The sequence below is a fragment of the Paraburkholderia phenazinium genome (assembly GCF_900142845.1).
Classification (GTDB): Bacteria; Pseudomonadota; Gammaproteobacteria; order Burkholderiales; family Burkholderiaceae; genus Paraburkholderia; species Paraburkholderia phenazinium_A.
The window spans coordinates 397,236-512,578 of the sequence record NZ_FSRU01000001.1; the positions used below are offsets into that span (position 1 = coordinate 397,236).

The 115,343-nt window shown below is 59.2% G+C and carries 89 protein-coding genes and 1 pseudogene (2 of these 90 cut by a window edge); 56 read left to right on the forward strand and 34 right to left on the reverse strand.

All coding sequences use genetic code 11. From position 1 onward, the window contains the following. The 3 genes from fae to BUS12_RS01875 form a co-directional block, all read left to right on the forward strand. Window positions 1-82 carry the 3' portion of a formaldehyde-activating enzyme gene (gene fae, locus BUS12_RS01865; RefSeq protein ID WP_074293977.1) on the forward strand. It extends 443 nt beyond the left edge of the window, so 82 of the gene's 525 nt are visible here — the last part of the coding sequence; its start codon lies off the left edge, out of view; it ends in the stop codon at window positions 80-82. A 71-nt stretch (window positions 83-153) separates the two neighbouring features. After that, entirely contained in the window at window positions 154-1,191 is a 1,038-nt protein-coding gene (locus BUS12_RS01870; protein WP_074293978.1) for an aldo/keto reductase, read from the forward strand. Next, a complete protein-coding gene (locus BUS12_RS01875; protein WP_074293979.1) occupies window positions 1,188-2,627 on the forward strand; it encodes an NAD-dependent succinate-semialdehyde dehydrogenase in 1,440 nt (479 codons plus the stop codon). Before BUS12_RS01870 ends, BUS12_RS01875 begins: the two co-directional genes overlap by 4 nt. 97 nt (window positions 2,628-2,724) lie before the next feature. Here BUS12_RS01875 and BUS12_RS01880 read toward each other — a convergent pair whose 3' ends face one another. Both BUS12_RS01880 and BUS12_RS01885 read right to left on the reverse strand, forming a co-directional pair. Continuing rightward, entirely contained in the window at window positions 2,725-3,240 is a 516-nt protein-coding gene (locus BUS12_RS01880) for a hypothetical protein (RefSeq protein WP_143788228.1), read from the reverse strand. A gap of 51 nt (window positions 3,241-3,291) precedes the next feature. Beyond that, window positions 3,292-5,346 carry an alkyl/aryl-sulfatase gene (locus BUS12_RS01885; protein ID WP_074293981.1) on the reverse strand — a complete coding sequence of 685 codons (2,055 nt, stop codon included), beginning with the start codon at window positions 5,344-5,346 and terminating at the stop codon, window positions 3,292-3,294. A 718-nt stretch (window positions 5,347-6,064) separates the two neighbouring features. Between BUS12_RS01885 and BUS12_RS01890 the strand changes: the two genes are divergently transcribed. From BUS12_RS01890 to BUS12_RS01900, 3 genes are all read left to right on the forward strand, one after another. Beyond that, the gene (locus tag BUS12_RS01890; protein ID WP_074293982.1) at window positions 6,065-6,637 is read left to right on the forward strand and encodes a fimbrial protein; all 573 of its coding nucleotides are present in this window, start codon (window positions 6,065-6,067) and stop codon (window positions 6,635-6,637) included. A gap of 79 nt (window positions 6,638-6,716) precedes the next feature. Beyond that, window positions 6,717-7,457, forward strand: coding sequence for a fimbria/pilus periplasmic chaperone (locus tag BUS12_RS01895; protein WP_074293983.1), 741 nt, complete (start codon window positions 6,717-6,719; stop codon window positions 7,455-7,457). Between the two features lie 133 nt (window positions 7,458-7,590). Then, window positions 7,591-8,460, forward strand: a complete 870-nt coding sequence (locus tag BUS12_RS01900) for a FimD/PapC N-terminal domain-containing protein (protein ID WP_083640200.1) — start codon at window positions 7,591-7,593, stop codon at window positions 8,458-8,460. Window positions 8,461-9,251: 791 nt separating this feature from the next. On the opposite strand, the gene BUS12_RS01905 is transcribed toward BUS12_RS01900, so the two are convergent. From BUS12_RS01905 to BUS12_RS01920, 4 genes are read right to left on the reverse strand one after another with little or no spacing between them, the layout of a single operon-like run. Next, complete coding sequence (locus tag BUS12_RS01905; RefSeq protein ID WP_074293985.1) at window positions 9,252-10,568, reverse strand: site-specific integrase; 1,317 nt, start codon at window positions 10,566-10,568, stop codon at window positions 9,252-9,254. Continuing rightward, window positions 10,568-11,560 (reverse strand): hypothetical protein, encoded by a 993-nt coding sequence (locus BUS12_RS01910; protein WP_074293986.1) that lies wholly within the window; start codon window positions 11,558-11,560, stop codon window positions 10,568-10,570. Before BUS12_RS01910 ends, BUS12_RS01905 begins: the two co-directional genes overlap by 1 nt. After that, a complete protein-coding gene (locus BUS12_RS01915; RefSeq protein ID WP_143788229.1) occupies window positions 11,553-13,631 on the reverse strand; it encodes a tyrosine-type recombinase/integrase in 2,079 nt (692 codons plus the stop codon). The genes BUS12_RS01910 and BUS12_RS01915 overlap by 8 nt, the downstream gene beginning before the upstream one ends. A 9-nt stretch (window positions 13,632-13,640) precedes the next feature. Further along, window positions 13,641-15,866, reverse strand: coding sequence for a site-specific integrase (locus tag BUS12_RS01920; protein WP_143788230.1), 2,226 nt, complete (start codon window positions 15,864-15,866; stop codon window positions 13,641-13,643). Between the two features lie 2,854 nt (window positions 15,867-18,720). On the opposite strand from BUS12_RS01920, the gene BUS12_RS01930 reads away from it, so the two are divergent. From BUS12_RS01930 to BUS12_RS01940, 3 genes are all read left to right on the forward strand, one after another. Next, the gene (locus BUS12_RS01930; protein WP_074293990.1) at window positions 18,721-19,581 is read left to right on the forward strand and encodes a HamA C-terminal domain-containing protein; all 861 of its coding nucleotides are present in this window, start codon (window positions 18,721-18,723) and stop codon (window positions 19,579-19,581) included. Between the two features lie 2 nt (window positions 19,582-19,583). Next, window positions 19,584-21,683, forward strand: a complete 2,100-nt coding sequence (locus tag BUS12_RS01935) for a DEAD/DEAH box helicase (protein WP_074293991.1) — start codon at window positions 19,584-19,586, stop codon at window positions 21,681-21,683. A gap of 663 nt (window positions 21,684-22,346) precedes the next feature. After that, complete coding sequence (locus tag BUS12_RS01940; protein WP_083640201.1) at window positions 22,347-22,811, forward strand: ATP-dependent nuclease; 465 nt, start codon at window positions 22,347-22,349, stop codon at window positions 22,809-22,811. 72 nt (window positions 22,812-22,883) lie between these two features. Here BUS12_RS01940 and BUS12_RS01945 read toward each other — a convergent pair whose 3' ends face one another. From BUS12_RS01945 to BUS12_RS01960, 4 genes are all read right to left on the reverse strand, one after another. Beyond that, entirely contained in the window at window positions 22,884-25,124 is a 2,241-nt protein-coding gene (locus tag BUS12_RS01945; protein ID WP_074293992.1) for a hypothetical protein, read from the reverse strand. Continuing rightward, on the reverse strand, window positions 25,121-26,305 hold the full coding sequence (locus BUS12_RS01950; protein ID WP_074293993.1) for a hypothetical protein: 1,185 nt from the start codon (window positions 26,303-26,305) through the stop codon (window positions 25,121-25,123). Before BUS12_RS01950 ends, BUS12_RS01945 begins: the two co-directional genes overlap by 4 nt. Window positions 26,306-26,486: 181 nt before the next feature. Then, on the reverse strand, window positions 26,487-28,211 hold the full coding sequence (locus BUS12_RS01955) for a DUF4236 domain-containing protein (RefSeq protein ID WP_074293994.1): 1,725 nt from the start codon (window positions 28,209-28,211) through the stop codon (window positions 26,487-26,489). A gap of 176 nt (window positions 28,212-28,387) precedes the next feature. After that, window positions 28,388-34,996 carry a DUF3320 domain-containing protein gene (locus BUS12_RS01960; RefSeq protein WP_074293995.1) on the reverse strand — a complete coding sequence of 2,203 codons (6,609 nt, stop codon included), beginning with the start codon at window positions 34,994-34,996 and terminating at the stop codon, window positions 28,388-28,390. Window positions 34,997-35,425: 429 nt separating this feature from the next. On the opposite strand from BUS12_RS01960, the gene BUS12_RS01965 reads away from it, so the two are divergent. After that, window positions 35,426-36,268, forward strand: a complete 843-nt coding sequence (locus BUS12_RS01965) for an HNH endonuclease (RefSeq protein WP_074293996.1) — start codon at window positions 35,426-35,428, stop codon at window positions 36,266-36,268. A 524-nt stretch (window positions 36,269-36,792) separates the two neighbouring features. Here BUS12_RS01965 and BUS12_RS01970 read toward each other — a convergent pair. Together BUS12_RS01970 and imuA are read right to left on the reverse strand one after the other, a co-directional pair. Next, window positions 36,793-39,942: an error-prone DNA polymerase gene (locus tag BUS12_RS01970; protein WP_074293997.1), complete on the reverse strand. Its 3,150-nt coding sequence runs from the start codon at window positions 39,940-39,942 to the stop codon at window positions 36,793-36,795. Window positions 39,943-40,018: 76 nt separating this feature from the next. After that, window positions 40,019-40,727, reverse strand: a pseudogene (gene imuA / locus BUS12_RS39200) (translesion DNA synthesis-associated protein ImuA). Window positions 40,728-40,846: 119 nt separating this feature from the next. Between imuA and BUS12_RS01980 the strand changes: the two are divergent. The 4 genes from BUS12_RS01980 (at window position 40,847) to BUS12_RS02000 (ending at window position 46,495) form a co-directional block, all read left to right on the forward strand. Next, window positions 40,847-41,128, forward strand: coding sequence for a hypothetical protein (locus tag BUS12_RS01980; protein WP_437123851.1), 282 nt, complete (start codon window positions 40,847-40,849; stop codon window positions 41,126-41,128). A 487-nt stretch (window positions 41,129-41,615) separates the two neighbouring features. Beyond that, window positions 41,616-42,224 (forward strand): hypothetical protein, encoded by a 609-nt coding sequence (locus tag BUS12_RS01990; RefSeq protein WP_143788232.1) that lies wholly within the window; start codon window positions 41,616-41,618, stop codon window positions 42,222-42,224. A 132-nt stretch (window positions 42,225-42,356) separates the two neighbouring features. Beyond that, complete coding sequence (locus BUS12_RS01995) at window positions 42,357-44,921, forward strand: McrB family protein (protein ID WP_083640202.1); 2,565 nt, start codon at window positions 42,357-42,359, stop codon at window positions 44,919-44,921. Beyond that, window positions 44,918-46,495 carry a DUF2357 domain-containing protein gene (locus BUS12_RS02000; protein WP_074294001.1) on the forward strand — a complete coding sequence of 526 codons (1,578 nt, stop codon included), beginning with the start codon at window positions 44,918-44,920 and terminating at the stop codon, window positions 46,493-46,495. The genes BUS12_RS01995 and BUS12_RS02000 overlap by 4 nt, the downstream gene beginning before the upstream one ends. 242 nt (window positions 46,496-46,737) lie before the next feature. On the opposite strand, the gene BUS12_RS02005 is transcribed toward BUS12_RS02000, so the two are convergent. The 4 genes from BUS12_RS02005 to BUS12_RS02015 form a co-directional block, all read right to left on the reverse strand. Continuing rightward, on the reverse strand, window positions 46,738-49,707 hold the full coding sequence (locus BUS12_RS02005; protein ID WP_074294002.1) for a DEAD/DEAH box helicase: 2,970 nt from the start codon (window positions 49,705-49,707) through the stop codon (window positions 46,738-46,740). A gap of 23 nt (window positions 49,708-49,730) precedes the next feature. Continuing rightward, window positions 49,731-49,868: a hypothetical protein gene (locus BUS12_RS38645; RefSeq protein WP_171991576.1), complete on the reverse strand. Its 138-nt coding sequence runs from the start codon at window positions 49,866-49,868 to the stop codon at window positions 49,731-49,733. Window positions 49,869-49,976: 108 nt separating this feature from the next. Continuing rightward, on the reverse strand, window positions 49,977-50,351 hold the full coding sequence (locus BUS12_RS02010) for a hypothetical protein (protein ID WP_143788233.1): 375 nt from the start codon (window positions 50,349-50,351) through the stop codon (window positions 49,977-49,979). Window positions 50,352-50,620: 269 nt separating this feature from the next. Next, entirely contained in the window at window positions 50,621-51,319 is a 699-nt protein-coding gene (locus BUS12_RS02015; RefSeq protein ID WP_143788234.1) for a hypothetical protein, read from the reverse strand. Window positions 51,320-51,861: 542 nt separating this feature from the next. Here BUS12_RS02015 and BUS12_RS02020 point away from each other — a divergent pair. Then, window positions 51,862-52,329, forward strand: a complete 468-nt coding sequence (locus BUS12_RS02020) for a hypothetical protein (protein WP_074294005.1) — start codon at window positions 51,862-51,864, stop codon at window positions 52,327-52,329. 238 nt (window positions 52,330-52,567) lie between these two features. Continuing rightward, window positions 52,568-52,804, forward strand: coding sequence for a hypothetical protein (locus BUS12_RS02025; protein WP_143788235.1), 237 nt, complete (start codon window positions 52,568-52,570; stop codon window positions 52,802-52,804). A 411-nt stretch (window positions 52,805-53,215) separates the two neighbouring features. Here the strand turns inward: BUS12_RS02025 and BUS12_RS39735 are convergent, their stop codons facing one another. Then, window positions 53,216-53,593: a DUF29 family protein gene (locus tag BUS12_RS39735; protein ID WP_074294007.1), complete on the reverse strand. Its 378-nt coding sequence runs from the start codon at window positions 53,591-53,593 to the stop codon at window positions 53,216-53,218. 103 nt (window positions 53,594-53,696) lie between these two features. On the opposite strand from BUS12_RS39735, the gene BUS12_RS02035 reads away from it, so the two are divergent. The 4 genes from BUS12_RS02035 to BUS12_RS39740 all read left to right on the forward strand — a co-directional run bounded on the left by BUS12_RS02035 (window position 53,697) and on the right by BUS12_RS39740 (window position 58,758). Further along, complete coding sequence (locus tag BUS12_RS02035) at window positions 53,697-54,728, forward strand: phosphotransferase enzyme family protein (protein ID WP_074294008.1); 1,032 nt, start codon at window positions 53,697-53,699, stop codon at window positions 54,726-54,728. A gap of 250 nt (window positions 54,729-54,978) precedes the next feature. Continuing rightward, complete coding sequence (locus BUS12_RS02040) at window positions 54,979-55,287, forward strand: hypothetical protein (protein WP_074294009.1); 309 nt, start codon at window positions 54,979-54,981, stop codon at window positions 55,285-55,287. A 926-nt stretch (window positions 55,288-56,213) separates the two neighbouring features. Further along, window positions 56,214-57,803 (forward strand): recombinase family protein, encoded by a 1,590-nt coding sequence (locus tag BUS12_RS02045; protein WP_074294010.1) that lies wholly within the window; start codon window positions 56,214-56,216, stop codon window positions 57,801-57,803. A gap of 334 nt (window positions 57,804-58,137) precedes the next feature. Then, on the forward strand, window positions 58,138-58,758 hold the full coding sequence (locus tag BUS12_RS39740; protein WP_367117591.1) for a plasmid partitioning protein RepB C-terminal domain-containing protein: 621 nt from the start codon (window positions 58,138-58,140) through the stop codon (window positions 58,756-58,758). 2 nt (window positions 58,759-58,760) lie between these two features. Here BUS12_RS39740 and BUS12_RS02050 read toward each other — a convergent pair whose 3' ends face one another. Next, window positions 58,761-59,117 (reverse strand): hypothetical protein, encoded by a 357-nt coding sequence (locus tag BUS12_RS02050; protein WP_074294011.1) that lies wholly within the window; start codon window positions 59,115-59,117, stop codon window positions 58,761-58,763. A gap of 343 nt (window positions 59,118-59,460) precedes the next feature. On the opposite strand from BUS12_RS02050, the gene BUS12_RS02055 reads away from it, so the two are divergent. The 3 genes from BUS12_RS02055 to BUS12_RS02065 are packed head-to-tail and all read left to right on the forward strand — an operon-like array spanning window position 59,461 to window position 62,895. After that, entirely contained in the window at window positions 59,461-61,083 is a 1,623-nt protein-coding gene (locus tag BUS12_RS02055) for a recombinase family protein (protein WP_074294012.1), read from the forward strand. Then, entirely contained in the window at window positions 61,022-61,933 is a 912-nt protein-coding gene (locus BUS12_RS02060; protein WP_074294013.1) for a plasmid partitioning protein RepB C-terminal domain-containing protein, read from the forward strand. Before BUS12_RS02055 ends, BUS12_RS02060 begins: the two co-directional genes overlap by 62 nt. Continuing rightward, complete coding sequence (locus BUS12_RS02065; protein ID WP_074294014.1) at window positions 61,921-62,895, forward strand: plasmid partitioning protein RepB C-terminal domain-containing protein; 975 nt, start codon at window positions 61,921-61,923, stop codon at window positions 62,893-62,895. Before BUS12_RS02060 ends, BUS12_RS02065 begins: the two co-directional genes overlap by 13 nt. 499 nt (window positions 62,896-63,394) lie before the next feature. Here the strand turns inward: BUS12_RS02065 and BUS12_RS02075 are convergent, their stop codons facing one another. After that, on the reverse strand, window positions 63,395-64,174 hold the full coding sequence (locus tag BUS12_RS02075) for a DUF29 domain-containing protein (RefSeq protein WP_074294016.1): 780 nt from the start codon (window positions 64,172-64,174) through the stop codon (window positions 63,395-63,397). A 2,070-nt stretch (window positions 64,175-66,244) separates the two neighbouring features. Between BUS12_RS02075 and BUS12_RS02095 the strand changes: the two genes are divergently transcribed. Both BUS12_RS02095 and BUS12_RS02100 read left to right on the forward strand, forming a co-directional pair. Then, the gene (locus BUS12_RS02095; RefSeq protein WP_253189983.1) at window positions 66,245-66,493 is read left to right on the forward strand and encodes a helix-turn-helix domain-containing protein; all 249 of its coding nucleotides are present in this window, start codon (window positions 66,245-66,247) and stop codon (window positions 66,491-66,493) included. Between the two features lie 623 nt (window positions 66,494-67,116). After that, on the forward strand, window positions 67,117-68,451 hold the full coding sequence (locus BUS12_RS02100) for a fimbria/pilus outer membrane usher protein (RefSeq protein WP_083640203.1): 1,335 nt from the start codon (window positions 67,117-67,119) through the stop codon (window positions 68,449-68,451). A gap of 68 nt (window positions 68,452-68,519) precedes the next feature. Here BUS12_RS02100 and tnpC read toward each other — a convergent pair whose 3' ends face one another. Genes tnpC through tnpA form a run of 3 tightly spaced genes read right to left on the reverse strand, consistent with a single transcriptional unit; the run spans window position 68,520 to window position 70,894 of the window. After that, a complete protein-coding gene (gene tnpC, locus BUS12_RS02105; protein WP_074294020.1) occupies window positions 68,520-70,088 on the reverse strand; it encodes an IS66 family transposase in 1,569 nt (522 codons plus the stop codon). A gap of 30 nt (window positions 70,089-70,118) precedes the next feature. Beyond that, window positions 70,119-70,463, reverse strand: a complete 345-nt coding sequence (gene tnpB, locus BUS12_RS02110) for an IS66 family insertion sequence element accessory protein TnpB (protein ID WP_074294021.1) — start codon at window positions 70,461-70,463, stop codon at window positions 70,119-70,121. Then, window positions 70,460-70,894, reverse strand: a complete 435-nt coding sequence (gene tnpA / locus BUS12_RS02115; protein ID WP_171991578.1) for an IS66-like element accessory protein TnpA — start codon at window positions 70,892-70,894, stop codon at window positions 70,460-70,462. Before tnpA ends, tnpB begins: the two co-directional genes overlap by 4 nt. A 99-nt stretch (window positions 70,895-70,993) precedes the next feature. On the opposite strand from tnpA, the gene BUS12_RS39750 reads away from it, so the two are divergent. From BUS12_RS39750 to BUS12_RS02135, 4 genes are all read left to right on the forward strand, one after another. Then, window positions 70,994-71,458 carry a FimD/PapC C-terminal domain-containing protein gene (locus BUS12_RS39750; protein ID WP_437123852.1) on the forward strand — a complete coding sequence of 155 codons (465 nt, stop codon included), beginning with the start codon at window positions 70,994-70,996 and terminating at the stop codon, window positions 71,456-71,458. A gap of 374 nt (window positions 71,459-71,832) precedes the next feature. After that, window positions 71,833-72,861 (forward strand): fimbrial protein, encoded by a 1,029-nt coding sequence (locus tag BUS12_RS02125; RefSeq protein ID WP_074294023.1) that lies wholly within the window; start codon window positions 71,833-71,835, stop codon window positions 72,859-72,861. A gap of 328 nt (window positions 72,862-73,189) precedes the next feature. Continuing rightward, window positions 73,190-74,791 carry a peptide chain release factor 3 gene (locus BUS12_RS02130; protein ID WP_074294024.1) on the forward strand — a complete coding sequence of 534 codons (1,602 nt, stop codon included), beginning with the start codon at window positions 73,190-73,192 and terminating at the stop codon, window positions 74,789-74,791. Between the two features lie 375 nt (window positions 74,792-75,166). Next, window positions 75,167-75,526 carry a hypothetical protein gene (locus tag BUS12_RS02135; protein WP_143788238.1) on the forward strand — a complete coding sequence of 120 codons (360 nt, stop codon included), beginning with the start codon at window positions 75,167-75,169 and terminating at the stop codon, window positions 75,524-75,526. Here BUS12_RS02135 and BUS12_RS02140 read toward each other — a convergent pair. Both BUS12_RS02140 and BUS12_RS02145 read right to left on the reverse strand, forming a co-directional pair. Further along, window positions 75,507-75,875, reverse strand: a complete 369-nt coding sequence (locus BUS12_RS02140; RefSeq protein WP_074294026.1) for a hypothetical protein — start codon at window positions 75,873-75,875, stop codon at window positions 75,507-75,509. The two genes, BUS12_RS02135 and BUS12_RS02140, sit on opposite strands and share 20 nt — an antisense overlap. Window positions 75,876-76,043: 168 nt before the next feature. Next, window positions 76,044-76,913 carry a LysR family transcriptional regulator gene (locus BUS12_RS02145; RefSeq protein ID WP_074294027.1) on the reverse strand — a complete coding sequence of 290 codons (870 nt, stop codon included), beginning with the start codon at window positions 76,911-76,913 and terminating at the stop codon, window positions 76,044-76,046. A gap of 458 nt (window positions 76,914-77,371) precedes the next feature. On the opposite strand from BUS12_RS02145, the gene BUS12_RS02150 reads away from it, so the two are divergent. Continuing rightward, complete coding sequence (locus BUS12_RS02150; RefSeq protein ID WP_074294028.1) at window positions 77,372-79,738, forward strand: bifunctional acetate--CoA ligase family protein/GNAT family N-acetyltransferase; 2,367 nt, start codon at window positions 77,372-77,374, stop codon at window positions 79,736-79,738. Between the two features lie 38 nt (window positions 79,739-79,776). Here the strand turns inward: BUS12_RS02150 and BUS12_RS02155 are convergent, their stop codons facing one another. After that, a complete protein-coding gene (locus tag BUS12_RS02155) occupies window positions 79,777-81,333 on the reverse strand; it encodes a tetratricopeptide repeat protein (protein WP_074294029.1) in 1,557 nt (518 codons plus the stop codon). Between the two features lie 343 nt (window positions 81,334-81,676). Here BUS12_RS02155 and BUS12_RS02160 point away from each other — a divergent pair, with 343 nt between their 5' ends. From BUS12_RS02160 to BUS12_RS02175, 4 genes are all read left to right on the forward strand, one after another. After that, the gene (locus BUS12_RS02160; RefSeq protein ID WP_074294030.1) at window positions 81,677-81,991 is read left to right on the forward strand and encodes a hypothetical protein; all 315 of its coding nucleotides are present in this window, start codon (window positions 81,677-81,679) and stop codon (window positions 81,989-81,991) included. Window positions 81,992-82,139: 148 nt separating this feature from the next. After that, window positions 82,140-82,355: a hypothetical protein gene (locus BUS12_RS02165; protein WP_074294031.1), complete on the forward strand. Its 216-nt coding sequence runs from the start codon at window positions 82,140-82,142 to the stop codon at window positions 82,353-82,355. Window positions 82,356-82,401: 46 nt separating this feature from the next. Continuing rightward, on the forward strand, window positions 82,402-83,094 hold the full coding sequence (locus BUS12_RS02170) for a murein hydrolase activator EnvC family protein (protein WP_074294032.1): 693 nt from the start codon (window positions 82,402-82,404) through the stop codon (window positions 83,092-83,094). Between the two features lie 141 nt (window positions 83,095-83,235). Beyond that, window positions 83,236-83,757 carry a septal ring lytic transglycosylase RlpA family protein gene (locus tag BUS12_RS02175; RefSeq protein WP_253189984.1) on the forward strand — a complete coding sequence of 174 codons (522 nt, stop codon included), beginning with the start codon at window positions 83,236-83,238 and terminating at the stop codon, window positions 83,755-83,757. 66 nt (window positions 83,758-83,823) lie between these two features. Here BUS12_RS02175 and BUS12_RS02180 read toward each other — a convergent pair whose 3' ends face one another. The 3 genes from BUS12_RS02180 to BUS12_RS02190 form a co-directional block, all read right to left on the reverse strand. Next, window positions 83,824-84,366: a hypothetical protein gene (locus BUS12_RS02180; protein ID WP_074294034.1), complete on the reverse strand. Its 543-nt coding sequence runs from the start codon at window positions 84,364-84,366 to the stop codon at window positions 83,824-83,826. Window positions 84,367-84,644: 278 nt separating this feature from the next. Next, the gene (locus BUS12_RS02185; RefSeq protein ID WP_074294035.1) at window positions 84,645-85,121 is read right to left on the reverse strand and encodes a hypothetical protein; all 477 of its coding nucleotides are present in this window, start codon (window positions 85,119-85,121) and stop codon (window positions 84,645-84,647) included. 207 nt (window positions 85,122-85,328) lie between these two features. Further along, complete coding sequence (locus tag BUS12_RS02190; RefSeq protein WP_074296991.1) at window positions 85,329-86,117, reverse strand: IclR family transcriptional regulator; 789 nt, start codon at window positions 86,115-86,117, stop codon at window positions 85,329-85,331. A gap of 419 nt (window positions 86,118-86,536) precedes the next feature. Between BUS12_RS02190 and BUS12_RS02195 the strand changes: the two genes are divergently transcribed. The 9 genes from BUS12_RS02195 (at window position 86,537) to BUS12_RS02235 (ending at window position 95,482) form a co-directional block, all read left to right on the forward strand. Next, the gene (locus tag BUS12_RS02195) at window positions 86,537-87,493 is read left to right on the forward strand and encodes a sugar ABC transporter substrate-binding protein (RefSeq protein WP_253190105.1); all 957 of its coding nucleotides are present in this window, start codon (window positions 86,537-86,539) and stop codon (window positions 87,491-87,493) included. Beyond that, window positions 87,490-89,052: a sugar ABC transporter ATP-binding protein gene (locus BUS12_RS02200; RefSeq protein ID WP_074294037.1), complete on the forward strand. Its 1,563-nt coding sequence runs from the start codon at window positions 87,490-87,492 to the stop codon at window positions 89,050-89,052. Before BUS12_RS02195 ends, BUS12_RS02200 begins: the two co-directional genes overlap by 4 nt. Next, window positions 89,042-90,085 carry an ABC transporter permease gene (locus BUS12_RS02205; RefSeq protein WP_074294038.1) on the forward strand — a complete coding sequence of 348 codons (1,044 nt, stop codon included), beginning with the start codon at window positions 89,042-89,044 and terminating at the stop codon, window positions 90,083-90,085. The genes BUS12_RS02200 and BUS12_RS02205 overlap by 11 nt, the downstream gene beginning before the upstream one ends. Window positions 90,086-90,110: 25 nt before the next feature. Then, window positions 90,111-90,434, forward strand: coding sequence for a UxaA family hydrolase (locus BUS12_RS02210; protein ID WP_143788239.1), 324 nt, complete (start codon window positions 90,111-90,113; stop codon window positions 90,432-90,434). Window positions 90,435-90,462: 28 nt separating this feature from the next. Then, window positions 90,463-91,785, forward strand: coding sequence for a UxaA family hydrolase (locus BUS12_RS02215; RefSeq protein WP_171991579.1), 1,323 nt, complete (start codon window positions 90,463-90,465; stop codon window positions 91,783-91,785). Between the two features lie 73 nt (window positions 91,786-91,858). After that, complete coding sequence (locus BUS12_RS02220; RefSeq protein WP_074294040.1) at window positions 91,859-92,899, forward strand: aldo/keto reductase; 1,041 nt, start codon at window positions 91,859-91,861, stop codon at window positions 92,897-92,899. A 6-nt stretch (window positions 92,900-92,905) separates the two neighbouring features. Next, window positions 92,906-93,736, forward strand: coding sequence for an amidohydrolase family protein (locus tag BUS12_RS02225; RefSeq protein WP_074294041.1), 831 nt, complete (start codon window positions 92,906-92,908; stop codon window positions 93,734-93,736). Window positions 93,737-93,801: 65 nt separating this feature from the next. Next, on the forward strand, window positions 93,802-94,545 hold the full coding sequence (locus tag BUS12_RS02230; RefSeq protein WP_074294042.1) for an SDR family oxidoreductase: 744 nt from the start codon (window positions 93,802-93,804) through the stop codon (window positions 94,543-94,545). Window positions 94,546-94,633: 88 nt separating this feature from the next. Continuing rightward, window positions 94,634-95,482, forward strand: coding sequence for an ureidoglycolate lyase (locus tag BUS12_RS02235; RefSeq protein WP_074294043.1), 849 nt, complete (start codon window positions 94,634-94,636; stop codon window positions 95,480-95,482). 167 nt (window positions 95,483-95,649) lie between these two features. Here BUS12_RS02235 and BUS12_RS02240 read toward each other — a convergent pair whose 3' ends face one another. Further along, a complete protein-coding gene (locus BUS12_RS02240; RefSeq protein ID WP_074294044.1) occupies window positions 95,650-96,084 on the reverse strand; it encodes a PaaI family thioesterase in 435 nt (144 codons plus the stop codon). Between the two features lie 246 nt (window positions 96,085-96,330). On the opposite strand from BUS12_RS02240, the gene BUS12_RS02245 reads away from it, so the two are divergent. Continuing rightward, window positions 96,331-97,959, forward strand: coding sequence for a methyl-accepting chemotaxis protein (locus BUS12_RS02245; protein ID WP_074296995.1), 1,629 nt, complete (start codon window positions 96,331-96,333; stop codon window positions 97,957-97,959). Between the two features lie 45 nt (window positions 97,960-98,004). Here the strand turns inward: BUS12_RS02245 and BUS12_RS02250 are convergent, their stop codons facing one another. Then, window positions 98,005-99,102 (reverse strand): AGE family epimerase/isomerase, encoded by a 1,098-nt coding sequence (locus tag BUS12_RS02250; RefSeq protein WP_074294045.1) that lies wholly within the window; start codon window positions 99,100-99,102, stop codon window positions 98,005-98,007. 150 nt (window positions 99,103-99,252) lie between these two features. Between BUS12_RS02250 and BUS12_RS02255 the strand changes: the two genes are divergently transcribed. The 8 genes from BUS12_RS02255 (at window position 99,253) to BUS12_RS02285 (ending at window position 105,279) form a co-directional block, all read left to right on the forward strand. Continuing rightward, on the forward strand, window positions 99,253-99,939 hold the full coding sequence (locus BUS12_RS02255) for an MgtC/SapB family protein (protein WP_074294046.1): 687 nt from the start codon (window positions 99,253-99,255) through the stop codon (window positions 99,937-99,939). Window positions 99,940-100,058: 119 nt separating this feature from the next. Next, complete coding sequence (locus BUS12_RS02260) at window positions 100,059-101,357, forward strand: hypothetical protein (RefSeq protein ID WP_074294047.1); 1,299 nt, start codon at window positions 100,059-100,061, stop codon at window positions 101,355-101,357. Between the two features lie 258 nt (window positions 101,358-101,615). Then, window positions 101,616-101,924 carry a hypothetical protein gene (locus BUS12_RS02265; protein ID WP_074294048.1) on the forward strand — a complete coding sequence of 103 codons (309 nt, stop codon included), beginning with the start codon at window positions 101,616-101,618 and terminating at the stop codon, window positions 101,922-101,924. A gap of 212 nt (window positions 101,925-102,136) precedes the next feature. Further along, the gene (locus BUS12_RS38650) at window positions 102,137-102,295 is read left to right on the forward strand and encodes a hypothetical protein (RefSeq protein WP_171991580.1); all 159 of its coding nucleotides are present in this window, start codon (window positions 102,137-102,139) and stop codon (window positions 102,293-102,295) included. A gap of 423 nt (window positions 102,296-102,718) precedes the next feature. After that, a complete protein-coding gene (locus tag BUS12_RS02270; RefSeq protein WP_074294049.1) occupies window positions 102,719-103,024 on the forward strand; it encodes a hypothetical protein in 306 nt (101 codons plus the stop codon). Between the two features lie 189 nt (window positions 103,025-103,213). Next, the gene (locus tag BUS12_RS02275; RefSeq protein ID WP_253190106.1) at window positions 103,214-104,089 is read left to right on the forward strand and encodes a 3-hydroxyacyl-CoA dehydrogenase family protein; all 876 of its coding nucleotides are present in this window, start codon (window positions 103,214-103,216) and stop codon (window positions 104,087-104,089) included. Window positions 104,090-104,128: 39 nt separating this feature from the next. Beyond that, window positions 104,129-104,743 carry a flavin reductase family protein gene (locus BUS12_RS02280; protein ID WP_074294051.1) on the forward strand — a complete coding sequence of 205 codons (615 nt, stop codon included), beginning with the start codon at window positions 104,129-104,131 and terminating at the stop codon, window positions 104,741-104,743. A 101-nt stretch (window positions 104,744-104,844) separates the two neighbouring features. Then, window positions 104,845-105,279 carry a cupin domain-containing protein gene (locus BUS12_RS02285; protein ID WP_074294052.1) on the forward strand — a complete coding sequence of 145 codons (435 nt, stop codon included), beginning with the start codon at window positions 104,845-104,847 and terminating at the stop codon, window positions 105,277-105,279. On the opposite strand, the gene BUS12_RS02290 is transcribed toward BUS12_RS02285, so the two are convergent. Then, on the reverse strand, window positions 105,269-106,672 hold the full coding sequence (locus BUS12_RS02290; protein ID WP_074294053.1) for a polyhydroxyalkanoate depolymerase: 1,404 nt from the start codon (window positions 106,670-106,672) through the stop codon (window positions 105,269-105,271). The genes BUS12_RS02285 and BUS12_RS02290 overlap by 11 nt on opposite strands. A gap of 228 nt (window positions 106,673-106,900) precedes the next feature. Between BUS12_RS02290 and BUS12_RS02295 the strand changes: the two genes are divergently transcribed. Continuing rightward, window positions 106,901-107,554: a glutathione S-transferase family protein gene (locus BUS12_RS02295; RefSeq protein WP_074294054.1), complete on the forward strand. Its 654-nt coding sequence runs from the start codon at window positions 106,901-106,903 to the stop codon at window positions 107,552-107,554. Window positions 107,555-107,613: 59 nt separating this feature from the next. On the opposite strand, the gene BUS12_RS02300 is transcribed toward BUS12_RS02295, so the two are convergent. Continuing rightward, window positions 107,614-109,590 carry a methyl-accepting chemotaxis protein gene (locus BUS12_RS02300; RefSeq protein ID WP_074294055.1) on the reverse strand — a complete coding sequence of 659 codons (1,977 nt, stop codon included), beginning with the start codon at window positions 109,588-109,590 and terminating at the stop codon, window positions 107,614-107,616. A 315-nt stretch (window positions 109,591-109,905) separates the two neighbouring features. Here BUS12_RS02300 and BUS12_RS02305 point away from each other — a divergent pair, with 315 nt between their 5' ends. Further along, a complete protein-coding gene (locus tag BUS12_RS02305; RefSeq protein WP_074294056.1) occupies window positions 109,906-110,247 on the forward strand; it encodes a helix-turn-helix domain-containing protein in 342 nt (113 codons plus the stop codon). After that, window positions 110,228-111,535 carry a type II toxin-antitoxin system HipA family toxin gene (locus tag BUS12_RS02310; protein ID WP_074294057.1) on the forward strand — a complete coding sequence of 436 codons (1,308 nt, stop codon included), beginning with the start codon at window positions 110,228-110,230 and terminating at the stop codon, window positions 111,533-111,535. Before BUS12_RS02305 ends, BUS12_RS02310 begins: the two co-directional genes overlap by 20 nt. Here the strand turns inward: BUS12_RS02310 and BUS12_RS02315 are convergent. Together BUS12_RS02315 and BUS12_RS02320 are read right to left on the reverse strand one after the other, a co-directional pair. Beyond that, the gene (locus BUS12_RS02315) at window positions 111,528-113,813 is read right to left on the reverse strand and encodes a heavy metal translocating P-type ATPase (RefSeq protein WP_074294058.1); all 2,286 of its coding nucleotides are present in this window, start codon (window positions 113,811-113,813) and stop codon (window positions 111,528-111,530) included. The two genes, BUS12_RS02310 and BUS12_RS02315, sit on opposite strands and share 8 nt — an antisense overlap. A gap of 157 nt (window positions 113,814-113,970) precedes the next feature. After that, the gene (locus tag BUS12_RS02320; protein WP_074294059.1) at window positions 113,971-114,612 is read right to left on the reverse strand and encodes an FMN-binding negative transcriptional regulator; all 642 of its coding nucleotides are present in this window, start codon (window positions 114,610-114,612) and stop codon (window positions 113,971-113,973) included. Window positions 114,613-114,816: 204 nt separating this feature from the next. On the opposite strand from BUS12_RS02320, the gene BUS12_RS02325 reads away from it, so the two are divergent. Beyond that, window positions 114,817-115,343 carry the 5' portion of a DUF1254 domain-containing protein gene (locus BUS12_RS02325; RefSeq protein WP_074294060.1) on the forward strand. 889 nt of this gene lie beyond the right edge of the window, so 527 of the gene's 1,416 nt are visible here — the first part of the coding sequence; its start codon is at window positions 114,817-114,819; the stop codon falls past the right edge of the window.

Sequence of the window (115,343 nt, forward strand, 5' to 3'; positions counted from 1 at the left end):
GAAAGGCCTGCCGCATCGCGACGAAGTATTTGCCGCCGCGCGTGAAGTGTCGAACCCGTTCTATACGCCGAAACAACGCTAAAGCACCTATTGAAACGCCGCGGTTTGCGCGCCGTGCGAGCAGCGCAGCCGTCGCAGTGAGGAGACAACACAATGGAATACATTCGCCTCGGCCAATCGGGCCTGAAGGTTTCGCGCTTGTGCCTCGGCACGATGAACATGGGCACGCCGCAATGGAAGCCGTGGATTTTCGACGAAGCGCAAAGCGAGCCGATCGTGCGTCACGCGCTGGACGCGGGCGTGAACTTTATCGACCTCGCGGATTTCTATTCGACCGGTGTCGGCGAAGAAGTGGTGGGCCGCATTCTCAAGCGCATCGCGCGCCGTGAAGAGATCGTCGTGACGACCAAGGTCGGCTACGACATGGGCACGTATCAGAACGCCGGCGGCCATTCGCGCAAGCACATCATGGACGGCATCGACGCGTCGCTCACGCGTCTCGGCATGGAGTACGTCGATATCTACATGCTGCATTTCTTCGACGTGAACACGCCGGTCGAAGAAACCATGGGCGCGCTGAACGATATCGTGCGGGCCGGCAAGGCGCGTTATATCGGCGTGTCGACCATGTATACGTGGCAGTTCGCCAAGATCATGCAGGTGTGCGAGCGCAATGGCTGGCACAAGCCCATCAACATGCAGTTGCAGTTGAACCTCGCGTACCGCGAGGAAGAGCGCGAGATGATTCCGTATTGCGAGGATCAGGGCGTGGGCGTGTCGGTGTTCAGCCCGCTTGCACGCGGTCTCCTGACAAGCGATCCGAACTCGACGCGCAACCAGACCGACTTCTTCACCGCGCAAATGTATGGCGATGCGGCTTCGCGCGAGATTGCTGCGTCCGTGGCGCGCGTGGCGGCGGCGCGTGGCGTATCGGCGGCGCAAATCGCCCAGGCGTGGGTGCTCAATCACGGCGGTGTCGCAAGCATGCTGGTGGGAGCGGATACGCCGGCGCAGTTCGACAGCGCGCTCGCCGCACTCGACACGAAGCTCTCCGCCGACGAACTCTACGAACTCGAACGTAACTACACGCCGTGCGATCTGATCAACGATTACACGGCCGGCAAGCGCATCGCTCGCGAATCGCGTCCCGCGCAAGGGACGTTCGTTCAATCTCTGGATAAAGCAGCATGAGTGAATTTCTCCGTACCGGGCACTATATCAACGGCGAGTGGTATGCCGGCGCCGAGACCTATCCCGTTTCCAATCCCGCCACGGGCGAGTTGATTGCCCATGTCGCCAGGGGCGGCGCGGCGGAAACTGCGCAGGCGATCGCCGCGGCAGAGCGCGCTTATCCGGCATGGCGCGCGTTGACCGCGAAGGAACGCGGCGCGCGCGTGAAGCGCTGGGGCGAACTGATGCTCGAGAACCGCGATGCATTGGCGGAATTGATGTCGCGCGAACAGGGCAAGCCGCTTGCCGAAGCGCGCGGCGAAGTGGGCTATGCGGCGAGCTTCTTCGAATGGTTCGCCGAAGAGGCGAAGCGAGCCTATGGCGACGTGATTCCGAGCCCGAATCCAAAGGCGAAGATCATCGTGACGCGTGAGCCGGTTGGCGTGGTGGCCGCCATCACGCCGTGGAATTTCCCGCTGGCGATGATTACGCGCAAGGCCGGTCCGGCGCTCGCGGCAGGCTGCACGATGGTGCTCAAGCCGTCTGAAGAAACCCCGTTGTCGGCGTTTGCGCTGGCGGTGCTGGCCGAGCGTGCGGGGATTCCGGCGGGCGTATTCAACATCGTGTCCGGCGATGCCGTGGCGATTGGCGGCGCCTTGACGGCATCGTCCGTGGTTCGCAAGTTATCGTTCACCGGTTCGACGCGGGTGGGCAAGCTGCTCGCGAAGCAATCCGCGGATACGCTCAAGAAGCTCTCGCTCGAACTCGGCGGTAATGCGCCCTTCATCGTGTTCGACGATGCGGATATCGACGCCGCCGTTCAGGGCGCGATGGCTTCGAAGTTTCGCAACACCGGCCAGACCTGTGTGTGCGTGAATCGCTTCTACGTGCAGGACGGCGTTTACGACGCGTTCACCCAGGCGCTGACGCAGGCGGTGCAGAAGATGCGTGTGGGTAACGCGCTTGAGGGCGAAGTCGAGCAGGGACCGCTGATCAACGCTGCTGCGTTGAAGAAAGTGGAGACCCATGTTGCCGATGCCTTGCAGAAGGGCGCCAAGGTGTTGACGGGCGGCAAGCGTCACGCGCTGGGTGGCACGTTCTATGAGCCGACGGTGCTGGTCGACGCGTCGAAGTCGATGCTGATCGCTGCAGAGGAAACGTTTGGCCCGGTTGCTGCCTGCTTCCGTTTCAAGACTGAGGAAGAAGCGATCGCTGCCGCCAACGACACGCCGTTCGGCCTGTCCGCGTACTTCTATACGCGCGATCTCGGCCGCGCGTGGCGCGTGTCCGAGGCGTTGGAAAGCGGCATGGTGGCCGTCAACGAAGGCATCCTCTCCACCGAAGTGGCGCCGTTTGGCGGCGTGAAGGAATCGGGCCTGGGCCGTGAAGGTTCGAAGTATGGGCTCGACGAGTACATGGAACTGAAGTACACGATGATGGGCGGTCTCGGCCGCTGAGCGTCGTCGTCGTACTAGCGGCAAGAACGGTCCGCTTCGCGTTGTACAGTTGTACACGCGCGAAGCGGACCACGCAGCATTGCGCGCAATCCTCCGCTCAGAAATTGACCGCCTTGTTTCCTGCTACGGGAAACGCCGCATCAAGCACCGAACGGAGCAGCCTGGTATGCGTTTCACCCGCGTCCAGGACGATCAGATTGTCGGCGAACGCCGTGTCGACGGAGAGATCTTCGTTGAGGATAGCCTGCAGCGCCGCTTCCGATGAAACAAACACCACATCCCGATCAGCCTGGTCTTCGGAGGTCACGTCAGGTGGCTCCGGCGTAATGTCCGGATCGAATCCAGCTTCAGTGGCGTGAAAAAATCCCCACGTGCCGATTTCGATCAGGAGGACGTAGAAATCAGGTAGCGCCATCAAACGACCGACCGGCAGCGAAGCTTCCAGCCGGGCTTGCAAGCCCTTAAGTGCCTCGATGGCCGCCATGCGCAGCTTCATGTTGCTTAACGCGCCGTCAACCGCCGTTTCCGGCAGCACGCCGACGTCCATGGCTTCTCGCGTCGCAACGGCCACCGTGAGCGCATGAGGGTGCCCAATATTAAACTCGATCTTCAATTCGCAGATTGCGCACATCTTTTCGGTTCCGTGTTGAGTGCCACAGGCCTGTTACGGCGTGACGATGTTGAACCAGAAGTCGAAATTGTCGAGCCAGGATACGAATTCACCCAGTTTCGGCGTGCTGCCGGTAATCTTGGTTTTACCGGCCATCACCAGTTTTTCCATGGATGTATTGCCCATCATGACTTCGTTGAGATCCGCGCGCGTCATGGTGACCGACGCGTCCGCACTATCCGACGTCTTGCCTTTGGAATAATGAAGCGCGGAATTTTCGACGCCGACCACGTAGTTTTCGTTCGTGTCGGTCATCACGAAGTTGAAGGTAATGGATTTGCCGGCCGCGCGCGTGCCGTTCAGGCGAACACCCTGATAGTCCAGGAACATTTCCAGCGGCATGGCTTTGATGGTGTCCGGGCTTTGCGAACTGCCGAACGGGACCTTATGCACACCGTTGCGTAACTCCATGGCGCCGGTGAGATAGAAATTGCGCCATGGCGCCGATTCTGCCTGGTAGCCCATCTGTTCGTACGCATCGGCGAGCATGTGCTTGGCTGCCACATTCTGCGGATCGGCAAACACAACGTGGTTCACCACTTCGGCAACCCAACGATATTCACCTCTGTCGTAGTAATGCTGGGCTTTCTGCAGCACCGCGGCCGAGCCACCCATAAACTCGACATAGCGCTTGCCGTTTTCGACAGGCGGTAGCCGGTGGAGATTGGCCGGCACACCGTCGAAGAAGCCGAGTCGCAGGTTGTATTGCGCCACCAGGTCATGGAACACCGTCCCGTAGTAACTGCGGCAATACCAGTGTTTCGCGAGACTGTCGGGCAAGCGCACGGTCTCTGCGATTTCGAGTGGCGTGAATCCCGTATTGGCAAGGCGCATGGTCTGGTCGTGCAAATACCGGTACATGTCGCGTTGCGCTTTCAGGAAGGCGACGATGCGCTCGTTACCCCATGTTGGCCAGTAATGCGAAGCAAACAGCACTTCCATTTCGCCACCGAACATGTCGATGGCAGCCTGGAGGTATTTCGACCAGAGCAAGGCGTCCCGAACCTTGGCGCCGCGCAACGTGTAGAGGTTATGCAGTGTGTGAGTAGCATCCTCCGCGGCGCAGAACGCCTTGAACTTCGGGATGTAGAACATGAACTCGGACGGCGCTTCGGATTCCGGCGCCATGATGACGGTCATGTCGACGCCATCCAGCGTCAGTTTCTGGCCCGTCGTGGTTGCAAAGTCGGTCGGCGTGATGAGTGTGATGGCGCCAATGGACGTTGTTTTGCCCAGGCCGCCGTCGACTACCCCAGTGGGGTTGCGCGGCAGCAGATTGCCGTACATATAGGCGGCCCGCCGGCTCATCGCGTTCCCGGCGATCACGTTTTCGCCGACCGCCGCTTCAGTGAAACCCGCCGGTGCGTAGATTTTTATCTTGCCCGATTTGATATCGGCTTCGTCGACGATCCCGCGAATGCCGCCGTAGTGGTCCGCGTGGCTATGCGTGTAAATGACGTGGGTAATTGGCCGGTCACCGAGATGCGGAACGACCAGTTGCTTCCAGACCACCACTGAGGCGTCTTCGGTCATCAGCGGGTCAATCACAATCCAGCCGGTATCGCCGCGGATAATGCTCATTACCGACAGGTCATAACCGCGAACCTGCCATATTCCATCCACGACTTCAAAAAGGCCGTGATTCATATTCAGTTTGGCATTACGCCATAAACTGGGATTAACTGAATCAGGTGCATTATTATCAGGGCCGCCGCTAATAAAGGCGAATTGACCCAGGTCCCAGGCGGCGCCGCCTTTTGAACTGGGAATAATGCCGGGATCGGGCAGAGTGGCAATGAGTCCGCGCGTAGCGTCCTGGAAGTCCTGAGTATCGTCAAATGCGAGCTGATTGGCATAAACCGCGTTCGCGTCACGGGTGGCCTTGGTGGGCGGCTTTGCGCCGGTACCCGTCGCTTTCGGGCTTGCTGGGTTTTGGGCGAGCGCTTCGCCTACGACGGTGCCGAAGCCCGTCGCGATACCGACGGTTGCAACACCTTTTAGAAAATCACGACGTTTAGTAGCGGAAGCCGGATTATTTTCGTCGGACATACACCTACCTCCAGATTTACCGGATATCCCACGGGCGAATGCCGATGCGGGTTTATTGCGGACGCCAGGCCCTGCGGCGACCGTGCTTAATCGTATGCTAACGTTGGATAATCTGCAATAACCTATAACCTGTGACTATTTCGATTAACGTGATTAATTGATCGAGTGTTGCATCTGGAAAAATAATAATCGAAATGGGTTTTGCTTCAGATTAGCGGGTTCTCGTCGAATGAGACGACTGGGGCGGCATGCACGGTTGCCTTGCCCGGCGGCATGTGTCGCCGGTGGCGGCTGAACCCCGGCTCCCTGCTTGCGCCCGAAGCCTGAGACCGATCCTCAGCAACACGGGGCGCTCGATCGTAGGCTGGGTTGTCCTTCGGTCACGAGGTAGACGTCGTCGACTCTATCGGACGAGCGTCAATACGTCTCTATCTGACGGATAACTCCGCGTCGTGTGTCGACGTGGGAGTGGCTGTTGTCATGAGGTATCCGATTCAGTAGTAGGAAAAATCCCACTCAAATAAGAATCGTCCTAGGTACTTAGGACTCGCGAATCCATACCATTTAGTTGCGCCTGAACGAAAGGCCAATGGTTCAAAACAAAGACCGCCATTTTCCGGCGATGAACCTTGGAGCGCCCAGGGGCGACGGCGCGTCGTACCGAACACGAATTCGCCTTTGACTATCAAGAACGTTATTTACTCATTGGAGCAGCAAAATGAAATCATTCCTCCCCGCAATGGCCATCGTAACGGGCGGTCTGTTGGGCGTTGCATCGCTTGGCGCACACGCAGCTGACGGCACGATCACTTTCACTGGCACCGTGTCCAACACCACGTGCTCGATTAACGGTGCGGCTTCGGGGTCGCCGGCCGATCTGTCGGTCACGTTGCCGACGGTGTCCGCCGGCACGCTGGCGTCGCAAGGCGCTGTAGCCGGTACGTCGAGCCCGACCCAAATGGTGCTGGCACTGAGCGGCTGCACGGGCGAAGCGACCAAGGCGGTAGCCGCCTTCGAAAACGGCCCGACCGTCGACCAGACCACCGGCAACCTGTCCAACCAGACCGCTGTGGGTTCGGGCGGCGCCGGCAAGGTTGAAGTCCGTCTCCTGAACGCCTCGCTTCTGCCGATCAACATCACGACCGGCGCGAACAACGACATCGCCAACAACGGCGCGACGATTACCGGCGGCAACGCCAACCTGAAGTATTTCGCTCAGTACTACTCGACTGGCACGGCCACTCCCGGCGCAGTGAACACGTCGGTGCAATACACGATGCAATACCAGTAAGCCGAAGGCTAAGGCGTTCGCGTAAGCGAACGCCTTTTTAACGGCCAATTTTCAAGATTATTTTCAAAAGGTGAATGTGATGAAGCTGGGTCGAATTGCTCTAGGAATCGGTTTTGCCTGTGCGCTGCTGGCAGGCAACGCAGATGCAAGCGTGACGATTGGCGGCACGCGCGTGGTGTATCCGCTTGACCAACGCGAAGTCACGGTCAAGCTCGATAACGACAGTGCGGCGCCTTCGCTGGTTCAGGTCTGGATGGACGACGGTCACCCGGACGCAAAACCCGGCGACATCAAGGTGCCCTTCGTGATCACGCCGCCGATCTTCCGGATGGACGCGAAGAAGTCGCAGACGCTGCGTGTCATCTATAGCGGCGAAGCCTTGCCGACCGATCGCGAATCCGTGTACTGGCTCAACGTGCTCGATATTCCGCCCAAGGTGGCCGGCACAACCGACGCCAACACCTTGCAGCTCGCCTATCGCACGCGCATCAAAGTGTTCGTGCGTCCCGCGAAGCTGCCTGGCAAACCTGAAGACGCGCCGGCTCAATTGACCTGGAAGGTCGCGGCGGCGTCCGACGGAAAAGGCCAGGCGGTAAGCGTGTCGAATCCGACGCCGTACTACGTGTCGTTTAGCGAAGTGGATGTCGAAAGCGGCGGTCACACGTACAAGAACGAAAAGGGCGGCATGGTGGCCCCCCACGCGACGGAGGTGCTTCCCGTCGCACAGATGAACGCAGTCTCGGCAGGCGCGAAGGTTCACTACACCGCGATCAGCGATTTCGGCGGCGCCATGAACGGCGACGCGACGCTCGCCCAATAGACCGCAGCAGTTAGTCGGTCGGGCGGCAGCCTTCCGCCCATAGACAACCCTTTACTGCACATAGCGTGCGTTGCACAGGCAACGCACAGGGACAACGCACGCCTGTTGCAAAACGTTTGAAGCCAGTCAGATCATGAAACTCTCACCTCGTCATCCTTCGCATGCTCGCACCAGTGCGGTGTCTGGTCCGTTCGGCCTGAATCCGGTAACGGCAGTTGTCCTGACCGTTTTCGCGGTGATGGGCGGCGTCCAGTCGGCGAGCGTGATTGCATCCGAAAGCGGTAGCGGCAACGCCGCCGTGTCGTTCGATTCGACGTTTCTCCGTACCGACCCGAACCAGACCGTGGACGTCGCGCGTTTCGCACGCGGCAACATGGTTTCGCCGGGCGTGTACTCGGTCGACGTCTGGGTGAACGACATCCGCGTGGCGCGGCAGGATGTGCGTTTCGTGGCAGCGCGCGAAGGCGAAACCGCGCGCCCGTGTTTCAGCCGCAAGATGCTGGAGACACTCGGTGTGGATTTCGCCAAGGTGGGTGGAGATGCAGGCAAGGACGCGGCCGCAGACGTGGCGGACGCGAAGGCGAATGGCAACCCTGCCTCTGGCGCCGCCGATGCGGGCGAGTGTATCGACCTGGCTGCCACCGTACCGGACGCGAGCATCGACTTCGACTTCTCGGAGCAGAAGCTGACGCTGACGGTGCCGCAGAAGTACATGCGCAACGCGGCGCGCGGCTATGTGCCGCCGGAGATGTGGGAACAGGGCGTGAACGCGGGCTTCGTGAGCTATGACGCGAATACCTATCACACCGACAGCGCGGGCATCAATTCGACGCAGAGCTATCTGGGTCTCAACGCGGGCGTGAACATCGGCGGATGGCATTTCCGTCATCAGTCGTCGATCACCTCGACGTCCGGACAAGAGACGCAATTTGACAACATCGCGACTTACGTCCAGCACGGTTATTTTACGAAATTTTCATGCGTACACTCGGCAACCGGGTAAGTGATAGCGGTCGTCGTCGGAACGGCTTATAGGACGGCGCGTTTAGCACCGAGGGTGACGTTCCTATCCCGACAACGCGCACGGAAACGTAAACCTACGCCGACAGGCGCAATTTGCAGCAAAACGTAAACTCAATCCATGACGTTCCGCCATCAGCTTGCCATGGAAATGTACACCGAAGGCTCCTGTCCGTTTTTTGGCGTAATTTTGCGCCTTTGAACACGCCCAGCCACAAGCCAGCGCTGTCCTTTCTCAACAAGGCTAGCATCTGGGATTTGCCGAAAGTCGCACACCACCACGGACGTTTCAACCCGGTCCGTGAGTGCGGTGAATATGACACCGCCATTCCGTCCGCGACTGCGGATGGCTGCGACGCGCAACTCGTAAGAAGTGACGGTCATATGCGAATGAACCTCCCAGAGGCCGCCAGCTGTTCATCAATCATCCTGTACAGCTTACGTTGCGTCAGTAGCTCTTTGACTCTCTCTCCGAGCTGCGTTCTACTCTTCCATCGCCTTCAGGCGTTGTTCCGGCTTGCTCTTTGCCGACACCCATGCGTCTGACTACTGCATCGTCAGTGCGGTCAGCGTCACCGGCGCCTGCTTCGACCTTTCGAGTTGCCACCCCCCTTCGCAACCAACTGCTTGTCCATCGAGATAAGAAGCTCGTTGAGCTTGGGATTCTGTCTAAACGCTGCCCGGTCGAACCCGTTCCGGTGCAATCTCGGAACGGTTGAGCTTGCCAGCGCGGATGTAGTCCATCCAATCGTTTGCTGTTTGCCGTTCAGATTTTCACTCTTCGTCATCCGCGACCTCTACCGGTACGTTCGTGTCCAGTCGTAGTCGGTTGATGAATTCTTCAACTGACTCACCACTCTCGATTACCAGCTCATTCACCATGCCCTTATGAGCCATGAACACCACTCGCGCAAGGTCCACGTAATGCTTATACGTAGTCTCTAGGCTCTCATGTCCCATTTGGTTCCGCAGAACTTCCGCGCAAGCAGCGAACAAGACATCGGTAGTCTTGGTCAACAGGTCTCCGCCAAAAAACGAAATGAGGAATTGCGTCGGCCACCAGTGGCGAGCATCGTAAAAGGAGATTGATTCGCGAAAACCCGGGTTACGCGACATCGCAACCAGCTTAGCTGCGTGTGTGCGGACAGCGACGTTTCCCGGGGTGACAGGAGTTCCTCTCTTCGTCAGAAACAACTGCGACAGCGGACATTTATGCCCAAAACGCATCTCGTATTTTTCGACCCGCTCGCGATAGTACGGCTGGATGTAGTTCCATTCGAGCGACTGCAAATCCTTGGTATTTACGCGAATCGTGCGCGTTTTGTTCCCCTTGCCGACCGTCGTATAGGCGACGGTCGGCGCCCCTTTACCCATGGATGAGAACGGCAAGATGTGAGCGTTTTTGCCGCTGCCGTAATATGGGAATCGACACAGCTCAACAGGTCGCATTGCAGTGCCCAGCGATAGGCGAAACATCTCACCGTAGACAGGGTCCGAGAACGCCTCAATCAAATCCCGAATTTCGTCGTTCGTGATTAACGATTTCCTAGTCTTCTGTCGTCGCTCTCTATCTAGTACCCGGATTGAGCTCGAATCTATCTTCGCCGTCTCTTTCGACTGGAGGTAGTTCAACATGTCATCACTTTTGAAGTTCGCGACCCATGTCTTCAAATTCACGTTGACGTTAGTGGCGTAACCATTGCTGTTCAGCCAATGAAATATGGAGAGGACCACCCTGGCATCCTCGAAGATGGTTTCAGATACGGGTCCCGCGCTGTCTGACTCTAATCGAGCCCGTTGCCTAGTAACTTGCCAACGTTTTATGTCGTCGTTATCGACGATGGAGTGATACTGCGTGACCGAAATTCCCACGTACTTGTCCTGCTCGGACAAGAAGCGATAAAACATCGCAATCACACCGCTGTAGCGCATCGAAGTTTTGATTGACGCACTAGTCTCTCTGTGCAGATAGATATTCGCGTGGCTGAGCAATATGCGTTGACCCGCTTCTTGGGCAATGAGGACGTAGTGAGACGTGCTTTTCCCAAGATGGTCGACGTAAGAGATGACTTGTCTGCTGATATCAAGCATTACTCGCCTTGCTCAATCTTGTACGTCACAACTTCGTTCACGCGAGGGTCTGATATCGACATGCTCTGCATCTTGTCTGCGAGTGCTATCTCATGCTCTGGAACATACGAGAAATAAAAAGCGCGCTGCGCTTTCGCGACGATTTGGGACTCACAGTACGGCGAAAATATTTTGACCGGTGTGTCGATGTCGAGCTTCGACAGTACGAGTGTCTTCAACTGAAGGGTACTAAATACCGGCGCTCGCACTATTACGAAGTTTCCGTTCCGTTGGCTCTTGAAATCTTTGCAAAACATGTCGAACGAGCAAAGATAGCGGTCGATAAAGACTACGATTGCCGCATCGGCTGAGCTCGCCTTTTGTGCGCGAACGATTGCGTCTTGGACCGCTTTGAGCTTCTCTCTATCCAATTTCGCCGCATCCCCGGAAGTCTGATACGCATCAAAAATCCGCTTAAGGTTGACGTCGAATATCGAGGTGTTGTCCCACCCTGCACTCTGCTTAGGCAGCAGGTGTCGCTTTTCGAGCTTCAACACAGTCAGCTCAGCCTCGAGCGTCTTGATTTGATTTATCAAGATGTCATTGTGTAGGCTTTGAGCCTCAAGCCTCGCTCGTAACCCGTCAACGTCGTGCAACGCCAAATCCGATTTCATGAGCGACGTAAGATATTCGGTTCGTGCGCGTTCAATCGCCTTATCTCTCCCGACCTTGAGCGACTGAAGCTCGGCCTCCAGCGCTTTCAGCCGCTCTATACCCGTGGATAGGACAGCGTTCTTGCTATTTCCATCCAGAAGGTCGGAAACTGATTTCTCGCCAGAGATATACGGTTCCAAATGACCGTAATAGCGATGCAGAGCCTGTCGCGTAATGCCCGCGGCAGCCGCCAACTTGGCCTTGAGCAACTTCTTACCTGGGAACTTTATCGCGTGGCTGGCAATTATCTGTATAAGCCGCTGCTCGGTGTCCTTGCTTCCCCTGCGGTGCTCACTCATGACCAGCCTTCCTCGACAGGCCTGCGATTTCCTCAACAGACGCGGAACGGGCTTCTAGCTCATTGAGTCGTCGCTCAGAAATGAGTAGCTTCTTTGTGATAGCGGCCAACGTGCGCTCTTTCAGCGTACCCGAGGCGACAAGCTTCGAATAAAATGTGATGTTTTGGTGTAGGGCAGTCTTTGCGGAATCAAGCAGAATCAAGTTGCCACATTCGACGTGGCAGTTTCTAGGGTTGGGGAGACTTCCTCCCGCCAAGGAATACGACGCGATACAGGGGGGCTTTGGTCCCCCAGGATAGTTATCAGTGGTGAGACAGTAGGTGCCGGCTCCCAGTGAGGTACGATGTATGTAAATCGGCTCACCAGACCGGACGAGATGCGACACGTAATCGTGAATCTCGGCCCGTATGACCTTTCCAGCAAAGAGCGTTTCGCGACTGGCCAATCTGCCCGCGAGTTCATCTGCGCGAGCACCGGCATAGACGCCAGAGCTCAAACCTGAAACGATTTCCGCGAAATCGTCGGTGAAGCTCTTTTCGATTGCCCGCACCACGCTACGCACGATGTACGGGTTTCGCGCGATATATCTCAGGGACATCGAATAGCTCGTATGGCCGAACAGCAACCGAATGATATCGATGTTACGCTCGTCTCTGTTAATCAAAATCTCTGCAATTGTCTTGCGAAATCGATGACAGTGAACTCCCTTGAGGCCTAGCGCATCTTGCAGCTGTTGAATAATCGCTTCGAGCGTAAGGTATGCGTTGTGGCTGCTTTTCGATTTGCCAAGCTGAGAGTGGTTGTGGGAGCCAAACAGTGTTCTGACTTTCGCGAAACTTCGAATATCTCGCGCGGAAATGTAGTCGCGGACAATCTCACCCAGGAACGTCGGTAACGGGAGGACGTCTTGCTTACCGGCGAAGTTCGGGTCGTTGGTTGTTTTGAATCGTGTTACGCGAACCGAATACTCTCCCGATGCCTCATCAAATAATATGTCCTCATCGGTCAAGATACCCAGCTCTCTCTTTCGAGCCCCGGTGATTAGAGCAATCCAAACAAATATGGCGTTGCGTACGCTGTCCAAAGCTTTGGCGTAGGGCCTAATCCATGAGATGGTCCAAAAGGTGGAGAAATTAAATCGAGGAGTTGGCTCGAGTTCACGAAAGTTGACGTTTGGCTTCATCACCTCAACATCGTCTATGATGACGGTGAGGTTTTCTTCGAAAAATGCTGCACGCGAGGCCTGTACGGTCTTAATTCTGTCAGAAACATTGACCTTTTGCACAATTAGTATATCCCGTACCTTTAACAACGCTGGCAGGGCTTTCTCGGTCCAGAACAAAGCGTAGTCGATAAGCTTCATCAACTCATGTTCGCTTAAAGGTTTGTATGTTCCCACCGTTCTTCGGTAATGTTCTAAAATATCACCCGCTCTTTCCTTTGTGATGACGCGATTGGCTGCAATGTTCAAGCGAAGTGATTGAGGAATGAGCTTCTGGGCGGATAGTTGCAACCACAAGTTCACAAAGAAATACACGTGCTTATATGTGGTCAGAAAACCACTTTCCTTCGCCTTATCGAGCGCTTCGTTAAGCGTGGTGGCATCAATCGCAGCAATTTGAGCGGCTGTGGCATTCAGCTTATTGTTTGAGAAGATGTATTTTTCCAGCAACCCGAACGCATAGCCGGCTACGTGGGTTGTGTTGTGGCTTCGTGACCGGCCCCACGGATTAAATTCCGGCAGAAGATGAAACATAATGGACCGTTTAAGGTTGTTCACGCCGATGATTTGGCTGTCGAATTTGACGACATTATCCTCTGTGAGCTTCCAGGTTGCGTCGCTGTAGAGTGAATCGTCCGAGACGTGGAACGCTCCCGTTGGCCGAGCAGCGAGCTTTGCCAAGAGGACGCTCCGCGTGCCTTTGAGTAAGCTGTCCGAGCTGCGTAATTCAAGCCCTAGCTCTTCCTCGACGACGTCAAGTTCGTCTTCGTCATACTCGTCTTGCGAAAAGCCCAAGGCCGAATGCTGCGCCCCCTCAAACCTTGGTTCTTCCATCTCGTTGATTTTCACAGTTTACCCTCAGCCTACGGTTACTTCCGAATCGTCGAACAGTACCTCAAATGCGGCATGGTCGATTGGGAACAACGGACTATGTTGCTGCTGGTAGGCAAACGCGCTTTGTAAGACTTTGTCGTCATTCCAGTTAGAGATGAGCCAATCGATGACTTCGCGCTCTGCATTAAGGGTCGAGCTGAAGTCAGATTCCTCAGCGTTAGCTAAGGCTTCTTCGATTTGGGCGTGTCTGTCAATCAGATAGGGCAGAGAGTCTTCAAAGACATAGCACTGGCTGCAGAAAAAACAGTTGGTCGAAGGGTGACATTTCTGACCGGCTGTGAATCGTTGTTGAAAGCCAGGCCAATCAGGTGTCAATCGATTTCGACAGCCCCAGAGGTTTTTTTCGTGACCAGGAAGAAAGAATATGGTCAAACCTTCATTCATCTGCGCCGGGGTGGGTGCTTCCCCAATCAACCCCGTGAACTGCCGTGTTCTTAGAAGGCCTCCAACGGTCTCAAGCTCGGCCCGCAAGCGTGAGCTTCTCTCCTTCATAGCCAAGCCGGAGCTGTCATAGTAAATGTCCGTCGTTTCGGGGCTCTCGTGCCCTTGAATGAGCGATATGACGCTCAGCGGCTTCATTTTGCGGTGCATCATCACCCAAGTTGGCCGCAGCTTCGGGCTGATTTCTTCGACCTTCGATAGCCGGCGGCCGCTCGCGTGTATCGGGTAAAGTTTTAAAAAGCCTTTGACGCCAGTTTTGAACAGGGACTCGGCGGACAGAGTGTAGAAGCGTCCAAACTGTCCCCAAGCGCCGGGATGTCGCAAGCATGAAAACAGTTTATTCAATCGAGTCTCGTCATGCCCAGTGCGAACGAAATCAACGGACTGAGCGGCGAACGGCTCTGATAACGCTTCGGCTAGCTTGACTAGATTGTAAGCCGAGTACTTGTTTGTTCTGCTGCTTGTAGCTTTGTAGAGCTTTGGGTTGTGATACGGAAGTTGGCTTCCTTGACTTCGGTTTTTCTCCGAAAATATCGTCATTTCGTCTTCAGCCAAAAGTCCCGACAACTTCGCTTCGAAGTTTTTCGGGTCAATTGCGAGGACCGTTTCCTTGTTCCACCCAGTTTGGACCATGAGAAACAGAATCAGTGTTGCCATGTCGATATCGCTGGGGTAGTACGTATACAACAATTGCGCGACCGTGGGACGAGTCTCGACATTTGAACTCCGCCGTTGGTAGCAATACGGCAAAAGGCATTCAAGTACAGTACCTGTCCTCTCGAACCACGCAGTCTTCATTTGTGAGTCGTACTTTTCTTGTAGCTCTTGCAGACTCATCTCCAACGGATAGCCGCACTGAATCAAGGTTTTCAGCACCCGAAATTCATCGAGATGCAGATTTGCGACGCTGGTCCCGAAGGGATTTATGGGTTTTTGAAGCCGGAATATCGCCCCATCTCCGTCGTAATAGGCCTTCCAGGCGCTACCCAGCTTCCCACCCGCTGTAGGCAGCTTGCGCATGGAGATTAGTATGGGGTCGTCGCTCCTGCCGAGGTATTCCCTAATCGTCGCGACTGCTGGTCTAGTGACGTGGTGTAACAGAGCATATTGATACCAACGGACGAGATTTTCGCAATTGACCGGTGGATTTACGAGCATACTAAGCTCCGCGAAGGTATAGGGCTCAGCCGACTGGACCTTGATGCGGTTTTCGAGGAGTGTCCAAAGCGAATCGGCATGCTTTCTCAGCGCCCCTTCCAATTCCGTAAACGTGCTTTCATCTAAAGGTTCCGTTTTATTGCTTCGGTCGTATCGGATTGCAGGAAGCCGTAATTGAGGAATCTCGCCGGTGTGTTCTGCGACGTAATTCAAAGCGCTCTTAAGTCTTGCAAGCGGCGTCTCGGCACGCATCCTCAGATTACCTATTTTGCATTCCTTCTGAAGGTAACGCTCGAACTGGCGAATGACATCTCCAGTCAGGTCCGAGATGGAATTGAGGTGCACCGCTAACGGATTGAGTTGATGATACTTTTGGCGGAAGTCGAGAAACACAACCAGCGCCTGCCGCACTTCTAAAGCCTTACTTTGGCTTCGATTGGGGGCGTAGTGGAGAAAGGTGTAGTGCAACTGAGCGCAGAGCTCGTTGTCGTGTGAAAACTGAGGATGAGAGAGGTACGGCTCGCATGTTAGGCGAGTGCCGGAGGTGGTTGTTACGTTGGTTACGGTCGCGTATGCCGTTATGTCAGTCATCTCGGTCCTGACGGTCACGTTGTTGTGTCCATGCTTTCATATGCATTTGCGCTTATCTTTGGGTCCGAGTGCGGCGTCGCAGCACTTGTGGCGTGTTGGTCTTCAGACGCTGGAAGGCTGACCAGAAGCGAACGTTGCTTCGCTCGTTATTTTTGGTGCACTGGAAGGTCGCTAAGGCCCAAACGCAGTCAAGCGGGTCCGCATCAGGGTGACTTTTACGCCAAAGGCATCCAGATGTCCTTCCGCAATTGGGGTTCGGCGCCTCCTTGGGAATCTCCTGTGTCGCAACGGGAACTCCGGCGCAACCTCCCGGCGCAACAGCGCTCGTTCTTGCCGAATGAGGGCCGAACTTCACCCAGGGCCGCCCGGTCTCGACCATGGCGCGTTGAGGGCTCGGTTGTTCATACACGTGGAGCAACGTTAGCTTCGTGTGCTGAGCCAAGTCGTCCGTCAAGTCAGGGTAAGTTGTCACCCCAGCTAAAGTGTTTAGGATGGTCCGCACCGAATCATCGTACCGCCAACCGCTTCGAGGATTGCTCGGGAGCTCAGATTGCCAACGAGCCGAATCTCGTCTTTGGCATGCCGGAAGCGCTAGAGGTCTGGAAGACCATAAGTGAACTATGAGTCGCTCGAGACGAAGAAGCCCCCCGGTCGCTGGGAATGCCTGGCGAACCGACTGATAAGTGATGGGATATGAGGGCAACGCTTGACCGACTGGAAGCTTGTCCAGTTGCTGAAACAGTCGGGAATTGACGCGACAGCGCACACAGTAAGCCAGAAGTGCTTCGCAGCGGCATTTCCACACGCTCGCGTGTCGGCGACGATGGATAACTCGTCCCCCAAGGTTCTTGGCCGACCTCGGGGATACCGAGATGGATGTAGTCCACCTCGGTTGATTCACAGTAGTCCGCTTTCTTGCTTGCTGCATCGCACCCTCGCCGATGTACCCTCTCAAAAAATGGCGAGGTGGCTATGGTGCGAAGGTCTATAACGGCGTCGAGTGCGAGGTGATTCAAGTTGGCGTTGCGCCAGACACGACTCTACCAAATACGTTGTCTCTTTTCAAGCATCTATATTGCTACACGATAACGCATCTACCTTTAGCGAATAGATACCGCCTATACGTAGTTATCCCGAGATAAAGTAGGGAGGTTGAGCATAGTGTTGACATATTGGTTAATTCTCGTTCAGTTAAGTTAACTGTGGTTTAACGAATAATGGAGGGTCTCTTCTATGTGGCTATCCCTGTCTCACTGTATGTACTACGAATTAATGTTAAGCGAGTGATTTCACTGGAGAAAATTAGTTCCGAAATCAATGAGACAGATGCTGGTAAGCGTATCAAACGATGGTTCAGAAGGAGTTGTTAGTTAGCAACGTGTTGCGTTTTCCTCGAATATCGCTATACATACATGCCACCTCTTCGCAGAGCATGTGTCTCGGCGAAAATACCATCTTACCCCGCTGATAGCCGGTCAATTCGTTTGTCATGCCGCATCCTCGACGGACCCGGCCTCGGACTTAACACCCAGCGCCGTAAACCCACGGGAATTCGCTGGGCTGTGCTTTTGTGCAAGGCTTGCTTTGCACGCCGATGTGGATGAGTCATGGAATCTAGGGAAGTCGGTGACGGTGGGTGGGGTGCACGCAGCGTGTTCGAATGTTTGGCAATATGGATTAGAAGTCGTTACACAGCAGCGAAATTTCGGCGGAAGAAGTCGTTACGTGAATGCAAGCAATTGATTTAAAAACGTAAACACTTCTAATCCGTCGACACCAAATCGCCCGTTCCCGAAGGGAAATTCCGGAAAAAGTGTCTCGGAATGAATCCTTCGAGCGAGCGGACCGGGGCCGAGGTGGGGAGCACCATTTGTTTCGGTTAAGAGCGGCTCCTCGCTGACTCTAAGTCCTTGTCAGCAAAGGGATTAACCGGAACTAATGGTCACGTCTCATTGCCGCAGCTTCCAACGGACCGTCTGACGCTCCGAGTGCTGAGGTGCATTAATTTCGGTTACGAAGCCTCGATTTAGTTCTGGTTACGTGGCTCTTCCCGGCCGCGGAGCCTTACCTGGCAAGCGGTAACCTGAATTAATGTCCAGAGGTGCTTGAGCATTTTCCGGTGCCCCTTTTTTGCGCACTGCACCGCGATTTCGCCCTCGCGACGCGCCAGCTCCTAGGAGCCACCGTCCAGTCAAGCAAGAGGGCGCCACAAGACCCGAGCGGCGACTCACCTCCAGCGCGAAAGGCCTAACTCCCGTGTTGGCAATCTGCTGTCCGCGCCGGAAATTCCCCATTTTTACCGAACTTCGCCTTCTCACGCTCTCCGACCCAGAGCTTCGCTCTCACGAGGAACTTATCCTCCTTGCTCAGCCCGCGCTTCAATAGAAGGTCGTTGAGCGTCTTCGCATCGGACCTATCCGCTGACGCAGTACCAACACAATCCCCGTACTGCGTGGATGCTTTGAGCGTTTCCATTTGTCCCCCCGGTTTGGCCATCGAGAAGCTAGTCTAGCGGTTCCCAGTATCGCCAGGCAGCCCTCTTAATCGACGTGAATGATGCAATTGGCATATGTTTTGTAGACTCATCGCTCGCGCCCTTGCGACGCCGGCAGCCATCCTGCAAGTATCATCGAAAAGATTCTTGCCACCTGTTGATTTCCGGCGAATCACGACCGACAATCAGCGACACATAGCATTTAGCACCATACACCGCACAAGAACTGCGGAGTCTCATCCGAGCAGCAGAGGCGAAAATGACAAACCTGAGAGACCGAGTCATCGACTATCTTCCCGGCAATAATCATGCAAATTCGTGGGTAAGCAGTCAGGCGTTTATCGCGGCCAAAACGCCCGCATGATGAACGTCTACGACAACACTCCCGCGCGGCTGCTACTTCAGTTGCATTCTGAGGCTACGCCATGGCAGCACGACAGCTTTTGCGCGGGCTTCGAGATAAGTCAGTGGCGATGTTCTGCGCTCGCCGACCACATTATCGAATGGCTACCCGACTATGCCCTGAAAGAGGACGAACTGAACGTCAATCACGGCAACATCTATGTTCGACTGAAAGAAGCAGCGGCGCGGGTCTACTCCACAAAGGAATACAACAAGCGCGGGGAGCTCGGCGAAATTACGCTGCACGCAATATGCCGCGACTACTTCAAGACGATTCCACTCGCTCCACGAGTCTTCTACAAGACGGCGTCGAACGATGTTGTCAAATCCTTCGACATGGCGCACGTCAGATACGTTGACGACAGCACGTTTGAAATCTGGCTCGGCGAATCGAAGTTCTACAAGAGCGGGGCTTCGGCCATTTCCGCGGCAATCAAGTCCGTGAAGGAACATATTGATGCGGGGTTCTTAAAACGAGAGAAGTTCATACTGGGCCCACAAATTTCGCTGTCGCTACCCAATGCTGAGAAGATTCGGAAGTTATTGGCGAGCCAGACTTCAATTGATGCACTATTTCAGAATGCGGTGTTTCCTGTATGTATCGTATGCGACAGCGACGCAGTGAAAACGCACAAAAATCACACTGCCGAATATATTGAGAGCGTGTATTCTGAGTTGGCAGAATTACGCGACCGGTTAGACCAATCCGCTCTGCCCAGCAAAATCAAGATGCATCTCATCTATGTTCCGTTGGAGTCGAAGGATAAAGTCGCGAAGGCGTTCGACAAGCGACTCAAATCCTTGAACATCGAGGATTAGTCATGCAAATCTCGGGCGAACAATGGAATCAAATTTCATCGCTCCGCGGCAGCGATTTGAAAGGCGTAGTTTTCGAGATTCTGCGAGGTGCGGCTAGCGCAATTCAACGCGAAGAAAGCGACGACCCGAGCACTCTGGATATCGTTCCGAGGCTCGCGAAGCTCATAGAGGACCGGGAAGAACTGGCATCGTACCGGGAGCCGTTCAGCGCGCTCGCCAGAGCGTCTGGGTTGTGGAACTACATCGACAAAGCGGTGGCGTCGGAGCCCGACCTCTTGTTGGCAGAGTCGGTGACCGTACCAGAGCTTGACGGCATCACTCTTCACCGCGAACAGGTGGACGCGTTGAATGAACTGCTTGCAGGACGGAATCTAATTCTGAGTGCACCCACGAGTTTCGGGAAAAGCCTGCTCATTGACGCGCTTCTCGCTTCCGGACGATACACCCGCGTCGCCATCGTACTCCCCACTATCGCGTTGCTCGATGAGTTTCGGCGACGCTTGCGTCGAAGATTCGAAACTCGCTTCTCTGTCGTCATGCATCCCTCCGAAGAGGCGTCTGGCGATATACCGACAATCTTCCTTGGAACTCAGGAGCGTCTGATTCATCGGACTGACCTTGGCAAGTTGGACCTCACCGTTGTAGACGAGTTTTACAAGCTCGACCCGGGCCGGAAAGACGACCGGAGCATCACACTGAATGCGGCCGTTTACAAGCTTTTGAAGCGCTCTCGACAGTTCTTTTTCCTCGGCCCAAACATTGACGGCGTGCGATTCGCGGAAGGTGCAAAATGGAAGTTTGAGTTTTTGAAGACCAAATTTTCCACAGTTGCGGTCGATACCTACGACCTCCGCAAAATCGCGGACAAAGAGGAGCGACTCCTCGAGGAAATCGGCGACGACAGCAACTGGCCAGCGCTTGTGTTTGTCTCGTCACCCGACCGTGCGAACAAGATTGCGAGCAAGGCCGCGGAGGGGATGGCAGTATCGGACTACGCTGATGCTTTTGCGCAGTGGCTCTCGGACAATGTTGGTGCAAATTGGTCGCTCATCGAAACGGTACGCTTCGGGTTTGGCGTTCATCATGGACGGCTGCCGCGAGCGATTGCGTCCCAGATGGTGCGGCTATTCAACAAAGGTACTTTGCCGGTTCTTTTTTGTACCTCAACCCTCATTGAGGGCGTCAATACCGCAGCGAAAACGGTCCTGATATACGACAAGAACATCAACAAAGCTCCATATGACTTCTTCACGTACTCGAACATAAGAGGTCGCGCAGGGCGTCTGGGCCAACATCATGTTGGGAAAGTCTTCTTGTTTAACGAAGCGCCGGCACGCCAAGAGATGGAGGTGTCTCCAACATTGTTCGCCGACGAAGAAGACGTTCCGCTGGACTATGTAGTGCAACTTGACGAGCCTCCAACTCAAACCACAGCCGATAGCCGAATCGTAGCCGTACGGGACTCACTTGCTCTGGACTGGCCCGACCTGCGCTTGGCAGCCTCCCTGGGACTTGATGCGGCGCAGCGACTGAAGACGAAAGTTCAGAGCGCCCTTGATGGTGGTGCTGCCATCGTATGGACTGGCGTGCCCCGTTACCCGGAAATCAAAGCTGTTGTCGAGGTAATCTGCGCCGTTCGACCAGCCAGTGAATTCGGGGCTTATACAGCGAAATCGCTGACGTACTTTATCGGTGGATTGCGGAAATCCAAGGGGATGAAGACCTTCTTAAATGAATACGATGCGAAATACACGGGGTCAGCAGAGAGCTACGATAGTGTCTTTCGTTTTCTCAGGGCATGCGAATATGGTCTACCGCAATGGTTCTCGCTTGTCGACGCTTTCGTGAAATCAGCGGGATTTCACGCGGACTACAGCCTCTTTGTGCAGGCGTTGAGCCGGTGGTTTCTTGCGGAGGAACTTAAGAACCTCGACGAGGAAGGGATACCCATTCAGATATCGGAGCGATTCCACGTCGGGGAAAGCAAGGCAGCGCTCACAGACCGCCTCGCAGGACTCGCAATGTCTGGCTCTGCGGAACTCACTCCGTTTGAACGCGACTGGATTGTTTCAGCACTGGACCTTAAAGAATCTGACCAATAGCCCGATGCCAACCGGCCGTTACAAAAGATGCCTCAATATCTGAGGATGAGTACGGTTCGCTTGCTCGAGGCAAGTCAGGACGCGTTGAGTCTTGCTCTCCAAGGGTTGGGGACGCCAAGCAGAGGGGTTCTTCGCTTTGACTCTATACACCGTATCTATGGGTCTTATCGGTGCGGTAGCAGAACAAGCTCTAAAGCCGTACTAGTTGATGACCGTGCTGGATGGCGGTGCTTCGTTCCCAGCTCTTTTGGCAGCCGGTGGTCGAGTTCGTCGTCGGTAAAGTAGAGTTCCTCTGAGTGCTTGAGCGCCTTCTGCACATCGCGATAGGCCTTGCTGTCGTCTTGGGAGCAGCCTTGTAGATGTCTTTCAGGCCACTCGTTCAGATGGTCCCGCACTACGCGAACTTCATCATACCGTGGCCATCTCTGGGCAGGCGGCTGCGGAAAGAAGACGACGAAGACGAAGCCAATGTCATTGGAGATGCAATGAACCGGGTGAACGACCTGGACGACATCGATGACGACATTCCATGGTGAGGGCCCTGTCCCTTAGATTAGGATTTGCCGTAAGTCTCGTGGGCAACTTTAGCCGTTTCAGGGCCGGCATGTGCCCGTTAAAGGGGAACTTCGAGAGACGTCGTAATTCGGAGAGGAAGGAGGAGTGGTGGTTCGCATTCGAAAAATCGAAATCAGAAATTTCCGGTCCATCCGCTCGTTAGACTGGAACCCGACGGATGGCGTCAATTGCCTCATAGGTCCGGGAGACAGCGGGAAATCAACCATTCTTGATGCAATCGACTTTTGTCTTGGGGCGCGCCGCAATCTTGGTATCTCCGATACCGATTTCTTCGGGCTCGATGTTACGCAAGATATTTCTATCAGGACTACGATAGGCGCGCTGCCAGACTCGTTGAAGAGTATCGACGTATATGGGGAGTATCTTCGCGGATTCGATACTGGCACCGGCGCGCTCGAAGATGAGCCGCGCAACGGCCTGGAAAGCGTCGTCACGCTTCAACTTACAGTGAAGGCAGACCTGGAACCTGTATGGTCACTCTATTCGACGCGTATGGCGACTATTGAAGCACGACGAGAAGGCCTCGCCTTGGTTACCGGCACTCCGTGTTGAAGCTTGACCATCGCCGGTAATCGCACCCCCGTCGTCTCTACCGACGACAGGCAGCAGACCCGGTCCGTCAGGCTAGAACTCATCCGGCATATTGGCGTTCTTCGGCATGTCCTCCAGTCCAAGCAGGACGCGCAGCAATCTCAACCTGAATGTATTGCCTGCCAGCTTCGGGCGCACACGCTCCCGAAATTGCTCCAGATGGCGCCCGTCAAGGCGCAACCTGCCCGTATACAGCGCGAGCGCGAACTCGCCAGCCGCTTCGCCTTGTCTTCGCCCGTGTTGCTCGAGGACATTCGTCAGGAAGTCCAGCATGAACTGGCTAGAGTTACGCTCCCGCGAATAATCCAACTCGCCGACGCGAGCACATCGAAGCAGTGCCGCCTGGACGGCACCATCGTTGTACCGAGTGAAGTTCTCCGGATGTAAAATCACCTGCTGAAATGCATCCGTGGAGAGGCGGTGTGCTTCATCATCGAACTTCCCCTCTCTGGCGTTCTGGAGCAGCGCTCCAACCGTCGCGAGGACACCAGCACTCGTCTCATCGACCTCCTTGTAGAATGGTGTCCAGTACGCAAAATCCGCCCGAAGCTTCAGACGTTCAGTGAGGTCGTCGTCGGACGCGATGAACGTGTATCCTGCCAGGCCACCCTCGGAACCGTGAAGGTTACCTATCCTGTTTTGAAATGAAGCTCCAAACTCCAACTGCACATTCCTAAACACGTCCGCCTCAGCCTCGAAAGTCTCAGAAATCCCCGGCCCAATCGCGATGCCCATGAAGCGTTCCACATTGATGGCGGCATTGGTCGCAGAGTGCTTGAGATTGGGAGCAAGCGCATCCACTTGCGTGGCTGTCTCGGCAATCTGAGCGCCGATGAGATATGTCCTCGCGCCGTAGTGGATGTCCCGTAAATCGCGACTGATTGAGAGAAGCTTGGTACCGCGCCCAACCACAGCAGCTACGATGAGCATTGCCCCAAGGCAGTCCGGCGTCTTTGTCTGCGCTTCGATTTCGACATCCGACACCAAATGCAGTGGCTCTGCCCGATTCATGACCTCCTGCAAACGCTTCGCACAAAGCTTTGCGATTTCGTGCGAGGCAGCATCGCTCTGGTAGACAATTGTTTTGACCGACGCCGGTGTCTTCTGGCACAGAACTTTGTCCGCAAACTTTCCAAACTCGTCGTTTTCCAATAGCCCACGACCGTCAAGAAAGATGGGCCGGACCTTCGCCGTAGGTACACTTCCTCGCGCCTGAACCGCAAGCCGGCCGGTCTTCGCAAACGCTTTGCTGAAATGTGCGACCGACTCGACACGGTGTTTAGCCTTCTTCAAGAGCACCGACTTTGGGAGGAGGTCCTCCGGCGCAAATCGCTCGCCAACGATTGATAGGTCCTTCAGCTGTCCGTAGCGCTGTTGCCGGCCATCGTCGATACCGTCGGGCGTTTCCAGCGCGTAAAGGGCATCTTCATGATGCTCTGCGCAATCTAACGTTAGAAGCGTGACGACTTCGTCGGGATGACAACGCGTCTTCTTTTTCCACTCCTGCTCAAGATTCATCGACGACGAAGCTGAAATCAATGTGAACGACGTCCCGTACAAGGGGGCATCAATTTCAGTGAGGCCATCGTGCGAATGGAAGCTTACGACGCGCGGGCGTGGAAGCTCGTAGAGTGAGCAATAGATTTCTCGAAGCGCATAGGCAACGGACGCAATGGCCATCGTGTCCACGAATATAACGTCTAGCTGTGCGCCAATCGCCAACGCTCGCTTCTTCAACTTCTCCAGCAATGCGAAGGCGAGGAACTGCGCACTCTCGACCTCCGTCAGAGCCTCCTCGGCTCGCAGGAAGTGAGTCGACCGCTTTTGCGATGGTTTGACGAATGTGAACCCAGGAGGCGCCACCACGAACACACGCCGAGCATCGAAGAGCTTCTTTAGCCCCGCGTTTCGAATCGCTGTTGACTGGTTTTGCAGGATGCCCTCAAGTTTCCCGACCGGATTCCGCAGTTGACTATGTAGGCGGATAGCTCCATCGCGCTTAAATGAACAAACGCATATGCAGACTTTGGTTGATGCACGGTTCGCCGCTTGCGTCAGAAGCCGCTCCGCAAAAGCCTCGACGATTGGGTCAGCATCAGCCGTTTCGCATATGATTGCGACCACGTCAGGCGGATTTACACCTTGCAGCCCAGCCTCGATTGCATCAGCGAGGTTCGCCTCATTGAGTTTCCCAGGCGGCTTAAAGAGGAGGTGAAAATTTCTTGCTGGGCCGCCATCCGCAAACGTCCAATCGAATGCGAAATACCCCTTCATAGCAGCACCTTTGAGAGCGGCACCACAATCGAGTAACATGCGCCAGCCGTCATTGGTAACTCTGGCTGCTCTTTGAGCCAGTGGGTTGGCGTGAACAATGCCTCTGTCTTTGGAGCGGAGAAGTCTTGTACGAGGCAAACTCGACCGGTCCGCAATCGAAGGTATGCATTAAGCCGTTGCAGCGTCTGGAGCACGTACGACAGTCCTCCGCCGCTGCCTGCTGTTGTCTTGGTCGACGCATGAAGCTCAAAGCACTTCTGGACGAGGGCTACCTCGTCAGCAATCGACAAGCGCTCCATTTTGTCGCCCGAGTGACCGTGACGCGAAAGCCAACGACGCGCGAGCCCGGGACCAGTGTCAAGCACAGTGAGCTCGAGCAGAGCCGATTGTCGGTTTTGCCAGCGTTCGTCAGAACCCGTCGACGCCCGTCGGTTGGCGATGTTGTGCAATAGGTAAAACGAAAGTCTGGGGTCGCCCTCGCCCAGATGAGTAGCAGCAGTTTTCGCGTCGTAAGTGATGAACTTCGCCATAACCGCGCGGAGATTCTTCGGGTACGCTCGTCCATCCTCATCAGTCGTAGCGTGCTCGTCCGTATTTTTAAAGAGTTCATAGACGAGCGTTCCGAGCCAGATACGCCTTGTCTCGGACATCTGTTGCTCCGCCGATGGGGCGCACGCCGCAATAATGCGAGAAGTGAGCGTAACGAACTCGTCTCGTGAGCGTACGGCGCCGACCTCAGCTCGTGAGTACAAGGGAATCAGAAACTCGTTCTTTGCACGTGAGAAGCAACCGAGAAATACCCCTCGCCCGTGCATTGTTTCTCTGAAGCTGCTCGACTGCATGGCTTCAATCCGCGTGACCGCGTTAACAAGCGCGGCCCGCGTCGACATCGGTTCTCCTTCTGCCGTCTGGATAGCATCCGCGAAATACGCTGCCGCTATGCCATGCGGCTCCCTGGACAGGGCCTCTGCGGCTTCGTCGGCATGTCTGCTGTACAAGCGAAGTGTAGGTCGTGCGACGTTTCGCGACCATTCTGCGGTCAGCTGTATTAGAGAGCTGGGAACTCCTGCGCCACCACCGAATTTCAGTGTCGTAGGTAGACGCAGTGCCTGCTCGACCTGAAACTCGGAATAGGCCGCCTCTATCTCTTTGAGGCTGACGGCTTGAGAAAAGGAAATCATGAACTCTCGATTCGCAAATCCGCTTTCTGCTAACAGCGTACGCGTGGGGTGGCGAACTTCGGCCCAGAAAGTCGGGATGATGCTCGTCGCTCCACCCGTCAGGTTAAGTCGGCCGCTTAAGGGACTTCTCAATCAATTCGGTTTGGTCAGAGTGTCGCAGAGTACGCAGGTGAAGTACCGACTAGTTTGCTGCTACGTCACCGGTCTGCGCAATCTGCGTAAGCGCCGTCTTCTGGTCGGCATACCACCGGACAAGGCAGTCGCGGTCATGGCAGTTCTGTTCGCGGAAGTTCCACTCTCTTCGGGTACGCTCTCGCAATGCCGTCTGGTCTGCGACGGCAGCTTTAGCTCTGGCAAGAATAGCTGACAGTTCCACGTCATCTGCCGCAAGTTCAGGGTCGTGACAGATGAGCTTTTCGGAGTCGGAACGTGCCTTCGAGCAGTCGAAGCTCGTTTGAAGCGTTGTGTCCGTCGTTGGCTCTAATGCCGACGTTGGCGATGCTTCTGTCGTCATGTTATTGGACTTCGCCCAATCCGCTAGGGGCGTCGAACCTATCGGCATATCGCTCCAGGCGAAACCGTTCGCCATGGCGTCGCCAGACGCATTGTCGACCGTATCCTTATAAATCACGTCACCCTTGCCTGTAGCCTCATTGATGGCAAATGCCGCGATATCCGAGCCGCAAAGATGAGCCTTGCAACCGGCACCGAAGTAGTAACCGTCCCTCAACTGAATTCCGGCAGCATCGGTAACAGCAAGGCGGTCGGTGATTTTTTTCCATTCGTTGCGCGAAACGTGATTAAACGCCGCTCTGAATCGCCGGTTCTTGACAACGTCAGAGGGGTACTTTCCTACCAACCATCCGAAATCACCCTGTGGCAGGCGCATTTGTGAAGAACTCGCGGGCGCAGCGGGCAACGCAACGTTTTCGGCTTGGTTCACATTTTCCGATTGATTCGCTACCGCTTGCTGAATGTCTCGCGGTCGATACACAATCGCCGCTATTGCGACCACTGCCGTGAGCGCTACAAAAGTCATCGCTCTCAGCCGCACGTTGCCACTCTCATCGGGAACGGCCGGACGTGGCGAGAGTTCTGCTGTTAGCAACGAATCAAACCTTGCAGCAGCGTCTGAAATCTCAGCTGTCAGCAACACCTTCTTCTTTCCGAACGATACTAACGCGTAGCTGCCGTACACGAGTGCGACTGCCAGCAGGACGAGTCCGAATGGAAAATTTTTGATGAACAGGAGAAAGCACGCAAGGAGACCGAGAAGAAATGGAGCAACGAGCGAGGGAGGGTTAGGCCAGGCGAGCACCCAGTTTGAAAGCGTGGATGCGGCCTCGCGCAACTCTCCACGGTCACCTTGATGCTCCGCGCACTTCCTTTCCATCTCATATAGCGCGAGCATCGCCTTTTCTTTCTCGGCGAGCGAAATTGAGCCGATGTCTACCGCAAGCCTGACAGCCTTGGTCGTCGCCTCGAACTCTTTTGAAAGGCTTCCAAGAAACTCCTGATGGTCCTCGAGCGTTACAGCATCGGCGAGGTCCTCCGTGTGAACGTACACCCCGTGGGAATTGAAGTATTGCTGCAGAGCAGTCGCAGTGCGGTCTTGAATTTGTCGCACGAAGTCTCGTGTTGCCTGCTCCCGTTTGGAAAGGCGTTCCGTGCTCGCCGAATCAATCCGCCCGGCAGCCGAAACCGCTGCCCCCATCGGCCTTGCTGTTCTGCGGGCGTTCAGGTTGTGCGTGTAGCGGATTCCGGTTCCCGGAATGCTGGTGGTGATACGTCCGCGAGTATTGTAAGTAAAACCTCTTCCGCCGATGGATGTACTTATCCCGCTCTTACTCAGGTTGATTCGGATACCCGGCGCGATTTTTATCCGCCTTCTGAAGCTCCACCCCATTTCCTGGCCCTCCTCTTATTCTTTGCTATGGCAGACGCTCCGCCGTTTGCATCGGGACAATCTTGTTTCCTGCAAATAGAAACGGACAAGCCACTCCAATGACTTTACGGGGAGCACAATGTCAGTTCGCGGATGCAAGGAGGTCGGCACTTTCAACCGTCTTCTACTCATGCCGACTAGCTCGGATTCTCACCACCGAACACGCTTAACCACGCTTGCTCCAAACGCGTCCTGCTGACGGCGCTGACTTTTCGCAGACCTACCTCGCGCGCCATCGCCATAACGCCGGACTCGTTATCATGCCCTGCCTGCAACATCTCGCCAGCGAGCGCTCGGAGTTCAGCCAACGATATCTCATCCACCGAACGCGCACTGCCGTCGAGGGGGCGTCGGAACTGAATCGGCATATCAACTCTGTTTTGCGGTGCCCAGAAGAAAACGCCAATGTCCTCTGCATCGCTCCCGTAGTGCTGAGCCGCAAGGCGTACGACGCGGTCCTGAATTCTCGCACCAGTACGAACCCACCCGTGCGCACGGGCGATGCGGCGCGCCAGCACCTCGTCGCGAACCGGACCTTCGACGCGGACCACATATTCAATCATGCGGAGAAGATTTGGGTTGTACGCGACGTCAAAGAACGAGTCGGCATTGCCTTCGTATCCTGCGTGCGTGAGGTCCGCTTCGATGAATCGACTTTCTGCTGATACATGGGGCAGTACGACTGCCGCGTTACGTGCATAGGTAGCCGGCGCGGTTGAATCGACGTTTATATGTCCGTCGCGATTGCTGCTGGTGTCAACCACGTCAGTGCCATGCACATCGTCGGGTGAAGTTGCCATCGCATCCGCGATAACCTGCTTTGCCAGTACCGTCGCCTCTTGTTCCGCTTTTGCACGCTTTTCCCGCTGTTCAACGAGTAATGTCTCCAGCTGTCGATGAATCTTATCGACGGTGCCCGGCATGTCAATCCACCAGTCGGTTGACCAGATTCGCACGATTTCCCAACCCAGCCCCCGCAACACGCTCTCCCGTAGCTTGTCACGGTCGCGCGCCGTCGCCGAACGATGATAAGTGGCTCCATCGCATTCGACGCCAGCCAAGTACCGACCTGGTGCGTCGGGGTCAACCACCCCAAGGTCAATACGGAACGCCGAAACGCCGACCTGAGAATGCAGCCTCCAGCCACGTTCGACCAAAGCTATCGACACCGCCTTCTCGAAGGGACTCTCGAAGTTGCCAAGGCTGCCGGCAACAATTTCTCCCAGCGCACGAGCGCCACGGTCTGCAAACTCGAGGAAGTGCTTGAGGTCACGCACGCCCAAGGCTTGGGTCCGCGACAGGTCCATTTGTTCCGGCCGGAAGCTACCAAAGACGCGCAACTCCTGACGGGCGCGGGTAATAGCGACGTTTAGTCGACGCTCACCGCCTTGCTGGTTCATGGGGCCAAAGTTCATCGGCATCGTGCCGTCAATACCGGGGCCGTACGTGGTAGAGAAGTACATGATGTCCCGCTCGTCACCTTGAACGCTTTCAAGGTTTTTGACGAACACGGGCTCAAGCTGCGTGTCAAGAAAATGCGGCTCGATAGATGGGTCCTTTCGGCGCTCCTCGTCCAAGAGGTCTTCTATCAGCGATTGCTGTTCAGCGTTGAATGTGACAACGCCAATAGTCAGCCCGCTGTCCCGGAAATCAGCCGATTTCAGTCTCGACACAAGGTCAGCGACGAGTACTTTCGCTTCGGACTTGTTTGTCCGCGCGCCTCCTCGTTCGTACTGTCCGTTCGGCACGTGGTTGAAGCTCACGGCACGGTCGTTGGTCACCGGGCTTGGGAACGTAACGAGGTCGCCGTCGTAATAGCGATAGTTTGAGAAGGCAATCAGGCTCTCATGGCGGCTACGGTAGTGCCACGACAATTTCATCGTCGGCAGGTTAGCGCCGATACACTCTTCCAGAATGCTTTCGAGCTCGGTTTCGACGTCTATATCATCGACATCGGATTCCGCCCGGTCAAAGAAGCTGGTCGGCGGCAACTGCTTCGGGTCACCGACCATGATGACCTGTTTCGCGCGCGCCATCGCTCCGATGGCGTCCCAGACCGGAATCTGCGACGCTTCGTCGAAGATGACCACGTCGAAGCGCGCAGTCTCTGCTGGCAAGTATTGCGCGATGGACAGAGGGCTCATGAGCAGACACGGTGTCAGACGCATCACCGCGCTGGACGCCTGCGACATCAACTCACGAAGCGGCAGATGGCGGGTCTTCTTTTGCATTTCATAGCGTAGGAGTCCCCACTCCGAACCACGCGAAACGCGGTCTGGTGACGGGTGTCCGGCCGAAAGCTGCGCTCGAACCCATGCCTGTGTGAGACTGATAAAGCGCTCGTCGAGCTCGCGGAAATCCCGAATACGCTTTTCGTGCTCAGCGGAAACGAAAGTGCGGAGAACTTCATCGGCGTCGACCACTGCGTTCAACCACCAACGACAATAATCAGTCTCGAATGTCTCCTTCACGCGACCCAGCGATATGGCGCCTTTCTCGAGACCATTGACTACAGGTGCGAGGCCGAGAGCGAGAGCCTGCCGGCGTGCCTTGCGCCATGCACACCATGCATTCAGGCGGTTTGAGGAACGCAATACGTCGTGCGCTCGCTCCGCCAGCTGCATTGGAAGCAGCTCTTCAAGAGTACTGTTTTCCGATTCGGGTAGTCCGCTCGCGACTGAGAAGCGTGCGACCGCTTCCCCGTACTCATGAAGCGCATCAGCATATGCACGGCCCGCACCCGCTACAACGCCGGTTGGTTCCAACAAGACGTTGCTGTCACCAAGCAACAGGGCAACCGGTGCCTTTACTGCCGCGAGCGTCTCGGGCGTGCTGGCAAGATTCGCCAGCGCCGCTGATAGTGCCTCAAAGAACTTGAGCGCCGGCTCAATCCCTTCAATCTTTGTCTGTAAACCGCTCCACAAGCCGGATGTCTTGGCGGACAGGTCAGCATAGTCCTGCAGTCGACTCTGCAGCAATACCAGTTCACGCATCTTTGTCAGGTCAGCCGCAGCGGTCGCACCCGCACGGCCGCTTTCGACGGCGACAAACCCTTCATCTTGCCAGATGCTATTGGCGCGCGCGGCAGCTAACGCCCCTTGATACATGACGAAGGCTTTCGCCGCAGCCAGGTCGGTTTCATATCCCGACCAGGCACCGTCGGTCTCATTCCCGAGCGCCGACAAACGACTTACGACCTGTTCAATCTGCCGCATTTCGCGCATGCGCTGGAGGTCATCGCGTGCGGAATCTCCGCACTTACCGTGGCTCACTGGGTCAAGGCCCACATCCTCCCAAGCTGCGCGGATGCGAGCCTGCTTGAGTGCTCCTTGGAAGCCAAGCGATGCACGCGCGACGTCCAGTTCCGTCCTCAGCCCCGCCCATGCATTGGACGTGGGTAGGGAAAGGTCATCAAGAGCTTTGATTTCGGTTTTCAACGCGTCTATCTTTGCAAGACGCTCGATGTCGGCGCCGATTTCCGGCTCCCCACCGCCGGACGCCAACTCTTTAAGCTTCTTGCTCAATGCGCGGCGCCGTATGATGCTCATTGGCCACGACGATTCTTGCAACTCACGCCAGTCGGACTGGAGTTGTTGGACTGCAGCCTTGGAAATCTCCTCTCGATAGGGCAGCGTCAACTGACTCAGCAGTTCCTGTCGGGTGCGCAAAAGCGCCACGCCTGACGCGAGCCGAGACCACAACGTCTCGTTCCACGGTTGTGAGACCTGCGCCTGCAGCTCAAAATATCTGGTCAGCTGAGCGATACCGAGGCGGAGGTCCTCGAGCACCTGATTGCCCCGAGGCGACGAAAGGGAACTGTGAACTTCACGGTGGCGTTGAACCAATGGCACAGCCTGACGAAGGCTATCGACAATAGACTTCGCATCGGGGCGCAACACAAACTGCCAATCCTGGCCAGAGGCAGCCGGCAACGTCGCCGCGAGTAATCGCAGTCCATTGCGAGTTCTAGGCTCCAGCGACAACGCCGGCAGTCCAATACTCCCGCGCAGCGATTCCGCCGCTGCCTGAAATTTGCTGACAGCGGGCTCAACTGCCCGAGCCACGTCCAGCAGCGCCGCCTGCCAAAGGGGCGACCATTCCGTTTGAGCGATATGCGTCAGTGGATTGTCGGCAAGCTGCCCTGCTCCCATCACCTTCGCGTGGACGTCAAGAAGCTCGGCCGTGTCTCGAAGCGTCCGCATCGCGGCCGAATCATGAATTTGAGCTGATGGCCAGGAAAGCTGAAGAAACGGCAAGTCTTGGCCTGCGACGACCTTACCTATTGCTTCGTAAACGCTCAGCCCATTCGAATGGCGGAGATGCAATCTCTCGACGTAACCATTCAGCTGCGAACGGAGCCCCTCGAGGCGCTCGGCTTCTGCCTGCCAATCCTCGGGCGCCATCGCTGATGCCGCATCCCAGGAGGTGCGGAGTTGCTCTAGCACCTCGGTCTTTCGGGCCTTGCTCGAGTGGAGTTCGAGACAGAAATTGCCCAGACCGACCTCAGCGAGGCGCCGATATACGACATCAAGCGCGGCCATTTTCTCGGACACAAAGAGCACACGCTTGCGCTCCGCTAGGCACTGTGCAATCAGGTTCGAAATAGTCTGGCTCTTACCCGTGCCGGGTGGCCCAATCAGGACGAAGTCTTTGCCCTTGCTTCCAGCGACGACTGCAGAGAGTTGCGACGAGTCGGCCGGCAACGGACAGAATGTCTTACTGACAGGAAGTTCAACATCAAGCCTCCGGACGTCAGGAAATTCAACAGTGCTTTCGTACGAGTCTCGTGGCGTCTCAATAAGGTGGCGTACCACGGGGTTCAGTTTCAACTGTTCTGTGCGTTCAGTTAGGTCCTTCCACATCAGGTATTTGGCAAATGAGAACGTGGCGAGCACAACGTCTTCCACGACCTCCCAACCCTTGATGTCCTTGACGGCATTGGACACAGTCTTCCAGACGCCCGCGACGTCGAGGCCGGAATCATCCTTGGGCAGTTCTGTATCGCTCACCCCAAGTTCGAGCTCAAAATCCTGGCGCAACATCTCAAGCAGCGTCGGGTTGAAGCGCGGCTCGTCGTCGTGCAATTTCAGGCTGAACCCAGAGCGTGCACTGCGCCGTTCCAGCGTTACGGGAACAAGGATGAGAGGAGCGCGGTATTTTTTGTCATCCTTGTCATCACGCGACCACGACAGGAATCCGAGTGCCAGGTACAGGGTATTGGAGCCTCCCTCCTGCATGGTCGTACGTGAAGTCCGAAACAGTTCGACGAGGCGCGACTCCATTTCGTCTTGGGTCAAGCCGACGAAAACTTCCTTGCGCTTCAGTGCATCGAGCGCATGCTGCCGCCTGATGTTTTCGCGCTCGCGCGCTTCATGGATGGCCTGGCTACGAGGGTCATTGCCGTCCATGAGGTCCGGCCGCGTCAGAAGCTTGAGGGCATGACCTTCAGAGAGAATATCCTCGAGATGCGCTGCGTCCGGTGCGTCGAGCTTGAGCGACTTCTTGCCAGCCTTGAAGCTCAACAGGTTATTTCGTAGGGAGAGGTCGAGAAGCTTGCGCTGCCAACGGGTGAGACGGTCTTCCGGACGCTCGGGGGCCTCGTCCGATTTGCCATCATCCAGTTCATCCGGCAGTTCAGGTGCGTCCTCAAACACCGGCTGAACGTTTTCGGCTTCAGTTCCTGCTGTTCCACGCGCCACGACTTGTTCGCTTGCCAACGGCTTTATGCGCTGGAGACGCGCCCGCCGTATGTCGACCGCCAACTGGAACTTCTGTTCCTCTTCCTCGGAAATCTGTTCTTCGCCGCGTGCGATTGCGTAGCTGAACGGTGGGAGCGGACGGTGGGTGAGAAGCGTCGCCTCGAACAACACCATTTCTTTCAGTTTCACGCGTTTGCGGAGTGCGGTCACGTCGTCCACGACGGACGTTGAAAACTCCTCAGCCTTCAGCCAGACGGCCGGAAACGCGTGCCCCTCTGTGAACACGAGCAGAGAATTGAGGCCGGCCTGTTCTAGTGCGGCACACACGAACAACGCCAAATCGAGACACGTCCCGAGCCCTGAGTCGGCAATCTGGCTCGGACTGCGCACCTTCTGGCCGGTACGTTCGAAACTCGCCGGCGGCAGCGCATAGTCGAGTCCCATCGTTCCGATGGCGTTCCATATAGCAGACGCAAGCTCCCACGCCCGACGTGCTCCACCTTGATAACCGTCAATCGAGCCGGACTTGCCTGCCTGTCGGAGAACTTCAGCTGCCCGCTTTAGAACTCGCTCGACGGCAGGTTCGTTGGGCTGGACAAACGCCGCGACCATGTCTGGTAGCGAAGCTAAACCGCCCCACTGATTGCGTGGCAGCAATTCGACGGTCGACTCGGTCGACGCCAGTTCATTCTCGGGCTCTTGCCCTGTCGTCAGCCTGAAGGTTACAACTGCCTTGTCGGCCTCAGTGAGTCGACCGAGCAATGCACCGTCGAGCGACAGGTCGAGGTCACTGATGCGGACGGTCTGCCCTGCACCGAGGTGGTCGATGTGCCATGTCTTGGGTTTTAGGAATGCAGGTTCGGACGAAACCGTGAGCCGGAGCCCTTTCACGTCGCTTTCGGTTTCATTTAGCACCGACAGCTCGCGCGCAACCGGCACGGCATTCTGAAAGTCGGCCAGATTAACCTTGCCGGCAAGCGTGGTAAATATCTGCACGCAACGTGGCTCTTCCGGCGTATCTGCCGGGTCGACAATAATGTCATCCATCTGGCCCCCAAATCGGCTCTGCCGATTTCGCTCTCTCAATTTTGATTTTGCTGCCGACCGCGCAATTCCGAACAGCCGAAAAGGCCGGGAAATAGCTAGCTCCTCGTTGAATGCCGTCACGAACTGCTTTTCTGCGGAGGCGCCCGAACAAGATAGTCTCATAGTTTTTGTCGCGAACGCCGGTGAACGACCGTATAGGATTAGTGACGCACGTTCGGACTCGCTCTTCACACATACTGCTGTCTACGCTGAGAGACTGGGCCCCATGGAATTCAGAAAACATGTCCCCGAGGCAGTACAGCGGGGAAAGTAAACATTCAAGTATCTCGCCCACAGGTCGATACCAAGACGAAACGTCTTTCGCTTTCCTCAAGAATCGCGTGGCCAGAGAAAGAGGTCACCCGCACGGCTCCTCAAAACCCGGACCCCATGGACCATAAAACTTCCCAAAAGCTTGCAAGCCAAATCAGAGCGCTTAATTCACCACAATATAAGACCCTGAAATCCCTTCCTTCCGGTCCACTCACCGGCTTCCATCAATGGGCAGACGACCGTCCGTGTGACGGTGCGTTCCTGATTGAGAGCAAAGGCGACCCCGCCATCTGGATTCTATTGGTGGATTGGAAACGGTCTGGCAACTACTACGTCGTTGTCTTTCCCGAATCTAGGTCTGGTCCGCTCTGCGAAGTACACGAGCTCGTTGAAGGCGAAGAACTACTGGCGCTGCGTTGGACCTACAGGCCCACCAAACAGGACGGCAAGAACCGGTTGCGCCGCGCCTATTTTGTCGAAACATACGGGTCGGAAGCTGCCGAAATTTCGCTACCCGCGACTACCCAGAAGCTGGAAGATTTCATCGGAGAGCTGATTGAGCTTTCGGACTATCGCGTTAGGGCCGACTTGCTGGAACATGACCGCCTTCCAACTCGCGAAGGATTCCCCGAGGGACGCTTGAAACAACGCCTCCACTATTCGCGGGAGCGGAGCCCAACACTGGTCCGGCAAGCAAAGGAAATCGCTTTAAAAAAGCACGGATATCTGCGCTGCGCCTGTTGCAACTTTGATTTTGCATCAACTTACGGCGAGCTCGGGAACGGATTCATTGAGGCTCATCACACAAAGCCGGTCAGTTCCCTGAAATTTGACGGTGAGGTCACTCGTGTCGAGGACCTAGCGCTTGTCTGTGCAAACTGCCACCGAATGCTACATCGCCGTAGGCCTTGGCTAGGTATGAATGATTTGACACGATTACTCAAGAAAAGCCCTCGTTGAATGAGATTGCGAGGCGCAAACAGCTACGTGCCTAACGACGGCCGCGCCCAAAGGCTCTGACTGACTTGATATCTACAAGGGGGACGGTCCAAATGTCGCCTGCAATTTTACCGCCCACGTTTTGCTGGACCAAGATGGGTGCGGAATCCTGTGCCGCTGCCAACGGGCCAACCATGACGAAGAACGTCTCGGAGGCCTGCGCCGCGGTGCAGTCGCCGCAGAGAAGGGGCTTTCACATGCTGCGCCCAGAAAATCAGGGTGCCGCAACTGCCAGCTCGCAAAATTTGCTCCGCTGACCACAAAGCATCACCAATCTTCAGCGCCTTTATCCGTTTCTCGTTGCTCCGTCTGGTCGCCCCTGAAGTCAGGCAATGCACCCTCGCGAGCAGCCGGCTCAATAGCGAGTGACCGCATTAATGCTTTGACTCTGGGTCGGCGACCTAGGGATGTATTGGCCTGTTGAAACGATTCTATTGAAACGGCAACGCACGCCCGATGTCACTCTTGGGCCCAGGATTACGCCATCAATGGAAATTGCGGCTCATTGATGGCAGCTCGCCGAGGAGATACGACATATCGATGAGGTGTTGCGCGACAAGGTGTCGTACTTCTCCTTCGCACTGCCATACACCAAGTACGCCGAGCAACGATGCGCCTAGCACTTCCTTGCGCTGCCGCTCCAGCACCTTGGGCCAGATGATGACGTTGACGTTGCCGGTCTCGTCCTCTAGGGTGATAAAGATGACACCTTTTGCCGTCTCGGGCCGCTGACGCACGGTAACGATGCCACAGCCGCGCGCGAGCCGGCCGTTCCGAAAGGTATGCAGGGTGGACGCGGGCATCAACCGGTTTTCGAGCAACTGAGGTCGCAGCAGCGCGAGAGGATGTCGTCCGAGCGTCAGACCCATCGACCGATAGTCGCCGACAATATCGTCGGCTTCAGAGGGTGCACCGAGTGCCGGCGTTTCGTCTTCGACTTTCGCTACCGACAGCATGTCTTTATCCGGCACGGCGGCAACGGATTGCCACAGCGCCTCGCGCCGATTGCCTGCAAGCGACGAGAGTGCGTTCGCCGCGGCGAGCGCCTGCAGGTCGTGACGGTCGAGTTGGGCGCGCCGGGCGAGGTCAGATACAGTTGCGAACGGACGTATCGCACGTGAGTTTTCGATACGCTCTGCGGCACCATCACGCATCCCTTTGAGCAAGGACAGGCCCAGTCGCACCGCCGGCCGTTCGGCACCGTCTATCGGCTCGAGAGACGAGTCCCAGCCGCTTATCGTGACATCGACGGGAAATACCTGGACACCATGCCGCGTGGCATCCTGAACGAGTTGCGACGGCGAATAAAACCCCATCGGCTGGCTGTTCAGCATCGCCGCGAGAAAGGCTTCCGGCTCGTGGCGTTTCAGCCAGCTACTCGCGTACACGAGCAGGGCAAAGCTGGCCGCGTGACTCTCCGGAAACCCGTATTCGCCAAAGCCGAGAATCTGCTGGAAGATGCCGTCTGCAAATGCCTTGTCGTATCCACGCTCAGTCATCCCGTTGACGATTCGGTCGTAATACCTGTCAAGACCACCCTTGCGTTTCCAGGCCGCCATTGCACGCCGCAACTGGTCGGCTTCGCCCGCGGTGAATCCGGCGGCTAACATTGCCACCTGCATCACCTGTTCCTGAAAAATCGGCACACCGAGCGTACGGCCCAATGCCGTTTCAAGGGCCTTGCTGGGGTAGCTCACAGGCTCGAATCCCTGGCGGCGCTGAAGATACGGGTGAACGGCGCCGCCCTGAATGGGTCCCGGGCGAACAATCGCCACCTCGATGACGAGGTCATAGAACGTACGGGGCTGAAGTCTCGGCAGCATGCTCATCTGCGCCCGCGATTCAATCTGGAAAACGCCCACGGTGTCCGCGCGCGAAATCATCTCATACGTTTCCGGGTCTTCAGCCGGTATGTCCTGCATCTCAAATTGTTCACCTCGCTGGTCCGATACGAGGTCCAGCGCTCGACGGATTGCTGAGAGCATGCCGAGCGCAAGTACATCGATTTTCAGCAACCCCAGCGACTCGAGGTCGTCCTTGTCCCACTGAATCACGCTGCGGTCGACCATCGCAGCATTTTCAACAGGCACCAGGCGCGTGAGCTTTCCACGGCTGATGACAAAGCCGCCTGAGTGCTGGGACAGATGGCGAGGGAAACCGAGCAGTTGTGACGCAAGCGATGCCCACAGCTGAATCAGTGGCGTCTCCGGGTTCAGACCGGACTCGGAAAAGCGGTTGAGGAGGTCCTCCTTGCCATCAAACCATTGATGGCTCTTGGCCCCCGCATCGACAATCTGCGGGTCAACGCCCAGCGCCTTGCCGGTTTCGCGAAGGGCGCCGCGCGGACGATAGGTCGACACGGCCGCCGCTATCGCGGCACGGTCACGGCCGTATTTCCTGTAGATGTATTGAATCACCTCTTCCCGTCGCTGGTGTTCAAAGTCGACATCGATGTCCGGTGGTTCGCCGCGCTCCTTCGATATAAACCGCTCGAAGAGCATGTTGCCTCGCGCCGGGTCGACTTCCGTCACGCCCAGGCAGTAACAGACCGCCGAGTTCGCGGCCGAGCCCCGGCCCTGACACAGGATGTGCTGGCTGCGGGCAAAGCGGACGATGTCATAGACCGTGAGGAAGTACGGCTCGTATTCGAGCTCCCTGATGAGTTCGAGCTCGTGCTCAATCTGTTCCAGCACGTCATATGGGATGCCGGATGGAAACCGGCGGCGGGCGCCAATATAGGTCTCCTGCCGCAGATAGGCGGTCGGCGTGATGCCCGTGGGAACCAGTTCATCCGGATACTCATAGCGCAGCTCGTCGAGCGAGAACGTGCAACGCGACAGGATGTTCGTTGTCTCTGCGAGCGCGTATTCCGGATACAGGTTCGCGAGACGCAGGCGGGGACGCAGGTGCTGCTCCGCGTTGGGGGAGAGGTCGTAGCCACACTCCTGCACCGGCCTGCCCACACGGATGGCGGTCATCGTGTCCTGCAACGGTTTGCGCGAGCGCACATGCATCACCACCTGGCCGAGCGCGACGACCGGAATGCCACGGCCGTCGGCGATGTATTCGACCGCTCCCCGGTGAATATCGTCCATCGCACGTTGATGTAGCACAAGGCCGCACCATCCACGGTTGGGAAACGTCTGTTCGAGCCACTCGAGCTGGACGTCGAGCACGTCCTCCTTCGCGGGGAAATGCGGTATCAGTATCGCGAGACAGTCCGGCATGCCGCGAAGGTGGCTGCTCTCCGGTTCCGGCCGCGACAGGTCGTGTGGTGTCAGCCGGTACGTGCCTTTCGGGCCGCGTGTGCGCGCGAGCGTAATGAGTTCGGAGAGGTTTCCGTATCCCTCACGGTTCTGGGCGAGGAGAATGAGACCGAAACTTGGCGAGCCGTCGGCATTGACGAGCCGAAAGTACGAGCCGACGACAAAGGGAAGGTTCGCCTCCTTCGCGGCGACGTGCGCACGGACGATACCGGCAAGCGAGCACTCGTCAGTTACCGCCAGGCCCGAGTAGCCGAGTTGCGCTGCACGTTGGGCCAGCTCCTCCGCGTGCGAAGCACCATGCAGGAATGAGAAATTGGAGAGGCAGAACAGCTCGGCATACGCCGGCAAAGCGGTGAAGGTTGTGTCCATGGCGTGTCATCCCGACAGGCCATGAAGGAACCCGCTCCATTTCTCTTCCCCCGGTACACCGCTGCCATCTGCCAGTTCACACGAGCGTATAGGTCGCGATATCGCGAGAGGCAACGTCGGCAAGTGAACGGCGAGGAAGGCGCGCATGTCGGGAAAACAGAACTGGACTGGGTTGAAGGGAAATCGATAGAGGCGCTGCGCTGGACGGCCCTCGTCGTTTCACAATATCGACGCTCAGGCCGTCGACTGATGGTCTTAAAGTCAATCGCAGGAGCGCTGGCGACGAATCCTGCGCGGTGGCGAGCGGCCTGACCATCACGAAAAGCGTTTCAGACGACTGCGCGGCCAGGTGCAGTCGTCTGAGTGATGACGCTTTCGCATACCCGGTCCAGAACACCACCGCGGCGCAACTGCCTGCGCGGAGAATCTGCTCAACCGACCACAACGCGTCTCCCGTCTTCGCCGCATCCACGCGAAACACCCGCTCGACAGGAAGGCCGATGTGGCGCAGCCCCCCAGTCCGTTGAGGGCATGGGGGGCTGCACAAATGCGACCGGACGGATACCGGCCTTGCAGAGCCCTGGCTGCAGCAACCGCAACTCACCCGTACCGGCTTGCTGGACCAGCAGGTCGACCAGCGCCCCTACGGGCCATCCGCCGCCAGGCAGCTCCGCCGACAGCGCGGGATACCCCGTTTCCAGAAACCGCCCACGCCCGCGCGCGAGCTGGGACGCTCGCCACAGGGACGGGTGAATCTCCTCAGCGGGAACGGTAGCGGTGGACATGGGGAAGCAAAAAAACTGTATATTTATACAGTATCGTACGCGCAATCTTGCGGTAGCGAACTGGCACTTTTAATCGGGGGCTGACTATGGATGCACGCGTTCGGAAGGCCGACCATCCGATGCCCGAGCTGGCAGCCTTCATGGCCAAACTACGCTCAGCCTTCGGCGACGACGCGATTGACGACGCGGTGAGGCGTGGGAAAAACGGCGAGCCTGTCTTTTTCGCATGCGAAAATGGCCACGCCGTTGGAACAGCAATGCCCGTGACCGACAACGCCTGGCAGGTCGATGACGCTGTTCGCGACCGACATTACTGTCATGGTTGCGACGGCGAATGCGTCGGTCTGGGAGTCCGCTGCGGTGACTGGTTAAAGCGAGGCAACAGGGAGAAGGAACGGTGAGATTTTCTGGATGTGTCTTGTTGCTGCTCGGCTTCACGTCCTCTGCATTTGCAACTCAGGAGTACAAGGAAATCTGGAATCCGCCGGAAGCAAGGGGCGCTTCGCTTAAACACCCAGCGACTTCACACAGGTCGGCAAAGCATACAGGTGGTGTACAACATATCGCGAAGGCGCGGGCGCATCGTACGCCGGCGCCAAAGCTCGCAGCGAAGCCAGGCAACGCGCCTGACTTCACTGACATCCCGCGCCAGATAACGCCTGAGGGAAATGTGCTTCGGGTTGATTCCCGCAATACGACTGCTGAGGTCACGCGCTGATGAAGTCAGAGAGGTACAACGGTTATAGAGGTTGGGGGCCGTAAGGAGGACGTAGGCAGACGAAGGATGCATCGCACAACACCTGGTAGTTGCGCACAAAAATGTGCGCTAAATTCAGGCAATAATCGCATGCCCCAATGCAGGCGTGCATCGAGAGAATGAGGGCCGCCGTGAAAATCCAGTGGTGCATCAGCGCTGTGCTTCTGCTCGCGTCCGCGCATGCGGCCGCCGGCATGTTCACCTCGGACGGCAACACGTTCGAGGAGTGCATGGAGAACCGGATAGACGAAACGAAAACGGAAGTCCAGTATGGCATCGCTGCGCAATATTGCAGACAGAAGCATCCTGCGCCTGTGGTCCACCTCGATATCCCCGACCCTTGGGCACACGGGGTGCCACAGCTCCGCGTGGTCGTAGGCACCGACACGGAGTACGCTAAAGCCCGTCCCGTGATTGCAGCCGTCGCGCTGACCCACGTCACGATTACCAGCGACTCGCAGTCCTGGTACAGCCGGGTTGATATCACTAACCGGAACAGGTTCCCGTTGTCCGCTCTCATCGTTGGTTTTGCGGCCAGAGGGGTTAGCCAGTGTGACTGGAACCCCAAGAGCTACACCGAAATTTACGAGTGTGATGGCTCGGCAGACTCCGGTATGTCCGGAAGCTTCAGATGCAATATTCCAGGTGTCGAGCAGCGTACCGACGCGCACTACTGCATCATTGGTATTGGCGTCACGGCTACACCCGACGACCTAAAGCGCTACTCACTGACCAAGTAGCCGCTCAGGCCGCAGTTTTCGAGCGAATCCATTTTCGCCAGGCCGTATGTCAAAGCGATATTCCAAAGGAGGCTCCAGTTTGCCCGACCTGCGGAGCCCAAGTAGCGCACTTTTGGGGATTGAAAGGACGATATGAGCTTCGAAGAGATTGTCGCGGGTCTTCAGATTCAGCGGCCTGAATTGAGAATTGAACAGCGCAACGATGGTTGTTCGATATGGCTGTCGGATGAGATTCAGCCGGCCAAGCGTTTGCTGCGTGTGACGCGTGCTCCCGGCGAGGGTCCGTTGACGATAAAGCGCGCAGTCTCCTCCTTGGTCGAAGGAAAGGATGTTCGGTTGAAATTCGATGGCTCAGTTGATGATTTTGTCGACATCGTTGACGCAGAGCTAGCTCTTTCGCAAGCCAATGCTGGCGAGCGTGTTGCGGTCGAACGTACAGGATTAAAAGTGGCTGGCAAATTACTCGATGAGAACATGTTTCGACGTGAAGTTGAGTCGCTCTTCAAGTCTCCCCCCGCGCGGGAGGCTGAGAATTGGTTTCCGCGGCTACAGCGGTTTCTGAGCACCACACGTGGCGCGTCTGCCGTTCAGCTTCGCGATAAAGCTTTCCTGAAGGAATTGTTCGATTCCGACCATGTGTCTGCCACGGGCATGTGCACCGTCAGGTCCGCGCCAGCTATTGAAAACGACGATTTTGTAGCCTGGTTTTCAAACAAGGCATCCCAGCCACTTCCTGCAGAGTCGCAAGAGGTGGCGGCTTGGCTAGTAGAGCTGCACGACGAAATCGCCGCCAAATTCCGCGAGTTGTGTGGAAAGCGTCCGTTCCTAAAAATCAATCGGGCACTGTGCGCGCTGTTTCCGGACTACTTCACCACGGTGGCAGATGAAGGGAAGCTCACGGAGCTATATCGAGCGCTCGGCGGAAAGGGGCGAATACATGCTATTCACATGCACATCGCCATCCGCAAAATGGTGGAAGATATTCTGGGTCCCGCTGCGCCAGGGACGCTAGATAGCGTAAAGCAGATGTGCCTGCCTTGGTTGCTTTACAGGCAAATCAGCGACGTCAAGGAAGCGGCTGTGCCACAGTCTGAGGCCGCTCCGGCGGATGGTCTGGTCCCTATGCCGGCGGTGCTGCGCCGGAAAGGGCTTACTGCTATCAAGGGCTACTTTCAGACACTCCTTGGCTACTTGCCCGCGTTGAGCGGCGACGGTCTAACGGAGGAAGACTTTCGCGACCTCATTCGCGAATCGAATCCGACGTTGGTTGACAGCAGCATTCGAACAACCATTAACGTGGTCATGCGCGAGTTTGACCTCTGTCGGCGCAACGGCGGTGTGTATCAACTGAACGCACGAGGCATCAACCTCCTTGAGTCCCAAGACCCACAGGAACTCGCTGACCAACTGCTCACGAAGGTTTTAGGGGTCGACTACACCATTCGGACACTGGCGGCCGGCTCGAAATCGAAAGCGGAGCTTGTCGCGCTTTTGCAGACGGTTAATCCTGGTTGGACTACGGCCTTTGCTCCAACTGCACTACTGGGCTGGTTGATGAGCATGCGGGTTATCTCGTATGAGCCGATAAGTGGCTACGCTCTGACGGAAGTTGGTCAACAATGGAATGAGCTCATCACCTGGGAGCCGCCCAAACTGCCCAAAGCGACCGAAACTGTGGTCGAAATTCAAGCAGAGGTAGACGCCAAGCTGGCTTTGCCTGATTGGGCTAAGGTAAAACAGCGTCTCGCAGACGCGGCCGCCGGCAGCTTCAAGTGGGACCAAGGTCTTGTCGAGCAGTTGCACGGTGGCCTGTGGTTCCATCCTGTACGACATTTCGCTGTGATGGCAGGCTTGTCTGGCTCGGGCAAAACCCAGCTCGCACTTAACTATGCGGACGCCTTGTGCGGAACGCAGCCGGCAGGGCAAGAGAGTGTAAAGGTACTGCCAGTTCAGCCCGGCTGGTTTGATACCAGCCCCTTGCTCGGATATGTGCATCCGATTCAGCAGAGCATGTATGTCGGAACGCCGTTCCTGGACCTGGTGCTGCGTGCAGCAGAGAATCCGACGACCCCGCACGTAGCTATCCTGGATGAGATGAACCTCTCGCATCCGGAGCAGTACCTGGCGCCGATTTTGTCTGCCATGGAAACTCACGGGGTCATCGACCTGCATCAGATGGATGAGGAAGTCAGTGGTGTGCCAAGCCAGATTCGATACCCGGCAAACCTTGCGATTATTGGCACCGTGAACATGGATGAGACAACCCACGGTCTTTCGGACAAGGTCTTGGACCGTGCATTCACGCTGGAGTTTTGGAAGATTGACGTCGAGAGCTTTCCAAAGTGGGGCACCCTCGAAGCCGAAGATGTTCGAGCCAAGGCCAAAGCTGTGCTCGGAAAACTGATGGAGGCACTCGAGCCCGTACGCCTGCACTTCGGATGGAGGACGATTGATGACGTCGTGAGCTATCTCGCTTTCTCCCGTGGCTTAGGTGTCAGCCCGGATAAGGCGTTGGATGATGTGTTGTATGCTAAGGTGCTCCCGAAGTTGCGAGGAGAACACTCCGAGCGCTTCGCCGAGGCGGTTGCGCAGATACAAGACATTTGCCGGGAATATGGATTGGCTCGATGTGCAAGTAAGGTTCAGGAGATGGTTCGCGACCTGAGCGAGACCGGTTCAACACGCTTCTGGCGATGAAAGTGGCCTGGCGGCATGAGCTTGTCGTCCGCGCCGCCGGTCTGGCCCAGCCGGAGCTTGGGCGGGCAGTCTCCGGTGGGCTGGTTTCCGGCCTACGGGAGGATGCCTCATACGTGCTGGAAATTGTCGACGGCGCACGGCATCTGTACGTCGACGATATTCCACTGGCAGAGGGGCCCGCTGGGCGGTTCGCATGGGCTGCCAGTTTCTTTGCCGGTCGCGTGAAAGTTGTATCCGTCAATCCAAAGGGAGTCGAGACCTCCTACTACCTTGAGGTAGCCCCAGCGAGCCAGAAGGTCCGAGAGGACCAATTTGCGTCGATGGTTGAAGCGATTCGGCAGTTCGACCAACGTCTCCTCCTAGGGGAGGCAGCCGCCTGTTTGGGATTTGGAAAAGCAGGCTTAGGTGGTAAGTTTGACGAACTGGTTCGCTGGGAGCGCCTGAGGCAACACGGCAGTGCATTTCTGAAGTGCGTCGAAGCAATCACCCGTATGCCGCATGCCAGTCTCAAACCAGTGCGGCAATCGGTGCCATTGGCCCAGGTGAAGCGTCTCCCCGTAGCCGCATTGCATGACAGGCGTATCGTCGCGTTGGCGACCGGTCAGTTCCCTGAAGGGGAAAACATCGACTCCATTCAGGTACACGTCCAAGTCCCTACTGCCACGGTCGATACTCCCGCGAACCGAGCCATCTTTGCGCTACTCAAGCGGTTTCAACACGCTCTTGTTGTACTGCAAGCGTGGGTTATGAAGGACCGGGGCGAACTGTCGGAAACTGATGCGTTCGGGAGATGCAGCCGGCGTTTGGAAATCCTCCTCGCCTACGATGCTGACGTGCGACGTTTGCTCAATCGCTTTCCATTTCGCGGCGTCAAGAAACCTCAAACTACGGCAGCGGGCCTCACTCAGGTAGCGGCCAATCCAACATATGCCCGAGCCTATCGCACGGGTACGGAAGCCTTACGTCTCGGCGTAGAACCTGATTTCGCCATAGAACACCTCCATGTCAGCCCCTCATGGGGGGTGTATGAGACCTGGTGCTATGTGGCTTTGGCAGAGGCGCTGGAATCGTCTTTAAGTGTTGAGTTCAAGCCGGGCAAATCCAAATTTGCGGGGACGTCTCCCGACCTGGTATTGTCCGCGCAGCTGCCGGACGGTCGAGACCTCGAGTTGCTATTCCAGGCGACGTTTCGCTCTGACGAGCTTGGCGGTACCAAACAGGCATGGAGCCTCTCCAGGGAGCGGCGCCCAGACATCGTTCTCATAGTCTCGCATGGAGTAGAGAAAAGGACATTTGTCCTGGACGCAAAGTACCGCAGTGGCAAGAGCAACGTGCTTGACGCTATGGCGTCCGCACATATCTACCATGACTCTCTGTTCTTGGCCGGCCGGCGCCCGGACCTCTGTTTACTCTTGCTGCCAGGGGAGTCAGAAGTCGAATCGCTTGAGAGGTACGAGACCTGGGAAACCTATGGCGTGGGTCTTATCAGCGGTTATTCGGTGGGCGCGGAGGGTATTCAGCGGTGCGTGGCAGCACTTTCAACGTGGCTTTTTGATACTCGTAGCCGCCGATAGCACAACAGCCGACAATTCACTTGCCGCTTGTGTTCTCGACAAAATAAAGTGGAGAGGCGAGATGACGTTAGACATCGTCAAGGACAAAGTGGGCCAGCTTCCCGTCACCCGCCGGGTACGTGCTTGTCATCTGGTTCCTCGCTAAGTTTGTCGTCGCTCTCGCTGCACATTACCCGCTCGCGTCCGAATTTTCTGTACGCCCATCATCGCAGTACATCTGCCGCGCGAAGAAGGTAAAGGCACTACTCGCTTACCAACCAATAGGCATTCGCTGCGCCGCCTTGTCGTGCATAGTCGATGCCGAACACCATGAGGTCGACCAGGCGCTCATTGACCATGCCGCGTCGAATTCCTGGCTGCACACCGATGACGATAAAGCTAAGCTTCGTCGCTAAGGTTTCTTCAAATAGTTGCCTGAGCATGCCGATGTTTCCGCGAAGAAACCGTGAGGGTGCCGCATAACGGCCGTTCATCCGGTCTTCCATATGCGTGAGTAGGATATGCGAGTCGCAGTAGAAGACCGATTTTACTAACTGCCCAGCCACTTCATAAACGTCACCAACTCTCCCTCCGCTCGGGGGGCCGCCGGCGCCCTTGCAGTGGTACAACGCAATTTTGACGTCTCCTTGCTGCTCGACACTTACAGCTATGTAGTCGGCAGCCTCGCCAGACCGGTGGTCGTAAAAAAGCGCGATGACATCCGCTTGGCCCATCAGATGTTGCTCTAGGTGTTCTTGCACAGTCGCACGCCCAGCAAGTTGTGCCCTGCGCTCCTGCGCACGAGGAGTTCCGTCATCAACAAGAAACTCAATGGTCACATCACAACCATTCCAGTCAATTACTTCGGTGTCACCTTGCGCCAACGCACGGGTTTGAAGCTGCGGCGCTGCCATCAAATTCATACCTTCGAATGATGATTTGTCAGCTGCATAGAAAATTGGTGGGTGCTCCGACAACCATTCAGCGAGAGGCATCCAAGAGTCGACGGCCGACTCGATTTCCAATGTTGTCGCCTCGTCCAACTGCGAGACCATATTGCCCTGACCAACTGCGAAACTCATACGCACGCTGATATCTTCTGAAGTCACTGAGAACAGCAGTCGACCAGCGATGGGTTGCGGTTCGAATTCGCAGAACTCCCAGTCGGTAAGTCGTCGATAGACTAGTCTCGCGCCAGCACCACGGAGGCACCGCAGGCGGGGATTCGCCCTAAAGCCAGCCTTTGGCCACGTCCCCGCGATGACCGTTTCCGGAAGCTGCCGCAGAGTTGTAGCCGCACGTACCAGGTCCAGCTGTGTCGCCTCAAATGGGGTATTGCCCGTCAGCCGGGCGTCGAGCGTCTCCACCCAAGTTAAAAATTCCGCGACGGTCAGCCGCTGATTGCTCCAAATCCGAGAACTGCTGCTCGCCCCAATAGTCTCCTTGGAATCGCCAGCCATACCGCTTCCGAAGAAATGGCCTTGAGAGTAAGCGCGACCATCTCCTGCACTTACCGCTCGTTCTGCTGCAGGTCCCGTCAGGGTTCGATAGGTCTCCGCTTGCGAGTTAAACGTGTTGTTCTTCAGGCCGACATTGTAGAACTTGACGGCTTGCAGTCCCGCGCGAGCGCGGCTAGTTTCTTCGTAACTAAGCGCTCGATGCGCTGCGGGACATGCCTTATTCATCAACCCGAGATATATCTTTTCCGTGCGTCGCGTCGAGCCTATGTAACACCGCTGCGTAGCCGGATAGTAGATAAAAAGGAATGCATCATGGCGAATGTTCGAGAGGGCATCTGACGTAGCCCAACTGGGTGGGTTCTCATCGGCGGTAAGCAGTAGGCTGACGGTTCCATCGTCCGACGACCATTGCTTCATCACTCGCACGTGACGCGTGATGCGGTCACCGATTGCCTCGAAGTTGGGCGCTTGAGAACAGTGAAATACGCGTACATGGGCGTAAAGCTCCAACGCCAAAGGCGACACTGCGTCGTAGTCGGACTCTGCGATGCGCCGTACAGGAAGGCGTTCGAGTACAGCTTGCCCTTCCGCATCACCCGCCAGCTCGGCTGCGGCCGCTGCGTCAATCATTCTCGCAAGGTCAACGCCCTCTTTGAGGAGCGCGGTAGTCGCATTCTGGACTCGCGCTAGCGGGGCGATGAGAGTACCTCTGCCTGTCGCTCCATCAACACGAGCAAATCTCCCAATGAACTGAATTGTGGGTACGAGCGAACGATGCGGTGCATGCAATGCAGCGATTTTTAGTTTGGGAAAGTCATAGCCTTCGCCGAACATGTCAACACAGACAATTCCCTGGAGGTCTCCGCTAATCAAACGGCGTTCGCATTCGTCTTGTGTGCGTTTGCTAACTTTGCTGTCGATAGCCTCAACATTGACCCCCATTCCTTTGTACAGCGGCACCAGCGCCCGCGCAGCACTGATGGTCGCCGCTCGCACAAATATGCGATGGTCGTAACCCGCATCAATATCGGACCGAAGTTGCCGCACCGCGAGCTCCGCAATCACTCTATCCACGTGCTCGTCGTCGAGCGTGTCTTCGACCGGAGCCGCGAGGAAAGCGATTGGCTGAAAGGCACCTTCCTCAAGCGCTCTCATCACTGGATACCGATATGCCAGCTTGCCCGGAATGACTCGTTCATCCCGTCGAAACGGTGTCGCAGTTAAAAACACAAATCGAGCGGACCGGTAGTGGTCGAGAAATGCTGCCCACGTGTCTGCCGGCGCATGATGAGCTTCATCGAAAACGACCAGGTCGAAAAGGTGGGGTGCGGCACCAGGCGCAACCGCCGGCGATGAACTCGCGGGCGTAGATACCACTACGTCAAACTCCTCAAAGGCACGCCAGGCGTCAGCATTTTCGGGCTTGCCTTCCAACCGAAGCACAGCTGGATTCGGTGTCGCAGGGTCAATTACCTTGATACGTCGAAGCGTCGACAGCTCACGAAAGTGTGAAGAGACCTGCCGTCGAAGTGCATCAGAGGGCTCTACTACTAGGACGCGCTTTGCGCCGAGCAACATGGGAAGGGCCATCATCACGGACGTCTTACCGTATCCGGTGGGCAGACACACGATAGCCGGGTCATCGTGAACCGAGATATGCGCAAGCACTGCGTGTAGCGCGCCGACCTGTCCAGGGCGGAATCCCTCGTTTGGAATCTCGCCTTGCACAACCAATTTCAGCGCCCCGCGATTCTGCGAAAAGAAGTCCGCCATTTCCTTATGCTCTAATCTATTGATTAGTGACGATGCTTGCGATTCAGCGCTTTGTGCTCAGCACGGACTTTAAAATGCCGCAGCTTCAACGCATCCGGGGGAAGCAAACCGCCAAGGTGCTCCTTGGCGTACACGGCGCAATAGTGGAAGTTGATGTTCATTGTGGGTCTCTCGCGATTTAGTTCTTTTTTTTGCTCGTCATTACCGCCGGCGAGCGATAAGTATGCCTGAAATCCTGCCCACAAACGCCGCGCGCAGTTAACGAAAGGTCATCTCCTGATGATTGCGACCAAAAAAACGAAGCCGACTATCAGTCCGAGCACCGCGAGTGCCGATGTCGGCTGCCGCAGTTCAAGACTGGCTTCGCCTACACGGCGGCGGCGCTGCCAGACTGAACCTAGCTGAAGCGCATCCCGATGGCTGAACGCGACATCACAGAAAAACGGCTTCGAGTTTTCAGAGTCCATCCGCTGAAACGCAACCCGCACTCGGCGCGTTTTCCCCTCCAGCTGAGACTGCAGTCCGCCGTACCAAAGCACCATCATCGGAAAATCTTCTTTCGGGATTCCGTCGCATTCACCCGAATACGCAGTGTTACGAGTCCATTCAAAAGGCATAAATCGCATCCCCGAAATACCAACCAACTCGGTCTTCCTCTTTGCGCGCGTCTACGTGACGGGATGAGCTCAGCCTCTACCTATTTGTGTGGCTGTCCCGCTCGGCCGCCCACCAACGTCGGTCACGAAGTGACCGACTCCTGCTGTCAATCTTCGATGCGCTCCGCCGCGGTCGCCCTCAAAGAAGCGAAAGGCGCGTTACGCTGGAACAGTGCGAAGGCGTAACATGCCGCAGCTAGATGCCAAGCCGGGTTGAAGGGCGACGGCGGCAACCGGTGGTAAAAGAACGAAACCCGTCAGACTTCAATCATCTTTTCTTGGAGGGATACAGAGTCTAATGCCGCATCATGTCGAGTGATGCCGAGAATGCTTAGGTTAGTCAAGTGTTCGCGTAATAGGGAGTCCTGCACGGGGGGCATGTTGTAGTCAGCGAGTTGCACATTCAGAGAACGCAACAAGTCGGCTACGGGAATCGATTTTTTTGAATCGTTCGCAGTCAACATATAAAGCGTTAGCGCAACCTGTCCTTCTTGAGTTGAAAGCTTTACAGTTGTTGCTCGAATATAGCTTCCGAGAGCAACGAGGATTGCAGTGACATACATCGCGCGCGTTACCCAGGACGACGAGTCTCTCACGCTTGCCATGGTCCCAATTACCGCGCCTATCAAGGCGCCAGGACGGATGACGACTAGTCCAGGTCTAAAGTCTGGTCGTTTTTTAGCTACGCCAAGAAGAAACTCCTGATAGTCACGTTCCCCAGCTAGCAGCTTCAGGTGTTCTTCATCGACGTCGTCATAAGCGCTAATCAGTGGCACTTCTCGTCTCATTATTGAGTCAAGTGGAATCTGCGACGCAATGTTGGAAGCGTCCTCCGAGCTGTCGCCCATTCGCTTCTTGACCTCCTTCGCGACTTCAAACATAAGTCTGCCGTTTTCAATTCTTCCATGTTCGCGCAACCTAACTTTCAGTGGTCGGTCATCTTGTGGAATCGGCATTCTGTGTTCCTCGTCGCCTGAATATTAGCAATAAACGTTATACCAGAGCGTGAAGACGTTTAGTTAAGCCACCCTAACTTACAGGGCGATGCGAGTTGCATCAAGTCACGATTGAGAGCACCGTCATGACATGAATCGGCGATTTTTTCGGCCGAACGGGAAGAGCATAATCTCACGCTGTTAGGATATCGACGATGCTGACCACTCAGATGGATGGTTCAAGCCCGATACAGGCAGTCTACTAACGCTCACGCGACATCGACGCAACGATGGAAATACTTGAGCCTCCAGACACATTGGGAATCTGCAAACCTCACTCGCCTGTTCGCCGGCGGTGGCGGGTCCTGGAGCATGGAACGAACTGCGTATCGTCCGCGCATGACAGTGCTGTGTTCACCATACGCAGCGAAACGTCAGCGCGGACGCCATGGTCTCGCTCCCCCGCCGGAACCTTATTTGCGGTGCGAGCCGCCGTTTCTCCCTCGTACTTACCGGGCCGCGTCGCGGGGCGAGCCCTTCGGTGAATCCATCGAGTGACCGACATGCCAACCACACATCAAGATTTCGAGCGCGAGAGGCTTTACGAGGAAATCTGGTCGGAGCCCGTCAGCAAGGTAGCGAAGCGGTATCAAATTTCCGACGTTGGTCTTCGAAACATATGCATCGGCCTCGACATACCAGTTCCGCCTGCGGGCCATTGGGCAAAAGTCGCCGCAGGCAAGCCTGTCAAAAGGCCTCCTTTGCCACTTACCAAGGGTCCGACACCCGAATCGCTTGTTGAATCCGCACGCATATGGCTTGCGCGCAACGCGTGTCACGCCAGCTGGTTCGAGAGACTCACAATTGCAATAGAAGCGCAGACTGTTGCCAAAACAGTGCTCGAAGCCGATGTGAAGAGTGGCGAGGATATCCAGCCTGCTCGGCTTTTCACCGACGCGATGACGGTCAACTATGCAGACCCTCTGGTCGCGAAAGTCTGGCGTCGATGCAGCAAGTCAGAAGATACGTGAAGGGTGCTCGCTTCTATGTCGTAGGTACAAGGGTTTGCAAACCAAAGGCGACCAGATTACCCCTCTTCCAGATTGCACAGCGACCCTATGCAAAGTTTGGAAAATCATTTCCAACGCTCTATCCTGAATCTTTAAGCAGCTAGCAAATCGGCTGCCTCCCGGGGTACCCCAGCGGGTAACTCCTTTTGACTTTTTCAATGCGCAGTGGACGCGCATCACACCCGATATCGAGACGCACATGGAACCAGCAATGGCGCTTGCAATAATGTGTGCGTTCTCAACAGAAAACGAAACAGACTCGCTTCGGGCCATGGTCAAGCTGGCTCGTGTTCTCTCAGACCTTGATGGCAAGATTCCGCCTGAAGACTGGGAGTCTTTAGTTGAAGCAGGTGCGGCACTCTGGAATGCTGCAATGGGTGACTACAACGCCGAGCAACTGACTGCGGACGCCTTGCGACGTGCGCGGCGGAGATAGCTTTTCAACGCCCGGGCCAAGCACGAAGAGCGGGCAAGGTCTGCGCACCGCGACGCGTTCAGTGTCGCCCAACTCATTCTTCTGGCGACGCACGGTACACGCCCTCGGCGTCATCCAACAATTCACCCATCCCTAGCTAAGTCGACTTTCTCCAATTTCAATCTGAGACGTCATTCCCTTCGGCGACTATGTCGGCTGTGCGCTCGCTAAACGGCATGCACAATTGGCGGTCCGCGCACTTATTGAATGTCGATAGTTCGGCAGACTCTGCGTCGAATACCCGTTCCGGAGACGGGAGAGGACCTCGTTGCCACTGTTGAGCGGAGCGCAAGTTTTGTTCCGAACGCCTGAGCGATGCTTTCTAACCCGTCGCGGATGCTCTCTCTACGCAAGGCGGCTTCTGCGATGCTGTCAAACGCGGACTTGACCGTACCGGTAGCGGATGCGAGCACCACTTTTTCCACCAACGCGTATATACGTAGCATCGATGTTGAACGCCAAGGCCCTTAGGTCCACGTGACGAAGCTTCGAGGCGTTGGCTGGCAACCATCCCTCAGAAAGAACATAGTCGATTGGCCAAGGACATTCCGGTGGAAACCAATCTCGCCCACTATCGGTTGCCGCCTGAACGAGCGCGTCTACCCATATCAACTGGAACGTTTGGGGCTCATCAATCCTGGCGCGCAGGCTCGGAGAGTCGTCCAGAATTTCGGCAACCCCTATGCCTATCCAGCGGCCCGCCGTGACACCTTTTGTCATGTCCGAATTCAGGTCGCATGCGAAATGCATCAAGCCGCGGTGAGCCGACGGTCTACTATGATTCAGCGATTTTTTCGGCCGAGCAGGAAGAGCATAATCTCACGCGGTTGCTCTTTCATGAGGGATATCGACGATGCTGACCACCCAGACAGATGGTTCAAACCCGATTCGGGCAGTCTATTCGACCATCGGGGGCGACGAGATTCGCGAAGTGCTTGAGCAAAACTTTGAAATCGGGCCAGTCGTCGATTGCACTTTGTTGCAAGCAGGCTTTAACGACATCTATGAGGTCGTTCTGGCTGACGGTCAACGCTGTGTTGCGCGCCTGAGCTCTCGGCTAGAACGAGGTGTGCCGAACGTCGACTACGAGACGGCTCTGCTCCAGCACCTGAAACGCGCTGGAGCAACTGTCGCTGCCCCTTGGGTCGCTAAAGGCGGTGCTTTAAGCGTAGAGGTTCTGGCGCCTGAAGGGCCGCGTTCCCTGGCCGTCTTTGATTTTCTTTCCGGCAAGCCACTAGGCGATGAGCCCGCAGATATCACGGCGATGGGCGCGGAACTGGCGCGCATTCATATCCTTTCGCGAGACTACAAGGGGCCTCCGAGCAACTATCAGCTCGATTTTGACCATCTTCTGCGCCGCCCACTAACGCGGCTGCTGGCGATAAGAGACTTGCACGAGGAAGTTCGCGAGATGCTGAGCTCGATTGCGCTCAGCCTTGAAGGAAGCATAGCAACACTCAATGACCTCAGCCGCGTCGCATGCCACGGTGATTGCCACGGGTGGAACACGCATATGACCGACGGCCCCGACGGAGCGCGAGTGGCCTCATTTTTCGACTTCGACGATGGTGGCCCCGGCTATCTAGCCTATGACCTGGCCGTTTGTCTTTGGAACAACTTGTTAGGTCGACAGCTTGAAAGGCCGGATGAAGAAGTTGAGACCAAGTGGGGGTATTTCGTGAACGGCTATCGCAGCGTTGAGCCTGTTCCGTCAGTCGATTTCGAGGCAGTCATGACGTTCGTTGCAATCCGTCACTTCTGGTTGATGGGCGAGTACGCTAGCCGTGTTCACCGGATGGGTTTAGGTGTGTTTCGCGGACCTTGGTTTCGCAAGGACTTTGAGCTCGTCAAACAGTGGCAATCACTCACTACTCCGGGCGCGTGACCGCCCGAGGTGGTGTTTTGTCACCTGCTGTGGTTAGCGTTTCTTTCGCGTGCACCTGACGCACGCGAACATACCACGGTTGCGCCGGTTGAGACGCGAGGCCGTACGAACCGTGCAGGCCGGCCGGCGGCTTAAGGACGACGGCGTGATTTGGACCGCTCAGACTGGACGGTCGCATCTGGAACCGGTAGTCTGAGAGCGCGAGACCTGTTTTGGCGATGCTGGTCCTTACAGACAACGTGGAGCCGACATGCAAGTGAGCACAGAAGCGCTTGTGGACATGCTGCGGGAAGTTGAAGCCGATGACCCAATCGACTTCGCCGACTTGCCATTCGGGGAGCAGGAACTGAGGCGCCTGGTGATGAGCTCGCTTGTAGAACGCCATCAGCTGGTCGAAAAAGATATGTCGGTCTCCGACATCCACGCGCTGTACCTACTGAGTACCGCCAAGCTCGTTTTGGAAAACACGGTGCTCCATGCGAGATTGCTTTTGCTTCGAGGACAGCAGATTGACGTGCAGTCACTGTTAGCCCCATTCACTCTCAAGGGCAAATCTTGAACCGCTTGTCTTCGGCTGGACCCGTTGGGTCCAACGTTCGCTGAAACAAGAGTTCGGCGTCCCGCACATCAAAGCCCAGCCTCATCGCGAATCATCGAATGCTTGAGCTTCGCATGTTTTCTTCTTTTGATGCGCATGGTTGAGCAGTTGAGCGGCAGCTAGTCAGCCACGGTTAATAGTGGTGATAGTAGCCGCCACCTCCAGGCACAACGATGCAGCCGCTCAACGCGGTCCCGAGACATGCAGCCATCAGCATCAGCGCAAAGATTCGTTTCATACGTGCCTCACTTGTCAGTAGTGAACGCACTATATTTGGAGCGCAGATTACCAGTGTGTTTGTGTGTAACGAGACGTGTGATTTGAAACACCTACCTCATCCCGGGTCTTCTCGGAATCCCGTCTGCAGCGAAATATTCGGTTTCAGAACTCACAACTCTTGGCCCGACATCGCGGGAGTCCAATGCGTCGAGGAGATGAACGGCCATCCGCTGGACCAACGTCATTCGTCACCTCGACCTTCTTCGCTCGATGGGCCGTTCGAGTGTCCTAATAGTCTTCCTCCTGAAATCATGACACGGCGGACGTACTTGGGAACAGATGGCGATGGCACGGGCAACTCACTGTCCCGTCTCGCATTCGTGCGGAAGCCTCCGACTGGAAAGTCTGGGACAACCGACAGTCAAGAATCTCTTGGAACTGCGAAGGCCGCTATCGGCAGGCAGCTGGTGTGAGAGCGATTCGCAGGTCTGCGAAAAGCCAAACCCCCACGGCTTGTCGAGTTTTCCAAAGCTTCAAAGGGCGTAACGACATGCTGCAGTACAACCGACGCCGGGTCTGGTCCGCGACGTGGCCTTCATGTCGCTACTCCCCTTGACTTCCGATGCAAAAGCTCTATCACTGACGTGTGCTGCTATCGGACACTTCACATGCGTTCTGCACCGCGTTGCAAAGCAAGTTCATCCGTGCCCATCAGGGCCGCGCAGTATATCCGCATGTCTACGGACCACCAGGAATATTCCTCCGTTTTTCAGAGACAGGCTATCGCAGCCTATGCGCTTGCCCATCACATCCGCATCGTCAGTATGTACGAAGACGCTGGCATAAGTGGTTTGACCTTGCGAGAGCGTCCGGCGCTCATCCAGTTGTTATTGGACGTTGATAACCCGAAGCGCAAATTCGCCACTGTGCTTGTGTACGACGTCAGCCGTTGGGGGAGATTTCAGGACGTGGACGAGGCCGCATTTTATGAATATGCCTGCAGACGCGCCGGAATCAACGTTGTATACGTCGCAGAGCCTTTTGAGAACGACGGAAGTCCAGCGACGTCGATATTGAAGGCGCTGAAACGTGCGATGGCCGCAGAGTTCAGTCGGGAAATGTCACGCAAAGTTTTCCTGGGGCACTGCCTCAATGTCGAACGCGGCTTTCATACGGGTGGTCCACCGGGTTACGGATTACGCCGCATCCTTCTCGACGCAGACCGCAACGTCCGGCACTCCCTCGCCAGATATGAGTACAAAAGTATTCAGACCGACCGCGTTGTCATCGCCCCGGCGGTCAGTGGCGAAGCTGCGGTGGTTCGGAAAATCTATGAGTGGTACGCAACGCAGCCAATCTCGGCGGCCGCAATAGCAACGCGCTTAAATGATTTTGGGATTTGCAACGGCTCCGGGCGACCGTGGCAAGGGCAGAACATTCTGAACATCCTCCGCAACGAAATGTACATCGGTACCAATGTGTACAGTCGCACTACTTCCAAGTTGACCAGCCCGTGGGAACGGGTTCCAACGCAGGAATGGATTCGTGTCCCCGGAGCGTTTGAGGCTGTCGTCGACAAACGCATCTTCACAGCCGTTCAGCAGAAAATGGAACGAGCCCGACGCAGACCCACGAGGGACGAGATTACCGACGGTCTGCACAAAATCATCAAACGAGTCGGCAAACTCAATCAGGCAACACTGAGACATTACCGTGGCGCGCCTTCCGTCGAGCAGATAATGCGCGAGTTTGGAAGCCTGAACGAGGCATACAAGGCTATAGGCTACGCACCGAATCTGGACCCAGCCCGCTCGGAAAACCGCTGTGTCGAACGCCGCATGGAGAAGCGGGTCGCCGAAGTGACCATCGACGTCTTGCGGAATCTTGGCCACGAGGTGCGGTACGAAAAGCACACAAATACCATGTGTGTCGACGGCTCGTTAAGGCTGAATCTTGTTGTGCGCAGTCCGTGGCTTATCGGCGGCAGCGTCCCCTACTGGGTCGCGCGCTGGCCGGACTGTTTCCCCGTAGATTTTCTTGTATATGGGCGCATAGAGCGCGCGAATACGGAGCTGCTCGACTTTCACATCTTCCCGCGTGGAAGCCTCGTTCCGGGGGCATACACGGTAATCCACCGGCACGGCCAGACACATTTCAAAGCGTATCTGCATCCAAACCTGACACCCCTGCTTGACATCGCTGAGAACGTACCCCTTGAGGTGTTGGGAAGCACGGTGTCCTGCGGGAGAGTCTCTTGATGCGCCCGCGTCGACCAGGCATCGGTTCCTCCGGAATTGAGCCAAACCTGCGCCGGCAAGATGGCGCGTCAAAACCAGCAGAGCGCCAACCTGAACCTCGTCGTGCCAGTGGAAGAGCGACTGCAGAGGGAAAGGCCAAAAAAGTTCTCAAGCTCGAGCGTGCGCGTCAGCGGACTGCAATCAGGCATATGCGGGCGATGCAGTGCGAGATGGCTCTGACGACGAAGGTCCTGCTGAAGCTGCTTTCAGACCCAGCCTTCGTTGCGCTACTACGTGCCGAGGGGTTCACCTCGATACCGAAGCTCGTTCGTCAGCGGCTCGTGGAGCGGCGTTGATGACGAAAGCTCGACCTGCGAGATTCATACGTCGTTCAAAGGCTCCGCCCGGGTGCGAAAGACCGCCAGAAATTTGTGCGGAAGCGTTCGCGCTGTTCGTCGGGGAAACGCTTCCCAAACGGACAGTCGCAGCGCTTGCGAGGATGGTTCCGGCGCGTCAGGTTACATCTGCCCGGACTATGGTCGCAGTGGACAACCTCAGCGGAAATTTCGCTCGAGCCCTATTGGCAGCGACGCCATCAAGTAAGAGGGGCGATGATGCTCGGGGGCGGCAGTCTCACCCCGATTCAGCACGCCGACTGGCCAGGATGGAACAGGGGCTCATTCAGATGCAACTCGAGGCGGCAGAACTGCGTTCGCACTACGACGATGACCTGTTTCATTTGGCGCTTGCAGCCTGTTACGTGCGGGGTTGGATGCGGAACGAAGTGGTGACAACCTGGCTCCACTCGCGCCATCCGGAGTCTGCCGCCGTGCTTGACCGCCTGGCGAAGGCGGCGGACTTCGCAATTGAGCCAAGGCGCCCAATGAAACTTCCGTACTCGCCGGCTGCTAGTCCTGCAGCACCTCACAAGAATAAATCAGGTAGGCGCCCGACAGCAGGTGCCCAAGCCCGTTAGAACTACCGCGTACCAACAAGATAGGTCAGGCAGTGCTGGTAGATGGTCCGCGCTGTTTCCGAACGGAAGTCCAGCCTCAGGTTCTCGCAAAACAGCGTGCAAATCATCTGTCTCGAAAAGACAGGCAATGGTTCCGTCTCCAACTGTCGAGCTAGTTCCAAGGCCCGACTCGACAGCATGACCCGCTCGAGAATATCGGCGTTCCCACCGTTTGTGTTTAACCATAAGGTCGTGGACTCCACGACGTGACCGTGCGAGAGCCATTCGCCGGTTAGTTGTTTTGCCAGCAAATGCGACGAAACAAGATAGGCAAGCAGTTCGGCGCGTGCCCGAAGGTCAAGGTTGAGTGGATTCGTCACGCTTTAGCGCATTCAATAGGCTCAGTGGGAATGATACATCCGGACACGAGAGGAGCACGTTATGTCGCGGAAGCGCGCGGAGTTCGCGAATCATGTTCGCGTTTTTTCACTCCGCACGCTCTCAACCGTCCAGCCGAGCTCAACTTCATGTCTGTAACCACATACGCGGCAGGCACATTAGGGGCATAACCGACGCGTGAATTCTCTTTTCTAGTTCACTTGGAGCACCGGTGGGCCACGCGGTTGGGACCCTAACTGAAACGCTGGGGCGCTGACATCTATCGTCCTTGACTTGGGCGAACATCGAGCTATCACTAATTACCGCGCCAGACGGGAGACGGAAATGCCGCAAGCGGATGGAATATTGACCTCCCTTGCTGGCAGGCTCGCAGCGCAGTATGTGCGGATGTCCACGGACTACCAGCAGTACTCAACCGAAAACCAGAAGCTGGCCATCGCTGAGTTCGCCGCAATGCAGGGAATATCCATCATCGCTACCTATGAAGACGCAGGAAAAAGCGGTGTGACACTCAAAGGCAGACCTGGTCTGCTCCAGCTACTTCAGGATGCACAGGCTCCTACACATGCCTTCAGCCTGGTGCTTGTGTACGACGTCAGTCGTTGGGGCCGCTTTCAGGACGTCGATGAGAGCGCCCACTACGAATACCTGTGCCGGCAGGCCGGCGTACAGGTGGTGTATTGCGCAGAAATCTTCTCACACGACGGCGGCGCTGTGGCGACGTTGATGAAAACGCTCAAGCGTGCGATGGCCGGGGAATACAGTCGTGAGCTATCCCAAAAGGTTTTCATCGGCCAGTACAAACTTGCTGAGCGAGGTTTTTGGCAAGGTGCGGCTCCAGGATATGGCCTGCAACGCGTACTGGTTGACTCGGACGGGAATATCAAAGGTCCTCTGCGTCATCGGGAGCACAAAAGCATCCAGACAGACAGAGTAATCGTGACGCCCGGTGACGAACGCGAAGTGGCGCTCGTTCGTCGCATCTATGATTGGTACGTTAGTCAGGGAGTTGGGTGCAGACGGATTGCGGACAGGCTAAACGCGTTCGGGATGTGCAATGCATATGGTCGACCGTGGAATCCACAGAACATTACCGGCATTCTGAGCGGCGAAAAATATGCCGGGACCAATCTCTACGCTAGGACATCCAAGAAGCTCGATGCCAACTGGCATAGGAATCCCCCATCCGAGTGGGCTCGTTCAGAGGGCGCGTTTCCTCCTGTCGTTGACCACGCGACGTTCGATGCAGCTGAGAGAATCCGGACGAACCGAACACAAAACCTCAGCGACGACGAGATTCTGAAAAGACTGGGTGACTTCGTGCGCTCTGCGGACGTTGTCAGCGTCAAGGAAATCGACAATGCCCGGACACTACCAGCAGGAAAGACCTACTCCGTACGATTCGGCTGCATCAAGAACGCGTACGCACTAGTCGGATACGAGCCAAGCTATCACATGGGAGGACCTGAAGTCTTTCGGGCGTCACGAGCCGCCCAGCAGGAGTGCATTGGAAAGACTACCTCTGCACTTACGGCTCTTGGCCATCGCGTGGACATTTCCGCGGACGAAACTACCATTCGGGTAGATGATGAACTGGTTATCAGATTCGCTGTGCGCCCGATTCTTCACTATGACCGCCGTGGCCCGCGCTGGAGAGTGCGCTGGCCAACCTACTCGTCGCCCGACCTTTTGGTCGTCTTGAGGTTGGACTCCGCGTTTGAGACTCCAATCGATTTTTATATTTTTCCCCGAGGCAGTTTGGTGCCCGGTTACGATTTCTCGCTGTCAATCCGCAGCGGCAGTAGCGAACCTTTCGAAATGTTCCGGTTTTCCGATGAGAGGATTCTGTTTGAACTGACAGCGCGGACTCGCATGGAGGCACTCGATGGAAGCCAATCCCCTCATTCCAATCTCAGATATCCAGATTCGCCAGATTCGAGTGCTTAATCCCCGGACCCGCAGCAGGCGTCAAAAGCAGGCACTGGTCGACAGCATCGCGGCGGTGGGATTGAAGAAGCCGATAACCGTAAGCCATCGGGCGTGCTCCGGCGATACGGCTGTGTTTGACCTGGTTTGCGGTCAGGGACGACTCGAGGCTGTTCAGGCTCTCGGCCATGACACCATTCCCGCGCACGTCATCGACAGCGCTGAAGATGAGTGTCTCGTTAAAAGCCTCGTCGAAAATATCGCGAGACGGAACCATTCCACCATGGAATTACTTAAGGACATTCAAAGCCTCAGTACGTTCGGGTACACGGACAATCTCATTGCAGACAAGGTAGGCTTGTCTGTCGCATATATGGGAAGCCTGATGTTTCTCCTTGACCGTGGGGAAGAGCGGCTTATAACAGCCGTTGAGTCCGGGAGCATCCCCATAGCTATCGCCATGCAAATCGCGCGCACCGATGACACAGAGGTGCAATCTGCACTGGTTGATGCTTACGAAGACGGCACGTTGAAAGGGCGACAGCTTTCCGTCGTCCGTAAGCTGCTTGTCCGTCGCAGCAGGTCAGGAGGAAAGTTGCTGCCTGCTTTTAAGGGACCCGGCGCTCCTCGGGCCCGTGAACTGGCTCCGGAGCAGCTACGTCGTCTGTATGTGCGGGAAAGTGACAGGCAAAGGGTGCTTGCAAAGAAAGTCGAGGTGACTCACGCGCAGTTGCTGTTCATCGTTCATGCCCTGCGTCAGTTGATGCGCGAAGAAGGCTTCATCGGCCTTCTCGAACGGGAGGGACTCACGACACTTCCTCGCGTGCTCGACCAGCGAATAAGGGCGGAGGCACAACCATGGTCCAGTTAACAGGACAGCCCCTCAGGGCCGCATTTGAGCGCCAGCCGATAATGCTACAGCTGGATGCGTTGGTTTCATCACGGCCGCTGCCTCACAATGTCATATCGAGCAAGAAGTTCCTGCAGATTCTGGCTTCCATCTCTACTGTTGGTCTTGTCGAACCAGTGATTGTGGCGCGCATCGCAGATGACGAAAGCAAGTTCCGGATTCTCGATGGTCGGTTGCGGGTGGAAGCTGTTCGTCGCCTGAGTTCCACAGAGGTCTTGTGTCTTGTCGCGACCGATGATGAGGCGTACACGTACAACAAGCATATAAGCCGGCTGACACCGGCACAGGACGCACGCATGATTGCCAAAGCAATCGAACGTGGCGTTCCAAGGGAGCGGATTGCCCTGGTACTGGGAATCGACATCGGTACTGTCAAGCGCCGGGCGGAACTGCTGGACGGGATATGTCGCGAGGCGGCGACCCTGCTGGCAGACAAAGCCTGTCCAGCGACGACTTTCAATACATTGAAGCGAATGAGGCCGCTGCGGCAGTTGCAAGCAGTGGAGCTTATGTGCGGTCAGGGAAATTTCACTTCGGCTTTCGCGCGTGCCATTGTGGCAGCGACTCCGCCGGAGCAACTCGAAGAGAATCAAGGCACACGAAAGAAATCGGAAAACGAGGTCATGACGCAGCTCGCCAAACTCGAACGGGAACTGGCTACGCTCCAAGCCACGGTGGCTCAAACTGATGAGAGATACGGTATAGAGCACCTACATCTCACGGTCTCTGTTGCGTACGTGGCAACGCTTGTGAACAATGAGCACGTGTCTCGCTGGCTGAATGAACGGCATCCCGATTTTGCTGCCCAGTTCGAGACTATTAGCAAGGACGCGCGTGACGCCCGTTCTGCGTCGAACTCAAACGTCTCAAGGTCCAAGAACTTCCGGCACGTTGGCGGAGAGACTGCTCAACCGCCTCGATAAACTGGTTTGCACAGAAGGTGAACTCGATGCGCGATTCAATCATGCGCTGGCAGTTACCCGGGGGCTGAGCGTGACGCGGTCGCGCACGCGTGAATTTTCGACTTTCATCTGATTGATTTTTAGTCGGTCACCGGAACACGCGGTTCCATAACGCGGTGACGACCGCCGCTACAATCGTTTTGAGAGAGAGTTCACGGTAGGTATCTAGGGAGTTGATTGGCGGAGACTCCCGAGCGGGTAAGCCCCGGAGGGCCCGAACTTTGCGGTGCAACCACGCCGAGCGTGCTGCGCGAGCGAATGCCCTCTCGGCCTCTTGCGGCAGGTCCGTGATAATGTCAAATTCCCGGCCGTCGATGTATCCCGACAACGAATATCCCGAGGCCCGCTGCGTCATCCACCCCACATAGCCCCATGCAAAGACTTGGGTCACTTCGCCTCCTTCGTCGATATCGCAAGTTTCACGATGAGTTGATATTCTGTATTGGAGCGGATTGGCCCATCAGCGCTGATTGTCCCAGATACAAAAGACAGTACTTGCCGGACGACGCTTGACCAATCCTCGGGTGTGTTTCGGTGCTCGTGCGCGACGGACCTTCGCTTTGACCAAACGTCCGAGCGTCCCAGATGGTATGGTGAGAATCGTATCCACCACATCGGGCGCGAGCATGCAAATCATCAGTGCCATACGCGAAATTATCGCCCCCGCTTTATCGTTAAGGCATTTGGTGGGTCGCCCAACATTAATTCGGTGGTAGCGGATGCGAGCACCACTTTTTCCGCCAACGCGTATATACGTAGCGTCCATGTTGAACGCCAGGACCCTCAGGTCCACGTGGAGAAGCTTCGAGGCGTTGGCTGGCAACCAGCTCTCGGAAAGAACATCGTTGATTGCCCAAGGACATTCCGATGGGAACGAATCGTGTTCGTTTTCAGTCGTCGCCTGAGCGAGTGCGTCTGCCCATATAAACTGGAACGTTCGGGGCTCATCAATCCGCGCACGCAGACTCGGAGAGTCGTCCAGAATTTCGGCAACTCCTAACCGTCGAGCCTCAATCATTGCCGAACGACTGCCAGTGCGCTCATCTGGCAAGTAGTGCCACACAAGCAAATAGGCAAGCAGAACCGACACCTGTTTAGTGAACTCACGCAGTTCCGCCTTAGCGACATCGTCAATCTCGTCGGCAACGTGCTCGGTGTCCAGCCGGTCGAAACGACGTTCCCGCAGAAATCGGGCTTGTTCAAATGCCCACGCGCTTACATCCTCGTCATAGGCTGTCATCTGAACTCCTTGGTAGAAATCACCCGTGCGCCGCAAGTGACGAAAGTCATTTCCGGATGATTGAGACCACAAAAATGAAGCCAACTATCAGTCCGAGCACGAGAGCTATCCGGCCGACCCACTCGACCACGAAATCGACATTCTTCTGTGACTCAGCGAAGCGAAACAGCCATTTCATGACTTTCCTCGGTGGCGGTATGGACTGCTTTTACAACACACCGCGCGCGGTCCTGTTCGATTGGATGAAGCCTTTGACGCGACCGCCGATGCGCGATGAATATGCCGGAAGCTTGCGAAGAGCTCTACAGACCAAGAGGGTCGCTATCTTCAGATTGCGAATCGAAATACTCTCTGGCAGCGAGCCTCCTATCCGCGGCATATTTCGCAACTGAAGCGTCGTCGATTTCGTAGTCGCTGTTCTCAGTGGGAGCGCCGGTTAGAGCGCCACGCTCAAGGAGTACCCGCACGTGCGGACGACTTACGAAAAGGAACCTGGCTGCTTCCATGACGTTCATGTGCCTCTCATCGGAGTAGTGTGTAGACGACGAATGCGACAGCGGACACAATGCAAAGACTGAACCGGTCCCGGCTAGCCAAATCGCGACTCGGGCAACTTCTTCTGTGGTGAGGCGAAGCGGGGAGGAGCCATTCTGAAAGAGGGTTGAGCAGCTTCATCTCTTGTCTCGGTTGATTCGGATGCCGTGTCGCTCGTCGTTACCGCGCAGGAGGGTGCTTGGATAGCGCGCCAGAGCAAAGTTCCTACCATTTCTTCCTCTGCAAATCGTCAGAATCACGGCGGTTGTGTTCATCTGAAAAAACTGGGGACCAGCATCACAAGAACGAGGACCACGCCGAGTAACGCGATGGCCCCGCCGAGCCATGTCGCAACACAATCGATATTCTTCTGCGACGAAGCGAATCGGGTTAGCCACTTCATGTTGGAGCACGCGTGGTCAATGTCGACGGCATTACCTGCCTCCAGCCAAAAAATTGAGCCAATCTCATAAGTACGCACAGTGCAGTCGAGCATTGCCTATGGCACCTCCGTTCGCCTTCGTCATGTCTCTACGGGCTGCACGGGATTCTCGAAGTTCAAGGGCGCAAGGCATTCATCGCAGTAGACGTGATGCCAGTAGATTTCCCTTAGCGTCCCTGGCCTTCCGCAACGCTCGCAGACCCCACGGGCTAGGCGCATCGCTTTTTGTGCAGACTCAACAATGCGAGGCCACGCTTCCTCATCGCATAAGTAACCAGTGAGTATCGGCATCCTTAGTTTTCCTTCTGTTTCGCGAATGTCAACGCAAAATGGAATGACCGGAAACACGGCACTCTCGTCCCTCAGCAGGTGGTAGTCCAGCGATGCCATGTTCTCGATACTCGGAGCTTGGTCGCACCACATTGAGCGAAGCTCCGCCTCTATCTCTTGCGCAGCTGCTTCGATAAGCGGATACCACCCAAGACCGCATTGGATACCAAAAAACGCAAGGTTCGACGGGTATGCCTCCGGGTAGCGTACTGCGCGGAAAAACAACGGATAACGCGAGAACAACTGCTGTTGCTTATCAGTAGCAAGCGCAGGACGCAGTTCCGGGCTAACTGGCCGACTGTCGAGTTCCTTCGCGCGACTCCCTGTGTGACGTTCGTTCACCGGAATGACCTTCGTCTTGTATCCGAGGCGCAAACACCGCTTGCAAACCGATTCGGATTTCTAGGTTAGATGTGATGGGCGAGCTATGCGTATAGCGCCGAACGGCAGCGACTATGCCTTTTCTGGCTATACCAGTATCTGTTGCGTTTACCCTTACATGACGCTTCTCCCAGCCGGACAAGCCGGCCGTATTCCTCACAGCGTTGCACAGCGCTCCAAATGTCAAGTTAAGCAGAGTCTAAAGCCAAAGTTATGTAGTGTAAAGACTGCCAGTTTAAAGACTGTCAGTTTACAAACTGTAGATTTTCACACTGCAATGAGTGATGCTCCTGGCCCATATGGCAGAACATACAATTGCGCGCCAAGCGTCAATCCGAGAACGAGTCGCGAACAATCTGAAATTGTTCCGTGGCAGGCAAAGCATGTCCCAAGACGAACTCGCGGGCCGTGCCGGTTTGCATCGGACGGCGCTCAGTCAAATCGAGCGTGGACTCGCGAACGTGCGGCTCGATAGCCTCGTTGCCTTGGCGGAAGCGCTGGGGATTGACGAAGCCAGCTTGCTGACGGTACACGATGAGTCGCCCAAGCCCTTGAAATCGGGACCTAAGGCGAAGGCAGAAAGGGACCCGGCTCAGAAGCCACGGCGTAAAGTTGTAAAAGCTCTGAAATAAGACAAAAAGAATCTATGGGGCGGTATCCCGGTTGCACAACTCTGCTGCCCACACCACGAGGGCGTGGACAGCCGCCCTCCGGGCGGTTCCAGTGTCACAAACTCGAACGTCTGACGCGCCGGCTTTGCCGGCCTGCCCCGTGCACAATGGAAGGAGTTCAAATCCGACGCGTAGGATTTGTGCGGCGTGCCGTCCATTCCCGCAGCCGATAATTGTGTGGCGCTAATAGTCAGCCGTCGACGCTGCGCTTGGTGTCGCCGGCAAACCGTGCTCTAGGCGGACGGCTGCGCTTTGCATGAGTGAAGGGTTCCGGCTGCTTCGGCGAGGAAGCCGATGCCGGCTGCGGGATTGGATAGCTTGAGACTTAGTGAATCCGCTTGATTACGCCGCTCGCGATTGTTGCGTGTTGCCTCGCGTGCTCGTGTGCCGTGCTTGCCCGTCCCAAGGCTACCTTTGTTGAGACATGCCTCACCGGCCCGCGGCATTAGGTCTGGGGTGAATGTCTGTGCCTGGTTATGGCGGAGTGTTCTAAAACGCAAACCATCACAGGTTGTTTCCGTTTCAGTAAAACGGAAGCTATCACAACATGTTTACATTTTAGTCAAATGTAAACTAAGCACGATGTGACCAAACTCAAGTCGCAGGTGACCCTGGGTGACGCCAACACCACGGGCGACGTGTTCGACAGCGTGGCGTTCCGTGGTGTGCAGATCGCCACCGACGACCGCATGCTGCCCGAATCGTTGCGCGGTTACGCGCCGGTTGTGCGGGGCACTGCGCAATCGAACGCGCGGGTGACGATCCGGCAAAACGGTCAGGTGATCTATGAAACGAACGTGTCTCCAGGCCCGTTCGAAATCAAGGACCTGTATGCCACGGGATACGGCGGCAACCTCGACGTGACGGTGACCGAAGCCGACGGCCGCACCGAAAACTTTACGGTGCCCTACGCTTCGGTCGCACAATCGCTGCGCCCCGGTACCACGCGTTTTTCGGTGACGGCGGGGCAGTTGCGCGACGATTCCCTCCAAACGAAACCGGCCTTCGCGCAGTTCACGCTGCAACGCGGCCTCACCAACACGGTGACGGCTTACGGCGGCGGCGTGGCGGCGAACGGCTATGTGGCGGCGGATATCGGCGCTGCGCTCAACACGAAGTACGGCGCATTTTCCGCCGACGTGACCGGCGCACAGACGCAAGTACCCGGGCAGGAGTCGATGCGCGGCACCAGCTTGCGCATTGGCTATAGCAAGTTCATCGACCCGACCGATACCAACATCTCGGTAGCCGCTTACCGTTACTCGACCGCCGGTTTCCTGAGTCTGTCCGACGCGGCATCTGTGCGCGACGAGGCGATGCATGCCGGCGACATCAACTCGGTGTATCGCCAGCGTAACCGGCTGCAACTGACGGTGAATCAGAACTTCAAGGATCACGGCACGGTGTTCCTGAGCGCATCGTCGCAACAGTACTGGAACCGTAGTGGCAGCGACACGTTCTACCAGGCCGGCTACACCAACAGTTTCAAGTTCGGCACCTACAGCGTCACAGCGGGGCGCACGCGCAACTCGGACGGCGATATGTCGGACCAGTTCATGGTTAGCGCGACGATTCCGCTCGGCCACAACCAGCATGCACCTTTGCTGTCGACCAATCTGTCCAGCACCGCCGGCGCTGCGAATATGCAAGCCAACCTGAGCGGATCGCTGGGCGATAGCAACCAGTACTCGTACAACGCTTACGGCACTTATAACGCCGCCAGCACGGGTAGTGCTTCGAACGCGGGTGTGAGCGGCGTGTATCGCGCGCCATATGCGCAGATGACGGCGTCGGCCAGCGCGGGTTCCGGTTCGAACCAGGTGTCGGCTGGCATTAGCGGGTCCGTGGTCGCGCATCCGGGCGGTGTGACGTTCTCGCAGACGGTGGGCGATACGTTCGGCGTCGTCGATGCGCAGTAAGCGGCTCACGTGGGCCGTTCGTCCACGCGCGTGCACGTGAGGCATGATGGTGATCCGGACTTGGACTGTCAGGTAGCGGGTGTCGGCGGACTGGCTGGCGTGTGCAGCTTGTCGGCCACGCGCCACGGCAGAAGCTCGTCGATGCGATTGATTTTATGGTCAGCGATGTGAGCTAGCACATAGTTCAGGTAAGCGCGCGGATCAATGTCGTTGAGGGCGCACGTGCCAATCAATGAGTACATCGCAGCAGCACGTTCACCACCGCTGTCGGAACCGGCAAACAGGAAATTCTTCCGACCCAGGCTTACACAACGCAACGCGTTTTCCGCGATGTTATTGTCGATCTCGAGCGTGCCGTCTTCGCAATATAGCGTCAGGGCGCGCCACTGGTTAAGCGAGTAGTTGATCGCCTTGGCAGTGTCGGACTTCGACGACAATGTTTCGAGCCTGGCCTTGAGCCACGCTTCATAGATTTGAAGCAGTGGCCTGGCTTTCTCCTGCCGTATTTGTAGCCGTTCGGCCGCAGGCTTGCCGCGAATGGAGGCCTCGATGTCGTATAGCGCGCCAATGTATTCAAGCGCTTTTTGCGTCGTGTCGGACGGCGTGCGCACGTGGATGTCGTAGAACTTTCTCCTCGCGTGAGCATGACATGCCGCTTCCAGTACAGAGCCACCCAGGAACAGCTCATCGAAGCCCGCGTAAGCGTCCGCTTGCAGGGTCCCCCTGAAGCCGGCGAGATGAGTCTGAGGGTGGATGCCCTGTCTGTTCGGCGAGTATGCGAACCATACCGCAGCGGGTTGCGTCGACCCCGAGCGACGATCGTCGCGCACATAGACCCATAGCCGACCGGTGCGGGTCTTCCTGTTGCCCGGTGAGAGCACCGGGATCGGTGTGTCGTCCGCATGCAGCTTGGCGGCCGACACCGTATAGCGGCGCAGCGCCTCAATCAGCGGCGCGCACAACGCTTCGCATTGGCCGACCCAGCGACCCATGCTGGCCCGGTCGAGCGTCACGCCGTCGCGCGCCGCGATCGCCGATTGCCGATACAACGGCTGGTGGTCTGCGTATTTCGAAACGAGGATATCCGCCAGCAAGCTTGGATGGGCGATGCTCCGCTCGATCGGAAGGCCGGGCATGGGTGGCTGCCTGATGGTGCTGCAGCATGGGCAAACGAATTTGCGCCGGATCGTGCGAACGACTTTGAACGCCGCTGCGACCCGGGCGAGTTGCTCGGACACGTCCTCACCGAGCACCTGCATCTGTTGACCGCAGTCCGGGCAACTCGATTCGGGCTCGAGCACATGATCCACACGCGCGAGGTGCGCAGCCAGCGCTTGCCTCGAAGCCGCTTCGTCCATCGTTGCATTGGAGGAGGAAGCGTTTGCGCCTCGAGCTTGCGCTCGCTCCACGTCTGCAACGCCGCGTCCGGCGGCCAGATCCTCGAGTTGGGTCTCGAGGGTCTCGATCTGCCGCTGCAACTGTTCGGACTTGCGGCCGAACTGCATGCGTCGAAGTTTGTCGATCTGCGCCTTAAGCTGCTCGATCTCGACATCGCGTTCAGCAAGCAGACTACGGGCCTCGACCAGCAAGGCCTTCAACAATTCGACATCGTCTGGAAGATCGGCGCCGTTCGACATACGCCGTAGTTTACGAGTCCGCGGCGCGGTTTACAACATCGATAACGCGGCGGTACGACGGGGCTGTCGCCAATCGATGCCCTCGAGAAGCATTGACAGTTGTGCTGAACTCAGATGGACCTTCCCGCCGTCGGCCTGGGGCCAGATAAAACGGCCCCGCTCAAGCCGCTTCGCGAGAAGCCAGATTCCGTCCTCCGTTGCCCAGAGGATTTTTACGAGGTCGCCCCGGCGGCCCCGGAAGATGTAGACGTTGCCTCCCAGCGGATTCTCTTCAAGCGCCGTTTGTACCTTTGCGGCCAGTCCCTGGAACCCACATCGCATATCGGTCACGCCTGCAGCGATCCAGATGCGCGTACCAACCGGCAGAGAGATCATGATCGCAGACTGCCCAGCACGGTACGCAGCATGTCAGCGTCGACCAGGCCGTCTACCTTAACCATCGCACGGCCGATGCGGATCTCGATCGTGCCCCCAGGAGACGCCGGCTTCATATCTGGCGCTTGCGGAACCCCCGAAGATGACGCAACGACCTGCGTCAGCGCGTCACTCAGCAGTACGACCGGGAGGAGGCTGGTAGACGGAGCTTGCTGCTCGGCGAGATATCGCCGCCGCCAGGTGTACAGCATGTTCGCGTTGATGCCATTCTCACGGGCCAGTCTCGCGACCGAGACGCCCGGCTCACACGCTGCTGCCGCCAGCCGGTCCCGAAGCTCCCGTGGGTAATTCGGACGGCCTGCTCGACTTCCATGCTTCTTCTCTGGAGACTCTGACAAAGTGGTGTCCATCAAATCGAAAATGATGGACATCACTTTGCTGTGTATCGCAGCAACCGTCTACGACGGTGAGGACGAGCCGCTTACGATGCGCAGGGCGCGGAAGGGGCGAGCGTGTCGAGCTCGCCAGGCGTGAAGGTGAATAGCCATGGTTACGCGGTAGTGCCGTATTTGACACCTTATGGCATGAACACCGTGGATATCGATCCGAAGGGGACTTCTACGGACGTCGAGTTTGAATCGACTTCAGAGCAGGCTGCGCCGCGGCTGGGTTCGGTGGTGATGCTGAAGTACAAGACAGTCAGCGGTCGTGCAGCGTTGATTCGTGCGCCGCAGCTTGGTGATAACGCGCTGCCGTTTGGCGTGGATGTGGTGGACGCGAACGGGCGCACGGTGGGCGTGGTCGCGCAGGACAGCCGGATCTTTGCGCGCGGGCTTGAAGATAAGGGCTCGCTGTTTGTGAAGTGGGGTGAGGCTGGATCTGAGCAGTGCCGGATTGATTATGTGTTGCCGAAGCAGAACGGGAAGGCCACGGCGGCTTATCAATTGTTTGAAGGGCATTGCGTGGGCGGCGAACATGTAGCTTCAATTAAATAGGTGGACATGATGTTGAATCGGATATTCCGCTGTGAGTTGACTGGTCAAGGCCAAAACATTGACCCGATTTGCAAGGGCCAATCGGGCTCTTCGCTGATGCGTTTCATTGCGCGCCTGGCATTCGTGTTGTTCGTGGGGCCGCTTTCTTTCTCTGCGCACGCAAACCTAAGCTGTGACCCCGGTCCACTAAACATGGTACTGAACGCGGGTACGATTTCGGTCCCCGTAAATGCCACTGTGGGTTCGACGGTAAAAACAATTGCGCCCGACGCATTCCAGTTTCTCTGTTATATGCCTGACGTGTCGGCTGACGGAATTCGGCCGAACGCCCCATTGGCCACTCACAACGCAAACTGATAGTGGGAAAAATCGAGATGAACGACGAGATAGAAGTTTCTAACCTGGTGTTGTTGCACATTGCAGAACTTGCGATCGGCTTTGCCATGCGCAAGGCACGGGCGCTTGGCGCCCTCGCGTTGATGTTCGCGTCGATGGGGGCGCTAGCCGGCAACGTGCACTTGGGTACCGGCGCGGCAGTCCTTCCAGACCTGGTTTTTCCGTCAACGGTCTCCGTGGCGTCGAATGCGACGGTTAATTCGTTGGTAGCGGATGTGTCACAGGTTGTGGGGATAAGTGCCACAGGCGCGAATTGTATGGTTCAAAAAGCCGTTACGGTGAACGGTACACTGGTTCCCGGGAGTCCGAATGTCTACCAGACGAATGTGCCCGGCATCGGAGTGCAATGGATGATCACCAGCGGATGGAACGGTTCATGGTCGACAGCGCCGCTTACCCAGACGCTGTCGTCTCCAGCGGGTGGTAGTGCCCATTACACCCTAGCCCGTCTGGTGGTTACAGGCCCGGTCGGCGCTGGCGTGCTCGTCACAATCCCTAGCATGACCGTGACATTTTCGGGAAGTTGCGTTGATACCGTGGTGCAAACCCAGAACGTCACGGTTGGCACAGCGATCAACGGACCGACGTGTAACGTGACGACGACCGCGGTTCAAGTGCCCATGCCGGCGATTTCGGTGACGGCTTTGACGAGCATAGGTGCGACTGCTGGCAGCACGCCATTGAACCTGGGGATTTACTGTTCCGCTGGCACACTGGTAAGCATGACACTAACTGATGCGGTGGATATCTCCAATCGATCGACGACCCTGAATCTGGCGCCAGGTTCGACTGCGACCGGCGTCGGTTTGCAGATCCTCAATAAGTCGGGACCGATTGCTTACGGGCCTGACTCGTCGGCGCAGGGCAGCACAAATCAATGGTTGGTGGGCACGGCAGCGGGCGGCCCAATGAATATTCCGCTTACCGCGCGGTACGTCCGGACGGAAGGCAAGTTGAGTGCCGGAACAGTGAATGGTCTGGCCACGTTCACGATGTCGTATCAGTGATACGGTCGGGGCGGTCGGCTTCTGGGTTTTGGTGCGTTGGCGGGCGACGTTAAAGTCCCCGCTGTATCTTCCCCCCAAACCCCATTTCCCTCCGTCCGTCCCCATGACGTGTATCATTCGTTCCCTGCGCTGTTCTGCGCCGGCCAATCCCGTTTTTTGAAAACGTTCGTTCGCAACCGGCTTGCGAAGCGGCGCGTTTGCTTTGCCAGGCGGGTTTCCGGACCTGACCTCTGCAGCTCGCCGCCGCCCGCCGCGCCAGACGTGACGGGAGCAGGAGCCACAAGCTCCTGAAGACCGCCCGAACCTTTATCCGTGACCGCCCGATCCGATGTCAGTCTCCGAACTCAAACGCCGCCGCACGTTCGCGGTCATTTCCCACCCGGACGCGGGCAAGACCACGCTCACTGAAAAGCTGCTGCTGTTCTCGGGCGCGATCCAGATCGCCGGTACCGTGAAGGGCCGCAAGAGCAATCGCTACGCGACCTCGGACTGGATGGAGATCGAAAAGCAACGGGGCATTTCGGTGGCCAGCTCGGTCATGCAGTTCGAGTACGGCGACGCCGTCATCAATCTGCTCGACACGCCGGGCCACGAAGACTTCTCCGAAGACACCTATCGTGTGCTGACGGCGGTCGACGCCGCCGTGATGGTGATCGACGGCGCCAACGGCGTCGAAGCGCAGACGCTGAAACTGCTCGAGGTCTGCCGCAGCCGCAAGACGCCGATCGTCACCTTCATCAACAAGCTCGACCGCGAAGTGCGCGAGCCGCTCGAACTGCTCGACGAGATCGAACAGCATCTGGGTGTGGCGGCGGTGCCGTTCACCTGGCCGATCGGCATGGGCAAGGAATTCCAGGGTGTCTACGACCTCCAGCGCGACCAGGTCCGCCTGTTCCGCGCCGGGCAGGATAAAGCGGGCGGCGAGGTCGAAACGCTGCATGCGCTCAGCGACGAGGAGGGCGAACGCCGCTTCGGCCATAGCTGGGTCAAGGCGAAAGAAGAGATCGATCTGATCACCGGCGCGTCGCCTGATTTCGACCGCGAGCAATTCCTCGCCGGTCAGCAATCGCCGGTGCTGTTCGGCTCGGCTATCAACAACTTCGGTGTGAAGGAAATTCTCGACGCGCTGGTCGATCTGGCGCCGCCGCCATCGGCGCGTATGGCGGTCCAGCGGTCCGTGGAGCCGGATGAACCGAAGTTCACGGGCGTGGTGTTCAAGGTGCAGGCCAACATGGATCTGGCGCACCGCGACCGCGTGGCGTTCATTCGCGTGTGCTCGGGGCATTTCGAGCGCGGTATGGCGTTGAAGGTGACGCGCTCGAACAAGACGTTCCGCGCCAATAACGTCGTGACGTTCCTGTCGCAACGCCGCGAGACGGTGAGCGAGGCGTATCCGGGCGATATCATCGGTATTCCGAATCACGGCACGTTGAGCCTTGGCGATACGCTGACCGAAGGCGAGACGCTGCAGTTTGTGGGCTTGCCGTTCTTTGCGCCGGAAATTTTTCAGACGGTCGAAGTCGTGGACCCGATGCGCGCCAAGCAGCTTGGCGAAGCGCTCAAGCAACTCGGCGAAGAAGGTGCGATTCAGGTGTTTCGGCCGGTGGTCGGTGGCCTGATGATTCTCGGCGCCGTGGGGCAACTGCAGTTCGAAGTGGTGTCGCACCGGCTGTCCACCGAGTACAAGGTGGACGTGCGGATGGCGCCGGCGCGCTATCGGATGTCGCGCTGGGTGACCTGCGACGACGCGGCTGAATTGCGTCGCTTCACTGACGCGTATTCGGCGCGGATCGCGTTCGATGCGTCGAATGCGCCGACTTATCTGGCCTCGCACGTTTCCGAAATTGAAGTCGCGCAGAAGGCGTGGCCTAGGATCGTGTTCAATGAATTGCGCGAACATTCGGGCGCGCCGTTCAAGAAGGCAATGTAGACGGCACCGTTGCTGTGACGCGTTGGAGAAAGAAAGTTAACGGCCCTTATATGGGCCGTTATCGTTACTGGTAGACCGATTGGCATAGTCCGCTCACACGGACTACCCGAAGCACGATCCGTTCTTTATAATTAGGACTACCGTCGAAACAGCGACGGTCGGGTTTGGAAGCCTGATGACAGTAACCACACCGTCTGCGCAAGCAGATTCGTGTGTCTGCCTCTGCGCGCGTATTTTCAATGGGCGGGCCGTGGCGAGGGAGCCGCGAGGCTCGCCGGTTTGCTACTGTCCCGGTCTTCCAACCTCGTTACGTGCCCGCTCACCCATCTGTTATCGAGTGTCGGGCGATTTCGAGTACCAGTTGGGAGTCGCGCCATGAACGAACCTATTATTTCCTCCGTGCATCCCCAGGTCATGCGCATCGGACGCACCGCCGTAGAAGCCAGCAAGCGCTGTGCGGATCAGTTTGCCGATTTGCGCGCGTTGGCGAGACTGTTGACGAAGGCGGTTGAAACAGACCCGGCCGGAACGGCTGATCACCGCAAGGTTGCCGCTGTCATGGCTCGTCTGAGTGATGAGTACGCGGGCCACGCGCGAGGCGATGCGAATATGTTCGCGGCCACGCTCGCTTCCGTACCGGAAGACGAGCCTGCGGGCAAGCCTGGCAAACGTGCGCGCGCGGCCATATCGAGCAAGACCGCATCGGCCAAACGGGTCAGTGCTTTGTCGTCGTAGGTAGCGCGGCAATCGATACATCAGGAAACGACTCAGCGCGTTGCCCGTGCTCGCGACGTAATTCCTGTTTCAAGACTTGCCCGTTTCGCAAGCCTTCGAACAACTCTGCGTCGAGTTTCGCATCTGACTCAGCATTGCTGGCAATTTCGTCGAACGTGAAGAGCAGTTTCGCACGCGTGGCCGGAGACGAATTGCATTGCTCAATGGCCCGCGCAAGTGTGGCGAGCTTGGCAAACCGCTCGACATTTCGCTGTGCCACCTGCACCGCTTTCTCGAGAATGCCGTCGATCAGTTGATCGCTGACGGGGACTTCCACCGCGGCTGGACTATGAGGCTTTTGTTGGGTCATGATTCGGCTTCCTTAGGCAGGGTTCTGCGAGTCCCGAGGATGAATGAGACTGCCAGACCCACTACCGGTATCTCACTGGCAGCGAAAGTATAGAGCATCGAGTGGTTGCGGCCTTTTACGCATCGCTCAATTGCCACATCGGCTCCACAGGCTATCAATGTGGCCCCCTCACCCCATCTTCAAAACCTCTTCCCGCATCCAGCTGGCAAACGCCTGCACATGCTCAAGCGCCCCGTGGCGTTGCGCCACGTCGAGCCAGTAACCGTACGGTCCGCTGACTTCAATTTCTGAGATCCGCGCCAGGCTGCCATCCGCGAGTTCCTCGACGATCATGTTCCGATCGACCACCGCCAATCCCGCGCCCTTACGCGCCGCATGAATCGCCTGCTCCAGATTCGAGAACTCGATGCCGTTTTCCGCGTAATGCGCCGGCATGCCTGCCGTGGCGAGCCAGTTTGGCCACAGATCGAGCCGCGTCTCGTTATGCAGCACGTGGAGTGCGGGCATGCGCTCGAGCAGCGTCTCCAGCGGCCGCCCGAGAAGATGCGGTGCACCCACCAGCGTATGCCGCTCGATCATCAGCAATTCGGAATGCGCATCGGGTAGCGCTTCGCGGCCGAAACGGATGTTGCAGTGGCAATCCTCAGTCGGTTCGGTGCGGATGGACAATTCGACATCAGGCAGTTCCACCGCCAGCGAGCCTAGCCGCGGCGAGAACCATTGCGTAGCGAAAGTAGGTGGCACGGACAGCACAAGGCGCCGCCGCCCTTTGGCGGTGGTGACCTGGCGCGTGCCGCGCTCGATCGTATCGAATGCCTCCGACACGCACGGCAGCAATTGCAACCCCGCCGCCGTCAGCCGGATACCCTTGTGATCGCGCTCGAAGAGTTTCGCGCCGAGCGACTCCTCCAGGATCTTGATCTGCCGGCTCACGGCGCCCTGCGTCACGCACAGCGCACTTGCCGCGCGGTTGAAGCTCAAATGACGAGCGGTCTCTTCGAAGAAGCGCAACGCAATCAGCGATGGCAAGCGCCGCATAACTTCACCTTCTGTCTTTTCTGGTCGTCCGGGGGCGCGCCGGGCTGGCGCGGTCCTGCCGTCCGCAATGGTTGTCATCGTTCTGCGATTGCCGGGGCGCCTCGTCTCCAGAGTGCCATGCGGCAATCGTGCTGCTGTAGGCGGCTGTGCTGGCCCGTCAGAAGGGCCGCCCGCCGCCTCGCCGCATCTTACTGCCTTTGGGGCTCGACCGATGCCGCGTCACCGCGCGTCGTCTTCAACACGCGTCATGGCGCGGATTGTCGCATTTCGGACCGCGTCTTGAGCGGGTGCCAGCAACAAAAGGCGCTTGCCGGCGAACAAGTCAAGACAACGGGCCTTAGCACCCGGTTTTGCTGACCCGTTGGCCTGGACCGCCGCGCAACCAGCCGACATCGCCTATCCTGAGGGGAACGCGCGTTCGTCCCAAACGCGCCCCCTTTCGACTCGCGGAGTGCCCCGTGACCGTTCGCAATCTCGATGCCCTGTTTCGACCGAAATCCGTTGCTGTGATCGGCGCCTCGCGACGGCCGCGCAGCACGGGCGCGCTGGTGTGGGCGAGTCTGCTGGGCGGCGGCTTCGACGGGCCGCTCTGGCCCGTGAACCCGAAATACGACTCGCTGGACGGGCACGCGGTTGTCGCGGACGTCGGTGACCTCCCCGAGGCCCCCACGGTGGCGCTGCTCTGCACGCCCCCTGCGACCTGGCCGAGCATCGTCCACAGACTCGGCGGTCTGGGCACGCGGGCCGCCATCATCGTCGGGGAAGTGCATAGCGACGAAGACCGTCTCGCGCTTCGGCACACGCTCTCGGCGGCGCGGCCGAATCTGCTGCGTATCGTGGGACCGGGCAGCCTCGGCGTGGTGTCGCCGGCGCTGCGGGCGCATCTGGGCGCGCCGTCGTGCCTGGTGAAGGCGGGCGGAGTGGCGTGGGTGTCGCAGTCGAATGCCCTGACGAATGCCGTGCTGGGCTGGGCGTATGCGCGTGGTCTGGGCTTTTCGCACGTGGTGGCGCTCGGTGGCGAGGCGGATGTGGATGCGGGCGACGTGCTCGACTATCTGGCAAGCGACCCCGGCACGCGCGCCATCCTGCTCGAACTCGATACGGTGCGCGCGGCTCGCAAGTTCATGTCGGCGGCGCGGGCGGCGGCGCGCAACAAACCGGTCCTCGCTTTGCGCTCGGGCCGCGCCGATCCCTCCGACGGACTCTACACGGCGGCCTTCCGCCGCGCGGGCATGGTGCGCGTCGATTCGCTCGACGACCTGCTCGACGAAATCGAAACCCTCGGCGTGGGCCGCGTCGCGGCCGGGGCAACAGCGACGTTGATCACCAGCGACCGTGGGATCGCGACGGTGGCGTGTGACGCCTTCGCTGCCGCGGGCGACACGCTGGCGCAGTGGCCCGCTGAGACCACGGAGGCGGTCACCCAGGCGTTGCCGCGCGCGGTTGCAGGCAACCCCCTGCTACTTGGCGACGACGCGCAGGCCGAGCATTTCGGCACGGCCTTGCAGATTCTCGCGCAACATCGCGAGACCGGCACGGCGTTTGTGGTCCACGCGTCGACCCATAACGCGCCGGTGAGCGAGGTCGCGCGGGCGCTGATCGCAAATCAACGGTTCGCCTATCGTGGGCTGCTGGCGTGTTTCTTCGGCGGCTTGGACGCGGCGACTCGCGATGCATTGCATGCGCAGGGCATTCCAGTCCATACGACGCCACAGCGGCTGGCACGAGCGTTTGCCCGTCTGGTCGATTACCGGCTGGGGCGCGAGTTGCTGATGCAGACGCCAGAGGGGCTGCCGGCGCAAATCCCCACCGAGATCGACGCTGCGCAGGCGCAAGCGCGCGCGGCCCTGGCGGCGGGCGAGGACACGCTCACTGACGCGCACGCGGCGAATTTGCTCGCGCATTTCGGGCTGCGCGTCGAGCCAGGTGAGGCCACCCAGGACATGATCGTCGACATCGACGTGGAACTGCACGACGACGACAACTTCGGCCCCGTGTTCCGCTTCACGACGCCGTCGGCGGATGGCGTCTCCGTGCCGCTGCGGGTCTTCGGTTTGCCGCCGCTTAACCCCATGCTGGCGCGCGACATGGTGACCCGTTCGCCGTATGCGCGGGTCGCCGCGCCTGAGCCTGTGCTGGCCGCTTTTACGGCGCTCTCGCAAGCGGTGTGCGATGTTCGCGAGATCGTCGGCTTAAAACTCGCGCTGCGGGTGTTCCGCGAGCACACCGTTGTCGTTGCGCCGCATATCCGGCTCGGCGCCAAACGCAGCCGGCTCGCCATCATGCCGTATCCGCGCCGCTACGAGGAGACGCTCGACTGGCACGGCCTGCGTATCACGGTGCGGCCCATTCGTCCGGAGGACGAAGCCGCTCATCATGACTTTGTCGAAGCCATGACGCCCGACGATCTGCGTCTGCGCTTTTTCGGCGCGGTGGGCAGCTTCGATCATTCGCAACTCGCGCGCATGACGCAGATCGACTACGACCGGGAAATGGCGCTGATCGCGACAGTTCCTTCCGAGGAGGGTTTCACGCAGACGTTGGGCGTGGTGCGCGCAGTGGCGGATCCCGATAACGAGACCGCGGAGTTCGCGGTGGCAATCCGCTCGGATCAGAAGGGACGGCACCTCGGCACGCTGCTGATGGAGAAGATCATCGCGTATGCCCGCTCGCGCGGCACACATTGGCTGGTGGGTGAAGCGCTGCGTGAGAATGGGCCCATGATCGCGCTGGCGAGAGCGTGTGGTTTCACGGTGTCGCCCACCGAAGATCCCTCGGTGGTGGGGTTCAGGATGGCGCTGGATGAGGCGGAAGCGGCGGCTTAGCGGCGGGGTTATTCCACGGCACTAAAGGCACTACGGCACTACGGCGCAAATCGCTGCAGCAGCGCCGCCGATACGCGCGTCAGTACCTCTTGCCAGTCGCCCCGTCGCTGCTGGGTAAAGAGGCGCACGGTGGGATACCACGGGCTGTCATCCCGGTTGCGCAGCCAGCGCCAGCATCCGGCGAAGCGGTTGAGCAGCCAGACCGGCTTGCCCATGGCCGCCGCCAGGTGCGCCACCGAGGTATCCACGGAGATCACCAGGTCGAGGTTCTCGATCAGCGCGGCGGTATCTGCGAAGTCCGCGACTTCGTCCGTCCAGTCTGTCAAACCCAGGTGGCTCAGCGCGTCCGGACGCTTCGCCGGATCATCGCTCTTCTGCAAACTGATCCAGCGGATGTGCGGCAACGCGAGCAAGGGCGCGATTTGCGCGGACGTCAGGCTACGCATCTTGTCTTCCATCATGCCTGAATGGCCGCCCGCCCAGACCACGCCGACCTTGGGCAGCACGGGGCCGGGCAAAGCGGCGAGTTTTGCGCGCCACGAGGCGGCGCGAGTGGGATCGGCAAAGAGATAAGGCGTCGCGGCCGGGATGTTGTCCAGGCGGGTGCCGAACGCCATGGGCAGCGACATCATCGGACAGTACCAGTCCCACTCATCGAAACGCGGCATGCCTACATCAAGCATGACGAGGCCCGGCCAGCGCGAACACAGCGACTCTTCGTAGAGGCGACGCAAGCCGGGCGGGCAGACGTAGCCTACCTGCGAGAAACGCTGGAGCGCGAGAGGCAGGTAGCGGACAAACTGCAGGCTGTCGCCGTGACCTTGCTCTGGGATAACCAGCAGACGCGTTCCGCGTGTGGGGGTATCTGCTGAGCGAATGACCGACTCTGGACGTTCCCCCTTCCATTGCGGCAGCGGGATCTGCGGCCGCGCCGCTGGAGCGTGGCTTCCGTCGGCATTCGCAAAATTGGCCCAGCGGTCTTCGAACCGGGGCCATGCTTCTTCATAACGCCCCGTAGCCAGCAGAACCGTCGCGAGATGGGCGCGAGCGCTGAGGTAGTCCGGCGCAAGGGCAATGGCGTGCTGTAGGTGTCGCTCGGCCTCGTCCAGAGCGCCCAGACTCTTGACAACCACGCCCAGGTTGGTGAGCGCCTGTACGTTATCGGGAACGAGTTCGAGCAACTTGCGATAGCTGAGCGCTGCGTCGTCGAGGAACCCCTGCACGAACAGCGTGCCCGCCTCGTAGTAGCGCAGCGCGATCGAGTCGGGTTGCAGCGCAAGACCTTCCCTCGCTGATTGCAGCGCACCGGCATACGCGTTCAACTTGATCTGAACGACGCACAGTGTCAGGTAGAAATCCGCATGGGGATGCACCGCGATCGCGCGTTCAACCCAGCTTTGCGCGGCTTCGAACTGGTTCGAATCGAGCGCCAACAGTCCGCGCAAGTAAAGGGCGCCGGCACGCTCGGGATCTTGCTCGAGGATTCGTTCAACGGCGGCTTGCGCCGTGGCGATATCACCGGCCTGACGCGCGTCGTCCGCCTCGCGATACCAGGATTGAATGTCGTCAGACGGCGAGCGGAATGAGGTCGACATGGGAGATGCGCACGCGAGGATGGGTGTTTTATGGGGCGCCAATTATGCGTGCTCTGGGGCGGCGAGTCTGTAGGCCTATTCCGAAGCGTTCGATGCGAAAAAGCTGACTGCTGGCCAGGAGGCGACTGACTCGCGCGTCGGCTTCTCATGCCGCACCTTTGAGAATCCTCCGAGTGTTTGCGGCGGTCGTTTCCGCTATATTTTTTGGCTTCATTCAGCGATGCCCCGCGTGGCTCAAACGACCTGTTCAAGGCACGGCGCATCACCTGTCCAGTGCCCCGTTCAGTGTCATGGGGCACGTTCGCCTTGCTGAGCATATCAAAACGTTTCGACCGATATTCAAATGGATAACCTCGCCGTCTCCGACCAATTCATCAAATCGTTATTGTTCGCGTTTTTCCTGAGCGCCGTCGCCATCTTCGTTCTGCAATTGACCAATCTCATTGACCCGGACCACCTGGTGGGGCGTGAGGGAATGGCGTGGCTGGTCGCGACCGTCATCTGCACCACCGAGCCGCTGTTGCGTCATCACGGCGTTCTGAAGGGCGCCATTGAAAGCCGGATTGGCGAGTTCACCCAGGCAAGCGTACTGGGACGGGTGATTGGCGCGCCGGCGGGTTGTCTGTTCGCATGGGCCATCACGATTGTTGGGTCTTAAGCTGCGTTTTCGTGCAGAGTTGAAAAATATCGTCAAGGATTCCAGATTAAAGCGCAAATGGGTCAACGGCTTGCGCGGGAAGCCGTTAAACACACGACCGCTACCCGGTCGCCCACTCAATCATGGTTTTTTTCAGGACAGATAGACGATGAACAAGCAGATCACCATTGCCGCTCTCGCAGGGTTGTTTTCGCTCGGCGCGTTTGCCCAGGCATCCGCACCCACCGCAGCGCCCGCGCAGGAGCAGAGCGCAGCCCCGGCCGACGCAGCGTCCACGGCGAAGCATCACCACAAGCGTCACAAACATCACAAGCACCATGCGTCCGCGGCAGTGCCCGCCTCCGCACCGGCCATGAAGCCCTAAGTCTGGCGTCGGTTCGCGTCCGCGCTTCGCTAATCGAGAAAAGACCATGTACCTGCACGCTTCTACTCGCTGGCGGCTTCTGCTGCTCTGCGCCACGCTGACGACGTTCACGGGTTGCGTGAGTACGCATCGCCCGGTGGCGTCGCCCGAGGACACCGAGGCGCAATCGTTTCCCGTACCGATGGTGGAAGTGTCCTCCGTTTCGTCGGCGGATGGTGTGCCGTTGCCTGTCGAAGCAGGTTTTTACCGCGCCAACGCCGGTGATACCTTGGTCAGTATTGCGAAGTCTTCCGGACGCGCTCCGGCGAGCGCTAAACCCAATCCGGCTGTCAGCGTCAAGCGGAATCCCGCTCCTGCTTCGGCAGAGGCAAGCCGCTTCAAATGGCCGGTTTCCGGTGCCGTTGCCGCCAAATTCGCCGCGGGCCGCTCCAAGGGCGTCGAACTGGGTGGCCGTTTGGGCGACCCGGTCAAAGCTGCCGGAGGCGGCCGGGTGGTGTACTCGGGCGTTGGCGTCAAACCTTACGGCCGCTTGATTGTCATCAGGCACGACGACCATTTCGTGACCGCTTACGGCGGCCTTCGCAAGCTGCTGGTCGGGCAAGGCGCTGTCGTCAAACAAGGGCAAAGCATTGCCGAGATGGGAGCAGACACCAACGGCAATGGCTCCCTCAAGTTCGAAGTCCGCAAGGATGGCAAGCCGGTCGACCCGCTGATCTATCTGCCGAAACGCCAGGGCTAGGCGTTCGCGTCCGGCGTCGGCCGTAGTCGGGGGCTTGCCCCATCACCTGATCGTCTTGCGCTCGAGCGGCGCTGTCGAATTCATTTCATCAAGCAGATTGTTTTGAAAGCATTTCGTTTCTACCGAAACCTTGGAATTCTGTTGTCCTTAGCGTTACTGGCGGGTTGCATGCAGCCGCCGGGCATAACCGGGCAGGTTAGCTATGAGGCACCGCATAAGGAAGAATCAAGAGCCTTCACGGCGATTACGCCGTTTGGCACGGAGCACTCGCTGCTCCTATCGAGCCTGCCTGAGTTGCCGCGTCCGCAGACCGAAACCGCATCGTCGCGTGACGAGCGTGACGCCGCGTCGCGCTTCTGGCAATCCGGCATGGCGTCCTGGTATGGCAACCAGTTTCAGGGGCACCGCACCGCAAGCGGTGAGCGCTACAACCTGCACGCGTTGACCGCCGCACATCGGACCTTGCCGCTTGGCTCGTACGTACGGGTGACCGCCGTATCGAGTGCGCGCTCGGTGATCGTGCGGATCAACGACCGTGGACCTTATACGCGCGGGCGGGTGATCGATCTGTCCTATGCCGCGGCCGCGGCGCTTGATCTGCCACGCACCGGCACCCTGCTGGTCAAGATCGAGACCGTGGCAAAGCAGGAAACCGGCGCGTAGTGCGGACTGGTGGAGTTATTTCACCGCACGGACCGTGCGAACGGTGACGCTGCCGACAGCGCCGACTCAGGCGGCCAGCTTGGCCGCCGCCTCATCCACCTGGCCGCGCGTTACGGCCAATTCTTCGAGCCACGCATCGGCGTAGACCGCGCCCGTCTCACGTTCGAGACGCGCGATCGTCGCCGCGCAGCGCGTGGCGTCCTTCGGCGTCGCGATGAAGTCCTTCACCGACTGCCCTGCCTTGAACGCGTCGAACAGTGGCACGCGGATATCGTCCGGCAAAGCGCGCGTCCATTGGTACGGCTTGCCGTTGTAGGTGAACGACGGCGGCAGCACACGTTCCTTCTTCGCGGCCGGAATCAGGCCGTAGGTGCGTGCGGCTTCGCCGATCTGCTCCGGCGAAAACAGCTCGTCCGGGCTGATGTCGAACTGCTGGATATAGGCTTCCATGGCTTGCATGGCGGCGGCGCGATCGTCGCGCTTTTGCTGGGCGCGGGCCACGATGTCGCGCAGTTCGTCGGCTTCCTCGGGGGTGATCGTGAAGCTCGCCTGCTTCTGCTGGAGTTCGGAAAAACGCTGGAATTCGGAATCGGTCAGAAGTTTCGCCATGAGGTATCGAGAGCGCGCGCAGGAGGATGCCCACGCGGCGACATTTTTAAGAGGGTCGCCATTCTAAACCATGCAGGGGAGGAGGGAGCGCGAGCAGACGGTCAGGGTGATCTCACCCCGCTGTAGAAACGTGGCTAGCACGCGAGCCGCGTCCGTGCGGCGGGCAACTCGGCGGTGGCGTGGGGATGTAGCGTGTGTTGTAGCGTCAGGCGGTGGAAGCCTGATCCTGCATCCGGCCCATCAGGCGCGGATGCAGGAGGATGGCAGTGCGTCAGGTCTTACTGACAGGCCTTGCCGGCGTCGGCGTGGTAGCCCTTGGCTTTTGCATCCGCTTCGGTCATGTACGCGCCATGCTTGGTCTTGCCGTAGTACTTGTCGGTCGGGCAGTGATAGACCTTCGTGCTGGTGTTGACCCAAACCTGGCCGGGACCGCCGCCGGGCGCCGGCTTGGCGCTGCTGGCCGCAGCCGGTGCCATCGCGGGTGCCGGTTTGGCGTTGCTAGCCGCTGCCGGTGCGGCCGTGGTGGCGGCTGTCGCGGGAGCGCCGGATGCCGCAGCGGCCGCCGAGGCGCCGTACCAGGTCTTGAGACCCTTATGGCCGGCGCAGGCGCCCTTCTTCGTGGCTCCCGAGTAGAACGAGCCGTCCTTGCATAGCCCTGTCGATCCGCTTGGCGCGCTCGCCGGAACCTGCGCGTAGCTCGCGGTCGCTGCGAGCAGCCCGGCCACGGCGGCCATAGAGAGGAGTAGCTGTTTCATGGTGTGGATCCTGTGGATCTGCCGCGGGGTCGCCGCGTTCATCGGGGGACGCAGACAATACGGCCTGCTAAATGGCCGGCTCGCTGCGATTCTTGTGCGCGTCAAGGCGCACTCCTGATAAAACGCGGGACCTCGGTGTTCGGCTGACGTGCGGCACACCTGACATTGTCAATTATTGCAAAGCGGAAAACGGCCGAGCAACGAGCACTAGCTCGCCTCCTCGCGAAACATCGACAACGCCTCGACCGTTTCCCGCAACTGCGCGGTCACCGCATCGAGAGTCGGCGCGACGTATTCGTCAATGCGCCGCAAGTATGGACACGTCAACGCGGCGATCGCCTGGCCGGATGGCCCGAGCAGCGGGAAGGTCAGATCCGTGACGCCGAAAATCTGCTGGCTGTCTTTCTGCGAAAAGCCGGCGGTGCGGATTTGTTCGCAGGTCTGTTCGAGTGCGTCGCGGTCGATTGTCACCTCGCCCTTCACCTTGGTATGTTCCGCGAGCATGTGAGCGCGCTGCTCGGCGGTCTGAAACGCCAGCATGACGCGGCCCGAACCGGTATCGATCAACCCGACCCGCGAGCCGAGCCGCACGGCCATCCCCCACGTGCCGGGGCCGTCGACCTGGGCGATCACCAGCAGATTGCCACGGTCGTAGACCGCCAGATGACACGACTGCTCAGCGCGGTCCGAAAACCGCTGCATGAGCGGCAGGGCTTCGGCGATCAGCCGGTTCATCGGCGGATGGCGATGCGCCAGCGCATACAACTTCAGACTCAGCGAATAACGATCGCCTGCCGCCGAGCGCACCACGTATTGGCGCGCAACCAGACGCTCGAGCATCCGGTACATCTCGCTCGCGTTGCGCCCTAACAGCTTGGTGATTTCGGCGCGCGTCAGCCCGTCCTTCTGCTCGGCAAGCAGTTCGAGGATATCGAGGCCTTTGTCCAGCGCAGGTGCGCGGTAACGGTCGGCGTCGTCTCTTTCTTCCGCATCCATCATGAGTAGGTTCCGGTCCCATGCAGTCGTATGGCTGTCCCATGCACGGCTGTGCAGGCCCCATTGTTATCCGGCGCGTGAGTGTAGAGCGTAGCGGACCGCACGTGGCCAGGGAAAGTACGGACGGATGGTGCAGTGCACAGTCCTTGACTTAGAAAAGTCCGTATATGAATAATACGTTCATTGGTGAATTGACGCACACCAATATTCATAAGAAAGCGCAGGACGACGTTCCGGCTCCCCTCGGAACCGGTTCAGCTAGTTCAACAACGCATGGGACCGGAGCAGGTGTTGAAGCACCCACCCGGTCGAAAGGAGACAAAGTCATGACGTTCGCAAAAGGGCCGCACGCGGCCCGCCGTTTCATCCAGAGCGCTTTATCCGTCGGGGTCGCCGCCGCATGTGTGGCCGGCCTTGCGATGAGTGGCGCCGCCCGCGCCGCCGATACCGGCAAGATCGGTCTCGGTCTGCCGTTGCTGACCTCGCCGTTCTGGCAGTCGTACAACAACTACCTGCCGGTGTACGCGAAGCAGATGGGTCTCGACATCCTCGCGCCCGTCAACTCGAACGGTGACCCTGCGCAGCAGATCACTGATATGAACAACATCCTCAACCTGGGCGCGAAGGGCATCGTCGTCGGGCCGCTGGATTCGGCCGCGATCAGCCGCGCGCTGGATTCCGCCTCGGCCAGGAACGTCCCGGTGGTGGCCGTGGACGTGGCGCCGACGCAAGGCAAGGTGGCCATGGTGGTGCGCGCCGACAACCACGCCTACGGCGAGATGGCCTGCAAGTACATCGGCGAGCACGTGAAGTCCGGCAAGGTGGTGCAGATCATGGGCGATCTGGCATCGGTGAACGGACGTGACCGTTCGGAAGCGTTCCGCGCCTGCCTGAAGCACTATCCGGCGCTGTCGCTGCTGGAGATCCCGGCTGCCTGGAAGGGCGACGTCGCCGCGACCGCGCTCGACAGCCTGCTGACCGCCAACCCGGATGTGAAGGCCATCTACATGCAAGCGGGCGGGGTCTACCTGTCGCCGACGCTGCAGACGCTGCGCCGCAAGCAGATGCTGTTTCCGGTGGGCGATGCGAAACACGTCGTGATCGTCAGTAACGATGGCATTCCGCAGGAATTCGACGCGATCCGCAAGGGCGAGATCGACGCGACAGTCTCGCAACCGGCTGACCTGTACGCGAAGTACGGCCTGTACTACATCAAGGCCGCACTCGCCGGACAGACCTTCAAGCCGGGTCCGACCGATCACGGCAGCACGATCATCCAGATCGCGCCGGGCATGCTGGAAGATCAGTTGCCTGCGCCGCTCGTGACGAAGGCGAATGTCGACGACAAGAACCTGTGGGGCAACACGGTCAAATGAGCGAGCCCCTGCACACGCCTGGCATTGCGGCAACAGAAACAGCAACGGCCGGGGCCGCGGCTGCGGTCGTCGAAGCCTTGGACGTCACCAAGCGCTTCGGCTCCTACGCCGCATTGAACGACGTGAGCATCCGCGTGATGGCGGGCGAGTCGCATGCACTCGTCGGGCGCAACGGGGCCGGTAAATCGACGCTGGTGTCGATTCTCACCGGCCTGCGCAAGCCCGACACCGGCGAAGTGCGCTTCGGCGGCATGCCCGCGCCGTCGCTCGCCGACCGCGACGCATGGCGCGAACGCGTGGCCTGCGTCTATCAGCATTCGACCATCATCCGCGATCTGAGCGTCGCGGAGAATCTGTTCATCAACCGTCAGCCTGAGCGGCGCGGCATGATCGACTGGCAAGCCATGCGCCGCGATGCGCGTGAATTGCTCGACCACTGGAAGATCGACGTGCGCGAAGATGCCCGCGCCGGCGATCTGAGCGTCGAGGCGCGTCAGTTGGTGGAGATTGCGCGAGCGCTGTCGTATGGCGCGCGCTTCATCATTCTCGACGAGCCCACTGCCCAACTCGACGGCGACGAAATCAAACGGCTGTTTCGCCGCATCACGGAGCTGCAGCGTGAAGGCGTGACGTTTCTGTTTATCTCGCACCATCTGCAGGAGGTGTACGAGATCTGCCAGGCCGTGACGGTGCTGCGCGATGCGCGGCATATCGTCAGCGCGCCGGTGTCTGCGTTGCCGCGCGAGCAGTTGATCGAAGCGATGACCGGCGAACGCGGCGGCCTCGCCGTTGCCGACGCCGCCGCCCGCGCGCCGCTGCCCGCCGGTACGAAAGTGGCGCTGGAAGTCGCCGGTCTGGGCGGCGCGGACTATGAAGACGTGTCGTTCACGGTGAAACGCGGCGAGGTCATCGGTCTGACGGGAGCCACGAGCAGCGGCCGCACCAGCGTCGCGGAGGCGATTGCCGGTCTGCGCTCGCCGAAGCGCGGCGACATCCGCGTGGCCGGCCAATCCTTGCCGCGCGGCGATGTGCCCGCGGCGCTGGCAGCCGGCATCGGCTGCGTGCCGAAAGACCGCCATCACGAAGGCCTTGTGCTGACGCAATCGGTGGCGGAAAACGCCTCCATGACGATCACGCGTCTGCTCGGCAAGTTCGGTCTCACGCCGCCCGCGAAAAAGAACGCCTTCGGCCGCAAGATGATCGACGCGCTCGGCATCGTGGCGCCGGGGCCGGAGCACGTGGTGTCGGGCCTGTCCGGCGGCAACCAGCAAAAAGTGGTGATGGCGCGCGCGTTGGCGACCGATCCGAACGTCCTCATCCTGATCGACCCGACTGCGGGCGTCGACGTCAAATCGAAAGAAGCGCTGCTGTCCGTGGTGGACCGTGTGCGCGAAGAAGGCAAGGCGGTGCTGGTGGTCTCTGGCGAACTGGACGACCTGCGCACCTGTGACCGTGTGCTGGTCATGTTCCGTGGCCGCATCGCGGCCGAATTCCCCGCGGGTTGGCAGGACCACGACCTGATCGCATCCGTTGAAGGAGTCAGTCTCCATGAAGAATAGTGTGCCAAGCCCTGCATTCGGCGCGGCCCAAGGACAGGTTGGTGCGCAGGCCGCGCAGCGCGGCCGGGTGCGGATCGAATTCGCGCGGCTGCGCGACCTCGCCCTGGTGCCCGCGCTTGCCCTGTTGATTGTGATCGGCGCATTTGTCAGCCCGAGCTTTCTGACCAAGGCGAACCTGATCAGCGTGCTCGGTGCGTCCGCGGCGCTCGCGCTGGTGGTGCTCGCCGAATCGCTGATCGTGCTGACCGGCAAGTTCGATCTGTCGCTCGAGTCCACGGTGGGGATTGCGCCTGCGGTCGGCGCGATGCTGGTGATGCCGGCCGCCTCCGCGGGCTTTGGCTGGCAATGGCCCGCTGCGGCGGGTTTGCTGGCGATTCTCGTAGTCGGCGCGGTGATCGGTTTTATCAACGGCTTTCTGGTGGTCCGCTTACGCCTGAACGCCTTCATCGTCACGCTCGCCATGCTGATTGTGCTGCGCGGCATGCTGGTGGGCGCGACCAAGGGCGGCACGCTGTTCGATATGCCGTCGTCGTTCTTCACGCTCGCTACGACGATTGTCCTTGGGCTGCCGTTGTCGGTGTGGCTCGCGGCGGTGGCATTCGCGGTGGCCGCTTTTATGCTTCGCTACCATCGGCTTGGGCGCGCGCTGTATGCGATCGGCGGTAATCCCGAAGCGGCGCGCGCCGCCGGGATTCGCGTCGAGCGTATTACGTGGGGCGTGTTCGTGCTCGGCAGCGTGCTCGCTTCGCTTGGCGGCCTGATCGTCACCGGCTATGTGGGTGCGATCAACGCGAATCAGGGCAACGGCATGATCTTCACGGTGTTCGCGGCTGCGGTGATCGGCGGCATTTCGCTCGACGGCGGCAAGGGCACCATGCTCGGTGCGCTTTCCGGTGTGTTGCTGCTCGGTGTGGTGCAGAATCTGTTAACACTGGCACAGGTGCCGTCGTTCTGGATTCAGGCCATCTACGGCGCGATCATCCTTGGCTCGCTGATGGTGGCACGCCTCGCAAGCGGCGAAGGCCAGAATTGAACGCACACGTTCACGGAGACGTATCTTGAGCAGCCCATTGCATACCGATGTCCGCCTGATCCTGCTCAGTCCGCAGGACAACTGTCTGATTGCGGCGGCGCGGCTCGAAGCCGGTACCGAAGTCGAGATTGAAGGCGAGCGCGTCACGCTCAGCAAGGCGATCGATCTGGGCCACAAGGTTGCGCGCGGCGCGTTGGCCAAAGACGACAAGGTGCTGCGCTATGGCGCGGTGATCGGCCACGTGACAGAAGCCGTCGCGCGCGGCGAGCATCTGCACACCCACAACCTCGAAAGCGACTACCTGCCCACGTACACCCACGATGCGGGCCACGAATTCGTGCATCATTGACGCGGTGTGATACCGCGCTGGAACGATCATGACTGACACTTCCGAAGCAACGATCTCCTCAACCGCCGGCTTGCAACCCGTGCTGCAAGGCTTTTTACGCAGCGACGGGCGTAAAGGCATCCGCAATGTGGTCGCGGTGGCGTACCTCGTCGAATGCGCGCATCACGTCGCTCGCGAGATCGTCACGCAGTTCCGCGAGCCGCTCGACGCGTTCGACGACCCCACAGCAGAACGCGAACCGGCCGTGCACCTGATCGGCTTCCCTGGGTGCTATCCCAACGGCTACGCGGAGAAGATGCTCGAACAGCTCACCACGCATCCCAATGTGGGGGCGGTGCTGTTCGTATCGCTCGGCTGCGAGAGCATGAACAAGCACTACCTGGTCGACGTGGTGCGCGCAACCGGTCGACCTGTCGAAGTCCTGACGATCCAGGAAAAGGGCGGCACACGCAGCACGATTCAGTACGGCGTGGACTGGGTACGCGATGCGCGCAAGCAACTGGCGGCACAACAGCGCGTGCCGATGGGGCTCGACGAACTGGTGATCGGCACGATCTGCGGCGGCTCGGACGGCACCAGCGGCATCACCGCGAATCCGGCGGTGGGCCGCGCGTTCGATCATCTGATCGAGGCCGGCGCCACCTGCATCTTCGAAGAAACGGGCGAGCTGGTCGGCTGCGAGTTTCATATGAAAACGCGCGCGGCGCGGCCCGAACTCGGCGACGAGATCGTCGCCTGCGTGGCCAAGGCAGCGCGCTATTACTCGATTCTCGGTCACGGCAGTTTTGCGGTGGGCAATGCCGACGGCGGCCTGACCACGCAGGAAGAAAAATCGCTTGGCGCCTATGCGAAAAGCGGGGCGTCGCCGATTGTCGGCATCATCAAACCGGGCGATGTGCCGCCGACCGGCGGCCTCTATCTGCTCGACGTCGTGCCGGACGGTGAACCGCGTTTCGGTTTTCCGAACATCAGCGACAACGCGGAAATCGGCGAGCTGATCGCGTGCGGCGCGCATGTGATCCTGTTCACGACCGGACGCGGTTCGGTGGTCGGCTCGGCCATTTCGCCCGTCATCAAGGTGTGCGCGAATCCGGCCACTTATCGCAATCTCGCCGGCGATATGGATGTCGACGCCGGCCGGATTCTCGAAGGCCGCGGCACGCTGGAAGAGGTGGGCCGCGAAGTGTTCGATCAGACGCTGGCGGTGGCGCAGGGCGCGGCGTCGAAATCGGAGACGCTCGGGCACCAGGAGTTTATTCTTACGTATAAGACCTTCGAACCGGTCGGGCCGTCGTGCCTGCCTTCGGGCGCCGCGCCGAGGCATCGGGTGGTTGAGGTCGCTTCGCATTGATCGACGCCATGGCGTTGAATGGCCCGTTACGCGCGGCGTGAGACCGCGCGGGATCGACACAGGAGACTTCGGCATGACAGAGGCGATTCGTTCAAAAGTCAGCCAGCGCCGCACGATCGGCCGGCGCGGCTTGCAAGTCACAGGACTGGGTCTGGGCACCGCGCCGCTTGGCGGTCTGTACAACGATCTGTCCGAGGAAGAAGCGCTGGCCACGGTGGCCGCCGCCTTCGAGGCAGGGGTGCGCTTTTTCGACACGGCGCCGCACTACGGCCATACGAAAGCCGAGCACCGTCTGGGCGACGCGCTACGCCGCTATCCGCGCGATCAATACGGACTGTCGACCAAAACCGGCCGGCATTTCGTGCCGCGCACCACGCCCTACGACGGTAGCGAGGGCTGGCAAAATCCTCTGCCGTTCGAGGCAATCTTCGACTACACGCACGACGGCATCCTGCGGTCGTTTGAGGACAGCCAGCAGCGGCTCGGCATCGTCGAGATCGACATTCTGCTGATCCACGATATTGGCCGTGTCACGCATGGCGAGAAAAATCCGCACTACTGGAAGCAACTCACGGACGGCGGCGGTTTTCGCGCGCTCGACGAATTGCGCTCGGCGGGCGTGGTGAAGGCCGTCGGTCTAGGGGTTAACGAAGGGGCGGCGATTCTCGAGGTGATGGCCGCGTTCGACATTGACTGCGCGCTGCTCGCAGGCCGCTATACGCTGCTTGAGCAGGCCACGCTCGACGACCTGCTGCCCGCGTGCGAAGCGCGCGGCGTGAGCATTCTGCTGGGCGGCGCATTCAACTCGGGGATCCTGGCGCGTGGCGTGCAAGGCGACCTGAAGTTCAACTATGTTGCCGCGCCCAAAGAGGTGATCGAACGCGTGGCTCGACTGGAAGCGGTATGCCGCGAGCACGATGTGCCGCTGGCGGCCGCTGCGTTGCAGTTCCCGTATGCCCACCCGGCCGTTGCAACGGTGTTGACCGGCGCGCGCAGTGTTGGAGAGTTGCGCGAGAACGTCGCATCGTTCGAGCGTCCGATTCCTGCGGAGTTGTGGACGGCATTGCGCGACAAAGGTCTGCTGGATCCGCGAGCGCCAGTGCCGAAGGATTGACGGACCATGCACATCGATGCGCACCAGCATTACTGGGACCCGGCTCGTGGCGACTACGGCTGGCTGACGCCGGACCTGAAGCCGATGTACCGGATCTTCGGGCCGGCCGATCTCGCACCGCTGCGCGAGCGCGCCGATGTGCAGCGTACGGTGGTGGTGCAGGCGGCGCCCACGGTCGAGGAAAGCCGCTATCTGCTGGAACTTGCGCAGGGCGATGCATCCATTGCGGGGGTGGTCGGTTGGGTGCCGATGCTCTTGGGCGACGCGCCCGCTCTGATCGCCGAGCTCGCACGTCATCCGCAATTCAAGGGCATTCGCCCGATGCTGCAGGACATCCCCGACGACAACTGGATCGCCAATCCTGACCTCACGCCCGCCGTCGAAGCGCTGATTGCGCACGACCTCGCTTTCGATGCGCTGATTTTCACGCGCCACGTCGACGCCTTCGAAACCTTCGCCAAACGCTTTCCGACGCTGCGTATCGTGATCGATCACGGCGCGAAGCCGCCGATCCGCGACGGCCGCAGCGGCTGGCAAAGCTGGGCAGACGGCATCACGCGTCTGGCGAGTCTGCCGCATGTACATTGCAAGCTCTCGGGACTCGCGACCGAGGCCGCACCCGGCTGGACCGAAGCGACGCTGCAGCCGTATGTCGATCATCTGCTGCAGTCGTTCGGCCCGGCGCGTTTGATGTGGGGCAGCGACTGGCCGGTGCTCAACCTGAACGGCGATTACCTGCTGTGGCATTCGGTGGCGAACACCTTGCTCGCCGGGCTGTCCGACGGGGAGCGCGACGCGGTGTTCGGGGCGAATGCCGTCGCGTTCTATCGCCTGTGAGACGGGCGCGCATTGCAATACCCGATATGACGCAACTGCCATTTCCATTTCGACTGGAGCCGTAGATGACACAAAGACTGGCCGGGAAGACGGCCCTGATTACCGCCGCCGGACAAGGTATCGGTCTCGCGACCGCCGAGTTGTTCGCGCGCGAAGGCGCGCGCGTGATTGCGACCGACATCCGCATCGATTCGCTCGCTGGCAAACCGGTCGAAGCGCGCAAGCTCGACGTGCGCGACAGCGCTGCGATCCACGCGCTTGCCGCCGAGATCGGTGCGATCGACGTGCTGTTCAACTGCGCAGGCTACGTGCACGCCGGTTCGATTCTCGAAGCGACGGAAGAAGATTGGGACTTCGCGTTCGATCTGAACGCGAAAGCGATGTACCGGACCATTCGCGCGTTTTTGCCGGCCATGCTGGAGAAGGGCGGTGGGTCGATCATCAATATGTCGTCGGCGGCATCGAGCGTGAAGGGCGTGCCGAACCGCTTCGTTTACGGTGCGTCCAAGGCCGCTGTGATCGGCTTGACGAAGGCCGTCGCTGCAGACTTCATCACACGTGGTGTACGCTGTAACGCGATCTGCCCGGGCACGGTGGCTTCGCCGTCGCTCGAACAGCGGATCGCGGCACAGGCTCAGACGCAAGGTGCCACCGTCGACGCAGTGCAGGCGGCCTTTGTCGCCCGCCAGCCGATGGGCCGCATCGGCAAGCCCGAAGAGATCGCGGCACTGGCGCTGTATCTGGCCTCCGACGAGTCGGCGTTCACCACCGGCCACGCGCATGTAATCGACGGCGGCTGGTCGAACTAGTCGGCAGGGCGCAGTGCATGCGTGGTGCACGAGCAAGGACTCGCCTGTTTTTTCACTGGACACTCTGGATTGAAAGGGAAGTGCAACGATGAAACTGCTTCGTTATGGACCGAAAGGTCAGGAAAAGCCCGGCCTGCTCGACGCGCAAGGCAAGATTCGCGATCTGTCGGGCGTAGTGGGCGATATCGACGGCGCCGCGCTGAGCGATGCCAGCCTCGCCAAACTGCGCGCGCTCGATCCGGCCTCGCTGCCGGTGGTCGAGGGTAATCCGCGCCTGGGGCCGGCTGTCGGCAAGATCGGCAAGTTCATCTGCATCGGCTTGAACTACGCGGATCACGCGGCGGAATCGAATCTGCCCGTGCCGACCGAACCGGTGGTGTTCAACAAGTGGAATAGCGCGATCAGCGGCCCGAACGACAACGTCGAAATCCCGCGCGGCTCGAAGAAGACCGACTGGGAAGTCGAGCTCGGCGTGGTGATCGGCAAGCCGGCCAAGTACATCGACGAAGCCAACGCGCTCGATTACGTCGCCGGCTATTGCGTGATCAACGACGTCTCCGAACGCGAATGGCAGATCGAGCGCGGCGGCACGTGGGACAAGGGCAAGGGTTTCGACACCTTCGGCCCGATCGGCCCGTGGGTGGTCACGCGCGACGAAGTGGCCGATCCGCAGAACCTGAACCTGTGGCTCGAAGTGGACGGCCATCGCTATCAGAACGGCAACACGAAGACGATGGTGTTCGGTGTGGCGAAGCTGGTGTCGTATCTGTCGACCTGCATGAGCCTGCAACCGGGCGACGTGATTTCGACCGGCACGCCGCCGGGTGTCGGCATGGGCGTGAAACCGAATCCGATCTACCTGAAGCCGGGCCAGACGATTCGCCTCGGCATCGAAGGGCTGGGCGAGCAGCAGCAGAAGACTTACGCGGCTGAGTAACGCCGCAGCGCTTGCGGCGGCGCCTGGTGCGTCGTAAGCGCTACGCCTGAACGTAGGCCGTTCCTGTTTTTGCGGGAGCGGCCTTGTTTATTGTGCGGCGTCGATCCTTGGCGTGGCTCAGCGCGAGCCGTGCGCCATTGCTGACCGGCGACGTGGTCCGCCGGCCCTCAACTTGCCGCCACGCTCTCGCCGCCGTCACCAATCCGGTTGATGGTCCCCTGTGCGACGGCGACAAGCCGCTCGCGGTCGCCGTCCATCACGAAGATATTGCATTGACAGGTCGCCTGGTGCCGTCCGGCGTAGACGACCTGCGCCCGCGCCACCAGTGTGCCGTTCATGGCAGGCCGCAGATAGTTGATCTTGTATTCGCCCGTGACGACGCGCGGCCCAAGCGCCAGCGCGCCGGCGAAGGTGAGCGCATTGTCGGCAAGATAACTGATCACTCCCCCGTGGACGAAGCCGTGCTGTTGCCGCAACTCGTCGCGAATCGGCAGGCATAGCGTCAGCTCGTTGGTGCTCGTGTGCATCAGTTCGGCGCCAAGCAGCATGCTGAACGGCTGGGCATGCAGCGCGCCGCGCGCCCGGTCCAGTAGATCGGTCATTATCGAGTCCTTCGGGGATGAAACCCGTGGTGGCGTCCCTACCCACTCTAGGAAGCGCCAACGCGCCGCGTCAAGGTGAATCGCAAAAATGACATCAGCACTATTGCGTAAAACGGCGCAAATAGAGGGGATGCACGACGAAAGCGTGTGAAAGGCAGCTTTTTCGGCACTTTTCTCAAGAGAACGTCTGCGTTGCCGTAAACACGCCCGTAGCTCCCGTCATTCATTGCAATTCAGGTGTTCAAGATGTTTAGCAAGATCAAGGTCGCATCCGGCCTGTTGTGTGTGTTGGCTGCTTTCTGTGTGCTGCAACTGGTGACGGAAGGGTTGGGGTTCTGGTCGCTGACCCGCACTCACGATGACGTCGGCGATCTGTCGAACGTGGCAATGACGCAGGTCGATGCGGTGAACCGCACCACCCAGGCGCTGATGGACGCGCGTATCAACCTGTCGCGCGCCGGTACGCGGATGGTGAAGGGCGGCGCCGAACCGGCCGAGATCGTCCAGCACGCGCGCGATCAACTGGCCGCGGCGGATCAGTCCTTCGCGGCTTTCTCGAACGCCCCCAAGACCAGCGACGAAAACAGCGCCCGCGCGGCCGCGCTCGCCGATCGCTATCAGAAGCTGCATTCGGCGCTGGGCGAACTGGCGCAAGACCTGGACGCGGGCAATATTCAGGCTTTCCTCGATCAGCCGACCCAATCCTTCCAGGACGCCTATCTCACCGAGTTGCATAACTTCGTACAGTTCGGCGACGCCGCGGGCCGGGCCTCGCTCGATTCGATCGATAGCCGCCTCGCGCTGTTCCGTACCGTGGGCATCGTAATCCTGCTGTTGCTGCTGGCCGGCACGATTGCCGTTTACGTGGGGTTGAAGCGCGGCGTAGTTGCACCGCTTGAAGAGGCGGGACGTCACTTCGACCGCATCGCACAAGGCCGGCTCGACCAACCCATCGCATCACGCGGCACGAACGAAATCGGTCATCTGTTCTCGGGGCTGGCACGCATGCAGGCGAGCGTGGCGCGCACGGTGAAGACGGTGCGCGAATCGGCCGATTCGATTCACCTGGGCGCGGACGAAATTGCCACGGGTAACGCGGATCTGTCCGCACGCACGGAGAATCAGGCCGCTTCGCTCGAAGAAACCGCCTCGAGCATGGAGGAACTGACCGCGACCGTGCGTCAGAACGCCGATCACGCCCGCGAGGCGAACGCGCTGGCGCAGACCGCTTTGGACGCTACCTCGCGCGGCAGCGAAGTGGTCAACCAGGTGGTCGAGAAGATGCACGGCATCGCGCAAAGCTCGGACAAGATCGCCGAGATCATCTCGGTGATCGACGGCATTGCCTTCCAGACCAACATCCTCGCGCTGAACGCGGCCGTCGAAGCGGCGCGTGCGGGCGAGCAAGGCCGTGGCTTCGCGGTGGTGGCCGGCGAGGTGCGCGGGCTGGCGCAGCGCAGCGCGCAGTCGGCCAAGGAGATCAAGACGCTGATCAGCGAATCGGTTGCGGAGATCAAGGGCGGCTCGACGCTCGTCGAGCATGCCGGCGACGCCATGCGCAACGTCTCGGCGTCGATCTCGCGCGTCACGCAGATGATGACGGAGATCAGCGCGTCGTCGCTCGAACAGAGTACGGGCATCGAGCAGGTGAATCAGGCCGTGGTGCAGATGGACGAGATGACGCAGCAGAACGCGGCACTCGTCGAAGAGGCGGCCGCGGCTGCGTCTTCGCTGCATCAACAGACCCAGCAGTTGAAGGACGCCGTCTCGGTGTTCGAGATTTCCGATGCGGTGTTGAGGACGCAGCTGTTCGGTGCGGTCAATCCGCATGAGCAGGAGTTTTCGCTGAGCGCCGGACCTGCTGCCTGGCGCTAGAGGGTAGCGGGTAGCGGGTAGCCGCCGAGGCGGCAACCGCCCCGCTCAGGCCGGCAATGCCGCGTAAGCGGTGGCGAGGTGGTAAGGCGTGGTGGATGGCATGTCGGCGCGTGAGACTTCGCCCGCAGCCGTCTTGCACTCGTACCAACCCTGGGCGTGCAGAAAGCGCTGCTGGAACCGTTCGATTTGTCCCGGCAGCACAGCGCGCGCCGCGGCGTCGTCGCGCGTGGCGAGTGCGCGCAGATATTCGCTTTGCGCCCAGATTCGCTGCGTCGCATCCTTGATGCGCCCGGCTTCGTCCAGCGACGCACACACCCCGCCTGTGACCGGATCCACGCCATGTTGCTGCGCGAAGCCGAAGGCCCGTGAGAGCGCGTCGTCGAGACCCGTTCCATCCAGCAGCGCGCCCGCCTGCTTGACCAGCCAGAACCATTCGAACTGATGGCCAGGCTCAAGACGATTGTCGTCCGCGCCCAACGGCAGTTCTGCGATGCATCCCGTCGGCACATGTACGAAGGTGCGCTCGATCGCATCGGCGAGCTTGCGCAGGGCGGCATCGAATGCGCTATCCTGGGTGGCCGCGCGCGCGGCGAGCCACGCTTCGGTGAGGTGCATCATCGGGTTCTGCACCGGTGTGCCGGTCACGCTCGAAAAGTCGGCGTCGAGGGCGGCGTTGAACAGGCCGTGTTGCGCTGCAAAGCGGTCTTCGATCAGCTCGGAGGTGCTGTGAACAATGGCGAGCGCATCAGGATTGCCGGAACGTGCGCCATATTCGGCACACGCGAAGACCAGGAACGCGTGCGTGTAGAGGTCCTTCGTCGTATCGAGCGGTGCACCTTGTGTGTCGACGCTAAAGAACCATCCGCCGCGCTGCTTGTCCTGAAAGTAGTGCACGAGGGAATCGAACAGCCCGTTGGCGTGGGCCGCCTCGCCTGCCTGGGAGAAGACGAACAACTGGCGCGCACACGCCATCGCGCGGTAGCGTTCGGCAGGCAGCGGACGGTGGCCTTCGGCGCTGACCGCCTCGTAGGGCAGCTTCAGTGCCGTATTGAAACCCGCTCCACGCCAGATCGGCAAAACGACGCGGGCGAAATGATCGCGTAGCGTGGCGGCAAGGGTAGTCGTAGAGGCGGGTGTGTTCATGCTGAGAAGCGGCTTCGGTAAGGTCGTGAAAGGGGCGGCGCCTGATGCGGCAAGGGCGCCGCGCGACCAAGCATAAAGCAAACCGTCGGCGATGGCACGCCGGCCAGTACTCAAACGCACTACCAACCATTCGGACAAGGAGGAACAGGCATGCTGGGGAATCTTGAACTCATCTCGCGACTGGTGTTGGCGGCGGCGCTCGGCAGCGTCATCGGCGTGGAGCGCGAGCGCCTGTCGTGGGCTGCGGGGCTGCGCACGCACATGCTGGTGTGCGTCGGGTCGGCGCTCATCATGATCGTCTCGGCGTTCGGTTTTGCCGATGTGCTGGGCACCCAGAACGTCGTGCTCGACCCCTCGCGGATGGCAGCGCAGGTGGTCTCCGGCATCGGCTTTCTGGGCGCGGGCTCGATCCTGATGCGCGGCGAGATCGTGCGAGGGCTCACGACGGCTGCGAGCCTGTGGTCGGTGGCGGCCATCGGGCTGGCGGTGGGTGGCGGCATGTACACGGCGTCGATTGCGGCGACGATCATCATCCTGATCATCCTGGCGGGCATCAAGCCGCTCGAGCGGCGCTTCATCACGGTCAAGCAGCGGCGTCAGGTGACGCTGCTGGTCGAGCGCGGCGCGCTGACGTTTCATTCGCTGCACGAAGCGCTTGGCGCGGCAAGTCCGCGGGTCAAGCAGTTCGTGATGCAGCAGAGCGACGATGCGCCCGAATACGACGTGGTGATGATCACGTTGCACCGCGTCTCGATGACCGAATATGCGGCGATTCGCGACCGCTTACGTCAATTGCCCTGCGTGAAGGAATTCCGCGAAGACGATTCGACGTCTTAAATAGGCGATTGGCTTTAGCACGCGCGCGTGGCCATGAGACAATGCGGTCTCGAAAAAACTGATGGCATTTTGTAGCGGTATACGGCGCCCGGTGGCCGGCGACGACCGCTTCTTTCTCTATGGCAGATTCCGCAGCATCCACGCAGTCCCGTACGACCCGCGCCAGCTCGACGAAGCGGCGCGCGAACACTGTCTCCACCGAGACCGAAAACAAACTGGCGCGCGCCGCCCGCTCGGCACAGCGCCTCGCCCAACTGAGCGATGCGTCGCGCGACGACAGCACGCTCGATATGTTCCCCGACGATCCGACCCGCGCGACCGTGGAGGCGATGAATATCGACATCCGGCAAGGCACGCTGCATGGCTTTGAATTGCCGGACGTGGTGCTGGCTGCGGTGGGTGGGACCACCAGTCTGGATGCCGTGGCAAGCGCCTCGTCCGATACGCGGGCCGCGCGTCGGGCGCCGCGTGAGAAGGTCGAGCCAGCCTATGCTTCGGTGCCGCTGGACGGCTTTGAACGTATCGAGCCGACGCAGAAGGTCAGTGAGCCTAAGGATGAGTCTGACCGTGTTGTGGGCGCGAGCGGTTCGGTGTCTGAAAAGGCGGATGCCTCGGCGCCGGTGGGCGGTTCGCAACCGGTGCCGCCGGTTGGTCCGACGTTGATCTCGCCGTCGATGGCGGCGGCGAATCTCGTGCGCAGCGTGACTGCGCGGCGTCAGGTGGCGGGTGGGGCTTCGTCTGTTCCGACGGACGCGGTTGTGCAGACGGGCGCGGCTCCTCAGCGGTTTGATGCGGCCTTTGCCAAGGCCGCTGCGGCTCCGGGCGACAGCGCTGTGGTGAGCGGTGGAGCATCGCCGGAGGGTGCGGCGGCGGCCGCTGCTGCGGCTGTTTCTGCGGCTGCACAGGTCAAGGCGCCTGCTGGTGACGCGGTGGGGCCGTTGGTGGGCGATGCCGTGGGAGCAGAGGGACCGCCCACTGCGCCCGAACTCGACCGCGCCCGTGCGACGGCCTTCGCCGATACCGTCGACGCCCTCTACGGCGTGATTTCCGATCAGCGTCGCGCGGCGACCGATCACTCGCGCCGGATGAAATGGATGCTATCGATTGTGGTCGGCGCGCTGCTCGCGACGGTGGCGATCGGCATCACGCAAACCGTGCTGCTGATGCGTCTGACGCGCGAAACTACCGCGCAGCAGCACCGTATTGAACAACTGATGCAGAACCAGCAAGCGGCGATGACGAGTCTCCTCGACGCACATCTGGCTGCGGCGAACGCGACGGCTCCCGCGCCGTCCACGGCTCCCGCTTCTTCCACTCCGGCTGTGGCGCCTCGTACCGCTGCCACGGCCCCTACGCCGGCCAGCAAGCACAAAGCCCACGCGCATGTTCACAAGCCCAAAGCGGCGCCGACCCACTGATCGACCGAGCCGGCCGGCCGCGAGCCCGCGCGCCGGTCTCCCGCTCAACCGGCTGTTCCTTACGTTTCGCGACGATCGATTGACCGCATCGGCTTGATCCGCTGCGGTTTTTTTGTGCGCGCCTGTCCTCGGTGATAGGCGCTGTAAGGAGAGACGCCGCGGTAGCGCCTCCCGTGGCGAAGCGCGGGACTTAAACTTTGATGGCTGACGCACAAGCGATGGACCGGACCCCCGGCCAGCTTCCTGACGAGGGCGACGATGGCGACGAGCGAGCACAAGTTTTCGATTGATGAGCTGATCCAGGCGCTGCTTCGCGCCCAAGGCATTCACGAAGGGCACTGGGCACTGAATGTCGAATTTCTGGCGACCGGAACGGCTGCGAATGCGCCTGCCGGTCCGGGAAAGACGCTGCCGGCGCTGCTCGTATCGGTCAACAGCGCGACGCTGGTACGGACCGAGGGTACGGTGCACGGGGCGATCGACGCGGCAGTCGTCAATCCGAGGAAACGCGCCGTGGAGGCGCGCCCCGCCCGCGCCAGGAAGCCGCACACCAGCACGTTACAGTGACTTTGAGAGGGTGATAGGGCCAAAACGCCCGATGCTGAAGACGACCCTCCAGGAAGCTTTCTCGTTGTAATGACGCAACGCAACATCCCGCCAAAGCGATGCGACAACGGACCACACTAAAGAAATGTTGCATTGCACTAGCTTTTTCCTAGGGAAAACCCTATACTTCTTTTTAAGGGAAAACCCTAGCACCAAATTAACCGGGAGTCGCCATGAGCGTTATCTTTGCATTGTTCCAAAAGGTCAGCGACCTCTTTGCGTCGCCGCATCTTCCGATGGATTCGGACTACTCGTACGAAGCGCGTCACCGCGAAGCAGAACGTCAGCGTCGCGCGCAATCTACGCTGTTCGGTATCAAGCTGAGCGATTAATTCGCCAGACTTTGGCGCGGTCAGTCGCGCCGGTCGCGTGGTTTCGGACGCGCGATGCTGTATTTAAGCCACGGTCTTGCCGTGGCTTTTGTTTGTTTACGTTCTTGCGTGTCGCCGGCAAACGTCTAAAGAAATGGGGTCGCCAAGACCCGTTTCCGAATATTTCCTGGCCGAAATGAATGTAACAGGGGCTGACAGCCCTATTGCATCGGGTCGCCCTACAGCCTTCGGTAAGCCACTATCAAGCTTGCGCATTGCCTGCGGAGCAGGGCGCTCATTGCTCCCCGATTTGGAAACTTCCTCTTACAAGCGCTCACGTCTTTAAGCATTCGGGCTCGCTAAAGTCCTTCTCAAGCGCCGGTGCTAGACAGCGGTTTCTGTCATGCGGTCCGGGCGACATCAATCTTGAAAGGGAGGTCCAATATGAAAACGTGGAACAAGACATCGCGTTCGATTCTCGCAACCCTGCTGGCCGGCGGCGCGCTGCTGACCGCAAGCAGCGCGTTTGCCCAGGCAGACCGCGTGATCATCTCCGCGCCGGGTCCGGTTGTGACGTATGGTCAGCCGCAGATGATTCCGGTTGGGGTGCAGATCGACATCGGCTGGCACGGCGATCGTTACTGGGACGGCCATCGTTATTGGGCGCATGACGACTGGATGCACCGCCATCCGCACGATCCGGATCCGCGCCACCACGACGACCATCGTCCGCCCCCGCACGATTATTGATGCAGCGCGTAGCGACGCGGTCGATGCGTCGTGAGATCTGATGAGGCCGGTCTTTCCGCAAGGGGGACCGGCCTTGTTGCTTTGGGCTCGCAAAACTCCGCACTGCGCTATCCTTAAACGCTTTCAGCGACGATTCGGCGGGAGAGCGGCGTGGACAAGGCGGTGGTGGGCGTAGTAGGGACGGGTTTGATGGGCGTCGGTATTGCGACGCAGAGCGCATTGCACGGACATCGGACGATCGTCCACGACGTCGATGCCGCGCGTCTGGCGAGCGTGGCGCCGAAGGCCGAGGCGGTGCTCGACGAACTGATCGACGCCGGCCGGATCGATGCCGCGGCGAAGCGCGCGGCCCTCGCACGCATCGAAACGCACACTACGCTCGAAACGATGTCAGCCGCGCAGTTCGTGATCGAAGCGATTCCCGAGGTGCTCGAGTTGAAGCACCGCTTATATGCGTCGCTGGCGCAACTGCTCGCCGCCGACGCCATCCTTGCCAGCAATACCAGCGGTTTTACACCCGATCAGTTGGCGGTGCCATTGCGTGCCAAAGAGCGTTTCCTGATTGCGCATTTCTGGAATCCGCCGCATATGATTCCGCTCGTCGAAGTGGTGCCCGGCACGGCCACCGACCCGCATGTCACCGAGCAGACCGTTGCTCTGATGAGCGCCATCGGCATGGAACCGGTGGTGCTGACCAAGGCGATTCCGGGCTTTGTCGGCAACCGCCTGCAGTTCGCCGTGCTGCGCGAAGCGCTCAACATCGTGCGCTCCGGCGCGGCGACGGCTGACGTGGTCGACCGTGTCATGAAGGCCTCGCTGGGCCGCCGCTGGGGCATCGTCGGGCCGCTCGAAGGCGCGGACCTCGGCGGGCTCGATACCTTCCTCGATATTTCCACGCACCTGATGCCTGAGCTGGCAAAAGACGAAGACGTGCTCGATCTGTTGCGCGAGCAGGTCGAAGCGGGGCGCGTCGGTGTCCGCAGCGGCGCCGGTTTCTACGATTGGGATGACGCCCATCTGGCGCAGGTGAAGGAAGGCCGCAAGCGGGTGATCAGCCGCGGCTGACACGTCCCAGTATCACTTTCATCTTCCAAAGCGCATGACATGAACGACACCTACTTCTACGACCCCGCCAAGGGCCACGGTCTCAAGCACGATCCGTTCAAGGCCATCGTCGCCCCTCGCCTGATTGGCTGGATCTCGACGCGCAGCGCCGACGGTCACCTCAACCTCGCGCCGTACAGCTTCTTCGGCGCGTTTGCGACCTTTCCCGCCATCATCGGTTTTTGCAGCGAAGGCCGTAAAGACAGCATCAGCAATATCGAAGCAACCGGCGAATTCGTCTGGAACCTCGCTACGAAGCCGCTCGCCGAACAGATGAACCGCAGCTCGGCGCCGGTTGGACCGGAGGTCGACGAATTCGAACTCGCCGGACTGACGCCCGCGCCGGGCCGCAGCGTTTCGGTGCCGCACGTCGGCGAATCGCCGGCGGCGCTCGAATGCAAGCTGCTGCAGATCGTGCGGCTGAACAACCTCGACGGCGAACCGATGGACAATTACCTCGCGCTCGGCCAGGTGGTCGGCGTCCACATCCAGAACGCCTATCTGAAGGACGGCCTGTTCGACACGCACGCAGCCCAGCCGATCATGCGCGCGGGCTATCGCGCCGACTATGCGCAGATCGGCGAGATGTTCCAGATGTTCCGGCCAACGGCCTGAAACCGACTCCGCCGCCGCTCCACAGGCTGGAACATTTGATGCTTGGAAACGACGCTCACCGTGCCGTTTTCCTTGCCCGTTCATCCTTCAGGAGCGCGACCATGTCTACCGAATTCGCCACGCAGTTTTCGCATGTCCGTCCGCAAGACACTTCGTATCAGGGCGAGGGGCTGCGCGACTTCTTTCTCTACCGCGATCTGGGCATCGCGCAGGCGACGGGCGGCAAGGTGCTGGCCCAGCTCGTGAAGGCGAACCATGCACCAGAGGAAGGCACCGGCTGGCACCGTCATGAGGCCGACTTCCACATTGTGATCATGCTGAAGGGCTGGGCGCGCTTCATGTACGGCGACAAGGAGACGCTGGTCGCCGCCGGCGATTGCGTGCATCAGGCGCCCGGTATTGTTCACTACCTGTTCGACTACTCCGAAGATATGGAGTACATCGAAATAGTTTCGCCGGCCGATTTCAAGTCGATCGACGTCGAAGGGCCATGCGACGTTCCGGCGGTCACGCCGTGGAAAGGCATCACCGCGTGACGTGAGGGCGGCTTCGAGGCGGCGCAAGCGCCTCGCCGGTGGTCGCTGAGGCGGCGGCGACATCAGCCGTGACAGCGGAAGCCGCCGGCGCGGCGATGGGCGCCAACGCCACCGGCACCCCCGGTTTGATCGCCTGCGCGCGCGAGCTCACGGCAACCGCGCGCGGCTCGTTGTCGTAGATCACCGCACGCACGCGCGGATAGATATGCCGCTCCCAGCGGTGGCCGTTAAACACTCCGTAGTGCCCCACGCCCGTCTGCACATGATGCGTCTTGAGGTAAGGCCGCAGCTTGTCGCACATGTCCTGCGCCGCGAGCGTTTGCCCGACCGCGCAGATATCGTCCTTTTCGCCCTCCACGGTCAACAGCGCCGTGCGGCGGATCTTCGACGGCTCGATCAGGCGGCCGCCCACCTCCAGTTCATGCAGCGGCAGCGCATGACGCTGGAACACGGTTTCGACTGTCTCCAGATAGAAGTCGGCCGTCAGATCCATCGTTGCGAAGTACTCCTCGTAGAAGACCCGGATCGTGTCCGCCTTGGCCGGATCGCCTTTGGCGCGCTCGTAGTACATCGTCTCGAAGGAGTCGAGGTGACGGCCGAGATTCATCGCCATGAACGCGTTGAGCTGCACGAAGCCCGGATAGACGCGGCGATGCGCGCCGGCAAAGCCGAACGGTACCGCGCTGATCAGGTTGCGTTCGAACCACTCGATCGGCTTGCTCTTGGCGAGCGCGTTGACCTTGGTCGGGTTGATGCGCGTGTCGAGTGGGCCCGCCATCAGCGTCATGCTGGCGGGTTGCGCGGGATGATCGTCCGCAGCCATCAACGCAACCGCTGCGAGGGCCGCGACGGTGGGCTGGCACACCGCCAGCAGATGGGTGCCGGGGCCGATTTTCGCGGTGAAGTCGATCACGTGCTGGACGAACTCGTCAAAGCCGAAGCGTCCCTGCGACAGCGGCACGTCGCGCGGGTTATGCCAATCGGTGATGTAGACGTCGTGTTCGGCGAGCATCGTCTTCACGGTACCGCGCAGCAGCGTCGCGAAGTGGCCGGACATCGGCGCGATCACCAGCACGCGCGGCTGGGCAGGCGATGGGGCGGTTTCCTTGCGGAAATGCAGCAGCGAGCAAAATGGCGTGTGGGCGGCGACTTCCTCGACGATGTTGACGGGCTTGCCGTCCACCTCGATTTCATCCAGCGCGAACGGCGGCCGGGAATGCGTGAGACCCGCCAGGGTAATCAGATCGCACGACGCGCGCAGCGAGCGTCCTTGCGGCGTGTCGTTGAAGGCCGGCCAGGCATCCAGCGAACGGTTGATGAGCGCAGCGCCGTGCCGGGCCGGAAGCATCAGGTCGGCGAACGCCTGGTATGCGGGATATGCGAACAGGTTCATAGCCTTCGCACGAATGCCCAGAAGGAAAGGAGACCGAATAGAGGCAATACGTGTGCCAACGCTAACCGAAGCGTTCGATAGGGGCTCGCGCTGGCATAGCATTTGCGCTATTTCACCCGAGGTGCTGGTTTTGCCGTGATTTGGTGCGCCGACGCACCATGGCGTGCACGCGGCGGCTCCGGTACGCCGCGCGGCACAAACGTGCGCCCGCTTAAGGAGGAGATTCGTATGGCGAATACCACGCTTACCCTTAGCAGCAAGAACTATTCGTCATGGTCGCTGCGAGGCTGGCTGCTGACGAAGTTCAGCGGGTTGCCTTTCGAAGAGATCGTGATGCCGGTCGACGACCCCAGCGCACGCGCCGAATTGCTGTTGCTCTCGCCATCGATTCTCGTGCCTTGTTTGTTCCATGACGGCATCAAGGTCTGGGACACGCTGGCGATTGCCGAGTATCTGAACGAAGTGCAGCCCGATGCCAAACTGTTGCCGCAAGACCGGCGCGCGCGGGCGCATTGCCGGGCCATCAGCGGCGAGATGCATTCGGGCTTCGGCTCGCTTCGTTCGGCACTGCCGATGAACCTGAAAGCGCACTTCCCGGGCTTCAAGGTGTGGGCGCGCGCGCAGTCCGATATCGACAGAATCGTTGCCATCTGGCGCGAGTGTCTGGAGCAGTATGGCGGCCCGTATCTGTTTGGCGAACGCAGCGCCGCGGACGCCATGTATGCGCCGGTGGTGACCCGCTTCGTCACCTACGACGTCAAGCTCGACCCGGATATCGTCGAATACGGGCAGCGCATCCTCGCGCTGCCGGAGATGCAGCAATGGATGGCGGACGCGCAGCAGGAAGTGGATGAGATCGATGAACTGGACGTCGAGTTCTGAGCGAGGCGGCCGTTAGCCTACGACCGTTCGCCCGCTGCTGCCTATCCCGCGGCCAACGCTTAGTCCCGCCGCTGCGCATCCAGCTTGAACACGCTCACCACCTGCGCGAGCCGGTCGGCCTGATCCTGTAGTTCCGCGGCGGCGTGTTCCGCGTCGCCGACAATCGTCGCGTTTTGCTGGGTCGCCTCGCCAATCTGCGTGACGGCGAGGTTTACCTGCTCGATGCCGCCCGACTGCTCGCGCGACGCGACGCTGATCTCGCCCATGATCGCGCGTACCTGGCCGACCCGTTCGACGATGCTGTGCATCGTCGCGCTCGCTTCCTCGGCGATCTTGAAACCGCCTTCCACCCTCGCCGTCGATTCCGCGATCAGCGTTTCGATTTCCTTTACCGACGCCGCACTGCGCTGCGCGAGCGCGCGCACTTCGGAGGCGACGACGGCGAAACCTCTGCCGTGCTCGCCGGCGCGCGCGGCCTCGACGGCTGCATTCAGCGCGAGGATGTTGGTCTGAAACGCGATGCCTTCGATCACGCTGGTGATGTCGGAGATCTTCTGGGACGAGCGGCTGATCTCGCCCATCGTCGAGACGACGCGCTCCACGGCGCGGCCGCCTTCCATGGCCGCCTCGGATGCGCTCGTCACCAGCGTATTGGCCTGTGCGGCGTGGTCCGCGTTCTGCTGCACGTTCGACGTGATCTGTTCCATGCTCGCGGCGGTTTGTTCGAGGCTGCTTGCCTGCGTGGCGATGCGCGAGGCGATATCGCCGCTGCCGGCGGCAATCTTCGCGGTGCCCTGCGTCATGTCGGACGACGCGTTGCGCACCTGGGTCACGATCCGTGCAAGCCCTTCTCCGATGCCGTCGATGGCCTGCATCAAGCGGCCGATTTCGTCGGTGCGGTGGCTATGGCCGGCCGCGAGCCGTACGCTGAGGTCGCCCGCCGCAAGACGCTCGGAGGCCCTCGCGGCTGCCTCGATCGGACGGCTTACCAGGCGCCGCACGGCGATCAGGAACAGCACGGCGAAGCCCGCTACCAGCACAAAACCGATGAGGAGAAAGTGATTGCGGGTGGCGGTGACCTCGGCCATCACCTCGTCGCGCGGCGCGACACCGCCCACCAGCCAGTGCCATTCCGGCACCGTGGTGAACGACACGTATTTGTCGCGCGCGGACGTTTCGCCTAGCGTGGCGTCGGCGGAGCGGTATTCCAGCTGGCCTTGCTGCATGTCGAGCATCTGCTTGTAGGGCGCGTTGGCCTCGTCGGCGAGTTGGCCGGCGGCGGCCGGATGCACGAGGAACTTGCCGCGGTCCGCGCCATTCGCCGCATTGAGCACGAAGTAGTAACCGCTGTCGCCGATCTTGAGTTGGCTGATGCCGTCCTGGACCGACTGGATCTGCGCGCCCACGTCGACGCCGACGAACAGCGCACCGATGACCCGGCCGCTCGCATCCGCTATGGGCCGGTACTGGGTGATGTAGCGCTTGCCGAACAGGGCGGCGAGCCCGGTGTAGGGCTTGTCCGCCAGGAGCAGAGCGTAGGCCGGGCCGTTGCGGTCGAGCAAGGTGCCGATTGCCCGGCTGCCGTCCTGCTTCTTCAGCGACGTGGTGACGCGCACGAAGTCGTCGCCGGTGCGGGCGAAGACAGTGGCGATGGCGCCGCTGTTTTGCAGAAACTGGTCGGGGATCGAGAAATCCATGTTGAGGACTTTGTCGCCGGCCTTGAGGGTGGGCGTGGCGACGCCGTTGATATCGACCTTCTGGGTTTCGTCGAGCGTGTACGTGGTCGGCAGGAGGCTGGCAAACAACGTCATGGAGCGGCCGACTTCTGCCGAAAGTCCCTTGTCGAACAGGGCGATCATCGCCGCAATCGAACGGTCTTTTTCGGCGATGCGCGCCAGTACCTGCTCGCTGACCTGCGCGCCGGCCGAGCGGGTGAGTGCCCATGTGAAGGCGGCGAAGATCAGCGCCACTAGCGCGCACGAAAGCATGGCGAGCCTGGCACCGACGCTGGCGCGGCGCAAAGAGAAAATTTCCATGGGATTTCTGCGGGTAAGGATCAAGGAGAGCGCGCGGTCCGTGCGCCGCTGCGGATCGCGCTATTGCTCCATTTACGGCAAATTTCCCGATTTCTTGAGATTGGAAACGGTTACGGACGGGTTTTCAGGGGGAAGTTGGGGGGCGTTCAAATGGGCCCGTGCGGATGTCAGTGTTACGGATAATTTGGTCTATGTTGAATATTTAAATGTCATATTTAGTCAGCATAGATAAATTGCGCCGATGCATCCCTTGAGAATTTGTAAAATTTGGTCTATGTTGATCTAATAAGTCATCTCATTTGTCAATATAGACCCATGCGACGCCAGAACAAGGAATTTGTCTCGTCGGATCTGAGCCGACGCTCCGAGGCGCTGGGTGCGGCGATTTCTGCTGCCCGCATTGCCCGTAACATGAGTCGGCAAGACTTTTCCGAGCGAGCAAACATCAGTCCGAGCACCCTTGTTCGGATAGAGAAGGGCGACGTATCCGTGAATTTTCTGGCGTGGCTTCAGGCGTTGGAGCGTGCCGGTTTGCTTGGGCTTCTCGAGCCCTTGTCGAATTTGCAGGCCGACGTCATAGGCGAGTCGAAACGAAAGGCCGAGGCACGCAAGCGGCCTCGCAGGAGCGATACGAAGCATGACCCCTACGACTTCTGACACGAAGGACTGGACGAAAACCGTATTTATTTGGCTCGAGGGTGATAGTGAAGCCGTCCCCGCTGGCTTGCTCACCGTTTACGAGCAGGGCATCAGGCCGGTTCGCTCGACCTTCGTTTACGGCAACCGTTACCGCGAGCGCAAGAACGCGATTTCGGTCGATCCAGAGGGACTGTCGCTTGTCGCAGCAAACAGAACAGGCAAGCCGGTGACATTCGAGCCGCCGTCGCAGCTCGCCCTCTTCGGCGCGATACGGGATGCGGCCCCCGACTCGTGGGGGCGGCGCGTGATCGAAAACATGGTCCAGGCCGTACCGAATTCGCTGCCGGAAACCGACTATCTTATGCACGCAGGGCCGCACAGGACGGGAGCGCTCGACTTCCGCGATTCGCCCACGGCGAAAGCCGAAACCGGCAAGCTGCCGGGCGCGAAGGACCTCAAATATCTGCTCGATGCTTCAGCAATGATTCAAGAGGGCAGGCCTGTGCCCCGGAATCTGGAGGCTTACTTTACTGTCGGCGCAACGTTCGGCGGCGCGCGCCCCAAGGCGGTTCTGTTGGACAAGGGGCGGCAATGGCTGGCGAAGTTTCCGGCGCTCAACGACGGCTTCAACGTGCCTCTGATCGAACGCGCTACGTTGGAGCTAGCGCGCCAATGTGGCCTGCGTGTGCCGGAACTTGCGATGGTACGACTTGCCGATGGGCGTGATGTCATGCTGATCGAGCGATTTGACCGGGTGCCGTTGGCGACGGGCGTGTTCGCTCGCCGTCATATCGTCAGCGCCTTGACGATGCTCCAGTTGCATGAGAACGATACGACCAGGGCGCAGTATGCCGACCTCGCTGAGGTCCTAAACACTCATGGCGCCAGCGGCTTTGTTGCGCACGACAAGGTCGAACTGTTCCGGCGAATGGTGTTCAACATCCTTGTCTCTAACGACGACGATCATTTGCGCAACCATGCCTTTGTTTGGGAGGGTGCGCGCGGCGGTTGGAGGTTGAGCGACCTGTATGACGTGGTGCCGAAACCTCAGGTCGCCTCACAGCGGTATCTCGTTCTTGGCGTCGGCCGGAAAGGCCGACTGGCAACGCTCGACAACGCGTTCTCCGCCGCCGGCCAGTTTGGCATTCGGGCCAACGACGCGGTGGCTTACATCAACGAGATCGCGAGCGTTGTGCGGGAATGGCGAACCTATTTCGACGAATTTGGGGTTCCGCAAAGCGAATGCGACAAGGTGGCGAGTGCTTTCCGTAATCCGAAGGACATCGGACTCGCGCTCCTCAGTTAGTCCCCTTCGCCCCACGCCAGGTGCGCAACAACAGCGCATTGGTCACGACGCTGACGCTCGAAAACGCCATCGCCGCGCCCGCCAGCATCGGATTCAGCAGACCGAAGGCGGCGAGCGGAATGCCGATCAGGTTGTAGACGAACGCCCAGAACAGGTTCTGCTGGATCTTGCGCCACGTGCGGCGTGAGATGTCGATGGCGTCGGCCACGAGTGCGGGGTCGCCGCGCATCAACGTGATGCCCGCCGCGTGCATCGCGACGTCTGTGCCGGTTGCCATGGCGATGCCCAGGTCGGCGGCGGCGAGCGCGGGGGCGTCGTTGATGCCGTCACCCGCCATCGCGACAATGCCGGCGGTGCGGATCTTCAAATCGCGGATCACCCGGGCTTTGTCTTCCGGCAGCACCTGGGCGTGGAATTCGTCGATACCGAGCGCCGCCGCGACACTGGCCGCGCTGCCGTGGTTGTCGCCAGTCACGAGAACGCTGCGGATGCCCATCTGTTTGAGGCGCTCGATTGCGGCGCGCGCGGTCGGCTTGACGGTGTCGCCGAAGGCAAGCAATGCGAGCGCGGCGGGCGGGGCGGCGTTGCCCACGCTCATCAGCCACGAGACTGTATTGCCGGCGCTTTCGAGTTGTTGCGCGCGGCTTGCGAGCGCAGGAGGCAGCGCGATGCCCAGTTCGTTTAGCCAGCGGGTGCTGCCTATCGCGAGGGTGCGGCCGTCGATCTCGGCTTCGACACCACGTCCTGGTACGGCACGGGCCTTGGAGGCCGTCGTGGCCTTGCCATCGTCCATTGCCCGCGCTGCCTCTTCATACGCCTTCACCACCGCCCGCGCGAGCGGATGATCGCTCTGCCGCTGCACGGCCGCAGCAAGCGCCAGCGCCGCACCCCGCTCGATCCCGATCGGCTCGAAAGCCGTCAGTGACGGTTGCCCCACGGTGAGCGTGCCGGTTTTATCGAAGGCAACGAGGTTGACGCGATGGGCGATTTCCAGCGCCTCGGCGTCCTTGATCAACACCCCGTGGCGCGCAGCGACACCGGTGCCCGCCATGATTGCTGCGGGCGTCGCCAGGCCGAGCGCGCAAGGGCAGGCGATCACCAGCACGGCGACCGCGTTGAGGATCGCGGTCTCGCCGCCGGCCCCGGCGATCAGCCAGCCTGCCAGCGTGAGCAGAGCGATCACCAGAATTGCCGGCACAAAAATTTCGCTCACCCGGTCGACCAGCCGCTGAATCGGCGCCTTCTCGGCCTGCGCCGTTTCGACAAGCCGAATGATTCGCGCGAGCGTGGTCTCCGCACCGACCGCTTTCGTCGTGACGGCGATCGCGCCTTCGCCGTTGATCGAACCGGCCGTGACCGGATCGTCCGCTTGCTTGGGCACGGGCAGGCTCTCGCCGGTAATCAGCGATTCATCGATGTGAGTGCGGCCTTCGAGTATCACGCCATCCACCGGTAGCCGCTCGCCGGGCCGCACAACCACGATCATGCCGACCCGCACCTGCGCCAGCGGCAACTCGTGTTCCTCGCTGCCGACGCGAATGCGCGCGCGCTCGGGCCGCAGCGCGTTCAGCGCGCGGATCGCATCCGTGGTCTGGCGTTTGGCGCGCGCTTCGAGCCACTTGCCGAAGCGCACCAGCGTAATCACGACCGCCGATGCCTCGAAGTACAGGTGCATCTGCTCGCCCGGATGCACGATGAGCTCGTAGACGCTGATGCCGTACGCGGCCGAAGTGCCGAGCGCGACCAGCAGGTCCATATTGCCCGCGCCGGCCCGCACCGCACGGTAGGCCGCCTTGTAAAAGCGCGCACCGAAGACCACTTGCACGAGCGTGGCGAGTCCGAACTGCAGCCATGGCGGGACGAGCGTGTTCATGCCGTGCGAGCCGAAAGCGCCGCCGAAGCCTTCGCTGATCATCGGCAACATAAGCGGCAGCGTCAGCAGCGCGCACACCACGACCGCCGCGAGTTCGCGGCGGGTGACCTGCTGGGCGCGCTGCGCGACGGAAGGCGCGGCGTCCGGAGCGGCTTCTTCGACGATCGGCGTTGCCTGATAACCCGCTTTGGTCACCGCGGCAACAAGCGCATCGATGCCGGTGGCGGAATCGCTCAGATTGACGGTGGCCTTCTCGGTCGCAAGATTGACGGACACGCTGGCGACGCCGGGCAGCTTCGCCAGCGCCTTTTCGACCCGCATGGCGCACGACGCGCAGGTCATGCCGCTGATATCGAGTTCGGCGCTCGTCTGCGCGAGGGGTTCGGGAGTGGAAAGATCGGTCATGGTGATAGGGGCTCGGGCGGCATGGGGCCGCGTCATGAGTCCAGTATTCACCTTCCCATGATGGGAAGGTCAAGGACTCATGCAGCGCCCGATGATAGAACCCGAATCATCCGGACCCAGACCAGGGCCAGAACGCGTGAAACGTTCGTGACGCCCTTCAAAACGCCGGCGGCGCATTCAACATGGCCTCGGCGACGGCCTCCTGGACTTCGCTGCCGCCAGCCAGCAACCCTTCCGCTGCGCCGCGGCGGTCGCGAGCCTCCTTGTTCTGGCTGAGCTTCCATTTGCCGACCAGCCGCGTCACCTCAATCTCGATGCCGACAATGGCCCCCAGCATCTGCGAGATATAGTCGGCTGGCGCGTCACCCATCTTCCACGGCTTCGGCTCATTCGCCTCCATCTTGCGGGTAAGCCGCGCGACGAGGCCGCGCAAGAACGTTTCGTCGTCGTGCACGACGATCTTGCCGTGCGCATGCACCACCATGTAGTTGTAAGTCGGTACCTGGCGGTGCGCCTCATGCTTGCTGGGATACCAGGTGGGCGAAATATAGGCGGCCGGCCCCTGGAAAATCACCAGCGTGTCGGGCCGCTCGGCCACTTCCTGCCAGACCGGATTGGCTCGCGCCACATGGGCCCGCAACGTGCCGTGCGGACCCTCGTCCGCAGCGAATTCAAACGGCAAATGATTTGCGTCGAGGCCGTTGGGACCGGTGGTGACGAGCGTGCCGAACGACTGGTCGACGATCAACTGATGAAGAACTTCGGGACGGTTCTCTTCGAAATGTGCGGGGACGTACATGGGGCGCTCCAGGGCGAGAGGGCGGCGAGTGGTGCGAAAGGTGCGTTTGTGCCTTTGCGCTTGCTAGCTGTCAAGGATACGATACAACCCGTTGTTGTCGGGAGCGAGATACGCGGCGCGTTCGCGGGGGCTTGGGAGCCACGTGCGCACAGCCGCAGCTGACCGACGCATCTTCCTGGACCGAACGTTCTGCCACCTGAACGAATGATAAAAACTCGCCGAGAACTGTTTTCGCTTCATTGGACCTGCGCGTCGCTTGCAGGGCTCACATTCCTCGCCGGCTGTGCCTCGACCCCCGTCGACGCGCCCAAGCCCACCGGCTGGATCAAGGACGAGGTGGCCGATTCCTATGTGTTCGGCTACCCGCTCGTGCTGATGGAAGCGGCGCGCGACGCCGCCGTCGGCACCGATCCGGGCCAGGCGCCGCTCAATACCTTGCGCCACGCGCAGGCGTTGCCGCCGGTCGGCTTGGCCAATCCGCCCACGCCGAGTCTCGATACGCTCGATTCGAGCGCCTGGCTCGATCTGGGCGCGGAGCCGGTTATCCTCGCGCTGCCCGATTCGCACGGCCGTTATGTCGACGCGCGTGCGCTCGACATGTGGACCAACGTGGTCTGGTCGACCAGCGCGCAAACGGGACCGCGTGCCAGCGGTATCAAGGAACAGGCGATTGCCTTCGTCGGTCCCGGCTGGCAGGGCGATTTGCCGAAAAATGTTAAACGCATCGACGT

What these genes read in the sequence shown, in the direction of transcription:
- BUS12_RS01870 (WP_074293978.1), top strand. Translation starts at nt 154, where the DNA reads ATGGAATACATTCGCCTCGGCCAATCGGGCCTGAAGGTTTCGCGCTTG.
- BUS12_RS01875 (WP_074293979.1), top strand. Translation starts at nt 1,188, where the DNA reads ATGAGTGAATTTCTCCGTACCGGGCACTATATCAACGGCGAGTGGTAT.
- BUS12_RS01885 (WP_074293981.1), bottom strand. Translation starts at nt 5,346, where the DNA reads ATGTCCGACGAAAATAATCCGGCTTCCGCTACTAAACGTCGTGATTTT.
- BUS12_RS01890 (WP_074293982.1), top strand. Translation starts at nt 6,065, where the DNA reads ATGAAATCATTCCTCCCCGCAATGGCCATCGTAACGGGCGGTCTGTTG.
- BUS12_RS01895 (WP_074293983.1), top strand. Translation starts at nt 6,717, where the DNA reads ATGAAGCTGGGTCGAATTGCTCTAGGAATCGGTTTTGCCTGTGCGCTG.
- BUS12_RS01900 (WP_083640200.1), top strand. Translation starts at nt 7,591, where the DNA reads ATGAAACTCTCACCTCGTCATCCTTCGCATGCTCGCACCAGTGCGGTG.
- BUS12_RS01905 (WP_074293985.1), bottom strand. Translation starts at nt 10,568, where the DNA reads ATGCTTGATATCAGCAGACAAGTCATCTCTTACGTCGACCATCTTGGG.
- BUS12_RS01910 (WP_074293986.1), bottom strand. Translation starts at nt 11,560, where the DNA reads ATGAGTGAGCACCGCAGGGGAAGCAAGGACACCGAGCAGCGGCTTATA.
- BUS12_RS01920 (WP_143788230.1), bottom strand. Translation starts at nt 15,866, where the DNA reads ATGACTGACATAACGGCATACGCGACCGTAACCAACGTAACAACCACC.
- BUS12_RS01930 (WP_074293990.1), top strand. Translation starts at nt 18,721, where the DNA reads ATGATGAACGTCTACGACAACACTCCCGCGCGGCTGCTACTTCAGTTG.
- BUS12_RS01935 (WP_074293991.1), top strand. Translation starts at nt 19,584, where the DNA reads ATGCAAATCTCGGGCGAACAATGGAATCAAATTTCATCGCTCCGCGGC.
- BUS12_RS01945 (WP_074293992.1), bottom strand. Translation starts at nt 25,124, where the DNA reads ATGAAGGGGTATTTCGCATTCGATTGGACGTTTGCGGATGGCGGCCCA.
- BUS12_RS01950 (WP_074293993.1), bottom strand. Translation starts at nt 26,305, where the DNA reads ATGATTTCCTTTTCTCAAGCCGTCAGCCTCAAAGAGATAGAGGCGGCC.
- BUS12_RS01955 (WP_074293994.1), bottom strand. Translation starts at nt 28,211, where the DNA reads ATGGGGTGGAGCTTCAGAAGGCGGATAAAAATCGCGCCGGGTATCCGA.
- BUS12_RS01960 (WP_074293995.1), bottom strand. Translation starts at nt 34,996, where the DNA reads ATGGATGACATTATTGTCGACCCGGCAGATACGCCGGAAGAGCCACGT.
- BUS12_RS01965 (WP_074293996.1), top strand. Translation starts at nt 35,426, where the DNA reads ATGGACCATAAAACTTCCCAAAAGCTTGCAAGCCAAATCAGAGCGCTT.
- BUS12_RS01970 (WP_074293997.1), bottom strand. Translation starts at nt 39,942, where the DNA reads ATGGACACAACCTTCACCGCTTTGCCGGCGTATGCCGAGCTGTTCTGC.
- BUS12_RS01980 (WP_437123851.1), top strand. Translation starts at nt 40,847, where the DNA reads ATGCCCGAGCTGGCAGCCTTCATGGCCAAACTACGCTCAGCCTTCGGC.
- BUS12_RS01995 (WP_083640202.1), top strand. Translation starts at nt 42,357, where the DNA reads ATGAGCTTCGAAGAGATTGTCGCGGGTCTTCAGATTCAGCGGCCTGAA.
- BUS12_RS02000 (WP_074294001.1), top strand. Translation starts at nt 44,918, where the DNA reads ATGAAAGTGGCCTGGCGGCATGAGCTTGTCGTCCGCGCCGCCGGTCTG.
- BUS12_RS02005 (WP_074294002.1), bottom strand. Translation starts at nt 49,707, where the DNA reads ATGGCGGACTTCTTTTCGCAGAATCGCGGGGCGCTGAAATTGGTTGTG.
- BUS12_RS38645 (WP_171991576.1), bottom strand. Translation starts at nt 49,868, where the DNA reads ATGAACATCAACTTCCACTATTGCGCCGTGTACGCCAAGGAGCACCTT.
- BUS12_RS02015 (WP_143788234.1), bottom strand. Translation starts at nt 51,319, where the DNA reads ATGCCGATTCCACAAGATGACCGACCACTGAAAGTTAGGTTGCGCGAA.
- BUS12_RS02020 (WP_074294005.1), top strand. Translation starts at nt 51,862, where the DNA reads ATGCCAACCACACATCAAGATTTCGAGCGCGAGAGGCTTTACGAGGAA.
- BUS12_RS02025 (WP_143788235.1), top strand. Translation starts at nt 52,568, where the DNA reads ATGGAACCAGCAATGGCGCTTGCAATAATGTGTGCGTTCTCAACAGAA.
- BUS12_RS39735 (WP_074294007.1), bottom strand. Translation starts at nt 53,593, where the DNA reads ATGCATTTCGCATGCGACCTGAATTCGGACATGACAAAAGGTGTCACG.
- BUS12_RS02035 (WP_074294008.1), top strand. Translation starts at nt 53,697, where the DNA reads ATGCTGACCACCCAGACAGATGGTTCAAACCCGATTCGGGCAGTCTAT.
- BUS12_RS02040 (WP_074294009.1), top strand. Translation starts at nt 54,979, where the DNA reads ATGCAAGTGAGCACAGAAGCGCTTGTGGACATGCTGCGGGAAGTTGAA.
- BUS12_RS02045 (WP_074294010.1), top strand. Translation starts at nt 56,214, where the DNA reads ATGCGTTCTGCACCGCGTTGCAAAGCAAGTTCATCCGTGCCCATCAGG.
- BUS12_RS39740 (WP_367117591.1), top strand. Translation starts at nt 58,138, where the DNA reads ATGACGAAAGCTCGACCTGCGAGATTCATACGTCGTTCAAAGGCTCCG.
- BUS12_RS02055 (WP_074294012.1), top strand. Translation starts at nt 59,461, where the DNA reads ATGCCGCAAGCGGATGGAATATTGACCTCCCTTGCTGGCAGGCTCGCA.
- BUS12_RS02060 (WP_074294013.1), top strand. Translation starts at nt 61,022, where the DNA reads ATGGAAGCCAATCCCCTCATTCCAATCTCAGATATCCAGATTCGCCAG.
- BUS12_RS02065 (WP_074294014.1), top strand. Translation starts at nt 61,921, where the DNA reads ATGGTCCAGTTAACAGGACAGCCCCTCAGGGCCGCATTTGAGCGCCAG.
- BUS12_RS02075 (WP_074294016.1), bottom strand. Translation starts at nt 64,174, where the DNA reads ATGACAGCCTATGACGAGGATGTAAGCGCGTGGGCATTTGAACAAGCC.
- BUS12_RS02095 (WP_253189983.1), top strand. Translation starts at nt 66,245, where the DNA reads ATGTCCCAAGACGAACTCGCGGGCCGTGCCGGTTTGCATCGGACGGCG.
- tnpC (WP_074294020.1), bottom strand. Translation starts at nt 70,088, where the DNA reads ATGTCGAACGGCGCCGATCTTCCAGACGATGTCGAATTGTTGAAGGCC.
- tnpB (WP_074294021.1), bottom strand. Translation starts at nt 70,463, where the DNA reads ATGATCTCTCTGCCGGTTGGTACGCGCATCTGGATCGCTGCAGGCGTG.
- tnpA (WP_171991578.1), bottom strand. Translation starts at nt 70,894, where the DNA reads ATGTCCATCATTTTCGATTTGATGGACACCACTTTGTCAGAGTCTCCA.
- BUS12_RS02125 (WP_074294023.1), top strand. Translation starts at nt 71,833, where the DNA reads ATGAACGACGAGATAGAAGTTTCTAACCTGGTGTTGTTGCACATTGCA.
- BUS12_RS02130 (WP_074294024.1), top strand. Translation starts at nt 73,190, where the DNA reads ATGTCAGTCTCCGAACTCAAACGCCGCCGCACGTTCGCGGTCATTTCC.
- BUS12_RS02135 (WP_143788238.1), top strand. Translation starts at nt 75,167, where the DNA reads ATGAACGAACCTATTATTTCCTCCGTGCATCCCCAGGTCATGCGCATC.
- BUS12_RS02140 (WP_074294026.1), bottom strand. Translation starts at nt 75,875, where the DNA reads ATGACCCAACAAAAGCCTCATAGTCCAGCCGCGGTGGAAGTCCCCGTC.
- BUS12_RS02145 (WP_074294027.1), bottom strand. Translation starts at nt 76,913, where the DNA reads ATGCGGCGCTTGCCATCGCTGATTGCGTTGCGCTTCTTCGAAGAGACC.
- BUS12_RS02155 (WP_074294029.1), bottom strand. Translation starts at nt 81,333, where the DNA reads ATGTCGACCTCATTCCGCTCGCCGTCTGACGACATTCAATCCTGGTAT.
- BUS12_RS02160 (WP_074294030.1), top strand. Translation starts at nt 81,677, where the DNA reads ATGGATAACCTCGCCGTCTCCGACCAATTCATCAAATCGTTATTGTTC.
- BUS12_RS02165 (WP_074294031.1), top strand. Translation starts at nt 82,140, where the DNA reads ATGAACAAGCAGATCACCATTGCCGCTCTCGCAGGGTTGTTTTCGCTC.
- BUS12_RS02170 (WP_074294032.1), top strand. Translation starts at nt 82,402, where the DNA reads ATGTACCTGCACGCTTCTACTCGCTGGCGGCTTCTGCTGCTCTGCGCC.
- BUS12_RS02180 (WP_074294034.1), bottom strand. Translation starts at nt 84,366, where the DNA reads ATGGCGAAACTTCTGACCGATTCCGAATTCCAGCGTTTTTCCGAACTC.
- BUS12_RS02185 (WP_074294035.1), bottom strand. Translation starts at nt 85,121, where the DNA reads ATGAAACAGCTACTCCTCTCTATGGCCGCCGTGGCCGGGCTGCTCGCA.
- BUS12_RS02190 (WP_074296991.1), bottom strand. Translation starts at nt 86,117, where the DNA reads ATGGATGCGGAAGAAAGAGACGACGCCGACCGTTACCGCGCACCTGCG.
- BUS12_RS02195 (WP_253190105.1), top strand. Translation starts at nt 86,537, where the DNA reads ATGAGTGGCGCCGCCCGCGCCGCCGATACCGGCAAGATCGGTCTCGGT.
- BUS12_RS02200 (WP_074294037.1), top strand. Translation starts at nt 87,490, where the DNA reads ATGAGCGAGCCCCTGCACACGCCTGGCATTGCGGCAACAGAAACAGCA.
- BUS12_RS02205 (WP_074294038.1), top strand. Translation starts at nt 89,042, where the DNA reads ATGAAGAATAGTGTGCCAAGCCCTGCATTCGGCGCGGCCCAAGGACAG.
- BUS12_RS02215 (WP_171991579.1), top strand. Translation starts at nt 90,463, where the DNA reads ATGACTGACACTTCCGAAGCAACGATCTCCTCAACCGCCGGCTTGCAA.
- BUS12_RS02220 (WP_074294040.1), top strand. Translation starts at nt 91,859, where the DNA reads ATGACAGAGGCGATTCGTTCAAAAGTCAGCCAGCGCCGCACGATCGGC.
- BUS12_RS02225 (WP_074294041.1), top strand. Translation starts at nt 92,906, where the DNA reads ATGCACATCGATGCGCACCAGCATTACTGGGACCCGGCTCGTGGCGAC.
- BUS12_RS02230 (WP_074294042.1), top strand. Translation starts at nt 93,802, where the DNA reads ATGACACAAAGACTGGCCGGGAAGACGGCCCTGATTACCGCCGCCGGA.
- BUS12_RS02235 (WP_074294043.1), top strand. Translation starts at nt 94,634, where the DNA reads ATGAAACTGCTTCGTTATGGACCGAAAGGTCAGGAAAAGCCCGGCCTG.
- BUS12_RS02240 (WP_074294044.1), bottom strand. Translation starts at nt 96,084, where the DNA reads ATGACCGATCTACTGGACCGGGCGCGCGGCGCGCTGCATGCCCAGCCG.
- BUS12_RS02245 (WP_074296995.1), top strand. Translation starts at nt 96,331, where the DNA reads ATGTTTAGCAAGATCAAGGTCGCATCCGGCCTGTTGTGTGTGTTGGCT.
- BUS12_RS02250 (WP_074294045.1), bottom strand. Translation starts at nt 99,102, where the DNA reads ATGAACACACCCGCCTCTACGACTACCCTTGCCGCCACGCTACGCGAT.
- BUS12_RS02255 (WP_074294046.1), top strand. Translation starts at nt 99,253, where the DNA reads ATGCTGGGGAATCTTGAACTCATCTCGCGACTGGTGTTGGCGGCGGCG.
- BUS12_RS02260 (WP_074294047.1), top strand. Translation starts at nt 100,059, where the DNA reads ATGGCAGATTCCGCAGCATCCACGCAGTCCCGTACGACCCGCGCCAGC.
- BUS12_RS02265 (WP_074294048.1), top strand. Translation starts at nt 101,616, where the DNA reads ATGGCGACGAGCGAGCACAAGTTTTCGATTGATGAGCTGATCCAGGCG.
- BUS12_RS38650 (WP_171991580.1), top strand. Translation starts at nt 102,137, where the DNA reads ATGAGCGTTATCTTTGCATTGTTCCAAAAGGTCAGCGACCTCTTTGCG.
- BUS12_RS02270 (WP_074294049.1), top strand. Translation starts at nt 102,719, where the DNA reads ATGAAAACGTGGAACAAGACATCGCGTTCGATTCTCGCAACCCTGCTG.
- BUS12_RS02275 (WP_253190106.1), top strand. Translation starts at nt 103,214, where the DNA reads ATGGGCGTCGGTATTGCGACGCAGAGCGCATTGCACGGACATCGGACG.
- BUS12_RS02280 (WP_074294051.1), top strand. Translation starts at nt 104,129, where the DNA reads ATGAACGACACCTACTTCTACGACCCCGCCAAGGGCCACGGTCTCAAG.
- BUS12_RS02285 (WP_074294052.1), top strand. Translation starts at nt 104,845, where the DNA reads ATGTCTACCGAATTCGCCACGCAGTTTTCGCATGTCCGTCCGCAAGAC.
- BUS12_RS02290 (WP_074294053.1), bottom strand. Translation starts at nt 106,672, where the DNA reads ATGAACCTGTTCGCATATCCCGCATACCAGGCGTTCGCCGACCTGATG.
- BUS12_RS02295 (WP_074294054.1), top strand. Translation starts at nt 106,901, where the DNA reads ATGGCGAATACCACGCTTACCCTTAGCAGCAAGAACTATTCGTCATGG.
- BUS12_RS02300 (WP_074294055.1), bottom strand. Translation starts at nt 109,590, where the DNA reads ATGGAAATTTTCTCTTTGCGCCGCGCCAGCGTCGGTGCCAGGCTCGCC.
- BUS12_RS02305 (WP_074294056.1), top strand. Translation starts at nt 109,906, where the DNA reads ATGCGACGCCAGAACAAGGAATTTGTCTCGTCGGATCTGAGCCGACGC.
- BUS12_RS02310 (WP_074294057.1), top strand. Translation starts at nt 110,228, where the DNA reads ATGACCCCTACGACTTCTGACACGAAGGACTGGACGAAAACCGTATTT.
- BUS12_RS02315 (WP_074294058.1), bottom strand. Translation starts at nt 113,813, where the DNA reads ATGACCGATCTTTCCACTCCCGAACCCCTCGCGCAGACGAGCGCCGAA.
- BUS12_RS02320 (WP_074294059.1), bottom strand. Translation starts at nt 114,612, where the DNA reads ATGTACGTCCCCGCACATTTCGAAGAGAACCGTCCCGAAGTTCTTCAT.